Here is an 89,391-nt window from a genome sequence, read left to right on the forward strand (position 1 = left end):
CGGTTTTCCTGCCGGAAGGCTGCTTCCTGTTCCTCTGTCTCCTCCAGCCACCTCTCCAGACGTTCCTCCAGCTTTACTGGCCTGCTTGGATATTTCCCGTTTAAGTACTGGCTCAGCATGGAGCGGGAGCACTTCATCCCTTCCTTATCAAATTGCCAGGCCAGCTCCGCCTTGTTCATGTTTATGATTCTTAATCTGAGGCACACACGTTCTGCCAGACTTTTCATTTACGATACCCTTCCTTTCCGTTTGATTGGTTTATGTGTTGGACTTAACCCATGTTACGCAGTTTCTCCAGCGCTTCGCGGCCCTGTCTGGCGATATATTCCGACTGCCGCGCCGCCTTCCTGTGTTCCCGGTAGCTCTCCTCCTTCGGCAGCGTGATGACCTTCCGGCTGTTCCCTGCCCCTTCTATCATCATGCTTCCCACGATGGTGTTGGCTTGGGCCGCGCCGGCAATCCGTTCATCCAGCGGGCATCTCATTTCCTTCAGCTTCTCACGCACATCCTTCATCTGCTGCTTCTGGAGCCGGATGTGGCGTTCCAGCGCCTCCTGTGGGACCTTGTGGGCAATCTTTAACAGTTCCTGGCTCTCGGCCTCACAAATCATATGGCCGTCCTGGGCGTCAAACACAAGCAGCCGGGTCACGTCCTCCGGGTCATACTTGATGTCCACAGGCTTGTCCATGTAATAAATCAGCTCCGGATGGTTATAGACCTGGCCGAATTTCCGGATTCCCACGTTATATACCCGTGCCCGTTCTGACTTCATCAGCTGCAGCAGGGCAAAGGATTTTGGCGGCAGGGCCTTCTCATACCGTTCCCCTTTGTCAAACAGTTCCTGCGGGGTACAGTATGTTTCTCCCTGGTTTTTCAGGCCCCTGTGGACCTTCACCGCATACACGTTGTGCAGGTAGTGGCTCCACTTCTCATAAAACTCCTCCATGGTCAGCAGCTTCCCCTGTTCAAGCATACGCTTGATGTCCTTGTCAATCTTGGCGCTGGTCCTGCTTCCTGTCAGTGTACCCGTGTAACTCTTAAACCACCGGGAGAATCCATCGCATACCGTCTTAAACAGACGCTCTATTTCGGATTTACTCCATGGCTCATAAGGACGGCTCCGGTGGAAGTCCTCTATCCCAATGGTGTGATAGAATCCCGCTTTTACCTCCTCAAATCCGGCATACCGTTCTGTTTCCTCCCGGGTGGGATAGCGTCTGACGCCGGTCAGTTCCCTGGAGGTATAGTCCTTTCCGTTGTCAATGTTCAGGTATTTCGGCATCCCTCCCGGGGTTCCGTACAATACCTTAATCAGGGATTGCTTCAGTATCTGGGCATTGGCATCCCGGCAGATGATATCCCCCAGCACCATGCGGCTCCTGGCGTCAATCCAGGCCACCAGCTTAGGCTTGATGGCCGTCACCTTCCCATTAGGCAGCTTATAGGAGACCCAGCAGTCAAAGGTATGTTCATCCCCCAGAAGGACCTCCATGACCTGGAGGGACCGGGTATCGCGCAGGGCCTTCACCATCCGCTTGTTCTTCCACGCCCTGTCACCTTTGGCTGCAAGGAAATAGGCGCTTTCCAGCTGCCCGTCTGCCATCAGGTGGGAGATGTAACGGCATACACTCTGGTAAGATGGGATGGGCCAGCCATTGGCCGTACCGATTTTCAGCAGCTTGTCATACAGCATCTGGCGCTTTCCTTCATTCCGGGCAAAGTCCTTGTCGAACCAGATGTTGTGTATCTTCTGCTTCACTTCCGGCGTAAAGGTGGGGAAGGTATTGGAATCCTTGGGTTTCCGGCACAGGCACAGGACCTTGTAATAATCGTAGTTGGCCCCGGTCTCCCGCAGCATCTTCAGGGCCCACCCTGCCGCCTCCAGGTATTTGTCCATGTGGCGGTACAAAGTCCTTTGGCTCATTCCCAGCTCCGCCGCCTTACGGATGATGTACTCCGTCTTGTCTGCATCCGAATAGTTGATGATGTCCTGCAGGAGCCGGGACAGCTCCACCGCCTTGTAATATGCCTGGCTGTGGTTCTCTATGTACCAGTTCACATCGGTATCCAGGTACCAGGGCTCCTCTGGGGGCAGGTTCTCCATCACGATATCACTTCCTTCTTCCGTATCTATCTTCTTCATGGCCCGGTAGGCCTTCTGGGCTTTGGGGCTTAGGTCAGTAAGTTTGATGTATTTTCGCTCTTTTCCACCAGATAAAATTTTCTCTTTTCGTAACACAATTTCTGCATTCTCTTCTCTACGAGAAACCTGTTTCATAAAAGTTCTATATAACATCCCTTCTAAATCAGATGCATCTTTCATAGATATATAAATTTCTTCCATCAGATTTCCCCCTTTCTGTTGCAATTTGGCTGTTGGTATAGTACAATGCAGATGAGTATTTATCGGAACGCCCGACCTTCCCCCAGAAGTAGGGTGTTCTTCTTTTATGCAAGTCCATATCCAGCCCCCTATGCCACATCATTCTCATTTATTTTGAGAATTTTCAGCATTTGCTTCCGATACTTATACCCAGGCCTCTTTCCTTTCAGCATCCGGCACAGTTCTTGAGGGCTTGTACCCAATATATTTGCCAGCTGGACCTGGGTCATCTCCAATTCAATCAGACGCTTCTTGACAATCTTTCCAAGCTCCCTTGTCTTTACATCTGCCATCTTACTCACTCCTGTATAATCTTCTGGTCCGTTTCCTGTCTGTTCCAATCCGCTTAAGTTCCATTCTGCTTACCACTTCCAAAAACTCCCTGGTATCCTTTATCACCAGCCAGTTCTCTGGCTGCAGACCATGAAGTTTCATCTCCTTTTTCTGGCTTAAGGTTGGCTTTTTGCCATTTTTCATGAGATTTATCACCTCCGGTTTTATTCATCTGACCCTGTCAGGAAATGATACCCATCAATCATTAGGCAGCCATTAGGGCTAATCCTTACTTCAAGATTTGCCAGTATCCTACGCTCTATCGCACTTATAATTGTTACCTCAGCTGATTCAGCCGTCCCTTTTATATGGGCTGTCGCTGATTCATTCAAAATCGCTTCAACTATGTCTTTCATTTCCCTCTTTTTCGGTATGCTCAATGTTTTCGTCTCGCGTTGGACCAGCTTCATGATTTTGACAAGCATATCACTCCGCTCCGTTGCCTGGCGCCACTTTTTCTCAAAGCCTTCCTTTGGATAGCCCCGTTTCCCTTCCAAGGTGTATTCATTGATACGTTCGTTCTCGTCCACCCATAAATCTTCTAGGTATAACAGCGCTTTATGTTTCCAGTCCTCTTTCTGTCCTTTCCTCCGTTCCTTTTTCTCTTCGTCTGCTTCAAAGTAATCAAGGACCTCTGAAAAAACATTTATCAAACGTTCCCTTATTTTTTCAGCATCCACTTTAAATGCATTTACTTCAATCTCAACGCTGATTCCCGGCAATTTTGTATTTCCATGCCCATCTGTAATGTTCGGTACTTGGAATGAAAATTTCTGCGGGATGATTTTAATTTCTGTCATTTCAATTTTCCCCTTTCTTAAGGTCTTAATTTTTAAAAAATTACACAACAAAGCTCCCAACGTAAATAAGGAGAATGTAGACTAAAATTGATAATACAAGTAGGATACGTTCAAGCATTGTATTACACCCTCCAAACAGACCCCAATCCCTCAACCAGGAATCAATCCAGACCACAATGAAAAGAGCCATGGGCCATAATAAAATAGATATTATTTCACGGACTGTCATATTCACCTCCTGTTACATCTTACTTAATTTGTCAACTGTGAATTCAGGAACCTGAATCCGTAAGAACATTGTTCAACCAGATTTAGTTGTTTCGATATGATAATTTTGTTTCTTTACATCCTGATATATGTTAAAATGGCACTGAAAGGTATAACGATACAGCCTTTCAGGGGAGGTGAGCCCCATGGTTATCTCGCCAAAGAGGCTGCCAGAAGTGAAAAATGATGCGTTGACCCGTATTGTTTCCTTCGCTTCCGGCAACTCGATTGACTGGAAATTCGTTTCCGGTCAGGTCAGTGAGGATGGTTCCTGCTCTGCTGACTTTGAAGCAGATGCTCCGAAGCCAAAAAGCAAGTTCCGCCTCCATGGTGAGGTTTCCCAATATGGGGAATCATACCACTTCAGTGCCATTTAACATCTGGCACAGGGAACCATCAGCTTTGGCTGGTGGTTCTTTCCTTTTATAATCATAGGCCAGGAATCTGGCTTTCAAAGAATGTTGCTTATTCAATCAGACTTGATTGCAGATATGTGATGAATTAAAGTTCTTTTGCTTGAAGTAATCTTCAAAGTATGTTACTTTTGTATTGGCTTATAAATCATCCATACAGATATAATATATCTAATTTTAGATATTGTCAATATTCTTTTTTAGATTTTATCTTAAATTAGATAATCTGTATCAAAATGGGAGGTCAAATGGATAATATTGATAAAATGGTTGGGATAAGAATTAAAACTCGTAGAAAAGAACTTAATCTAACGCAAAAAGATGTTTATGCTGCTACTGGAATATCTAATGGTAACCTTAGCGAAATAGAGCGCGGTAATGTTTTACCATCTTCTAAAGCACTAGTTTCGTTATCTAAATTGCTTCAAACTTCTATAGATTGGATTTTAACTGGGGAAGCATCAATTATAGATAATAGCTCTCCGAAAACATCTAATATTGAATATAGCCTGAAATTAAATGAATCAGAGGAACTCATAATTTTTATGTTGAGGAGCCTTCCCTTAGAAGAACAACTTGATGTAAAAAACTATCTTCGTGCAAAGGTTGCTAAGTGTGAAAAATCGGAGTTGTCATCAACCTCGAATCATGGAAAAAACGTCATGGACGGAAATAGTGAAATAGCCTAATTTTTTTTCTTTGTTTTGGCCAATAAATAAACCAAATAGGGCATTTGCTTTAAGCCCTTTAAATTTCAAAAAAATATCTACAAAGCCTTGAAGATTCAGCAAATGCCCCTATTTTTATTTTTTTTCAATCAGGGCATTTGCTCATCGTTGTCATTCGCTTAATTTTACACGATTAGTTTTATGTCTTTTAACGCGTCAATCCTTGATTCTGCGTACTTTTCACATAATTTTATAACATTGATTAACGTTAATTTTTAACGGCTCAAAAAAAGGACCTCTCCGGCAATTTTCTTGGAAAAGGTCCTTTTTCTATATTATTCTCATTTTATTTGTCAATAGCGATTTTCCTCTAAAAACCGCCGAAACCCTTGATATACCGTCACTTCCCGCCATATCCCACTCACTCCTCCTCTGTCTCGGTTTTGTCAAATATCTTGGTAACCTACACCCAGACTAAACACCACACAAAAAAACAACCCTATTTCTTTGCCAAACTCTTGAATCCCTTTGTCTTCCTAACCTTTTCTCTCCAGCAAAACTACCGTTTCCACATGTGGTGAGCAGACTATAATAATGGCGAAAAGATATAGTTTCCTTCTTAGTGGAAACTATTCGTCAGAATCCTACTAATTATTTTTCCCGTCCAACTTATCTAATTCCCCAATACTCTCTAAAAAATGACATTCCACAGGAGACAATATATATTCCTGCTTTGTTGTTAATATATCACGTCTAGTCATCCTTAGATAATCATCAATCGTCTCCAGCCAGTCTTTCATATACATTGGTTCCTGATTTAAAGCATGTACCTCCGCAATATCCAAATAGGCCATAACAATTTTATTGAGTGCATCCAGCTCTTTTTCATCAAGATAATTTTTTGCCACTTCTACATCCTATCGTTTTATATGGTTACCACTCCATGTAGTCAGCCCCATATTATCTTTATCCGCATCTGCCCTTTGGTAAATCACCTCTGCCGCTGTATGCTTATGTGCTGCCCAATGCATCTTGTTCTGAACCTGTTTAAAAAACTGCACGGAGCTCTCCGCCTTCGGATTATAGTCAATACTAGTCGCATAAATTTCCAGCACTTTTCTCCAAAACACCTTTTCTGAAGACCTTATATCCCGGATACGCGCCATCAACTCATCAAAATAATTTCCCCCACCAAGATTCTTTAATCGTTCATCATCCAGTGCAAATCCTTTTTTCATATATTCTTTCAGAATATTTGTTGCCCAAATCCTAAATTGTGTTCCTCGTAAAGATTTTACGCGATAGCCAACAGAAATAATAACGTCAAGATTATAAAAATCCACATGATATCTTTTTCCATCGGAACCAATTGTTGCAAAATTTGCAACAACTGAATTTCGGCTTAACTCACCTTCTAAAAAAATATTTTTTATATGCCTGGATATCGTAGATTTATTTCTTTGAAATAGATCTGCTATTTGATCTAACGATAACCAAACAGTATCATTATCAAATGTAACTTCAACTTTGGTGACTCCATCCTCTGTCGTATACATTAATATATTTGACTTTTCTACTTTCCCTTCCCCCGCCAAAAGATCACTAATAAGAATTCAATGATTATATTATTCTTTAAAATAGTTTCCACATCCGTTTCACTATATTTTACCATACTCCCCTCACCATTACCATCTGAAAGATTTCTTCATGTCCGTTTATTTATCCTTCTGAAACATAACAATCTCATTTATCTATTATTCAAACTCACATTTCTGATATTTCTCTTTTTCAGCATAACAAATTATCAACTGCTTCTCATAAACATCTATTCTCTTTACTCTATCTTTTACGACATTTTCACCATATTCTCCATTACACACAACTTCTCTCAATATATCTCTTACATATTGATCATTCAAGGTAGATGAATTTTTACACTCCGCCTTTCCTTTTTCCATCCTTGTCCCGCATCTCCAAACAATCTTCCCACGCTCCGTTCTACGCCTAAATCCTCCCCCACAATCCCCACATACCAATAAATTACTAAGCAAATATTTGCTGCTATATCGGTTACCACTGCTAATCTGATTGTCGTCAGCTATTCTGAGCAGTCTGGCTCTATTAAGCATTTCTGCCTGCACTTTATCAAATATTTCCGAAGAAATAATGGCCGGATGACTTCCTTTTACATAATATCTGGTACGCTGTCCTACATTTTTCTTACGTATACCATTTAGATAATCCTCTGTAAATGTTTTCTGAAGCATTATGTCTCCCTTATATTTCTCATTCTTTAGCATTTGTTGTATTACATTTGCACTCCATACCTCTTTACCTGTAACCGTTTTTATGCCATTATCTTCCAGATATTTTTTAATCTGTGAAAATGTGTATCCCTTCAAATATAACTCAAAAATTAATCGTACTTTTTTAGCCTGCTCCGGAACAATTACCAATTCCCCCTCCACACACCGATACCCCATAAAATGTTTGTAGTAGCTAAATAGCCCTTCCTCAAATTTTCTTTGAATCCCCCACTGAATATTCTCACTCAAATTTCTGCTTTCTTCTTGTCCCATTGCTCCTGATAAGGTTATTGCCGCTTCTGCATCTGGATCAAACGAATTCACATTTTCAAATTCAAAATACATTTGAATACCCCTTTCTTTCAAATATCTCATAATCTGCAATAGTTCTACCGTATTCCTGGATACTCGTTTTGCTGATTTAGTGATTATGTAATCGAATTTCCCCTCTGTTGCACTTTCTAACATATGTTTCAATCCGTTACGGCCCTTTTTCCTTAATCCACTTCTTACACAATCCCAGAATACTCCTGAAAATACCCACCCCGGATGATCTGATATCTGTTCTGTATATGCCATAATTTGATGAGCCAAACTGGCTAACTGTGTCTCTTTCTTAGTACTTACGCGGCAATATGCCGCCACACGCAGCGGTTCCATATTCTCTTTTTTCACAGGTATATAATATATCTTTTTCACAACACCCCACCCCATCTCATCCATAAGGAAAAGGCGCAAAAGCCAAAAGCCTTCACGCCTCACCACACAACAACTATCCCACCTCACCTAATCATCATTTAACACTCTTTTGCAACAGGACAATACTTTCCGTATGATTCGTCCCCGGAAACATATCCACCGGCCACACCTCCCCCGCCACATATCCCAGCTTCCTCATATACCTCACATCCCTGGCCAAAGTCTCAGGATTACACGACACATACACAACCTTTCCCGCTCCCATCTTCCCTACAGAGTCCAAAAACTCTCCTGTACTGCCGCTCCTTGGCGGATCCATAATCACCACATCCACCTTTTCTCCCCGTTCAGCCATATTTACCAGGAACCGTCCCGCGTCATTGCAGTAGAAGCGCACATTCTTCCTATCATTCATCTTGGCATTGCTCACCGCATCCCGCACAGCGTCCTGATTTAATTCCACACCAATAACCTGCCCAGCCTGTTTGCTGGCAATGATCCCAATGGTTCCAATGCCGCAGTACGCATCCACCACCAGTTCCTTTCCGGTGAGGCCTGCCAGTTCCAGCGCCTTTCCATACAGCACTTCCGTCTGGACCGGGTTCACCTGATAGAAGGATCTGGAAGAGATACGGAATCTGCAGCCGCACAGTTCGTCCACAATATATCCCTTGCCATACAGCACATGTTCCTTGTTCCCCAGAACCATACTGGTACCGCGCCCATTGATATTCTGTACAATGGTGGTGATCTCCGGATGTTTTTCCCTCAATGCCTTAACAAAATTATTTTTAGATGGAAATACAGGAGATGCCGTGACAAGCACCACCATGATCTCATTGGTTGTAAATGCCAGGCGGATCAGCACATGGCGCAGTAGTCCAAAGCCAGTATCCTCATTATAAATACGTATCTTAAATGACTTGAGCATATTGCGAATTGTGCCGATAATCTCATCTGCCTTTTCATCCTCTATCATGCACTTCTCCACAGCAACCACATCATGGCTGTTCTCCTGGTAAATACCAGAAATCACATTTCCCTTTTCCCAGGCAAACACAGCATGTACTTTGTTGCGGTAATGGAATGGATCCTTCATTCCAATGATCGGTTTAACAGGGCAGATGCCCTTAAACAGTTCCTCCACCTGCTTCTGCTTTTGCTTCAGCTGTTCACTGTAATCCCGATCCAGTATCTGACATCCCCCGCACCGTTTCATAACCGGGCAAAGTCCTTTTCCCTCCGGCTTTCCTTTTTTATCTGCCATCCGGTCAGATACAGGTCTGCCCATCTTCCGTCTATCCGGGCTCTGCCAATCCGTTATCCGTTGATCCACTGTCTGTCTTTCTGTCCTTCCCTTTCCTATCCCCCTTTTATCATTCAAACCGCCAATATTCTCACTGGACTTACCCATTCTAAATCCCCGGTCATCCCTGCCGCTGCGCAGTTCCCGTTCATCCCTCTTATCCTTACGCCGGTCATCACGCTGCGGCCCTCTATCCCCTCTCTTGGCCGCTGCATCCTGTTTTCCCCCGTGATTTCTCCTGGACATTTTATCCAAATCCTTACCAGGATGTTTATCAGTATCCTTGTCCGTATATTTACCGGTATGTCTATCGGTATATTTATCACTATATTTATCGTCATATTTATCACTATGTTTGTCCATATATTTACCGTCCCCCCTGCCACGAGTACCGCCAACTTCCGCCTTTTTCACCGGTCTCTGCTCCCACCGCTTCTCTGCTTTCCCCCCGTTCCTCTTCTCCGTTCTGTTCCCGCTTTCATTTCCACCAATTCGGCTCATTGTCTTATTCTCCCATTCTGACAGCTGTTTTTACTTAAAAACAGTACAGACAGCGGCTTGATCCCCGCTCTCCTCTGCTATAACATATTTGTCATCATCACTTCATGTCGGTTTTTGGGGCGCTTGATCCCGCTAAAAACCCTATCGACATTTTACCATATATTTAATATAATGTGTAATTTTATCATATATCCGCCCAATCCCCTCCCACATCACCACCAGCTGCCTGCAATTATCACCCAAGTTATCACCCAAGAACGGATACAGACATGATCACACATTCCCACACAGTCTCCGCCGTTCCATCCACATACAATTCCACACATAATCTCACATATAATCCCACATCTGCTCCCGATCCCCCATACAAGATCGACCCCACCCGATACATTGGAAGGCCATCCGATCCCACCGGACGCATTTCTCAGGAGATCCGCTCCTACGAACTTTTGGGCTCCCTCCTCATTCCCTACATTCGCCTGGACCACGATGCCATGCCGACCGTAGAGGCATGCCAGGAGATCGACAAACTGCTAGAACTGAAGGTATACAAAAACTTATTTCTGCGAAATGCTCAAAAGACCGGTTTCTACCTGCTTATGCTTCCCGGCAATAAAAAATTTACTGTTTTATCCAGACAGCAGTTCTCACCTATCATTTGCGAAACCGGAATATATGAAAATGCATCTGGATATCACGCCCGGTTTCGTCAGTATCCCTGCCCTTATGAATGATGCAGATTATCATATCCAGCTGCTTATTGACAGGGATGCAATGCAAAAACCGGAATATTTCCCCTGCCATCCCTATGTCAATACATCCAGTATCAAATTCCGTACCCGGGATCTGTTGGAGAAACTCCTTCCGGCCATGGGCCATTCCTATATCGTGGTAGACCTTCCAGGTGCGTAACAAACACTCCCCCTATTGGCAGCCACACCACTCAAAAACCGGAGCCATCAAAGACAGTCATTGATATGCTCCCATATCACATGCTCCGCCTGATGGTACTCCGGTTTCTTTTTCACCAATTTTCCTTATAATCTCCGCCTTAGATCGCCGCTGTCACATCCTTCAGCCACGCCCTCTCATCCTCATTCAAATGGGGGCCGATCTTCTCATATACCTGTCTGTGATACTCATTTAAAAGCTCCACATCACGTTCTGTCATCAGCGTTTTGTCAACCACTTCCAGGTCAATGGGGGCAAATGTGAGAAATTCAAACTTCAGGAACTGCCCATAATCATTTTTTTCATCCTTTACGCATACGGTCAGGTTCTCTGTCCTGATACCGTGGCTTCCCTCTATATAAAGTCCCGGTTCATCGGATGTGATCATACCGGGCTCCAGAACCCCGTTATCCTGGCGCTCAGGCACCATTTTAAACCGGATCCCGTTAGGCCTTTCATGGCAGTTAGACAAGTAGCTGACGCCATGGCCTGTACCATGTTCAAAGTTAAGCCCCCTGCTCCACAATGGTTCCCTGGCCACATAATCAATACTCAGTCCTCTGCAGCCGTGAAGGAACTTCACCGCTCCCAGGCGCAGCATGCTCATAAGTACCAGTGTAAAATGCTCCTTTTCCTCGTCTGTCACCGGTCCCAGCGCAATGGTCCTGGTGATATCCGTGGTTCCCTCATAATACTGGCCGCCGGAGTCCACCAGATACAGCCCCTTTGGCTCCAGGGGGATATTGGTCTCTTCCGTAGCTGAGTAATGACACATTGCCCCATGTTCCCCATATGCGGATATGGTTGAAAAGCTGAGTCCTATGCAGCCCTCCTGTTCCATCCGCAGTTTTTCCAGGTAATCAGACACACTGATTTCATCCATGGGAATCCTGCCAATGTTTTTCTTCAGCCAGTAAATGAATTTGGTCACCGCCACGCCGTCCTTGATATGGGCATTCCTCTCATTTTCAATCTCCACATCATTCTTAACAGACTTCATCAGCGCGGTGGGGTTCATCCTGTCAATGATCTTATTGGAGCTGTCCAGCAAACGGTAGATCGCATAATTGACGCGGCTTTTCTCCAACAGCACCTTCTCATTCCTGAAACCTTCCACCATATCATAAAGTTGGTCATAAGGCAGCACCGTAACCCCAATATCTTCCAGATACTGCCTGGTGGTAATGTCCTCTCCATTATCCATATACGGATATGCCCGATGCTCCAGTACCTCCTCATTTACAAACAGATACAGCTGTTCCATGGTAACCACCACATAGGACAATACCACGGGATTATGGCGTATATCGCCACCCCGGATATTTAAAAGCCATGCAATGTCATCCATGGATGTGAGCACATGGACCGAGGCATGAGCTTTCTTCATGGCCTCTCTCACATCCTGTATTTTATCTTCGCTGCATTTTCCTGCATACTGCTGGGCCAGAACCCAGGCCGGCTTTGCCGACAACTCGGGCCGGTGATCCCATATGCTTCCGATCAGATCCAGTCCATAGGATATCCTGACGTTCTTGTCTTCCAGCACATCCTCCAGATTTAACCCGGCCGCCGCATTAACCACCCGGCCGTCAAATCCAAGGCACCCCTTTGAGGGAAGCGTCTGCTCCAGATATTCCTCTACATCAGGTACGCCCTCCCGTCCCATTTTCATCATGGTCACCGAGGTTCCCTCCAGTTCATGGGAAGCCTGGACAAAATAGCGACCGTCCACCCACAGGCAGGCCTCATCCATGGTCACCACGGCCGTTCCTGCCGAGCCTGTGAATCCTGTGATATATTCCCTGCATTTAAAATGCTCTCCCACATATTCAGACTCATGAAAATCTGCTGTTGGAACCAGATATGCGTCCATCCCCTGCTCCTTCATCAAAGCACGAAGTGCACACAGTCTTTCCTGAATCACACCCATCATCTATTCCTCTCTTTCTCTTGATTAACACTTTTTCCCAAACAGTGCTGTCCAAACCTTCAGCCCATCTATCTCCCGCACCTGCGCGGGTCGTCTAACCCGTGCCATGTAACCCGCTCCATCTAACCTGCGTCATCTAATCTAACCTCACCCATGGTTCCCTACACCGGCTCACGCCTCATCGCATCCTCAATGGCGGCTCCAATCCCTTCATTATAAGTGGGCTGCGCCCTCATGGCAAAGGACATTTCTTCCGCAGTGAGCCCATTGGCGATAGCAGTGGCAATCTCCCCGATCATGTCCGTTGCACGGGGACACATCATCTGAGCGCCCACAATGGTATTGGAGTACGCCTCGAAAACCAGGCGGATAAATCCGTTCTCCTCACCGGATATGATGGACTTTCCATTGTCCCTCATGGAAAAATGTCCGCAGCGCACCTTTAGCCCGCCCTGTTTTGCCCGCTCCTCCGTAATTCCAACCGTGGCAATCTCCGGATCCGTGTAAATACAGTTTGGCACAATGGGAAGGGACACAAACATGCCGTTGGGCACTACCTCCAGCTTGACGCTGTGAGCCCTTCCCGCGATCTTTTCCACTACGTACGTGCCCTGGGCCGCCGCCACATGGGCCAGCTGTGTCCTGGCAGCCACATCCCCTATGGCAAATACGCCCGGCTCACTGGTCTCAAAATCACTGTTCACTGCAATCTTTCCATTCTGCATTTCCAGGGAAATGTCCTTGCCAAAAAGCTTATCCACATCCGGGCGCCGCCCAATGGCCATCAGCACCTGTCCTGCCCTTGTCTTTATGGGTTCACCCCCATGGTTGGGCGTGATCACACAGCTGAGGCTTCCCTCTTCCTCCATGATCTCAGTGACCGTGGCATCGCAGTATACCTGGATACCTTTGCGCCGAAGCTCCTTTTCCAGTTCCGCCGACATGACGTCATCCATGGGAGCCATCAGGTGCTTCTGCTTTTCCACAATGGTCACGCTGGAGCAGAGATTGCTGAACATGGTTGCAAATTCCACTGCGATCACGCCTCCGCCCATAATGGTCAGGCGGTCAAAATTCCAGTTTTCCGCTGCCAGAAGCCTGTCGCTGTTCCACACTCCCGGCAGGCTTGCCCCAGGTATGTCGTTCATCATGGGGACGGCTCCTGTTGCTATTATGACTGCATTTCCCTGAAGAAATTCGCGTCCGCCTTCCGCCAGTTCTACCTCCACGGTCCTGTCCCTGCGCAGGGTGGCTGTCCCGTGTATGATCTCCACTTTCTCCCGGTCAAATCCGGCCTCTATGCCTTCGCGGTATTTTGCCACGGCCTGCTTTTTGTATTTCTGCATCTTTCCGAAATCAAAGGCAATAAAGTCCGTTGATACGCCAAACACATCGCAGTTCTGCATCATATGGAACATGTTGGATGCATGAAGCAATGCTTTTGTGGGGATACAGCCCCTGTTGACGCAGGTACCGCCTATTTTCTTTGCCTCAACCAGCGCCACCGAAAGGCCAAACTGCGATGCCTTTTGTGCCGCTGTATATCCGCCTGGTCCTGCCCCAATGATTACCACGTCAAAATTTCTTGCCATATCAAATCTCCATTTCTTTTATGTAACTGTTCAGGGCGGCTCATCTTCTTGACCGGAAAACCGGTCAAGAAGCATCGGATGTCCATCCGATGTGAAAATGGGGACGAAAACGGACTTATAAGCAAGCTTAACGCCCGCTTTTGCCCCCATTTTCCCGCCGTCCTGAACTGTTACCCTTTTATTTTAGATCCATCCAAAATGCCTGCAGGCTTTCCAGACCCCATCCCTGTCAATATCGTCCGTAACATAGTCAGCCACTGCCTTCAGCTCATCCACTGAGTTTCCCATGGCGATCCCGATCCCCGCCTCCCGGACAATCTCATAATCATTCATGCTGTCTCCAAATGCAATGGTGTGCTCCATACCGATCCCGTAAAACTCGCAGATACGCATAAGCCCTTTTGCCTTGGACGCCTCCCGTTCCACCACATCAGCTCCCATATTTCCAGAAAACATGGGGAATTTAAAATCCGGAAAATGCTCCTCCATCTCCTTGGCCCCCTGGGGCCCTCCTATGTATGCCAGGGTCCTCACCGGCAGCTCCATCAGCTCCCAGCCATCCCTGTAATTGCGCTCCGACACTCCCCAGCGGATCTCATCCATGCGGGTAACCCCTTCCGGATGAATATAATAATCATATCCTCCCGTGCTGATCCCCATGGAATAGCCATGCTCATCCGCATAGGACAGCAAAGACCTCAGCCGGTCCTTGTCCATCTGATGCTCAAACAGGACATTTCCTCCTGCTACCACCCGGGTGCCGTTCATATGAATGACCCCGTCCGGTTTGATGATATCGCAGTACATGGAACTCATTTCGTGGTCCATGTTTCTTCCGCTGGCAATGACGATCACGGAATCCTTCCTAATATGCTCCAGGGCCTCCATTGCGCTGGGAGGGACCTCCCATGTCTTGTGATCCAGTAACGTCATGTCAAGATCGAAGCTGAAAATCCGCTTTTTTACTGCATTTTCCTGTGTCATTCTTATTTTCTCCTGAATAAATTAAAATTAGGGCTTTTCAAAATGAAAAATCTTTGCTATAATCATAGAGGTTCGAGAACGGAGTATGGCGTAGCTTGGTAGCGCGCTCGGCTGGGGGCCGAGAGGTCGCAGGTTCAAATCCTGTTACTCCGATTCCTTTAAAATGTGTCAGAGGCTTTATTTTACAAGGCTTCTGGCATTTTTTTATACCCGATTGAAGCGGTATTTTCTTGAGACAGCTTGAGACAACTATTATTTGTATGTAAAATAGATGTCTTCTTAACACGGCACTTAGTCTCACTCTCCCTGTATGGATTGTATAGATACTTAAGTGTCGTTTCCTTACTTGTATGACCTAACCATCTTCTAATTTCATCCAACACCCATCCCTCTGCATTCATTCTGGACGCAACAGTTCTCCTTATGCAGTGTGAGTATTTAAACTTTTCCCAGCCTAGCGCGATTTCGGCCTTAGTCAGTCTGTGGATAAATTGCATTTTGTTTGCTCTGCTTCCATCAGCATTAACGAATACATATTCCGATAATACACGGCTTTCCCGTTTTATTCGTTTAAATATTTGAATTAGTTCATCGCTTAGGTCCAGCTCCCTATATCCTGCCTCTGAATCTGACTTGACATAATCCACTACATTCCCAGAACTATCCTCCATTCGCTGTATAAAAACAGTCTCATTAACAAAATTAATATCCGGCCATCTCAATGCAGATAATTCTCCTACTCGCAATCCCAATTCAAAATTAGCCATTAATCCTATATTAGCAATATTTCCATTTAAGGCATATCCTCTTTCAAACTCTTGACAGAGGTCGTCTATTTCGTCCGGATAAAATACCATCTCAGCAGAAGGTTTAATTCGCTCAGATTTGAAGAGATGAGTATACTCCATCTCATCTTTTTGCCACGGATTCTCCGAGATATAACCTTTTCTTTTAGCGTATTTAAGCGGGCCTGTGACAGTTATTTTATGAGTGTTGAACCCCTTCGCTGTCATCCCTTTCATAGAAAGGACATTTATTGCCCAATCCTCAAGATCAATGGTCATTATCCTTTTTATTGGAATTGTGTCGATCTTTGTTCCCTTTACGTATTTTTCATAACTTGCTTTATTCTGTTTTTTTGTTTGCTCTGAATTCTGCTTCTTCTTTGACTTATACACCAACCACTCGTCAAATATATCGCATAGCCTTATGTTATTTGTATCCTGACCCAAGTTGTAAAAAGCATATAATCGGTCTATCATCTTATTATAACTTGATTCCTTGATATTCCTACATTTTCTTGGTTTAGTATCATCTGGCACATAAGTCCCTACACGACCATCGGAAAGAGTGCTGATTTTGTAACGATGTACTGCTAATACAGCTTCTTCTTTCATCATAGTGATTTGTGATAGTACCGTATCCGGATTGATTATACCACGTTCTACTAAATTATTCCATTCCTTTTCCGATACAGCTATTAGGCCATATTTCACACTGTCAGCATAAGCTTTCATCATTTTTTCTCTATATAAAGGCGATTTCTTCTGGTAATCACCAATGCTTATTATTTCTGTAATACTCTAGCACCCCTTTATTATTATACTTATATTCAATTATCCTTTTCATCACATCAAAAGAGCGCCTCATCTTGCAGAGACGCCCTTATTTCATTTTTCCCTTGCTAGTAAATTACTCATGTATCCCTATATTATAGTCTATATAGCAATTATGGAAAATCACACATCTAAATCCCAGCTACAAATAAATCACTCCAATTATTCTGCGGTGCACACACCCATACCCATGTTCCTACGGTTAACGCACGATTGCATGTAACTGTATATTTTTTGCCTTTATACAGCGTTTCATATTTTCCATTATCTAATATTCCTGTGATTTGTGCACAAAATGTTTTATTGTATTTCATGCCTCCATTTTCCTCTCATTTAAGCAATTAGTGCCTCCTGTATCATTATAATAAGCGCCCATTTCTGAGCGCTCTATAAAGTTATCGTTTACCTAATTCTTGGATTATCGCACTCCTTAACTTTCCCTTTTGTATTCCCTCAAGGAATTGTTTAGCATCATTGCATTCTTCAATCGTAATATCTCCGATATTGATTTCTACATTTGTATTCTTTGATGGAGTTGAATAATCATCACCATAATTCATATTTGAATAATCCGGAACAAGCCAGCTAGGCGTTTTGGTCCAGCGCTCTAATCCCATTACTTTTAAATTTTCAATTAGCTTCTCCTGCTGATTTATATTAAGGATAGCCTCACCCTCATGTACAATAGCAAGGACTTCTCCATTTTCCATTGTTTTGGTGCCAAGGGTTTGGACTGTATCAAACGCCTTTGACTTGGTTTTTCCGACAGGCCCATTTTCTACACCCTTTTTATACTTCGCCACCCCTGGTCCATGACTTGAATCACTGGAATCCCAATGTCCACCGCTGCCTGAGCCACTAGAACTTCCTCTGTCGTCATCATCACGATCAGCTGCATCTTCCAGTGCATCTTTGACATCTTCCAGTATATCTTTCATATCAGCCACATTATTAGTAAGCTGCTGCCAACTGGTCGTATACTCGGATATTAACCCTGCATTTTCATTATACTGTTCCAGAGATTTGATTAGTTCATCCGAAGATTTCTCCAACGCACTCTGAATTCCTTTAAGCACAGCGTCCGCATTAGCAGCAGTACCATTGACTGTTCCAAGATAGTCATAGATATTCTGGAGATTGTCAGTTGCAGACATTTTACCATTCATCTGGGATAATAAATCCTTGATACCAGATTGTGCTTGCTCATAGGTAATGGCTCCTTCTTTGTAGGATGTGATATAATCTTGAAGGAGAGAGTAGATGTTGTCTGTAGATTCAATCTGCTCCTCATATTTCTGGATCTGGTCAGCATTTGTCTGATAAAGATTCTTGAACATGTTATAGATATCCGTATCATTACCAGAGGTTACTTTATCCTTCCATCCCTTACCAAGAAGTTCATTGGCTTTCAGTTCATCCTGCGCCTGTTTGATTTTCTCTGCAATTTCTGACCATTTATCGGACTGCTTCTGTAATGCATCTACCTGGTCGTTGTATTTTTCATTGATATCATCAAGGGTATCATTCAGTCCGTCCATTTCAGTTTGTAGATTATTCTTTGTGATATCATACTCAGCATCCTGGACAGCTTTTTGGGCATCCCTTTCTGCCTCCGAATCTTTCTCCCAGGTCACTTCGCCTTCTCTCACTACTTTTGTGGTCTTCTGATTTCTGGCACGTTCTAACTCAAACTGGGCTTTTTCAAGATTATACTGTAGATTCCTTTCGGTATTAGTTTTCTCCAGTAAGTCAAGCTGTTTTTGAAGAAGTTTGATCCTTTCGTTATAGGAATCATTTGTGAGTGAGTTTTCAGTTCCCAGCGCATCCATCTGTGCTTTTATTGCACCAGTTACGGAACTAATTACAGTATCCAGATCACCTTTGACACCATTCAGTCCTGAAACAACCTTCTGTAGTTCAGAACTAAAGGAAGAAATATTCTCCATAGGCATTTTCAGCAGTTCTTCGTTCCACTTATGAAGATTCTGTACCATGGATGACATTTCACCATTCACACTTTGTAACTGGCTATAAAGTTCATTCCAGTTATCGCTTCCAGTATCATATTCAGACATTAGATCCTGAATCAAATCCGCCTGTTCCTTATACTGGTCTATAATCGTAGTGCCATTCTCAATTAAGCTTTGGTAATAACCAGCATCCAGCTTCTTCCCAGATGATTCCAGTTCTGCGCCCCAGTTTTCAATCGTAGAGGTGATATCATTGTACATACCAATTATTTTAGTGAGATTGTCAATCGGTATCTGTGCTACTTCAAATTTCTTCTTCGCAATTGTTTCAAGAGCCTGTAGCCGTGCGGATTCATAATCATCCACCTGTTCGGTCAGTTCTGCATACTTTGCGCTGTCCTCAATTGGATCAAGCTTATCACGTTTGTTTTTGGCAAGTTTGATCAGACGGTTATAGTTTTGTACCAGACGTTCAAAATTATCTATCTGCTGCTGGTAGGCATCTGTGTCAACAACACTACCAGAAGCCTTTATGTAATTGATCTGTTCATCTACCAGGCTATTCATTTTTTCCAATTTGGAATTCTCAGCATCCAGGCTGTCAAGTTCTGCTGAAAGATATCCTTCCTTATGCTCCCTGCGCTTCTCTTTTGCTTCATTAACACTCTGCTGCGCATCATACAATTTGTTATAAGCATCCATTGCATTCGTCAGCTGTGTCTTTAGATTGCCGGAAACTAATTCAATGTCCACGCCGCCATTTTCAATCTTGTCTCTGTATTCGGGGACAAGAGCTACCAAATCCTCATATGAACGTTTATAATCATCAATAGAACCTTCGGCATTTTTGATGATCTCATTATCCAGTTGCATGAGACGTTCAAGGATACTTTGCTTATTTTCCAGCCCAGTTCCATTTTTGACCTTCTCGGTCAGTTCTGTGACGGTCATGTCAGCTTTGGAAGCTAACGCAATCAATTGATTCCATGCATCCTCGGAGGGGATACTGCTTGTGTTCATCAGATCATTTACACGCTCAATCTCTGCTTTAGATAGTCCGGTATAAGCAGTATAGGTGTCGGATAGCTGATTTTCTAACTCTGTCTGTTTATTCTTAAGGAGCTTTGTGCGCTGATCAATCCAGTCGATATCAGAATTTTCCTTGGGTGATTTGTCTTTGGAGCCACCAGCTCCAGAAGATCCTATCCCTCCAAAATCAGGCAGAGAGATTTCAATCTGTGCAGCCCGGTCTAAGGCTTTCTTTGCTTCATTGGCTGAGTTTATCAATGACTCTGCATTTGTACGGGCAACAATCAAAGCCACGCTTTCTTCCGCCGTTAAGCCAGTAGTAGGTGTTTTATTTACCAGAGAGGCCATGCCTGTAGCTTGGTCAATGACAACTCCATAATACTCTCCCCACGCTTTGCTCAACTGTTGAATCAGTGTTTCATCAATCGAGGCTTTTGCCTTCGCCAATGAGTTCCAGTTTTTAATATCATCCCCGTATGCTTCCGCAAGGGATGTAAAGAGTCCTTCATTGTTGCTTCTGATTGTTGTAAAGAAATCTTCATTATCAGATAACTTATATGCCATAGCAGTTCTGAATGCGTCAGCATCATCATTATATGCCTGCTCTAACAGAGTCATTAGGTCGGCCGTAGATATTAAACCTTGGGTGTATTCAGCAGTTGCTGCTGATAGAGATGGGAACTGTTTTGCAATTGATGTTAAGGAATCAAGACTGACCAGTTTCGTTTTGGCTACTTCTTTTCTGACTTTGCCCAGAAGGTCATAAGACTCCTGAATGTTCTTGGATAAATCTATTGCAGAGTCACTAACATGATTCATCCCTTTAACTTCACTAGCTAAATTCTTAAGTGTCTGTATGAATTCCTCCGAAGCACCAGCTGCTTGCAGGTAATCAACCATATTGGATAAAGATTGATCCACTAAATTTGTAAGAGCTGAACTTAGATCATCTGTGTGATGAATCAACTCAGGAAATTCCTGCTGCAAATCAAGTAAATCCGAACTTGTTAGTTTGCTCTCCCTTATCTTTTCAATGGATGCGGATAAGGTTGACATCTTCTTTTGGAATTCATCTATGATCTTTGCTGTATCCTTATTCTGTAAATCAAAGAGTACGATATCCTTAGAACCTGAACCAGCTATTTGCTGTGCTTGAACTGATAGAGAACTAAAGTCTTCAGTTAATAAATCATTGAATACCTTTTTCAGACCTTCACCTGCGCCACTTGCACTCAGAATTGCATTTTTCATGCTATTAAAACCATCAACCGTAGCAGGAATGCCATTATGGAATTCATATTCCATTTTTAGTTCTTCATATCGTCTCTTGGTATAAGTATCTACACTCTCCGACATCTGAGAAATAGCGTTATCCATGTTGTTGTAAATATCAGAATCAAGAATTGAATCATCGTTTAATTCCTTTGACTGTAACGTAAGGCGTTCTCTTGCTTCAATAAGTGCATGGTAATATTCCACCACGCTATCCATGTCTTCGTAATTCTCTGGTGCCCAATTAATACCCCTGCTTGTTTCCTTTTCAAATTCACTAAGCATGTCACGTACAGTCCCTAATGCCTTGACATGGTTTTCTATTCCTGTCATATTTACATTGAGCGGTACATCTACCTGGCTTCCATCCCAGTTGCTCCATACATCCTCAGACAAATTTTCTTCTGCCGCTTTCCTCCCTCTCACTGCCGCCGCATACTGGCTTTCTATCTCTGCCTTTGTCGCATTGCGTAATGCCTGGGCATATTCATCTGTACCTATAGTAAGACCTTCCAGAACTTTCGCTTTATCACCAAGTGCAACCGTAATGTCTTCAACTGATTTTTGTAATTCCTGTTCTTGTGAAGATGTCCGGTCTGTTAAACTTGATAATTTGGTATATTGGGTATAAAGCTCATTGAGTTTCTTAGACTGTGCAGAGACAGACTCCGCAGCTTCTATATTCTTCTGACGGGTTTCTTCGAGTTCCTGTCTGTATTTCTGATATTGACCAACAAAAGCACCTATGGTAACGCTCAATGCCATTAAAGAAATTCCTACAGGATTAGACATAAATGCGGCTTTCATGTTTGCGCCTAAACCTATAATTGCTGCTTTAAGACTGAATGTACTGGTTGTCGCTTTAACATTTGCTGCTGCCTGGGCATCAGTTGCCTGGGTAAGACCAAGGGTGGCAAGTTTCTCTTTAGCAAGCTCAGGTGATAAGTTTTGCGCCCTCAAAATTCTAATTCGGTCAGATTCTTCTAATGCATCATTGGATAGTAATAATTTCAATTGCTTATCGGTTAAGGATTTAGTATTCTCACCTATACTTTTCAGTTCAGAAATACGTTCCTTTTTACTTGTAGGCAATGAATTAACTCTATTGATTGCATCGCCCAAAGTGCTCATTTGTTTAGCAGAGGAAATACAAGCACTTCCTATTGCTGTAATTCCCTTAACTGTACCAACTGCTGTAATACCAATAATGGATGATTGAAGCAGATTAAACTTATTCGCCAAATCCAGAATGGCACTTCCCGTATCAGCTGTACCTTTTATCATATCTCCACTAAGAATACCTGTATAAGTATCAACCAGTGTTTCCTTAAATCTAATCACTGCTGCTGAAGCTGATTCTTGATATCTCTCAAATTCTTTATTCACACTGCCTGTAGAATTTAATGCATCTTGATATATAGCTTCTGCCTCTGACATGTTCTGTAATAATGCCGCTGTAGATGCGCCGCGCTGCTTTCCGGCTATCTTTTCGAGCAAAAGGGACTGGGATTTATCGCTAAGGGATTCATAGACTTTAGAAATTTCTAATAAGATATCATAAGTAGATTTAAAAGTGTTTTCATCAAGCATGATGTCAACTTTATCATTTGTCAGATTTAAGATTGTATCTCGAAGTTTTGCAACAGATTCTTCTGCCTCTTCACCGTCCTCTGAAACTCCGCGAAGTCTCATGCTTACGATTTTCAGCATATTCCCAACCTCACTTGGACTTTGGAAAATTTTATTGCCCGCTGAAATCATTGCGATAGACTGGTTTAAATCATTGTTTGCCTCTTGTAAAGTAGCTACACTATTTTGTAGTGCATCACTGATACCCTCTGCATCAATGCTCCTAGTATTGGAAATATGATTGATTTTATCAGCGATTGCTAAAGCTCTTTCACTATATTGGTCTTCTGTAAGTCCATCAATCTCCTTAAATGCCTGTAAAGTGGAGATCAGCGTGCTTGTTGCTTTATCAATACTCATGTCCCCAGTCTTTTCAAGTTTGGTGGACACTTCTGACAGCTTCTCACTTAATCCAAGTCCAAAACCAATCTTCTTCCAATCAGTAACCGAAGATATTAACGATTTTGTTTCTACAGATAATTGTTTCGCTTTCGCAATGGACTTGTCAAGATATGCAGGAAAATCGTCACGGGAACGAATTTCATCTGCGACCTTATACAAGCCAGTCATGGAATCATCTAATGCCTTAACTTCCGTATATGCTTTCCTGGCCTGACTGTAAGCAACCATGACCATTGAAGTAGCACTTATCAACTCACCAGCACGTCCAACCGTCTTCTTAAAAGTATCAGCCAAAGTTAATCCACTGAGATTTGTAGCTTTTAATTCACTCTTAAAAGCTGCCATCCGTAATGTTAACTCCTGAACATCACCGCCTGTAGTTGCACCATATGCATCATCCAATAACTTACCATATTTTTGTGTTGCTGCTGAATTTGAAAACAATTTACTATTCTGTTTTGCTAATAGTGATAAATCGCTTATAAGCTTATCTTTCTTTATCGATACTTTATACTCAATGGGAACCTGGTCAGCAACTCTCTGGGCGTTGCTTGCAGCCTGTCTCACTGTTGCATTCAGCTGTTCCGTATTTGCCTTTAACCTTATATCTAAATCTTCTATTTTGGCCTGTAATGTCTTTAACTGTTGTCTTAGTTGTGCTTCGCTTGACGATTTATTCAGCTTGGCATTTACATTAACATTTAAATTTGTCAGTTCTTTGAGGGTCTGTTTCAATGCTCTTTGTGATAAAATTTTGTTGAGATTTGCGATAACTTTTACGGTAAATTGACCATCAAAAGATTTCAAATCACTCTTTATCATACGTTTCGATAATGCCTTGTCAAGTCCTGCTATTATCTTTAAAGTAAAATTATTCATGTACTATTTCCTCCATAAATTAATTTCGTGTAACAAAAAACAGCCTGTGGATTACAAGCTGTTCGGTACTCTTGTAATATTCAGTTGTATCCTTATTAAAACTCAGTCCCACAATTATCACATTTCCACTGCTTACCAGCCTTGGGCAATGCAAAAATCCCAAATATTGCAGCTCTTGCTACCTTAGTTCCAGTTGTGATTTTATGTATATTGGGTGAATGACATATAGGACATTTAGGGACATATTGGTTTGTGGGTTGTGGTTCTAAATGTTCTGGACGAAGCGTTACTATCCTATCTATAGGGGTTTTACATTGAGGGCATTCCAACAGAACCCCATCACGTAATACTATATAATCTTCATGAAATTCTTTGAAGTCTTCATACTCAGCGAATATTAATTTCCCACATTCTTTGCATTGGCAGTCAACATCTCCTGGATCATCATCACCATATTCTCCAGGTTTAACTACTCCATAGAAATACATTCCCATAATTTCTTACCCTCCCCCTCATCCTATATTCCAATTATATCATCCCTCCTCATTGTTGGCAACGCCCATACATACAAGTGTTTACCCCCCTCATCATCTATTTTACTCTCTATAAACTTAATATCCCTATAATATTTATACACGTCTTGCATCGTATAGTCATAGGCACTGCATCTATCTCCTGTTTTATGTAGATATACAGTATTCCAAATTACTGCTATTACGTTATAAATACAACCATCATAACTGATTCTGTCACTCTTGATCAATTTCATTATTCACCTGTGGGATTTTTATTTTTGGCAGAATGCCTATGAATTTAATTATTCATCAAATAGTTTTTTAGTTTTATAAAGAGATAATCATATAAATCGATTTTACCATTACGGAATTTTGACAGCATATTTTCGGAAATTCCTGTTTCCTTGGCAATAAAACACTGTTTTTCCCTCATGAGCCTTTTTTGGTACATATCCCTCAGTTCGTTTTGCGTCATTTGACATCCTCACTTTCTTCTTAATTAAAAACATCCGATAACATTCTTGGAATATGCTATCGGATGAGCCATTCCATGTTGCCTAGTCCATGGCTGTAGTCCGCCACACTACAGATATAAAATCAACACTAACCGCTTGTTATACGGCTAATTGATTTTGCAGAAAATTAGATATATCTTTAATCAAAAATCTTTCTGGAAAGCACCCCTTTCCCAATAATGCGTTGGCACTTCTTTTCTAATATTGACAAATAACCCTTATTTTTCAAGGCTTTCTTTCTGTCATTTTACGGAATCCTACTTCTAAAATAATCCCGTATCATAGTCCCAGCTTTATTATAATCTATTTCTTCCATCCATACTTCGCCATCGTAATGCCAGGGCAACACTTTGAGATACAACGCCCCGTCTGGATTGATTCTGGTCTGAATCACCCCCACCTTTTCCAAGTGCTTTATTACAGTTTCAATCATTTTATGATTGACTCCTGTCAGCTTTTCCAATGCCAGATCTGTCAGTTCATCTGGAACATTGTCGTATTTTTTTATCCACTTTTGAATATATATCGTCCTTAGATACTTAACATTCTGTCCATCTGTATCCTTTACAAAATGACCATCATTTTTCAGCGCCCTCAATTCGGTTGATGTCTTTTCACATTTCCTGCTTAGATAAATCAGCATTGCTAATATCCGTTTATACTTAAATACATTATCTTTCCGGGAAATCAATTTGTCCTTATACATCTTATCCACCAGAATATTGATTTCCTTTCTTTCAGCTTTAGTAAGGATAACTTTGATCTTTTCATATATTTTAAATGACTTAATATGGACGCTCTTTTTATCATATTTAGTTTGTTTCTGTTTTCTTTTATACTCCTGGTTTGCTTTATGCCGTTTTTCTATCTTCGAGAAATCAATATCTTGTAATGTAGGATTATTTGTACTCCGATCAATCATCTCTTTCGGAAATGCATTCCATAAAATATCTTTCTCCACACCATAAAATGCCGCCCCTTTATGTTTTGCACCATAATAAATTACGATAAGCATATCTAACAATTCATTAACATCAGGACAACAAAAAAGAAGTTCTGTCCTGCATTTGTCGTAAAACCATCTAAATTTATTAGCAGCTTCCCTATCACATTCCCTTGATTTTATTGGTTCCTTCCGATAAGCAGTGGCTATCTGACAGTATTCTTCCTGTAATTTTTTTAATCTGTTATAAACAGCCCGATTAATGGCAGGCTCCTCTCCACACAGCATATTTTTATAATCATAAGGTGCAGCCTTCTTATCATTATCTTCCGCTTCAATTAACGCAATCTGTTTTTCCGCATATTCACATAGCTGATTCATGTTGCAATCATATCGTTCAAATCTTTTTAGCCTCTCAACTTCACCCTTACTCTTCTCTAAAAAAAGAGCCTTTTCTATAGATTTTTCTTCGCGTTTAGCTGATTTTAGATGTTTTTCCAGATACCGCATCCAGTATCCCCGTTTCTTTCCGCCAAGGAATAATAATACATTTGCTGGAAAATCCGCATTTTCTCCTGTTTTCGCAAAGTCAATTGTTTCGCCTCCAACAACCACGCCTATCTTTATAAAATCCCGTATCCTTTTTTCATCAAGTTTTATCATTGACCACAAATCTGTCACTCTATTAATCACGGTTCCAATTGAATTTCCAAACGACATTGCATTTATCCTCATTAATCCTGCATGATCGGATATCCTAATTCCTGGCAAATCAGCTTTCAAATTTGTATCTCTTTTGATTATAAGCCTACCGTGTCCAGCATCCAGTTCCCTTTTCACCGCATGGAGCAGTTGCTTATTATCCGTTGTAATTACAGTGTCCCCATCATAATCCGCTGTCCCAAGAGCCATTGCTAATGTATCGTACATTCCCGATACGATACCTGTCGATTGGTATTTAAACCACTTTTTCAACTCATCATTACATCTCAAAACCCCAATCCTATGCTCCATTCCAATGTGGGGGTTCCTAATTATATCCACTTGCTTAACGCATTGCTTGTTCCACCAGTTAGAGTATACATCAAAGGGATTCTTTAATAATCCTTTTGGCTCATCGCCCAATTCTTCACGGAATACCCACTCTGCCAATCCATATAGGTCAGGTATAAAGACCTGATAATTCCCATGGACAAATTGCTTGCCACTAAGAATATTGTTTTTCAGTTTTTCTATATCGGTTTTCACTTTTTTCTTGATATAGTCATCATTGAATAACCCTTTATTCTTTTGCAAAGCTTTATAATACGGGGGTATATGATGTTCTTCAATATTATCCTGCTCAGCAAGCCCTCTATACCGTAAAAATTCATCTACATTATTTATTACCCTTTCATATAGATTAAGCTTATATGTACTTATTTCTTCCATTTCATCATCTGAAAATTCGACCGATTCTAACGGCTGGTAGCTAAGCATGGTTCTTTTCCTTAAATCTTTTGGATGAACGCCAAATGATACAATATTAAACGTTCTTTTGTATCCATGGCAGACCTTATCAAACTTATTGCGCCATCTCCAATAATCAAATTTCCCATCTGTACAATATTGTTTCCAGAATTTGAATTGGGACTGGGTAATTACTACATCTATATCATCATTAAAGATATCCCACACCTTACCACCTAAATCCCTTATCTTTGATACCTTGTGTTCCTTTGCAAAACGCCTCAAATCAAAGACCATCAACTCACCTTTAATCCCTGGGATCATCCTGAATTGGAAACAGGATGGAAGATAGAACGTTCCTTTTTTAGATGTACAGTTTAACTCCCTCGCCCACTTTAATGCACACCCCGGCGTCACAATCCCAGCTCCATCGAATGGAAGGATTTCTATGGGTTCATGTTGATCTTCAATGACCGAATACGTCTTATTCTTTCCAGATCCCGACACTTCTACAACGTCAATCTGATCATACACTTCTTTTTTATAGTCTGGGATCACAACGATATTTGGTATATAGTCAACCTTAATGCTATCTGTCGTTACCATTGCATAATATGCATTCCACTTCGATGGTCTGTCATAAACCATATCCGATTCCATACCGCATAAAATAATATCATTTAATTTCTGAGTCAAATCTTCCTGAACGAATAAATTCTTCTGTACTCTGGAATGCCCTGCGCCACAAAAAGTAGATACATAATTTTTTGTATCTTTTTCTGTCATTTTGTAATGCTTACTTTCATCTAAAAGCTTGTTTCCTTTTTCATCACAGACATATTCTAACCGTTTAATGGATATCCTGCCATCTTCATCAATAAGTTTTTGGTATCTTATCTTATTTTTTCCTACATCTAATGTAAAATAGCCTGGAATTATTGTATACCCGCTTTTGTTCTTATCCTCTTTACCATGTAGATGAAGCATGATCCTATGAAATTCACTTTCGGCGGCTAAACTCTTAGCTTGTTCCTGTTTCTTTGGCGTTAATACAATTTCATTGATAAAGTCCCCATTTTCTTTATCGGTTGATAAATCATTAATATTAATCGTCTGTATTTCAACCATTCTGTTTATATCTATTACCCTCCACTCTTCACTCACCTAATACTTACTTTCTCCGTTTTGTTCCACAATCTCCGTATTGGCACCTTCAGCTTGATAAAATTGGCTATATGTCTCCATGGAGCCAAATTTGGCTCATCGGTACCTCTGGAGAGTTCCTTATATCCGGCACTGATGCTTTTTTGACCTGACAGCACCTCTTGCTTTAGTTGTTCATTATCGGATTGAAGTATTTTTGCGCCCATACGATATGTCTTCTCAGAAACATCAGCAATATCAGATAACTTTTTGTCTGTAGTAGGATTTCGTTCTTTCAAAATCGGTTGCGGTAATTTTTCCGTAACCGATTTTTGATATTCTTCTGACTTCTTATCTCCACCAGATGCTTGTTTGTTAAGCCGGGCCTGTTTTTCATATATCGGTCTATATTTCTCAGCAACAGCAATCCTCTGAATGGGAGACAGGTTCCTTCGTCCTAACTGAATGTCAAGCATCCACTCCATAAAGCACCTCTATTCAGTTTTCTATTATGGGAATTGTCCATTGCCAGAACGGCAACGCTTGATATGATTTCTCTATACCAACACCTTGAGGAAGTGAGAATTATCCCACCCCCGTCTAAGCTGGTTCTAATTGATCTGTAACAGGTGATTTCAAAGAACCTGTTTTAAAAAACATCATCTTTTTAATCTTGTTTTCCTATCTGCCATACCCTCGTCCCACTATATCCTTTATTCTCACTCTCATTTATGCTGGTTTTGATTGATCTGTGGAGTCTGCGTATTGGAAGATGAAGCGGCCTTTGTATGGTTTAGTAGTTTTTCCAGAAAGTTGATTACCTATTGTTGTAATACAGCTTTTTACCCTTTTCGCAACATGGTGCTCGCTACACATAGCTCTCGCGGCTTTACTTATCGATAAATACACGTATTCTTGATGGTTTATTAAGTCAACAATCTTAATTGGTCTAGTCCATTTCCGTACTGCTTTCTGTAACAAGTCCATCTGCTTATCACTCAAGATTTCTCCTTCGTCAATATGTTTTCTTACGGTTACTCTTATCCACGAATACAAATCTACGCCTTGAAATGTTTTATTACACGAATTTAATATATTCCCTTTGTTTACACACGCCTCTAAAAGTTCCCAATTTCTCTTATAATTTAAATCTTTTACATCTCCTAAATAAATCCCCTCATTAATCAACCTTTGCCTTTTATCATCTGGCAAATTTCTATTATTATATGAATTTTTTAAAATCGAATACTGTTTTCCTAAACGGTATCCTTTATAGACTAAATTTTTCGGAACATAGTTTTTACTGGTGTTATTATAGTAATCGTTGTAAAAGTACAGAAATATATTAAAGGATTCTTCTATTGGATTCCAACAAAAGTTTGGCATCACCGTATTTATTATATCCAATTTCCATTGGGGGTAACTTTCTTCTGTATTGTTACGTCTCATTTTAGTTCTTTCTGCACTTACAAAATATCCCAGATTTGATTCATACCTATTTTGAGATCCACCTTTAGGATAATAACCATATTCGCAAACAAATTCTCTTACGCTAATTACTTGCTTTTCAAACCTATAACGGGGAATATTCCATATAAAACCATTATCATTTAACAACTTCTTTCTGTATTCATTTAACAATTCATTGCAACGCTGATGTACACACCAATTATTCAACTTTTTATATTCTTTAGTTTTAGGTATATCACCATGTCCATATTGCTTAAAAAATCCCAAGTATTCCTGGAACATTTGATCCCACGCCCCCTCTAATTGTCCCTCAATATCAGCAAACATTTGCTGAATCTCCTGTACATAGCCAGTAAGAAAGAACGTATCCAGTTCCAGAAAATCTTTATCATCAAAATCTTTATTATTACCTTTTTCCTTCGTAACTGCTTCTTTAATCGCCTTTAGCAACGCAATTCCCTGTTTGATTGATTGAAAATTATTTGTTGCATCTATTATTACCGGATTCTCCGTATTATTCGCCTCAATGCAGCGCCCAATTTGCTGGTGCCATACTATATTGCTATTGGTAGGCCGTAATAATAAGACACCTGAAATATCCGAAAGGTGTAATCCCTCATTTAACATATTGACGGAAAACAACAACTTCAATTTATGACTCTTATCATTGCAGAAGGAAACGTATTCCTTATTCCTTTGCTCATAAGAAGAATACACCATATATGAATTGATATCCTTAAATCCAGCCGTTTTAAACCACTCAATAACTGTATCCTTAATATCTTCGAGGTGGGCTTTATTCCGACAAAATACAAGATACTTTCCTTCCTTATTTTTCAGATACTTATTAAGGATAATCGGCATTCCATAGGCTTTATCTATCTGTATCCGCATAGCTTTTATCTTCTCATAAAACTCTGCTTTTTCTTCCTTTGTGTTCGTTGCATTCTTTACTTTTTCACGCAACCGCTCTAATTCATCATCCAATGAGTACATAGCACTAACATATGTAGGAATCGGAACTATCTTCTTTGCAATCGCTTCTGATAAAGATAATTCACTTGCGCAGCTCCCTTCAAACAGTTCATCAATCGTATTTACCCCATCTGACCTCACTGGTGTTGCACTGGTTCCAAACACATTTGACTCAGGATGTGATTCCAACAAGCACTTAACCTTCGCTCCCCAGACCTTTGAAGTGTTATGGTGGTATTCGTCAAGCACAATTAATTTATAGTCCAAGCTTGCAATATCATCATCTGACAGCTTAATAAATTTCTGGTACACCATAAATTCATAGTTCTGAATCTTATATTTTGTGAATAGCTTTTGCATCTGCTCTCTTATATACTTGGACGGCACAAGAATTAATTTCCTGTCCTCATTGTGGTCTTCGCATAATTGGGCAATCAGATATGACTTTCCACTTCCTGTTGCATGGGAAACTGCAACCCTATTTTTACCATTTGATAAAGCTTCCTTTATCTTTCCATACGCCTCCAAATTATGCGGCTTCAAATCTACCATATTATACAATCCTCCCCGTACTTTATCTCCTATAATCACACGTCATATATACACTATATGGCGCTCTAAACCACCCACCCCAGCAATTCTCCACCCACTCACTCTAAGCCCAAATAAGCCATTCTGACGCTTTCTACACCTATAGAGATAACAGCATTCAGTTTCAACTGGTGAACTGTTTACCAGTTGGAAATAAAGGTGCAACATCATGAATGTCGGCTATCGTTTTGTCAAACTAAATACTGGTTTCATTCCCTTTTATGTTCTCTCTTCCACGCCTCAAAATCTATGACTTTTGCAAGTCCACCATTATTGATTAATGTGATCCGGAATTCACTCAGCTCCGCCACATTGAACATTTCATCCTCTGGAATTTCGGCAATAGAAGCATCCGTCTCTACTGCCCTTATAGTCATAGCTGAAAATGAGATATCTGTAATCCTGTAGACTTTATGTAAAACCTTGATGTACTTTATCTTTGACAGGATCATAATAAATCGTACCATTTTCCTATCTTGAATTTATTTTGGGGGTCTCCATAATAAGCAACCTGCATCTTTTCAATTTCAAACATTTCATTTGTCCCTAATCTTGCAAACTGATCATAGAGCTGATAAATAGTCAATTCCCAGATATTGACTATATTCAGGCTTGGATGATGCGCTGATACGGCTGAAATAATATTGTTAAGTTCAAACCGCTTGTCTTGACCTTGCTTCTCTCTATAATTGGGAGCCTGTTTCAGTTTGTTATATAACTTCTCTGCAATCTTATTCGCAAATTTCATATTTTCACCCTCATTTTTTTGAATATGTGAAAGTTGTAGGATCACATCAACTACTTCTGCATAGTTGTCTCTATTGATTGAGCCAACCATCTCTTTTGTGCCACATGCATAAGTTGTAAATGCATTTGACTCCGTATGATACTCGACATCCTCCTCAATAAAGAAATTTAATGCTTCGCGCAAAAACATCCGCATATTGATATCCTTCGTAACCAGTTCATACGATGGTATATCTGGATTTTCTTTGTTATCTAAAGTAAAAATACCAAGATAACTAAAAAATATATGCTGACCAACCGTAGCAATACGTTTTAACTTTGGCGATTTAATATTTCCTACTCCTTCAACCATGTAACCCATAGGACTTAATAATGTTAACTTATCTAATTTCATATATATTTTCTCCTTGTATTTGCATTTGTATTTCTTTAAAGATATTATCTTTAAACCTGCATTGTGAAAGTTTAGAACACTAATCTCTCTTTCACTTTACAATCTTCAAATGAGATGGTTTCTTACTCAGCTTATGTATCTCGCCTGTCTGATTGTCCTGAATTATGCCCTTCTCCTGATTTATCGTGTATGTACCTATTCCCTGATCCTCGCACCATTTTTCCAAAATTCCTTTACCAGTCTGAGCTTTATACATATTGCTGATAATCGACATGGAAATTACCTGAACCTCCCACGACTAAAGTCGCGGGGTTCCTGGTTAATAACACTAATGTGTTAAATATCACCAGGCTATCCCCGTAGTTCCTACGGTTCTTATATACATTATTTAAACATATAATAATCGTAGTCCTTCATTCAGAATATTGATGGCTGCATTGATATCTCTATCCAATTCTGTATCACAATGAGGACATATCCAATTCCTAATATCTTCTGATTTCTTACCGTCTCTTTGACCACATACATGGCATATCTGGGATGACGGAAAATATCTGTCTACAATAGATACTACTTTGCCATACCAATTGGACTTATATGTAAGCTGTCTGCGAAATTCTGACCAAGAGACATCACCAACGCGCTTATTTCTGTTTGAATTATTTGTCTCTTTTAAAGATTTAACATCCAAATCTTCAATACATATGGCGTCATAGGTTCTGATAATATTTGTAGTCAGTTTCTGTAAGAAATCATTTCGTTGGTTAGATATGTGTTTTTGCAGTTTTGCTACTTTAATTCTTGCCTTATTCCAATTTGCTCCACCGATTGTTTTTCTCGATAGTCCTCTTTGAAGCTGGGCGAGTTTTTTCTCTGACTTTTCATGAAATTTTGGATTCTCAATTTTATTTCCATCAGAAAATATAGCGAAGTCTGCAATTCCTAAATCTATACCAACATTAGCATTGGTTTTTTGATATTGTGGCATTTCTACATCCGTACAACACAAAGAACAATAATAGTGCCCGTTTGGTTCCTGGGAAATGGTTGCGTTCAGGATCCGCCCTTGCGGAACTTGCTTGTCCCGTATTTTTATTAATCCAATTTTCGGCAATTTAATGTGCCTGTGCTCAAGCCGGATATTGTTATTTGTGCAGCTAGTCCTGTAAGATTTGTATCTGTCTTTTTTGAATTTGAATTTTGGATAACCAGCATGTTCTTTGAAAAATTTCTGGTAGGCCATATCTAAATTCTTCAAGGATTTCTGTAACGAATCCTTGTCAGGTTCCTTCAGCCAGTCATTTTCTTGCTTCAGCTGGGTAAGCAATTTACTCATATCATTGTAAGATAATGGTTTCTGTCCATCCTTGTATTTGCTTATTTTCAAATCCAAGAAATAATTATAGACAAACCTTACACACCCAAATGTTTTCTGTATTAATTCCTGTTGCCTTTTATTCGGATAGATTCGATATTTAAATGCCTTTTCCACAATACCTCACCTCGCTTTCTGATTATTCATTCTCCATACGGACAACAAAATTTTTAGAAAACGAAGCAGTATTAAATTTTTAATAACATATATAAGAACCGTAGTTCCTGTTAGTCGTACTTAGAGGTTGTCGTTCATATAAGGACGCTACGCCTTATACAGTTCTCCTATGAACTTCTTACACTTTCATGTAAGCACAGACTATATCTTATCCCTCGTTATTACACGTTAGGGCCTACCCACTTCCACACGCTTGTGTGTACTTCCCTCAAGAGGAATAGTCGTTGAACTTTCTCCTATTCGGAGCTTAGTTGCTGATTTGCGATTTGTAAATGTGTAGAACTTAGGATTTAACCTTATTCCATCTAAACTATTTTTTCTACTTTCGTAACGTTCACGTTTAGGCTTATTTCATCCTTACGTTGTAGTTAGTTTAGCTTTACGCATTTCCAGCAATTCGAGTAGTATTGGACGATTTCACGTCTCTACGCACAAGTTTCCCTATGAGCTAACTATTTGTTCGCCTAACTCATGACTAAAGTCACGAGTGTGCGGCTCACATTTAATCAAATGCGAATAAATCATCATTCCAGTAACACCATAAAAAGTCCTCCAGTCCTTCCTCGCCTAATGGTTTATCCAAATCAAAGTCCTTCAGCTTCTCTATCGTGAAGTAGTAATCTTTACAGCCAAACTTTTCTCCATCATATTCTTTTTCTATCGGGAACATGGACATCATCTCTCTAGGTGTGAGCTGTCCCATAAGCATCTTCACACATTCTAATAGACTGAAGTCAGCATTGATCTGCTCAAGTGTACGTGGCTCGGTACTATGCCTTCGATCTATCCTCTCTAAACTGAAATATTTCACTGCATAGAACACCGCACGTTTCAGATGGTCCCTGCACTGGTTCCAATCGCTATAAGCGGATATAGTAGCTAATTCTCTGACAAATGCTTTCATATAGAGTTGTTCCAGCTTGGCTTGTTTATCTTCAATTTTGCTTTTATCACCGCTAACTACCGTAAAATTGCTATTCATATCCGCTCTCTCCTTACGCAATCTTCTTATTCCTTGTTCCATATACAATCACATCCCCAGTTCCGTCAATCACCTCATCCGTAACGACTACTCTCTTAGCATCAGCCATATCTGGAATATCAAACATGACCTTCTGTAACGCTTTCTCCACAATAGACCTCAAGCCTCTTGCTCCAATCTTCCGTTTAACTGCCAATCCAGCTATCCTATGTAAAGCATCATCTGTAAATTCAAGCTTCACTTCATCCATAGCCAATAGTTCCTGGTATTGTTTTACCAGCGCATTCTTTGGTTCCGTAAGAATCCTAAGTAAATCTGTTTCACTTAGAGGACTCAGTGTTGTTATTACAGGCAAACGTCCTATCAACTCTGGCATAAGACCAAACTTAACAAGATCATGTGGCTGCACATTCGATAAATCCAGTGTATCATTTAAGCAATGTATTCCTATATCCGCACCGAATCCTATTGGCTTACTATCAGATTCCTTATGTATTATCTTCTCCAATCCTTCAAATGCTCCACCGCAAATAAACAGAATCTTAGAAGTATCAATACTTATAGTTTCACCTTGTGGATGTCTCCTACCTCCACCAAGAGGAACCTTTGCCTCACACCCCTCAATAATCTTCAAAAGTGCTTGCTGGACACCCTCACCAGATACGTCACGGGTAATGGATACATTCTCTGATTTTCTGGTAATCTTGTCGATCTCGTCAATATAGACAATTCCCTGTTCAGCAAGCTTCACATCCCCGTCTGACGCCTCTAACAGTCTAAGAAGGATATTTTCTACATCCTCGCCAACATATCCAGATTGTGTCAGAGTAGTAGCATCTGCTATACAAAATGGGACTCCTAAGAATTTTGCAAGGGATTGAGCAAGATATGTTTTACCAGAACCAGTAGAACCAATCATGAGAATGTTAGACTTCTGAATCTCCACATCAGATTTGTGCCTATACCTAATACGTTTATAGTGGTTATAGACAGCAACCGCCAATGTACGCTTTGCATCATCCTGGCCTATTACATACTGGTCCAGATGTTCCTTAATCTGTGATGGGGTTGCCAACTGGATATTGTCATTTATTTCTTCTTTCTCTTCTTCGTTCAAAACGCTGTAAGCTTCTGATATACATTGATCACAGGCATATCCAAACTTTCCTCCAATCAATCTGTCCACATCATCTTCAGATTTTCCACAGAATAAGCATATTTTTCTAGTCTTATTTGCCATATATCCTATTTCCTTCCCCTTTTTCTCTCATCATGTTCCCAATTCCTTCCCGCCGATTTTGCCATTTCAGAATTATCAAATATATAATTCATACTTCGCACAAAGGGGCTGCATTTTTACTCTTCACTTTAACCAGAACTGACTTTGTGTCATGAAATATTTTTATTACTGTAACTCTGATAGGACCACTATACGTACAAGTATAATATTGATTACCTATCTTTATATCTGCCTTTTCAACTGGTATAGGTCTTGTCCATCCCATATATCATAATCCTCCTACTTTACCTCTTCTCTATATACGTGCCGCTCTTATTCAAAAAAGGAAAATATAAATCTGAAAATATATAGGTTGTTCCATTATTAGCAGCTTTAGCAAAATATGATACTTCACATTCCCCATCTACAGGAAGCGAAAACACTCTTATAGTCCATGACGCATGATTCGTGGCTTGAAATTGCAATTTATAATCATTAAGTTTTCGCTTTGTATCATCGTAGTCGTCAGGTTTTGGTGGGTTACTTTTTAATTCTCTTATTTCGTCAATATATTTCTGAACTTCTCGCTGTGTAATTCCTTTCGTGACATCCAAGGATGAGATAAGTTGTTCTTGTTCTTCTTTAGAAAGAGATGCAATCGTATCAGAAGCTAAAGTTTTTGAAATTACCCCATCATCTAATAATTCTTTCATTGAATCCGTAAGATTCCGTTCAATTCGCAAAGCTCTTTTTAAATTAGTTTTTGATATTTTTAATTCACTTGCTATTTCTTCAAGCGTCAATTTCAAGTGTCCATTATGGTCTCCTGATTTTCTATCTCCACCATTCTGATAAAAGCCTTCATCTCATCTACAAGGCTATCCATATATTCCCTGACTGTTATTGTCCCATCCATAAAATCAATCGGGCTTATTTGTTATACATATTTAAACATTCCTATTCCCATTCCCTTCTTGAAATTTTCATAAAACTCTTGCAGTTCATATTTCACTGTGTTATAATTAATTCTAATAAAAAGATTATATAGTGATCCTCAGGAGGTTGAGTTATTTTTTCAATGTGCACGTTAAAAACTCCTAAACCCCTTGAAAACACTAGGTTTTTGCTTAATTTTAACGTTTCGTTTTCCCCCCTGGATTTCGTATCTAAAATGTCATTTAAAACATCTAAAAGTCCTTATTTATTAGCGTTTTTTATAATTAATCCCATTCTATTTTCCCCCCTATTGTATACGTATGTATTATATGTGTAGCATAGCGTAACGTCCTTTCAATTGTTCATCCTTACACAATCACCTTAATCTCTACCTCATAGTCCACTGTCCTCTCATCCTCCAAATCATGCGGACTAATAAACTTATACTTATTCCATTCATATCCCTTGTCTGTATATTGCTTCTGTATAATCAAACATCTTTCCTTACTTAACTTTCTTATATGCTTACCTATCTCATTCGGAGTCAATTTATCTAAACCTATTGTCTCTGCTAATGCTTCGTAAGTAACCTTTTTACCACTTTGCAAATTATTAACCAGTGCAATATACACGATGTAATCTATTTGAGATATTTTCCCATCTATTAGAGCATTCGCTATTGAAAAATAGAACTCTATATGTCCCTGTTGAAATTCGTTTAATCGTCTTGACAATTTTAAGCGATTCTCTCTAAAATCATCTGGTTTACTTTTATCAGGTTTAACCTCTATGTAACCTTTTTCCATCATTCCATCTATTAGTTCTATCAAGCGCTTTTCACCAATACAACTCTTCTTTTGGATAGATGAGTATAACAATTCTTGTAAATTTTTTATTCTAAAACCTCGTCTCCCATAACTGTTTTTATACACTTCAAGTATTGTAAGAATCAAAAACTCATGTCCTTTGGTTTCCCTGAAGTTTTTCCTTGTTAAAATTTTTTTGTTTATCTTAGCAGTTTTACCTTCTATTATTGAAATCTTTGCTCCATTGTGATATGTACCGCAATACACTTTATCACACTGGCTTTCAACAAATTTTCGATGAGGATCGTCAATCTTAAAAGATTCATAACATCCTAAAAGGTGGTAGTCTTCTTTCAGATAATTAGCTGTATCTTCTTCAATGACTTTTGGTGATTTTGGTGGTATGCATTTTAAATTGTATTCCTGGCAGACAGAATATATTCTTGATGGCTGATAACCTTCCATCCGAAGCATTTTGACAATACGGCCATGCCAGAAATTACGTTGTCCTTTATCTGCTCCTTCATTTAGCATTTTTCTCACACATAGATAGCACGGATATTCGTTAAGAGTTTCATACTTCCAGTTTGTCCGTTCAAGAATCTTTATATTTTCCTGTTCCTGATTATAGTAGTGAATTAGCTTTGAAATATATGGAAGGTCATACTGCTTGAATTGCTTTCCTACTCCATAACTGTTATTAATAACTTTCACATAAGACCATTTATCAATATTTTTCCTGTCATAATCATAGGTTCCACCTTCAATTTTGTGATTAAAAGTGCATGGTGGCCTTGAAATCTGCGTTGGTTTTACTGCTTTTAAATCAGCTCCTAAGATATTCGCAAGCGATTTATTAATCTCTGTTATATTTTTTATATCACAGTTGGACTTTACGCTTATGTAATAGTGAAACCCATGTCCGCTACTGATATATGCATGAATAAATAATTTAGGAATTTTATCCCTAATCATTTTTGTAAAGTCTCTTGCATCTTTCATATACGGATAATCCTTTTGGTCAAAATCCAAATACAGTACCCGTCTCATACGTTGGCTACCTATTGTTCCGTCTTTGTCCTCCCTATTTGTAGCAATTTGATTATAAACATCATGCGTATAGCGATATTTAAGGATAAAGCCTTTATATTGCTCAAAGTTTTTCAAGCAAGCTACAACCCGATCTCCTTTTTCTTTTCCTACTTCACCATCTTTGTTCCTTCTCAATGCCAATATTCTGATATATTCATTTTCTTGCAACCGCTCTGGATATAGCATTTCATAATATTTCTTTAAAATTTCTGTTTGTATATTGCTAATAATTCGTCACTCCTACTCTTCTGAAATTGTTTTAGGAAAGGGAAAATTCTCTAATCCTTTTATTCGGACATTTGTAGCCTGCACACCTTTATCACATTCCACAATATCATATTCAACCGGCTCCGCTTCAGCTAATGTCTTGAACCTCATTCCGACTATTCCAGAATAATGTACAAATACCTCACTACCATCATCACCAGAAAAAAAGCCAAAGCCCTTTTTGTCATTGAACCACTTACATTTTCCTGTCATTTTAGAATCTTCTATCCCATTTTCTTGTACTTAAACTGTATGTTCTTATCGTATAAGTTCTCTGTTGTGCCTGATTTTATTTTCTAAACTCGCAACATGTGAGAGTAGATGTCTTCTTTTTACTCCAACCCTACATTTCTATAGACATTACCGCTTTTCCCATAAATATTTTTTGTATCAAGGCTATTGTATTTATCCATTATCAATAAATCACATTCCGGTAAACTTAATTCAATCATTTCGACAAGTTTTTCTCTTGTACGATCTTTATTACAAAAGCATATAGCATGTTCAAATCTTAAATTGTACTGTTCCTTATTAGCCTCTTCAAACAACGTAAAAATCTCAAATGCTTTTCTCTTCTTATTCCAATGCAAAACATTCTGTAATAGTAAGTCCGGATGTAAATCCGCTATAATAATATAACTCCCCTTTAACAATTCATTTACAATAACCTTTGATGACTTATCCAGAATACATTCTGGAGATAATTTCAACTGACACATAACCCATTCCTCCAATCCAATCAATTATTTATAGGCACACCGCCCCAAATGAGCAATGTGCCTGTCTATCCGTCCATAATGGCAACCAGCATCATTACTGGTCGTTGTTCCGTTCTCAGAAGAACTCAGTATCATCACTGAGCGTCTATCCGTTCTCTATCGGTTCCTGGTTCCTTCACCAGAATGTAATCCGTTCAATATGTAATCATCCACAACCGATGATTGACTGGCTATCTCTCACCGCCAATATAATCTCTGTGTTATCATTATTCTCCAAAATCTAAGCTGATTTTTGAAAAAATAATTCCTCTCTAAACTGAGTCTCTACATCATCCATGGATATGCCGTCATTTACTTGTAATGACACGGCAATACTGCGATCACAAAAGGGACTCATGTTGCCGATCTGGACAAGTAAGTTTTCCTTACCAGCCCTTAAATACTTGAAGTCAATACTGTCTGCAAATATCCCCGATTCATCATAGAATTCCAGATCAGAGATGAATGTTTCAGATGTAATGCTCTCTGTCCTATCTTCATCCTTATGGTACAGTTCTATACTTGTGACTGTAACTACCTTGTCCTTGATGGCCTGAATAAGGTTTCTGGCTGATGTGGGGTATTTTATACTACTCATAATGTATGTTCTCCATTCACTTTACAGGCGGTACACTTAGGCACTGTCTTATTGATTCTATTAAAATTTGTGTACACTATAATCCAATTCAATTTCCATATCCGACATACCATTATTAAATTCAAATCGGTATGTAATATATCCTGATTCACCAGAATCATTGTGAATTTCTTCTATTATCTTGCTATCTATAGTCGTATGTACGGCTTGCGAGCCTATTTCAACTTCTGTATCATTTACCCCAATAGTACAATTACGAGCATCGATATAAAGAGAACCACCGTCTACGCTACATATTGCAAAAATACCGTCATTTGAATCTGTAAGCTCTTTGAACTGCTCCCAAGTGAGTGTTGTCCCTTTATCTACTGTGCTAAAGCATAAGGTATATCCCGATATTTCAAACTTATAGTCGAAATATGTGCTACCATCCCATTCTTGCTGCATTGCTTCCTCTATCTCTTCGCCATCTGCACCTTCTATTGCATAGTTTGTAAATATCTCTTCATCAGAAATAGGAATATTGAGCGTAAGGCATTTTCCGAATTCAGCCATTAAGCCATCCTCTGTAACGGTATATTCATATAAAACATCCGTCACCACACCGTACAATCCATTTTCAAAATAAATTCCGCTTAAAGCCTGTCTTAACACTTCTTTTACCTGTTTTCCTGTCATTGCTGTTTTACTCATTCTCTTATCCTCCAAGTTTTTTATTATGGAGAACCAACCTTTCGCCAGTTCTCAGTCTGTTTTTGTTGATGGGATAGGAGCACACCCTATCAGGACTTCCATCTATATATTTACTTCTCCAAAAATAAAAGTAAATTCATTGATTAATCCATAAAACCAATCGTTACAACATTCCTGTTTCCATCCAATCTGCCACTTTCTGGAAGCATATAAACGTTGATAACCCTTGTAGAAGGGAACCCAAACCAATCTTCAAAGTCCTTTAAGTCCTCAATAGTATCAACTTTAGTCATGTCAATAAACAGGCTGCTATTGATTTCCATAGGGTACAGTTTTGTTCCATTCTCCTTTTGACCGACCGGATCTCTGCTCATATTTCCAAAACAAAGGATCTTCCCCTCATTTAATGAGCTGCACTCTGTAAAATACAATTCTCCAAACTCAACACCCGTACATCGTTCACTGGACGTATCCAGATTCCCACTATTTAAGTGGATCTGATAACCGTCTTTCTTTTCATTCTGCTCATTGAGCAATCTTGCAAATTCAGTTAATTCCATGGTTAAAATCCTCCGTTTTATTTGTTGAGGTAGGCGGCATTGCACCGCCCTCTATATAATTCTCTTTTTATTAGCTGTGTTTCTTAAAAAACAGCATTTTTATTTCCATAAAAGGCTGACCATATGGCTTTATTATGTACTCAACAGATGTCGTCCCCTTCCTTTCATAGAAGGCGTTGCTGCTATCATCCACCACTGGCACCTCAAATGTGTTGGTATCATCACTGATGTGCAGTTTCCAGTTATCCAGCGTATTTATATATGTACGGGCCGGATTGTGCATCTTCATATTAAAGCCAAATGCATCCGTAACCTTTGTCAGGATACAATACCATTCACTATCTTCTTTTATCACTGAATCCAGAAATTCCTGTAATTCATATACATCCCTCTCACGGAACCCCTCTGAATCTACCTTCTTGAAGCCATCGGAAGCGTGCATAACCACCATCTGAAGCTTTGATCCATCTAATAACTGTGATGTAATAGACAGGGCATCCGCATCTTCATTGTAATCACCTTTAGCTGATACAATATCTTTCTGACTGACAACGTACTTATTTCCATCTGACGTGCATTCCTGGGAAAACTCAAATACATCCTTATACGCTTCAAATCTGTTGACCTGCATAGTCAGGATCGTCTTGCTTCCATCTGATAGACTGAGTGAGGTCATATCATAGGCGTTCACCAGTTCAAATAACTCCTGTGTGCTTACTTCCTGTTCGTTTTTTAACGCTTCTACTGTTTTGTTAATCATGTTTATTTCCTCCATTTTTTGATTTTTATTTGATATTCATTGTTTCAGATATATACTTCTCTTATTATAAAACTGGCAGTGATCTTAAGTGTTTTTATGGTGTAAGGTTTCTGTTGCTTACATTTATAAAATATGTAGCACCATTGTTCTTATCTCTATCAATCCAGTTCACGTAATAAATCCAGGCTCACCTGTCTACGCTTACTTATTACCTTTTTAATAGGTGCTTCTGCTTCACTTTCTAATTCTTCCAAATCATCCAAAATAGTAAATGTCCTTTTCCTGGTTTCTAAGCGTTCTCTTTGTTCTTCCATCGCTTTTTTACCTAATTGGGAAATATATTCAACAGGAAATCCCAAGCCCGATGCACACACTATATTTGTGTTACCATTATTTCCTACAAACACATTCTCCGGATTTCCTATCGCTTTTATGATCTCCTGTGCATTTATATCATTCCCCCTCTGATTAATCATTCCTATATGTGCCACGATTCTGTCATTACCAATAGGAAGAAAGATATTTTTTGCAGTGAGCGAATCTATCATATCTTGTGTGGTTACTTTTTTAATTACGTCTTGTGACTCGACTTTATCGGAACGCATAGCAATTACAAATGCTCCATGATCTGATAGCATCTTATATTTCTCCGAATCATCAAAATTTGATGTGGCTGATGTTGAATCATCCGTAAAAAACGCATCCAGCATGTTCACCAAATTAAAATTGATCATATCCAAGTTATTGGAATATTCATTATTTACAAAGATGATTGATCCCATCTCAGGGATTTCCATCAACTCCTTAGCTGCATCATAAGCATTGAGTCTTTTTTTAATAGGTTCATTTGCTCTTGGCATCATTAGACAGGCACAGACAATTTTATCTTTTAATGTACATGCTATATTTGCCAGATGTGTAATCGAACCAGAGCCAGTTGTTCCACCGCCCGTTGACACAAGTAAAATTACTTTCTCCTTTATATCTCTCACCTTCTTTAGAATATCCTTATTGTTCTTTAACGCTTCAAATGCCAAACTCCTATCACCTGCTAATCCGTCATATCCGTTTAGCAATAATACATTCTTTGCCTCTGGGATTGTCTTATTATCCTGTGTTGACCCATTAATAAGGTAAGAACTATAGTTTTTCTGTTGGAACCGGAATCCAACCCGTTCACCACCTAATCCAATACCTATTACAAAAACCTCATCTTTGATCATTTTCATTACCTCCGTTTTCTATGAGCCTTATCCCCTTCTCTAGCAGATAAAAGGTATCTGCATTGGTTGACTTACATCCCTTATTTACATAGCCATGCTTACATAGATCCATCATCTTACGATACGTTGTTGGCCTTGATGTGTTTACTACACTCATTATCTCTTGTATCGTTGCACTCTCAAAATGGCTTGTGCAGCCTTTCTTCTTTAGAAACTTCATAATTACATAATCTAATCTTTTTAGTTCCATAGCTTTCCTTTCCTATAAAATATGTGTTACTTTGGTGGTCTTATCTGTTACTATGCCTTTCTTCATTGTAGGTTAGCTGTTCACTAAAACCTAAAATATATAGGCTTTCACCCCCTTATATGAGGTAAACAGCCTTGTCTTCTTATTCATCCAGTCACTTTCCTTATTCAGTTATCAAGGTGCACTTAATAAGCCTATTACCTTTTGGTAATAAGAATATTATCTTTATAAACTTGTAGCAAAAATTGGAATGATAGCAGAAACGCTTGACAATAATAATACAAATATGTAATAATGACGTTGTGTAGCTTCTGCTATGCAATAAGGTTATGTAAGACTCGTCCGAGGTGCGCTAACACCGTTTGAGGATGGGTCTTTTTGTTTCTGTATGTATCAGTATAAGTCGAACGTCCGTTCTTGTCAAGAGAGACTCGAACATATGTTTGTTTTTCTGAAGTAATGATGCTTCTTTAAGAGATCACATCATACATGCCACACATATGATTGAATCATTCTTTGCATATTTGCTCTCAAAGGTTTTTGCTTCTTCCTTATTAGAGAAATGACGTTCGTCAATTATGGTGCTTTCAAATAGATCTAACTGGATTACAATCACTTTCCAAAACTTTGTAGCTGCCATAGTGATAGGTGTTACGAGTGTATTCAATTCTTTGATCCTCTTTTCTTTAATTATTTGTTAGTCTGTGGTATGATGTAAGTACTATTTACATTGAATATAGTATAATACGGATATTTCAGTATTTCAAGTAGTTTTACTGAATTTTCAGTATTCTAGCATATTATACAAAAATAGAGGGTACATGTTATGAATAATATACAAGTCGCAAATATTATCAAAGAGTTATGCAAAACAAAAAAAATCACCATAAAGAACCTATTAGAACTTTGTGATATCAATAAGGGATTTATCTATGATTTGGAACATAAACAAGCATCTCCTTCATGTGATAAGATTTCCAAGATAGCCGACTACCTTGATTGCTCTGTGGACTATCTGCTTGGGAGAACGGATAATCCAAATGTAAACAGATGACTTTAGGCAATAATAAAAGAGCCTTTGGGGATATGTTATCCATTGGCTCTGTCTTTTCATTATATCTATTAGCCTTGATCATTGGTGGTCGATCCATTCTGATTTGCAGTATCAAAATAAATAGCTTATCTCCATTTGGAGTAGAGCTAATTTCATCAATTGGACTTCTTCTCCAGATGGAGTAGATGTTAAGAGATAATTTTTCTCAAAATTGCAAAAAGTGGAAACTAATTGTTCTCCAAGGACATTTATAAACTCCTCATATCGTGTTTTTTAATTCCGAAACTTTCGGAACTGATACCTATTACTACCATATTCCCATGGGACTTTGACTACGATGACATGTCAGACCTTATACTATATATTAGGGATTACAATGGAGATGGGGCCTGTGGTATAAGTAAGGATATATCTGTAATTCAAATTATTACAGTATCAAATACTTTGATATTCCATTTCCGAACTGAGATTTTTTCTCACGATATTTCACTCATATCCTATAACCCCTTGTTTTCTAAGCATTTCTCTATATATTAGTAATCATTCCTAATTCATCATATCTGCTCCAACATGGTTGAAACCCTTAGTGAAATAGAGAGTTTGCCGAACTCGTCTTAAAAGATGACATATTGTGACTTTCATTCACACCACTAACGACAAAGTTCCTTGTAAAATAAGGCTTTTCATCCTGTTACCGATTTTATGCCGAACCCCTAATCTTTTGATCAATATAGGCTTAAATATAATCTCTTTTCCTAGTAAATAGGTAGGTTTATCATCTTTATTCCCACTGCTACCGAACCTCTCACCGAACACTATTTTTCCAGCAAAAAAGCAGATATTATCATCTTGGATACCTGCTTCTACCTTTTCTTTATTATATTGATTGTTGTTACTTTTTGCACAAACAAAATGGATGTCCTGCTGGATCAAACATAGTTACATAATCTTTTCCTCCAAATTGTACTTTTGATTTTACGGCGCCTAACAATTCTGCCCTTTTAACCATTTCCATAACATTGTCAACCTGAAAATCAAAATGCATCTGTTTTTGCTGCCTTCCAGCTTCTTCGGGCCATACAGGAGGAACGTATCCCTCTTCTTCAACAAACAAAAAGACGATTCCTGATGAACTACGGACAGCTGGGCGTGCAAACAGTTCACACATTTCCCACCCCAATAATTTACTATAAAAAGTTTGTAACTTTCTCTCATCATCACAATCGACCATAACATTACCTAGAGTCACTTCACTTGTCATGTTTAAATCACCACTATCCTTATATTTTGGATGTTCCCGTGCAAACGGTTTGGGTGAAATGTATATTCCCAAACAGCTACAGCTTACCTTGCATAAGCGCTATTTTTACCGCAAAATTATATAGCCCATTAATCTGTTGGTTATCAAGCTTGATTTTCGTCTTAATCAATTTACCTTGTGCTGCCACCAATAAATCATACATTCCTAAATAGCACCACTCCCATAAGCAGGATACAAAATTATATTCTATCATCAGGGGTGCTAATTCTTTGCGTATATGATCACATAAAGTCCGCGAAATACCAGCCTGCTCTAGCAATATATAAGTCCGTTCTTTTTCTTTTGCCACAATCTCGGTATCTAAAAATTCTTCTAATATAAGAAACCAGTTATCTTGCACATGTATCTTTTCTATATGATTCTTGATACAAAATGAAAGCAACTCTCCTTCATACACTCGGTTTACAAAAAATATATTACCTTGTTTAGTTAACAGTGCTGAAGGGATAAAACTAGATGTATATGCAGATATTTCACTTGCATGAAGCATTGTTTTATACTTGAATTCAGCATATGGATAATCAGAATTGTCATACTCTATATGATTATCGCTTATTATCATCGTTTCTTTTTTATTCATATCCTACTATCTTTTTCCGAAGTTCTGCCGCTTTAGCATATATAAGGTTCCTCTGCCACTCTGTCAAATCATCATTTCTTTTATTTAATATCTGGCGTTTATGTATCCCATGCTCAACCTGCTTATAATATGTATCTAAATCTTCCGCAAAGTTCATGTCCCATACTTCAGATGCTACCAACCTGGATTCCCCATTGATTAGAATAATAGAATATCCAGATGGATTTTTTTCATATACACATTTAACATCCTGCACGTTCTCTGCGTCAAATGCCTTATGCCACTCTATAAGTATCTCTTCTCGTTCACGCAACAATATATTTATCTGCTCTGTTATATCCTCTAATTGCTTTTCACATTCCTTCAATTGCATATGCTATACCCCCTTTGATAGTTGGGTAATTAGTATAGCATGCCCGTATGGAAATATCCATTTGCAATATTACCAGCATGTGATAGAAAACATTTTGCAGATTAGACATTGACAGTAACCAAGGCCATTACAATTAGAAGTTCCTGTAATACCACCTGTAACCACATTCCCTACACGCTCTATCTGTTGCTTGGAATTGAAGATCAGGAAATGCAGCTATTGCTTTCTCTTCTGTCATTCCAGATCTTATCGGTAATATAAGTTCTTGCATCACGCCTCCGGCTGTAGGTCAGCCGTTATTTCCATTAGTTCATTAAGCAACTTCTCTATCTCTTGTATCTTCTTATCCCCCCTATTAATAACTAGGTAATTTTCCTTCATACTCTTTCCATTAATATGCCTACTAACAAGCACCTTCTTCTGAATCTCCCATAATATATTTTGTTCTGTCTCAGAAAGATAATTCTCACAATCCTCCTGCTCTAATACAAGATATCTTTTGTTCTTCTTTTCGACCATGACGTTCACCTACCAGCCTTATTTGATACATAGCATATATAAATTATACCATTATTTAAGATTAATGAATAGGAAATCCGGATTAACCTCTGCATAATAAACCTATTTTTAAACATAGAAAGGAATCACTTTCCTTATCGAAAAGCGGTTCCAATCAAATCAAAAAATAATATCTACTTTACAATTATTTATCTAATAACCCCGAAAAAAGCACTCCATAATCAAACATTTTCATACACAAAGTTTCTGTGATCACTTCATATTTATCAATGATAATTTCTATATCCTCATCTTCTTTCCCATCCATTCCCAGTCTTTCACATAGGCGATGATAGGCATTCATTATCTCTGTATATGCCTGTTCACATACCTTACCCTCTAAGAATTCATCCTCCACGTACTTGCACTCTTCAGGCGGATTGTCTTTAAACTCCAACGTACCATTCATTAAATCATAGATTAGTTTCTTGCGTACTTCCATAACCCTATTCATATTTATATTATCCTTCCGTTTGTCTCACTTTTACAACCGATTTTACAGCTTAATTAGAGTAAAATCAAGTGAAAGTGCAAAAAATGAGACAAAGACACGGATTGAGGAAGATATATGGAAAAACTACGTCCTAATGATGGTGGAAAAAACATCATTGCTGACCAGCTTAAAGCTTTACGGAACCAACACGGCCTTTCACAGCGCGATCTAGCAGACAAATTGCAACTATTCGGCTTGAACTTTGATAAGAATATAATCACCAGGATTGAAACCAGCAAACGTTTTGTAAACGACTTTGAATTAAAAGCGTTGTCTGCTTTTTTCGATGTATCCTATTCCTATTTGCTTGATGGGATCCCAACAACGGAAGATTTAAAGAAACATCCTGATCTGCCAACCTAATAATGAAAACAGGGGATTACTCCAATAGAGCGTATTTTTGCTCTGGATATGTAATCCCCTTAATCCTGTTCCTTCTATAATTATAGCAGCTTCGCACACTTTCGCAGTCCATCCTCTATCCTCTGCCTCTACAATCTAATAAATATCTATATTATTTTACACAAGCAGAGTCAAGCTTATCATACCCTTTGATCAATTCCCTCTGCAATCGTGCACCTACAATTAATCCTAGTTTAAAATAACATTCATCATGAGAAAATGCAAATTCAGTTAGAGCATCCAATAAATTATTGTCATCTACATCAGGATACCGTTCCTTAATTTGGTCTATGGTCTTGTCATAACTCTCCTCAATAGCCTTTTCACAATCATCAAGGTTATTGTCCACAGATATATCCACTCCATCCATTAGGCACGTTATAAACGTATCTAAGCTTGCTCTGTCGGCTATCTCCTTTATTCTATTCATAATCCTCTCCTTTTCTATGCTCTAATATAAGTTCTATTATATTGCGCCGTCACTATGCCGTCAATTTATTTTTTGCCGTCATAATGGCTGTATAATGATGGCATACTATCCATATGGAGGTTTTAACATATGCACAATGATACATCCAAATTCACTATGCGCACAGATTCAGAATTGTTAAAGAAATTTAAGATTGTAGCTGATTATAATGGACGTTCTGCAAATCGTGAGTTAGAAGTTCTTATGAAAAAGCACGTTGCTGAATTTGAGCAAATGCATGGAAAAATAGAGATAGAATGATCTTCAGTCAGAAAAAGAAGGAACCGTATTCCTTTGCCAGGAACCCATTCCTTCTATATTAATGTGGCTGCTCATCTTACAGTCTGAAATCATCCATAGCCTGATCAAGCCTATCCTGGTTGATTCCAATGTACCTCAATGTGACGCTTGGAGATGAATGGTTAAACAATTCCTGAAGCAAGGCCACATCTTTCGTCTTCATATACATATGATAACCAAACGTCTTTCTTAATGTATGTGTTCCAATCTCTCCGTTGATCCCCACCCTGACAGCTGCCTTATTTAGTATCCTATACGCCTGTACTCTGCTTATAGGTTTGTTGTCGCCCTTCTGTGATTTAAACAGATATGCATCATCATCCATCCCGGCTATATACTTTTCAATTTCGTCAGCTATCCCGCTTATTTTTATCCGCTTAAACTTTCCTGTCTTCTGTTCATGCATCTTGATATAGGATAAATCCTTTACATCAGATACTTTTAATTTCAAAATATCAGATATGCGTAAGCCAGTATTGATTCCCAGAACTAGCAGCATATAATCTCTGTATCCCATGCGTAACAGTTCACGCTTCATAGCTTCAAGTAGTTCCTTGTCCCTTATTGGCTGTACTAATTCCATTACATCATCCCCCTCTGTCCATGCAAACATCAGTTCCTCTTAAAATCCACTATATTACATATAATGTACGATGTCAATATGATATGTTACATTTAGAAAGATGGAATGGAAATCTTAAAATAATAGGTTCATTATGTTACATTTTAGGATACAGTATCACCCTTCTGTTACATTTCAAAGAAAAATGCACCCTAGCCACAAAGATTAGAGTGCAATCCATTTTAATTCCTATTCATCTCATATCGATACATCCATACTGCTAAAATCAATTTCAAAATCAGAATAAATACCTACAGGAACACTATCCGTAGAGCGGTAAAGCACCGGAATGCTTCGTGCTCGGTTAGGCAATAGCATAGTTTTACCTTCCTTATAACTTATTCACCACGTTCCATTTTATCCTTAATCGCTTGCCTTATAAATCCAGCTTTAGTATGTCCCTTTTCTTTACAGTATTGCTCAAGTGCTTCTGCTTCTTCATTTGGCATTGAAAGCTTCACTTGCTTATAGTTTTCTTTAATATATTTTTCATTTGCTCTTTTCTGTGCATCTGAAAGTGCCACCATCAAACCCTCTCTTCCTCTATAGTCCATTTAACTATAGTATAACCCATCTATCAATAATTTTCCAGTATCAAGTGGCAAGCACCATTTCTGACACTCACCACCCTCTAAATCATGCTCCCCTTACCTCCATCAGTCTAAATGTATCAAAGCCCCATGTTGCCAATGGCTGGATCCCATCCCCTTCCTTATTGGAGCTATTCTCCCATAGATAATCATTGACTATATCCATAGCAGCCTTATCCTGATAAAGTTTTTTTACCAATTTTTCCTCATAATTCCTGCTAATCCCTTTATCAAGCTTATTCCTCCGAACATATCCATATAACAACTGGCTATACTCCCTAACCTTTAGCGTAACATCCATTCGTCCAAAGAATTCACTGATCAGCAGTTCCAGGGCTTTGTACTCTGTTGTCTTTCCACACTGGATATCCCAACCTCTTATACAGTTATCAATTGCCGTTTCCAGGCTGTGATATGTAAGTTCTGCTGAGTACAGCCCCTTTCCAGTTTTTATCATCCGTCCACTATCCAGCAATTCTATAATCTTTGTGCCACAACAGGGACAAGTAATCCTGATACAGGTTCTTTCCAACAGTGATGTAATAACCACGACAGGCTTCTTATGCCCACATGAACAAGTTTGTAACCTCCTTCCTCCCTTCTTAATCCGTCCTGTTATATCAATTTTATCGATCACATATTTTCTGTATCTTACCTCTGTACTATGCATGTACAGGTAATAGGCTAATGCATCACACATAAGGTAATCATGGAACCGGCTACCCTCTGCTACATGCTCCATTTTAAGGAACTCGTCAACTGTATAGAAAAATATCTCATTAACAATAAACCTGATCCTATGATCATCCACTTCAACCATTCTGCTTGCTGTCCTCGTAACGTCCATCAGGCCGTTAAATGTCCAGTCCATTGCTTTCCTCTGCGTATCAACATATTTACAAGCCCTCTTTACTGATTCATCATTGTAAAGGAACTCCAAGCCATCTAATTCAATATTAAAATCCCTGTCACGATACGATATACTCATGTTCAACCATCTCCCTCCAATGTTTATATGTTTCGTCCATAATTGCTAAGAATTCATCCTTACTCAGTTCTACGCTTCCCCATATCCCATCATCATCACCATTGGCAATATAGAGGGCTGTCTTCATATTATCCTTACTTATGCAAAGTTCCATCTGGTCACTGCATATGTTGTCAAAGTCTGTCCCAAATTCGGCAGAGACCGCAACAAGTATGTCAAACATCCCATTGCTCCCATCCGGCCTGATTGGGACTGAAAGCAGGAATACTTCCTTACCAAATTCTGCATGTTCCCAGTCTAAAAGTGATAAGATCCTGTTCTCTGGTATCTCTGTCACCAGTTCTGTCTTACTGCTATCTTCATACACCTTCATTTGGTTCATCCTCCATCCATCTTTATATCGTCATTCTTATGTGGGTTACTGTACTAACGCCATTGATCCAATCATCAAAATACAAATAATCTTATTTTACGTACTGTCATTGAGATTACAAGCTTTATTCCTGTATGTATGATTGACTTTGCTATTTCCTCGTTCTGTCCGGACTGGTAAGCTAATATAGTAGTCATGCTACTGAAAAATTCCTCTGCCATAAAATCATTTTTAAGACGGTTACATGACTTGTGTGTCGCTCTCAAATTATCAGGCTCGTTGGTTCCTCCCTGGTTGATTGGTTTCCAATGGTCAATATTAAAGTTATTGATTGACAGCGGCTGTCCACATATTGCACAGATCCCGCCACTTTTGGCATAAACCATCTTTTTAAGTTCCCAGCTATAAGAGCTATTAAATTCTGTCCGGGTTCTTTTATTCCCGTTATAGCCATAAACTGATAAGTCATAGGTACACTCAATTTCTGTAAATCCTTTTTCTTTTGCTACTGCATAACTCGTATATCCATTAAGAATGTAATTATTACTGTCCAGCAGTACAGGCCGTGGAAAATGTCCTGTGGATTCAAAATACACCCTCCGTTCCTCCAGCTTGTATTTATCAGCCAACCGCTTTCCCTTTATAGTTTTGATATCTTCAATCTTTACCAGCATAAACCTCTGCCTCCTAACTCAGTTCTTATCTATAGGAAATAAAACCTCGTTCAGTTTTTGTTGACAATACTTTTTAAATTCCATACGCAATTCCGGTGTTTCCACCTGTATATTGTATGTATCATCAATCCATATCTCTTGCTGATTCTTTACCTCTGTAAAATCTGTAATAACCATAACAATACAATAGGATGGGGATGTTCCACTGCTATCATATGTTATTTGCATCCTTGCATTTAACATTAAATGGCCCGGTTCCAGGATATACCCATTATTCGCGTTGTCCCTTAACCATTCGTCTATATTCCATCGTATCATTGCATACAATATGTTTTTAATAGCTTTTGGGGTATCATCCGCAAATGGAATGGATATCAATACACCCCCATCCATTACGCCATCAAAAGTGATACCGTCATTATCCATACGGAAATCTGTATACTCATAATTGATCATCCTGTTCCTCCCTCCAGACTTAACTCAGATATTCACGATTGTAAATTGCCATCAGCTTGTTATGCGCTTTATGATAATCTGTTGCCGTCTCAATAAGTTCCTTTACACCTGGAATATGTAAAAGTCCAAAATCTTTTGCAAGTATAGCCAGTTCTCTTTTGGCGGCTCTCTTGCTTTCTATATATGGTTTTGCCATATGCGTTCCTCCTATGATTTTTCAGTAATGACCAGGGAAGGAATCGAACCTTCCCCAATCACCATCCCATGATTAACAATTCTTAAAGAAAACATCATCTATGTATCTATGAACCATGTTTTTCACTAAGCTGTTATATTTGTGCAAGTCTATAGGAATTTCTATATCCGTCTCCATAAAGATGTCTACAACATCATGGAATCCCGCACGTATGAAATATTGCACTGGCTTATTTTCTTTGACCTCAACGCTTAAACTTATATAGTCAAATTCGATTCCTTTGTGGTCCAACCTGCACCACTTTTCATGCTGGCGCAAACCCTCATACCGCTTCAGATACTCAATTTTTTCATTGACAATAGCAAAGTCAAGTTCTTTCCACAACTTGTCAGATAAGTCCATAATATTTATGTCAAAACTCACACCACAAAATTCATCCGGAAAAACGTCTACATTTCCAATAACCTTGATATCACTTTCCATAATCGGTAAATTATAACCCTTTTGTGCTACCGCTAACATGATTAATCTCCCTTCCTATAATCTAGGTTTACTTGTTATTTACGATATTCTGTCTTGATAAGCTTAGTGTCATCAAACCATTTAACACTACCATCACGAATAATTGGAACCATTACCCTTGTGCCGTTCCCATACTCTATCACCTTTGACAGCTTAATTGTGCCATCCTCTGTCTGCTCAACCCTTAACAGTATCCTTGTTTCACCCTTCATATCCTTACCTCTTTCTTTTTATAGTTTGGGGAAGCTGCGACACTTCCCCATCAAGTTATGCGACCGCTATTTTATTGCTAACAGAGCCGAAAAGCATTTTACTTACCTTATCAACGATAAGTTGTTTCATTTTGTTCCCCTCTGCTTCACTAAGTGATAAGGGTATATCTTCAAAATACATGGTGGTTTTTCCCATGAATTTGTCTGACTGTTGCCATATGTAAACATCTATCATATACTCTTGCCAATCCCCTTCATTCACTTCTCGTGTGTAGATAAGATGAAAATCATAATAAACATCATCCTCAGTATCAATTCCCGGATACCTTTTTTCATATTGCTCCAAACATTCGTTCACTATTTTCTTTACTTGATATCCTATTTCATCAAGTGACAGGAATATTTCAATCTGCCCTACTAAACGTAAATCTACATCGTTCATATCTATCATACCGATTGATTCAATCATTTGCTTCTTCATATTGATTGCCTTTCCTTTCTTTAAATAATGTTATCAACCTGTGGGAAGTGGATTGCTCCACCTCCCTGTTATCCCGTTGCCAACTTAACCGTAACCCTCTGTATTGGGATGGTCCTTGAATACTTCTCATACAGTTCCTTGCCATTTTCCTCATTTGCAATAAATGTTTTGCTGTCAAACTGTGGTCGTTCAAATAGTGTATACAGAACCTTATAAAAGTCAACTTCTATTTCGTTTTTCTGGCGTTTCCTCATATAAACCGCCATTTCATCTTTAAAGGCTTTTATCTGAGCGTCTAAGTCATCAACCTCCTTTTTCTTTTTTGCTTTCTTTCGCTCCAGTTCATAAACTTGATTGGCTATTGTGGATAACTCGTCCATGTTCTTACACATTCTGCATCTCTCCTTTTATATGAAGTTTTCAATGTTCTGTGGTTGATTTGTGTGTTCGTTTTTTGTTTGTCTGTATCAACCTTATGGCCATATTATATATTAGTACTAATATATTTTCAATGTTAATACCTCACAATATTGGTGCCATTATTTTATATATTAGTACCAATATTTACTATGACACAAAAATTATGCACAAAACAAGCATTATATATTGGTACTAATTTACATTGCAATTATATTAGTACCAATATATAATAGAATCAAATAGTAACTTACAAATAAAGAAAAGGAGACAACAAAATGGCAAACTATAAATTAAGAATCTACAATTTATCCGGCTCAGATTGGGGTAACTTAGACCACGAAGAATTTTTCTCAACTCACGAATCCATGGATCAGCGCTATAAGGAAATATCCAAAAACATTAGACAGCACGCCTTAAGACCTACGGCATGGGAATACAAGGAGGATTGGGAACGGATCACAGGTTACTAAGTTCCCTGCTAATCAGAATTTCAAATATAAAAACAGAGGTAACCCCATTCACCGCATTATTGCAACAACATTTAGATTCAATCAAGTAAAGGAGGTTCAGACCATGTCAACATATTTCAATACCCCAAAGACTTTGGAGGAATTAAGGAAACAATACAAGGACTTATTAAAGAAATATCATCCTGATAACCCAAATGGATCGGAAGACATTTGCAAGGCTATCAATGTTGAATACGAAACGTTATTTAAGGAATTAAAGGATCAACACAATGAGACAACAAAGGATACAACAAACCAGACCTATAACAATATGAAATGGGACTTTGCGGAGGATGAAGCACTAAGGGATATGCTCAGTAATGTTATACAGCTTGTAGGGCTGAATATAACCATTGTAGGCAATTGGATATGGATTGATGGGAATACATATCCGCACAAGGCTACACTAAAGGAAATGGGCTTTAAATGGGCACACGAGAAAAAGAAATGGTACTGGCACAGCGAAACCTTTAGAAAGAAAAGCAATAAGAAATTGAGTTTTGACACCATATGTAACTACTATGGCAGTGCTGATGTAAGGACGGAACAAAGGACAATGATCGAAGCTTAGAAGGGTAAAAAATAGGGTGTAACCAATTGAATCGGATACACCCTGAAAGAAAAGAAAGGATACAAAACTATGTTAACTATAAAATATGAAAGAAGAGATTTTTTCAATAATCGAGTTTATACAGAGGACAAAAAGCAGAACTACAATAAAGAGGATTTAAAGAAAGCCTTTTTGTATTTGAGTAGAACGTATGATACCAGTATTCAGATTAATGATACCATTATCTATTGGGACAATATGAGTGAATATGAAAACAGGATCGTTACAGTCAGATACTTTGATGGTTTGAATTATACAGAGGTCAAAAAAAGCTATGACAAGGCCAAAAAGGAAGGTTATGCAATGGCATTATAGGGTGGATAATGTGATAGGCTGTGAGCATTCACCCACAGCCTTTTCATGTATCATTGTATGCCTATTTAACGCATTTAACGGCAAAATACGCCGTGTTTGTGGTGTTAACTGTGAATTGTAGGTGGGCAGAGGGACAAGAGAATACGTGGATTGTGTGGGTTCGGTTGCTTGGTCTTGGACGTAGGTAGGCAGAGGGTAGGTGGGGGGTATGTTTACATTTTCTTAGGAGGTCTGCGGTCTGGGAAACGGGGTATCTGTTCCATCCACACATCACAATCCAAAATCCATCCCGAAAATATCACTCGATTGCATCTTTCAACCAAAATCCCCTAATATGAGCCTGCCTGATTTTCTTTTTTTCTATAATTTGTTGGTGACATATTATAGTATCTTTTAAATATTGTTGAAAAATAAGCTTGATTCTCAAAACCACAATTATAAGCAATCATACCAATAGGAATGTTTGAAAACTTCAATAGTGCCTTTGCTTTATCTAGGCGGAACTGTTGAATAAAATCCTGAACGGAAACATGAAGAGAATCATAAAATATTCGATATAGATAGGTTCTGTCTATACCAATATAATTTGCAACATCATTTACCCTTAATCCACTAAAACTATATTGTTTTTGTATATATTCAATAGCCGCCGATAAATATTGTTCAGCTTTCGTTATAGCAGGATGTGGTTGTCTTTGAATAAGTAAAGAAAATATTTCATAAAGATATCCTAATAGTTCGTATTCACGGGAAATACCTGTGAACTCAGGATATACTAATTTATGTAAAAGTTCTTTAATCTTAGTACTATCACCATAATGTATTACTGGCGAGATTTCGGAAAAACCACATAATCTCATAATATTATATGCTTCATTACCATTAAATCCAAACCAGTAATAAGTCCATGGGGTATCCATATCAGCTAAATAATGAATAGCTTCATCCGGCCTGATAATAAATAAATCTCCCTTTTTCACAGGATATGTACCAGCGGGTGTATAGTATAAGCCTTTTCCATCTAAAATATAATGAATAAGATAATGATCATAAACCCTTAGTCGGGTATGCCATCCAGGTTCACAATGTCCTTTATGTCCACTCTCATAGACAACCATGTGTATGTTTGTCGGAGGAGAAGATGTAAAATTATTCAATTTGAGTTTAGGAAGGACCTGTTTTCTCTTAGACAAGTCTTCGTACACATATTTTTCTTTTTTTTGTTGTTTCATGAATATATAATCCTTTTTTCTTATTATAGAATTATAGCATTACATAGCAAGAAATACAACATAATCAAAAAAACAGGCAACATTGTATTAAAGAAATACTAGGAGTGCAATGATAAAATACTATATAAACATCAACAAATAGTTAGATATATTTGTCTATAATTTGTAAAATTTAACAATAAACAAAAAGTTTTCTAAATCAGGAGGGGGTGTATTACAAATTACAAAGCAATAATTAATCAGAATGATTCTTATACATTTGATAAAAAGAAAGGATTGGTGAAAAATGAAAAAGAGAATAAGTATTTTATTATGTTGTTTTTTATCTACAAGTTTATTAATGGGATGTTCTGCTAATTCATCTAATAAAACTTCAGATAATATTGTAAAAACAGAAAATGATAAAGGTAAAGTAACATGGTGGACATGGAGTACAGAGGCTGCAACAGCTCTCAATCAGCAAGTAGAGTATGTAGAAGCAAATACAGATTTAGATGTTAATCTTCAATTAACGGCAACTGCTGATTATTGGGTTAAATTACCAGTTTCCATTGCTGCCGGAACAGGGCCTGACGTATACCAAATGACAAGACCTGATTTTGAATCATATGCAGCATCTGGACAGACCATGGATTTAACAAATATTGTTGAGAAATCTTCAATGCTTCAGGAGTACCTCGATAAGCTTGACCCAGTTATAGTAGAGACTTATCAATATAACGGGAAACAAATGGCCATTCCTATAACAATAGAATGTTCAGCAATCGCTTATAACAAAGATATAATGGATGCAGCAGGAATTAATCTAAAAGAAATTGAAGATACTTGGACATGGGAGGATTTAAAAAATATTGCAGAGCAACTTACTATAAAGAACGATAAAAATGAAACAGTACAGTACGGCTTTTATGTGCCTGCGGATCGTCTTCCAATGTGGGAAATATTATGGTCAGCCGGTTATGAAATCTTTGATGAAACTGGAGAAAAATGTTTATTAGATAATCCAGGAGTTGCAAAAGCGTTACAGCCATTGGCAGATATGTACCAGACTGGTGTTTCGCCAAGTACAGAGGTTACGACCTCATCATCTGGTGATGATATGTTTATGAGCGGTAAAATTGCCATGGTTGCAGCAGGTGTCTGGAAAGTTCCTACTTATACAAATATCACCTCCTTCAAATGGGATGTTGTAGAGCTTCCTCTTGACCCTACAACTGGAGAAAGAAAATGCTCTAGTAATGTACTTGGACTAATTATTAATCCAAATACCAAGAATTTAGATGCTGCCATTACCCTTATTGAACAGTTGGTTCAACCTGAATGTCAAAAACTATATGCAGATTCAAACAGCGCTATTCCGGCCCTTGAATCAGAAAGAAGTAGTTATTTCGACAAACAAGTTCCAGAAAATATTGAAGCTTTTGAAAATGCGCTTTCATATATACATCCAAACGTTTTATCGCAGTATATTCCATACCAGCAATATTCACAGCTTCAAAATGAAACCCTTAAACAAGGCTTAAATGGAGAAATGACAATGGAAGCCATGTTACAGAATTTATGTAACGAAATAAATAAGGTCGTAGATGAAAATAAGGCAAAATACAATAACTGACTACCTTAATTATAGGTAATGTAAAGATCAATATGTCTTATCCCCCGCCTCATTGGATTAATCGATTATATTTTACTTATGGAAACTTCACCAAGTTTGAATTAATGGGCTTAAAGACCAGCCTGGATAGGCTTCCAAATATAAAATTGAGGTCGCTTACGCCAAAGGAAATTGGGGGATAAAGGCTCTGAGGCTCTAAAACCATTGGTTTTACTGTGTTTAAGCCGATTCTAGTCATACAAAGTGACACTACCTTATTATATGAAGAGGGGTCAATATGAAAACATTTTCCGAAAAAGAAAAAAAAGGTATCCGCTTAGGCTTGCTGTTTATTTCTCCATGGTTGATAGGTGTAATAAGTTTTACGCTTATCCCTTTATTTTTAGCAATCGGTATTAGTCTTACCGACTATAGTTTTTTATCAGACTGTAAATTTGTTGGACTGGAAAACTATATAACTATGTTTACAAAAGATCCGCTAATATGGAAATCATTAGGAATTACATTTTTATATGCCATTATAGCGGTTCCATGTCAAATGATATTTGGGTTTTTATTAGCAAATTTACTTAATCAAAAATTAAAGGGTATTGTGGTTTTTAGGACACTTTTTTATGCGCCATGTTTGATTGTTGTAGTATCTTCTACATTGCTTTGGAAACAAATGCTTGAAACTGATTTTGGGGTTATAAACTACATGCTTCGCATAATTGGCATTGATAAAATATCCTGGTTATCCAAGACTGGAACCATTATTGCAAGTACAGTGTTTATCAGTTTATGGCAATCTGGAAAAATGATGATCATTAATCTCTCCGGGCTACAGGCTATTCCAACCGCATATTATGAAGCAGCTGATATTGATGGCGGCAGTAAGTGGCACCAATTAATTCATATTACACTTCCTATGATGACTCCAGTTTTATACATGAACTTGCTGATAGGACTAATTGGAGCATTTAAGACATTTACACAAATCAAGATCTTGACAGATGGCGGACCTAGTAATGCAAGTTTGGTTTATATGTTATATATCTATAAAAATGCATTTGTAAACTTTAAACTTGGATATGCAAACGCAATGTCCATTCTACTCTTTGTAATCGTAGGAATATTAACCATCATAGTATTTTGTTCCTCTAAAAAGTGGGTTTATTATGGGAGTGAGTAAAGTATGAAAAAATTTCATTATGGTAAATCAGCAAGAAAAATAGGATGTTATAGCGTTCTGACAGCTTTATCCTGTATATTTTTGTTTCCATTATATTGGTTTTTTTTAAATTCGTTTAAAACCTATGAACAACTATTTCAGTTTCCTCCCAAATTTTGGGTATGGCCATTTAGGTTTGCTAACTATTCAGAAGCTTTTGATTATCCTGCATTTGGATTTGGACAGATGTTGAAAAACTCAACTTTTATAACATTACTGTCAGTTTTAGGAGCTGTACTATCTTCCTCAGTTGTTGCTTTTGGTTTTTCAAGGTTAAAATGGAGAGGCCGGGATCAGGTTTTCATGTTGGTAATACTTACAATGATCATTCCAACGGAAATAGTTCTTACCCCACTTTATTTAATTTATAGTAAAGTAGGTTTATTAGATACTTGGATCCCTGTTATTGCACCCTTTTTCTTCGCCAAACCGTTTTATACATTTATGATCCGACAAAGCATGATGGGAATTCCTGTGGAAATGGATGAATCAGCAATTATTGACGGATGTAATGTATGGCAGAGATTATTTTATGTAATCGTTCCTCAGGCAAAACCTGCATTATTGGCTGTTACCATAATGGCGATGCAAGACCAGTGGAATAATTATTTGGAACCTCTTATTTATATTAGTTCCAATTCAAAGCAAACTATATCTGTTGGGCTTTCATTCTTCAGTGGTATGAATAATACTGAGTGGAATTTAGTATTCGCAGCAGCAGTGATTGTAGCGCTTCCCATTTTAATTGTATTTATTTTTTTCCAGAAATACTTCATACAAGGGGTTGTAGTATCTGGCGTTAAAGGATAAACCCGCTTACTGGGACAAAGACACAAAATAATGTTTAAGTAAATAGTGACATCAGGAGATAGAAAATGAAATTACATTTTTATGGTACCGGAGCATCAGAAGGCGTTCCAGCCTTGTTTTGTGAATGCAAATATTGTAAACAGATCAGAAAAATGGGTGGAAAAAATTATAGAATGAGAACTTGTGTGCAACTAGACAATGATGTTTTAATTGATTTCTCAATGGACGGATATGCACAAACGTTATTTCGCAATCTAGATCTAACTGCTATCTCTCATTTACTGATTACACATTCTCACGATGACCACCTTTATCCTTTAGCTATTACACAGGTGATTCCTCCCAAAGCTTTTTATGACAGAGAACGGGTTTTAAACGTATATGGTAATGACAAATCAATACATAAAATTTCTGATATAATAGCCTGTTCAGTCAATTCTCAAGCAGAGATTGAAAAAATCATGAACAACAACTATTTAGGTATAGATAATTATCTAAAACTAAATTTGCTTACTATGTATGAGGAGTTCTATATAGGAAAATATAAAGTATTACCCTTGCCAGCCAATCATGACAAAAAAGAATTATGCATGATTTATATTATACAAGATAAAGAAAAAACTTTACTTTATGGTCATGACAGTAGTATGTTCCAAGAAAACACATGGAAAGAACTAAAACGTTATAAATTTGATTGTGTAGTTCTTGACTGTACCATGGTTGAGGAAACAGGAATATTTGATGGACATATGGGTTTGCCAGATAATATAAAGGTTTATCAGAGAATGATCGAAGAAGGAATGGCTTCTGAGAATACAAAATTCATCTCAACCCATTTTTATCACGGCTTTAATCCCGTACACGAAAGAATTACTCCGATTTTTAAAAAAGAAGGATTCATCGCTGCTTACGATGGAATGGAAATTATATTTTAGCTAAATCAATAATTGATATCAGGAGATCATATGATTGCAAATTATCATACACACACCTGGCGTTGTATGCATGCGTCAGGCACAGAAAGAGAGTATATAGAAAAGGCAATTGAAGGCGGCCTGAAAATCCTTGGATTTTCTGACCATGCTCCTATGCCATATCCTGCCGGATATATAAGTAATGTAAAAATGAGGCTAAACCAACTTGAGGATTATGTAGATACAATTCTAAAATTGAAATATGAATATAGATATGACATAGATATTCACCTTGGCTTAGAAGCGGAGTATTATCCCAAGTATTTTAATTCTTTTCTTAAAATAACAAGCCAATATCCAATAGAGTATTTTTTACTCGCCCAGCATTATCTTGGAAATGAAATCGGTGAATTTTTTAGCGGTAATCCGACCAATAATCCAGAGCATTTAATAAGATATTGTAATCAATCAATAGAAGCATTAGAAACTGGATGTTTTACTTATTTTGCACATCCAGATATCATAAATTTCACCGGAAATGAAAAATTATATGAAGACCGGATGAATCAATTATGCCGTAGTGCAAAAAGGTTAAATATACCATTGGAAATAAACTTCTTAGGCATTTGGGATAAAAGGAATTATCCAAATTTAAATTTTTGGAAAATTGCTGGAACAGTAGGTAATACAGTTATTTTTGGCTCTGACGCACATCAACCAGAAAAGGTATGGAATCCAGACGCACTTTCCATCGCAAAGAAAATGGTACATACATATAATTTGGAATTGATAGATACAGTAAACTTCCGAATTCCCCAAATGATTTTAACGTAACTATCTTACATATCCAAAAAATTATGTCGCAGAGAATTAGATTTATTTTCTGCGATTTTTATAAATAAAGATTGGAGAAATATATGGATAATATCATTGAATATTTTATATCTTGGGGACTATCTGAATTTGAAATCAACTCACTGCTGAAGATATTCCTATCCTCTATATGCGGTGGTCTCATAGGTTTGGAAAGAGAAATAAAAGGAAGACCAGCAGGATTAAAAACCTTTTCGTTAGTATGCCTTGGTGCAACACTCATAATGATCACAAATGACTATATATGTCATTATACAAATCACGAATCAGGTGATTTAGCGAGAATGCCTGCCCAAGTAGTTAGCGGTATAGGCTTTCTAGGTGCTGGTTCTATTATGGTAACAGGCAATAATCAAGTAAGGGGGCTTACAACAGCGGCAGCTCTATGGGTAACCGCAGCTTTAGGAATTGCAATCGGATGCGGCTTTTATTTCGGCGGTATTGCTGGATTACTTATAATTTATGTTACCTCTACTGCCTACTGCATTTGTGATAAAAAAATTATGGAGAAATCTAGAAACATGACAATTTGTATCGAAGGCGAAAGCGAGGAATTTATGCTGAACCTATTCAGTTTTTTTGATAAATATAATATTAAAGTCAAATCCCTCCAGCGGAAATCAGAAAACAAATGGTACGCAACCGATGTCTGTGCCATAATAGAGATTCAGTTTACTAAACGCATATTACATAAAGTGGTAATAGAAGAAATCAAACAGATTAAAGGCTCAAGATATGTCGATGAATTCTGAATAGAAAAAATACCTTCAAAAGACCAGCCAAGGAACTGGTCCTTTGTTTTTTGACCCCTACATTTCAATCACTCCCATCTCCCTCAATATCAACACAGCATCCATTATACCTGTCCAGTATACCAATAATACCCTTTCTATATTCATATCGTCACGTTCTGCAAGCAAATTATCAACTATTTCTCTTATATCCGGATTCAATTCTAATGAATCATAGATCTTTTCCAGAGTAAGAGTTGTCTCTTACATCTTAAGATATTCTTCTGGTTACTTATGAGTTCCATAGGATATTATAAAGAAATAAAAAACAGGAACTAAGCCGCTTTGGCCTAGCCCCTATTCTTATAAAATCGAATTATTCATAATAAAGACATTCTATTATCCACACTCTATCATTAGTTCAAACTGGCAATCTGCTCTATCGGAACTATATTGGTAATAATAGGACATGACCTTGAACTATACCTCTCTTGCTGTTGAATTGTCTGAGAACTTTTTATTATATCAATCATTTCCTTATATGAGTTAACACCATATAGTTCTTTTAACTTATTACAGTGTCTCTTTGATTTGAATTTCTGGAATTCTGAAAATGCAGTTTTATTATACATATAACAATAAGAATGCCAAATATTATGATATCCATATATATCATTATTCAAATCAGATGTTAGTTGATGAAGCAGAATATCCGCATAACTAATACTCTCTTTTGTAATAAGTGGTCGATACTCTCTTTTAGATATTAATTCACCAGGAAATGATATCCATTTGGGATCATTGTTCAATCTATTATATTCTTCTAATTGTTCAAAATAATAATTAAAACATGTAATAGGTTGCGTGTTTGTCTGCTTACTAACACAATTTATATTTAAAAAATAAGTATTTGCCACAAGTTCGTAAATTATTTTATATTTCTTATAATGGTATAATATTGAAATCGTACAAAGTATTATTTCCCACAGATGGAAATAAAAATATTCTGTATCTGAATAATGGTCGTACATAATAACTTCATTATAATATCTTTCCCAAAGTTCAGTAATAACTTCAGATATATCTATTTCTTTAATTATTATACAAATAATAAAATCCACATACATATCTCTAAGAGGCTTCATCTCTTCTATTTTCAATAGGATCATCTGTGGATCCACACATTCATCCAATTTATATTTTAGGACTAATTCTAAATATTTGTCTACATAATCCGAGACCAAATGACAAAGCTTTGTTCTGCCTTCTGTCGCATATAATTGCTTTATTATATCTTTCAATGGATACAAATTATCTCTTACGGTTTCATTAAGCCAACTGGGCATTTTCCCCAACTCTGGTTTACTTAGAAGTGGCTTATCGTAAATACGCCGCAACAATTTTTCATATTCGGATTCAAAAGTATTATCATCCGACAAATCAAAATATAGTAGTCTTTTTATATATGCAGGCATATATGGTAAACCATCACTATTCTTTTGAAATATGACTGGAAGAAATTTCTCTTGATTTGTTTTTCCATATACTTCTGAGGATATTATTGCGGTTTCATCTCCCACTCCTCCTTTTCTTCCGTCTGCTTTTTCAGCATACATTTTATCACATATTAATAAAACACGATCAACGTTAGCGTCTGTGACACACTGCTCCATAAAGGCATATTTGTCCTGTCCCTCTCTTAAATCCCACCGATCTAATATAACATCAACTCCGTGACTTACTAATCTCTCTGCTAATAGAACAACTCTATTTATATGCTCTTCATTCGTCCATGAATATGAAATAAATACTTTTGGAGTCTTTTCCATATTTGTTTCCACAGTAGCATCACCCCATATAATTTTAATTAAACCTATTATAGCCTAGATTATCACTTCAATCAATCTATACCTTAACTATTTACGATTTTCAAAAAAGGAACTCCATTCTCATATAAATATTTAAAAAATAAAGGAATCCGCATATTCCAGGTTCCTTCATTACTCGCTTACTATTCTGCTCTTCTTCCACAAACTCTACAATATCTTGAATCTCACATCCAATTATCCTGCATAGCTTATCAGCTGTGGAAAGAGGCAGAGGAACATATCTTAAATAAGGTCTATTGGTTCAAAGCAATTATCCTTCCCATCTTACAAGACTTTACCGAGCGAGCATCTTCTCCATTTGAAATAAAGCAGGATCATGGGATTGTTATTGCGGTATCCTTACGTAACAGTAACGATATTGAAATCATTGGCAACTCCCCCTTATATAAATTTGCTCTTTCTTTAGCTGAATGAATATTATATAAAAAGCCCCAAATTTACCTTGATAAAAAATAAGACATACCAGATAATCACTATCCGATATGCCTTAATATTAACTAACCATCTCAGTATTCCATCTCATCATTGCCTCATATACCTTATAAGGAACCTTATTCCTGTTCCTTCTGGCAAATCTATCAATAAGCTCCTTTCGATGTAAAAGCAGTGCTTTCTCCGCCTCATCCCGGCTGTCAAATAAGCCTATCGCTTTTGTCTTACCAAGAATATATATTGAAGCATCATATTTCCCACTTGCACTATTTTGACTGATATTCGTTTCAATTCCCCTACGCTGGAATATTGTATTTGCATAGTGTGTTACCAATGAACACGTGTTAGGGCTATATACATTGTTCCCCTGTACCAGAATATCCTTATCTAAATCGAATTTCCTTCCTTCAATGATATTTTCCCGATACCACTCTCTGAAATTTGCAAAGTTCCACCATTCCTCACTTACTCTGCAATTCTTGTAATACGGCTTTATTTTATGAGTAACCTCACTATAACACCTCTGCATCATATTAGCCCATTTGCGATAGGCTTCTGACTGTCTATCACAATCACCGCACCCCAAGTAGCCAATGCCAAAGAAGGATTTTTTCATATGTGACGGCTCCCACCCATCTGGCCTGTAATCAATGCCGTTCATGGTATCAAGTATATATGCCTCTGAATCATCTCCTGTTTCCTCATAATGTCTGCTGACAGCATCATATTGATATTGGTTTAATGGATAAATGTGCCTGTAATATGTATCATTCTTATTATCTCCTTTATGCCAGCAGCAGATATTATTTGAAATATCATAATTTACGGTAAATTCCTTTACTACCAATTTCCATGCTTCTATTACCTGTTTCTTCCAAACCCAATTTCTTCCATCAAACACATTCCTGTTTAACTGGTAGCATATTTCACCATCTTTATTGATCTTCTTTCTTGTGAGGAAGTACTTACCATTATAGAATGACACAGCCCTACCATAATTAGAAATCCAGGAATCCTTGTGGTCTAACAATTGCACAAATACCTCATCTTCTGCAATCGGTTCAATCCCGGACTGTTCCATAGCAAGTATGTAAGATGGATAGATTTCCTTATAATGGATCTGAATCTTCATTGAGTCATCTGCCATGAACTTCCTAATATTAGATTCTCTTCGTTTTTGTCTTATGTGGGCATTATAGCAATCCTTACATATATCGGATTGCCTCCACATCCCTTTATTGACTCTTCCCTTTATTCGGTTTAACGGTACTTGTTTCCCGCACTTTTTACATAGTTTTGTTTCGTTATTACTTTGATTCATTATATCTTTTCAATTTCCTTTCAATTTCTTCTAATAAATTGCCTGGGCAGTCTTTTGAGCATTAAAATAAGACAGCATGATTTCTCATACTGCCTTTCAATTAGGATTTATTAATCCACGTATAGGGGATCAGGCCCCATTGAGAATTTTCACTTTCTATTGTTGTTGGAAAAATAGACAAATCCCTTTTATTGGAATTTTGTTTAGTTCTGAATGAACCTGACAAATAGAACTCCACAATTTAGGGGAACGAAATTCAGTTTACCATCTCACACCCAATTGGGTTTGAATCTGATACACATTACCTATCTAAACTTATAGGATTTTTTCTGCGGAATTATGCGTAGAATTACGCGATAGATTTATTCCTGAATTTCTGATACTGGCTTTCTTTTATTTCCTATAGGTGGGAAATCCCACTTATCTTTTCTTCAATCAACTTATTCGTATTCACAATGTATTCTGCTGTTTCATCATAACTGCCCTTGAATATAGGCACTCCATCATGGATGATTGAATATTTCATCAGTTCCGTGAATCCTTTATCATTGTTACAATCATCTTCTTTTCCTCTGCATTCTTAATGTCTATTATATTTCATACGCTCCTTCATCATTTTTTAATCTGCCTGGGAATCCTCTACATTGTACAATGCTCTTTCTAATTCTGTCCCTATGACTGTCTTAACCTTTATATGCGGAGGAACCTCTACTTCCTCTCGCGTTTTTGGATCATATCTTATATATGCGCCCTTATATTTCGGTTCCATGGTGAACACTTTATGAATATGGAACCGCTCACCATCACACAATGTTTCTGTCAATACCTCTCCAAATGCTTTCATGAATTTATAGGTTGCTTTTTTAGTCAGTCCGGACTTATGTGCAATCCTTGTTACGATATCTTCTTTTCCTGCCATTAATTTAATCTTCCTCTCTTTGGACACCATATTGGGCTTGTTACTGGTGGATGATCCACGCCAACATATCCCATATCATTTTCCCTGTCCTCATGGTCACAGTAGTAATTCTTATTCATATAATCCATACACTTTAAAAATTCACACTCATTGCAATACGGCACTTTATTTGCCTTAGTTAAGTCCTCCTCTATATCATCTAAGCAGATGCCTAAATGCTTGTTAACTACACGCCCCAACTCGTCAATATTCATTTCTCCATACAGGCATGATAATCTTGTCATGTTTTCATCATTAATAACCGCTACCCTGTCTTTTAATTCCATATGTATTTTCCTCCTGATATTATCCTTTTACGGTAAACCCTTTTGCCTTCAAATATTGAATTGCTCCTTTGAGCAATGATCCATTATCAATCGTCTGTTTGATGGTATCATCCCACACATGGGGCTTATGGCTTACTGGCAGTCCTCCATGTAACCCCTCGTTCGCCCAGGTTGCCACCTGGAACCCTGTAGCATTTACATAGTTATCCATTGCATCATAATCAATATAGACATACGCAACGCACTTATTTCCTTCCATCCTTGCTTTTGTTTTCACAGCCGAATATAGGAAATCATAGGTTCTTCGATAGCTTGATGGTGTCCACCCTGTATAGTAGTCCTGTAAATAGAAATTCAATGTTTCATATACTCTGTCTGCCATCTGATTAACCATGCTCTGTAATACTGGAACCAGGGCAGAGGACAGTTGATTCATGTTACTTATGTTTCTTACCATTCCTTACCGTCCTTTCTGGTGCCTCAATGACAATCACTGATTTTGCATTGTAATCACTTCTGTCATTGATGAACACTTTAAAGTGCACATAGTATCCACAATCAATATGTTCTCCGAAAAGATTTGACCTGTGGATGAAATATGTATTGCCATCCTCACCGCGTATGAATCCATACCCCTTGTCGCTAAAATACTTTGTTACTCTTCCATACATTTCTTTTTTCCTCCCTCTGCTTGTGTAATGTTTAATGCACATGAAATTATCATTTCAAATCGTGCTCCTGCAATACCTCTGTGACACACTAGGATGGACGAGAACGGGCTTGAATGGGTATTGTGCTCCGTTCTTCGTCTATAATCTAAGTGCTGTATATAAGCGTTACAGTTTATTTTGGCGCACTAAAATAAGCCCGTGAATATGTGTTGTTGCTACATACTCATGGACTTATTCAGATGTCCAAATATTTAATTTTAAACCCATTCAGGAGTAACAGGACAATAGCGATACGGCACTATCTTCCTCCTTCCACCTTATTTGGTTTTTTCTTGAGACAATCTTGAAGACAAGTAAATCACACCCTTAAAAAACAACGTATTTACGTACTATTTGGGGAGCGCATATTCTTCAAATCCTGTTACTCCGACTGTGGAAACCCTTGATTTTACTGGAAATCAAGGGTTTTTTGTTACCTTGTCATCAGTTTACATAAAGCATTTTCCCAACAATCTTCTAACAATCTTCCAACACTTTTTCTACGCCGGCAGCCGAATCAAGTTATTTTACCTTCTCTTCCGCACCTTTTTCTAATGCAAGTACACTGAATTTTCCACTTAGAACAGAGCCTATGTTACTCTCGGGATACGTTCGGGATACGTTTTCCTTGTGTATTGTAAAAGTTCAATACTGCATAACAGCACTTTCCTTTAGTTTGTAAGCTACCAGTCATATATCCCATCTTCCTTTGTCCGGCAACTCTGCAAATGAATCATTGCTATTATACCCCAAACACAGATAATCTTCAAGATAAGCTGATTGGATACGGTAAAGACACCCAATTCTTTTGGATTTCGCTGTTCCTGACCGAAGCAGTTTGTAAACACTGCTTCGGCTAATACCGAGAATCTGTGTTATCACGGATATAAGACCGGCCACTGCATCTAAACAGTGCCGCAAAGGCCAGATTAAAGCGTTTAAAGCCGGATGTGAATGGCGCATTACTCGACTTGCATCAGAGCATTATATTTTTACTGCCAGTCATTATTCACCTTAGAAACATGATACCCATAGATTGCTTTTCTTCTAAATTTGGGTGCAAATATAATATGGTATTTACACATCCAACTCATATGTGTTAATGTATTTTTGTCCATTAGGGCACCCCAAGTTTTTTATTTGTGGCTTGTTAACCTACTTTTATTATAGCTGGAAGTTTTGAATATAACTAGAAGTTTGACTCCCTCCCCCTGTAAAACAGGGTTAAAAACCATCTGGCAACATCACCTTTGCCTGTAATTTACCGTACCAGAGCTTTACTCTTTTGCATATTTATCATTAATTTGAGCACCCAACACTACTTGTTATCCACAGATACATCATTTTTGCCAAGAGATACACGCAGTATTGATTCATACTTACCCCTTCCCGTTTGGAGTGCTGTGTCAGCTGCCGGTGCAATGATTTCGGCAAACGCAGTTTAAACTGGCCTGAATACTTTTCCAAATCATCCGGCTCCAAAATATCACAGCCTGACTCTAGAGCGTATTTGAAAATAACATACAGCCGGCAGAAAGCAATTTTCAAACAGGCTCTAGCGCTGCTTCCAGCCATGCCAACTTTGCATCCTTAACATTGGCTATTGCCGCTTCCATCGTATCCGTGCAAGTAATACGCCCCTTTAAATCAGGATATGACACCACATAACCTCCCTCGGATATATCTTCCACTGTCTCCATTCTGTACCCTCAGCGTACAAGGAAGCTTGATATATTCATCAATCGTTCCCATGATCTGACGCCCCACTTCCCACAACTTCCTTTACCATCTGGACATATACTTTTTTAATCGGCTCATGCTTTGGGTTCGTTATCGGCATACAGCCTGGCTTACAAAATGTATTAGGTTGTAACCACCTCCGAACTCCTTTGGGACCATCTGCTCCACCGTTGTATCCCCAGGGCAGCGAAAGACGCTTTTAATTCACTCCAGCCGGCCATAATCAACCTATCTCATGGTCTTTCTTGCATCCAAACCGGCAAAGTTAAGCATAGGAGCCATTTATACGGATGACAGAGGTGGTGATCACAGCAGATGTTCGGCAGTCTGAACTCCATGGAAATACACATATATAAAAGTCACGGCCTTTAGAAACCAGGACCGTGACTTTTCTGCATACAGATAATAACTTCCACTCACACATCTAAAGAACCGATGTCAAATCCTTCACACTGGACCTCACAACCAGCCGCCCGGTGATCTGCGTTTTCATAGGCATGAAACGCGGATCCTCAATCAGCTGCATCAGCTGGATGACAGACTGCTTGCCCATGATGTTCCGCTGCACATGGATGGTGGTGAGGGCAGGGGAACTGATCGAGGAATAGGGGATGTCGTCAAAGCCCATAAGGGACACATCCTGGGGGATTTTATATCCCTTTTCCTTCAGGGCCTTCATTGCCCCCAGCGCAATGGTATCATTCTCAGCGAAAAAGCAGGGCGGAAGGATTGGCTTTTGCTCCAGAACCCGTGCAAAATCATCCCGCGCCCCCAGCATGGTGGGTTTTACACGAAATTCATTGCGCGGGTCAAAATGGAAATCCATTTCTTTTACGTATTTGATAAAAGCATCGTGTCGCTCGTTGAAGTTCTCGGCTCCCGTGGTACTGCCCAGGTAGCCCAGTTCGGTGTGTCCGCATTTTCTTAAATACTGCAGGGCGATGTACACATTCTCTCCATTGTTCATGCATACACTGCTGCAGTAATGGTTGGGAACCGTATTATCCACCACCACATAAGGAATGGGGATGGAATCCAGATGTACGAAATCCTCCCTCATGACTTCTGTGGCAATCAAGAACATTCCGCAGTATTTGCTGTAATCCAGCGAATCAAGGGCGGATTTAAGGCCTGTCTTTACCACGGTCAGGGTCATGCCAATCTGCTCTGCACGGAGCTGTTCTTCAATTGAATCAATAATCATGGTAATAAACCCCTGGTTCTCTTCTACCAGCAGACCGCTTTTATAAAATTTCACCACAAGTACATTCTTACCGCTTTTAGGTTTGCGGACAGGAGGCATGTACTGGTAAGTCTTAAGTGCGTCTAATACCTTTTTACGTGTCTCCTCGCTTACCCCTTTTTTACCGTTTAACACAATGGAAATGGTTGCGGGTGAAACACCAATCTGCTTGGCCAGTTCTCTGACAGTCATATGGTTTCTCCCTTTCCGGAATGCAGAAAGAATGCAGTAAACATCTTTAAACAATCCCTGTAACTTACGAATCATACTATGATGAGATTATAGCACACGGTATGAAATGGGTCAATTCTTTACAGAGAAAACAATATGTGTTTACTAAACATCATATAATACAACAGTAACCAGGGGCATATTATTTTTTGATTTGTTCAACTAAAATGCACAATAAATATAATTTAATATGTAAAATAATAACAAATATGTCAAATATATATTGACACGCCAAAAGAATCGTTGTACTATTTAGTTAACACGTAGGGAGCAGTTCAAATAATGTTTAGTAAACAATTTCAATAAAAAGGAGGAAACGTACGAATGAAAAAAATGAAAAAAGTGGTCAGTGTGATTGCGGCAATTACCGTGGCAGCATCATTGCTGGCAGGGTGCGGCGGTTCAGGCGGTTCAGGAGCCACCACGGCAGCTGAGACCAAGACGGCGGAGACCACGGCGGCGCAAGCAGAGACAAAAGCAGCACAAGCAGAAACCGCAGAAGCAACAGCTGCAGCGGAAAACCCGGTGGCAGGCAAAAAAGTAGCTTATATCATGCTTCTGCCATCCGCAACCATCTTCCAGATGTGGAAGGATTCCTGCGCATCCCTTTGCGATGCCCTGGATGTAAAGTTTGATTTCTTTTTCTGTGACGGTGATTTTAACAAGTGGCAGGACACCATCCGTACCTGTGCATCTGCGGGATATGACGGACTGCTGGTCAGCCATGGCAACCAGGATGGTTCTTATGTATTCTTAAAGGAGATCACAGAGCAGTATCCGGACCTGGAGATTGTTACATTTGACACTCAGTTTTACACCGATGGCGAGTATCAGAAGCTTCCGGGCGTTACCCAGATGTTCCAGCAGGATGAGTCTCTGGTAACCGTTCTGCTTGACCAGATGATCGAGGAGTACGGTGAGGGCGTCCGCCTGATCAAGGTATGGAGAGGCCCTAACTACAACAGCCCGTTTGACCGCCGTGAGGTTGGCTGGCAGAAATATGAGGCGGAAGGCAAGATTGTGACGGTAGGCGAGGTACAGCCGCTGCAGGATTCAGTTGATTCCGCCAATACGGTTACAGCCGCATATCTCCAGGGCGTTAACCGTGCGGATGTGGACGGCATCATTGCTTATTATGATCTGTACGGCCAGGGTGTTTATAATGCAATTGCTGAGAATGACAATTTTAATGGCAAGAATGGCGATGCACTTCCCATGGCGTCTGTTGACATTGACCCGGTCGACATTACCAATATGCAGACCCGTCCCGACATCTGGACCGCGGCAGGCACCACTGACTGGACCATGAACGGAGAAATCGGAATGCGTATCCTGATGCTGCAGCTTGCAGACCAGTATGACAAGATTTTTGACCCGGCAACCGGAAAGAACGGTGTGGACGTGGTAGAGGTTCCGGGAACCGCAATCAAGGCTGATGCGCTTCAATCAGATTCCACAGTAGAAAACCTGGGGACTATCGCAGGTGAAACTTACGGTAACCTGGACTATCTGTCTGAAGCAGACTGGATGCCAAAGGATTTAATCCACTAATAAGCTGACAGTGAAAAACGAGGTTTTCTTTCGCACACAAAACCATAGGCAATCGTTTTTTAAAGGGAAGCGCGGGTTTTGGCCTGCGTTTCCTTTTTTTAAAAAGATTTTATCGCTGAAAAGAGGGACTCCATGGATAGGATCAAATTAGAGACAAAACGTGTTTCCATTGAATTTCCAGGTGTCAAAGCACTTGATGATATTGATTTTGAAGTGACAACCGGTGAAATCCGCGCAGTGGTTGGAGCCAACGGCGCGGGCAAGTCAACGTTGATGAAGGTGCTGGCAGGGGCCAATTCCAATTATACGGGGGAAGTGTTCTTAAATGATAAAAAGGTTGAGATCAGAACACCGGTGGATGCAAAAAAACTGGGAATACAGATTGTTTATCAGGAAGTGGATACTGCATTGTATCCTACTTTATCAGTGGCAGAGAATATTGTCCAGAACGATATGGTCATGGGAAAGAGCGGCTATATCGTAAACTGGAATAAGGCATATAAACAGGGGCGCGCGGCCCTGGACCGGCTGCATATCAGCCGTGACCAGGTGGATGAACATGAGCTGGTACAGAACCTGTCCCTGGCTCAGAAGCAGATGGTGCTCATTGCCAAGGCTATCCGGTCAGAATGCAATTTCCTGATTCTTGACGAGCCGACAGCTCCTTTGAGCAATACGGAAACAGAGGAACTGTTCCGTATTGTGCAGCATTTACATAAAACAGAAAATATAGCAATTCTTTTTATCTCCCACCGGTTAAATGAAATTCTGGAAATATGTGAGAATTATACGGTGATGCGAAATGGTAAGATCATTGACACAACGCCGGTAACAGGGCAGACAACCACAAAAGAGATTGTGGAGAAAATGCTGGGACGTGCCTTTGAAGAAAATTTTCCAAAAGAAGCCTGTGAAATCGGTGAAATGCTGTTTGAAACCCTGCATTTATCCGGCGCACGCGGCAAGGTAAAGGATGTTTCCATCCAGGTAAAGAGCGGCGAGGTGGTTGGAATCGCAGGTCTGGTGGGCGCAGGCAAATCCGAACTCTGTAAAACCCTTTTCGGCGCATTTAAAATGACCGATGGCAAAATCATGCTTAAGGGCAGGGAGTTGAAGATAGCAAACCCATCGGGCGCAGTGAAGAACCGCATGGCCCTGGTGCCTGAGGAAAGACGTAAAGAGGGGGTTTTGGTTCATGAAAATGTCAGTTTCAACTTATCAGCCGCATGCCTCTCCCGATTTTGTACCGGTCCTTTTATCCGCAGGCGAAGGGTTGACGCCAATGCCAAACGGTATGTAGAGGACCTTGGAATCTCCACGCCCAGCGTGAGGCAGCAGGTAAAAAATCTTTCCGGCGGTAACCAGCAAAAGGTTGCGGTTGGAAAATGGCTGGCAGCGGACTGTGATATCTATATCTTTGACGAACCCACAAAAGGAGTGGATGTGGGAGCAAAGCAGGATATATTCCATCTGATCAACCAAATCGCCAAACAGGGCCACGGAGTGATCTACGCATCCTGCGAAAACTCTGAGCTGCTGTCCTTAACAGATCGGATGTATGTGATGTATAACGGAACGGTGATGGCGGAACTGGAGACAGCTAAGACCACGGAGGATGAGATCATGTACTACTCGGTTGGCGGAACAGATAATAAAAACCGGATTCAATAGACAGGAGGGATACTGTAGCAATGAAAAGTCGTACAAATGTTAAAAGGTTTCTAGTGGATTGGGCTGCAGTCCTGGCATTGCTTGTTTGCTTTATCGCATTTACAGGGTATAAAGGAAGCGCCTTTATGTCGGGAAGCAATATGGTTAATATCCTTAGGGCAATGGCCATCAATACGGTATTTGGAATCGCAGCAACCATTACCATGGCACCGGACGGATTCGATATGTCTGCCGGAACACTGGCAAGCTGTTCTGCCTATGTGTTCGTATCAGCCTATCTGTGGCTTGGGATGTCCCTGGGGATGTCCATCATTACCTGTATTTTTGCTACCCTGGTCATGTACCAGCTGACCATGTTCCTGATCCTTGTGTGCAAAATTCCGGACATGCTTGCCACTTGTGCACTGATGTTTGTCCATCAGGGTATCGGTCAGTGGTATATTGGCGGAGGCGCAGTATCCACGGGCATGAAGACCTCCTGGGGGGCTATGCCTGCCCGCACCGCTCTTTCGGAATCATTTTCAGCCATCGGACGTGCGCCGTGGATTATCATTATCATGCTGGGATGTGTGTTTGTGGCTTATCTTTTCCTTAATTTTACCAAACATGGCCGTTATCTTTATGCCATGGGCGGAAACAAGGAGGCCGCCAAGCTGTCCGGCATCGATGTTAAGAAGTACCGCTATCTGGCAGGTATGATTACCGCAGTGTTCATTGCGGTCGGCGGTATCCTGGTGGCATCCAGAGGAAGTTCCGCACAGGTTATGTGCTGTGACAATTACCTGATGCCTTCGCTGGCAGCTGTTTTCGTGGGACGCACCGTAGGCGGCGCGGAGAAGCCCAATGCGCTGGGAACCATGATTGGCGCCATGCTGGTGTCCACGCTGGAGAACGGGCTTACCATCTGTGCTGTCCCGTTCTATGTTCTGCCTGCAGTAAAGGGCGCTGTTCTGGCACTTGCGCTTATTGCAGCTTATGCATCTAAGAGAGAAGATTAAGTGGGAGGTTACTACATATGTCAAGATTTAATCATTATTTTCAGATGAATGTGGATGATGTTATCGAATACACGCTGGAGAAGGCAGGGGAGATTCCCTGGGACCGTGATTCCATGGAAGCAATCGTACCATCGTCCCATGGCAACTTAAACTATGTGTACCGGGTCTGGGACGGCAAAGGCCATTCCATCTATATCAAGCAGGCGGGAACCGAGGCCAGGATATCCAAGGATATGAAGCCTTCCAGGGACAGAAACCGCCTGGAATCCGAAATCCTTATGCTGGAAGATAAGTTCGCGCCCGGTATGGTGCCTCATGTGTATTTCTTTGATACCATAATGTGCGCCTGCGGAATGGAAGACTGTTCTGACTATGCGGTCATGCGGGATGCCATGCTGAGACATGAGACTTTTCCAAAGTTTGCTGAAGACGTATCCACCTTTATGGTAAATACGCTGCTGCTGAGCAGCGACATTGTCATGGACCACAAAGATAAAAAAGAGCTGGTTAAAAAGTTTATTTCACCGGACCTCTGTGATATTACGGAAAAACTGGTACTTATGGAGCCTTACAATGACTTGAATAACCGCAACAATGTATATGCGCCCAATGGGGATTTTGTAAAAAGGGAACTTTACGGTGACGAAGCCCTTCATTTGGAAGTTGCAAAGCTTAAATTCCGTTTTATGACTGATGCCCAGGCTCTTTTGCAGGGGGACCTTCACACCGGCTCGATCTTCATCCGTCAGGACGCCACAAAGATTTTTGACTCTGAATTCGGGACCTACGCCCCCATGGGCTATGACATCGGCAATGTGATCGCAAATCTGATTTTTGCATATGACAATGGCCTTTCCACGGATGACGCACCTTTCTGCGGCTGGATTTTAAAGACCATTGAGGAAACAGTGGATCTCTTTATAGAAAAGTTCAGCAAAAAGTATGATGAAGCGGTAACCGAACCCATGGCCAAGGTAAAAGGATTCAAGGCGTGGTATTTTGACGGTATACTTCGGGACACTGCGGGTTACGCGGGAACAGAGCTGCATCGCAGGACCGTGGGCATGGCCAATGTTGTGGATGTGACAACAATAACGGATGAAAAAAAGCGCCTTCTTGCGGAACGTATCAATATCCTGGCAGGAAAAGACTATATCATGAACCAAGGTTCCTTTAGGACCGGTGCCGATTTTGTGGCAGCGGTAAAAAGGGCAAAGGAAGCGGCGGAAAAAACACTTTGAAATGGACAGCATCATACAAAACTGCTCTTAAGGTAAAGGAGGCATGAAGCCATGACGGTTGAAGAATTTTTTGACAAAGTAATTACGGTCCGCATGAAGGAGGACAGGAGCGCGCTGGATATTATTGACCAGACCCTTCTTCCGGGCACCATTAAACGAATCCGGATCAGCACAAAAGAGGAAATCTGGGAGGCCATCAAGAAGCTGAAGGTACGGGGGGCGCCGGCCATCGGAGCAGCGGCCGCCTATGGAATCGCATTACTGTCCTCACGCATCACCGCGGACCGGTACGAAACCTTTTATCCGGAATTTAAGGAATTAAAGGATTACCTGGCTTCCTCCAGGCCCACTGCGGTCAATCTGTTCTGGGCGCTGAACCGTATGGACAGAACCGTGGCTGCCAATCAGGAAAAGGATGTTGCAGAGATTAAGGAACTTCTTTTTCAGGAAGCAGATGCTATCCGTGAGGAAGATGTCCAAATCAGCCGAGTGATCGGAGAGATTGGTTTTGGACTGTTAGAGGAGCTTAAGCAGGAGGGAAAAGAGATTGGCATCATGACCCACTGCAATGCAGGCACACTTGCCACTGCAAAGTACGGCACTGCAACGGCCCCCATGTACATTGCACTGGAAAAGGGCTGGCCGGGAACGGCCATGCACGTTTATTGTGATGAGACCAGGCCGCTGCTCCAGGGCGCCCGTCTTACCTCATTTGAACTGTATAACGCAGGTATCACAACAACCCTGCAGTGTGATAACATGGCCTCTATCCTGATGCAGTCCGGAAAGATAGATATTATTTTCGTGGGCTGTGACCGGGTTGCAATGAACGGTGATTCGGCCAATAAGATCGGAACCAGCGGCGTGGCGATTCTGGCAAAGCATTATGGGATTCCCTTCTATGTGTGCGCGCCCACATCCACCATTGATATGGACACACCAACCGGAAAGGAGATTCCCATTGAGATGCGAAGCCCCGATGAGGTGACACAGATGTGGTATAAGGAGCGTATGGCTCCTGAGGGTATCCATGTGTATAATCCTGCCTTTGATGTGACGGACCATTCGCTGATAACAGGCATCATCACGGAAAAGGGAATGTGCCACGCACCCTTTGACAAGGCGTTTGAAATACTGGGAATCGGAAAGTAGGAGGAACATGATATGCTTGAGGTATTAAAAGAACAGGTGGTTGCAGCGGCAAAGGAAGCGGACCGGCTTGGCATGTGCAAACATAAGTCGGGCAACTTCAGTATATATGACCCGGAAACAGGGTATGCGGTCATCACACCCAGTGGGGTGTCCAGGGATGTGCTTACAGCAAAACATATTTGTGTCATGGATCTGGACGGCAAGGTGATTGAGCGGCAGGAGGATTTAAAACCGTCCAGTGAGGCCATGATGCACCTGTATATTTATAAGGAACGAAAAGACATTCTGGCAATTGTACATACACATGCCCGGTATTCAACTGCATTTGCCATCATGAACAAGCCGATTCCGCCTATTGTGTATGAAAGCGCGTACCTGGGGAAAACGGGCATGGTTCCCGTGGCGCCCTACGGAAGGGCGGGAACCGTTGACCTGGCATGGAAGGTGGCAGATGTTATGAAGGATCACGAAGTCTGCCTCATGGAAAGCCATGGCGCCATTGCGGCAGGAAGCAGCCTTGAGGATGCCTTCTTAAAGGCACAGTATGTGGAGGAAATTGCTGAGATGTATTATATTACCCTTGCCAGCACAGGCGGAGCCGAGCCAAAAGCGCTGCCTGTGGAAGAACTTGAGAAATGGGCCTATCCAAAAGAAATCATTCTCTAAGGAGGACGCTATGAAAAAGATAATCAATGCCCCCGAGCAGTATACGGATGACATGCTTAACGGTATTTACGCGGCGCACCCCGATATGGTTAAATACATTGAAAATGATTTGCGCTGCTATTGTATTGCGCAGAAAAAGCAGGGCAAGGTGGCAATCATAACAGGCGGAGGAACCGGGCATCTGCCCCTGTTCCTTGGCTATGTGGGCGAAAACCTGCTGGACGGCTGCGGTGTGGGCGGCGTGTTCCAGTCTCCTTGTGCAGAGCAGATATATAATGTGGCAAAAGAGGTGGAATCAGGAGCCGGAATCCTGTTCCTCTATGGGAACTATACAGGCGATATCATGAATTTTGACATGGCGTCCGAACTGCTGGAAATGGATGACATTAAAACCGCAAGCATTGTGGGTGCGGATGATGTGCTTTCCAATAAGGATGTGGCGGTGCGCCGAGGAGTGGCGGGCATATTCTTCATGTATAAATGTGCCGGGGCCAGGGCCGCCCGGATGGGGACACTGGAAGAGGTACTGGCAGCAGCAAAAAAGGCAAAAGACAATACCCGCACCGTTGGCTTTGCCCTGACTCCCTGTATCATCCCGGAAATCGGCCGCTCCAATTTCACACTGGCAGACGGCGAGATGGCATTTGGAATGGGCATCCATGGAGAACCGGGTGTATGGAACGGGCCGGTGAAGACCGCGGATGAACTGGCCGGCGAGTCGGTGGACAAAATCTTAAGTGATATGCCTCTGGGTGCAGGTGAGGAAGTCTGTGTGCTGATAAACGGACTGGGCGCAACCAGCCAGGAGGAGCTGTACATCCTTTCAGGAAGCGTACACAAGCTTCTGAATAAAAAGGGTATCAGGATCCACCGTACTTTTGTAGGCGAATATGCCACCAGCATGGAAATGGCCGGGGCATCTGTTTCCATCTGCCGTATGGCGGATGAAGAGATGAAACAGTGGATAGATATGCCTGTGCACACGCCGTTTTACACCCAGGTATGATGATTCCGGATCTGTGAAGGAGGAAAAGGATGGACAGCATAAGATATCATGAACTCCCTGCATTCTTTCAGGGCGCAGCGGAAATCTTTGAAGAGAAAAAGGAGGAACTCTGTGAGATGGATGCAAAAATGGGTGACGGAGACCTGGGTCTGACCATGGAGAAAGGCTTCGGTGCCCTGCCCCGGTTAATCCGTGAGAATGGGGAGGATGGGAATATTGGAAAAACATTAATGAAGGCAGGCATGAAAATGTCCGGTCTTGTTCCGTCCACCATGGGTACCCTGATGGCCAGCGGAATCATGGAAGGCGCCAAGGTCCTTGGCGGAAAGGCGGAGATGGGGCCAAAAGAGTTTTCTGAATTCCTGGATGGCTTTGCCAGGGGAATTGAACGCCGGGGAAAATGCCGGCCCGGCGACCGGACACTTCTGGACGCAATGGATGCAGCCGCTAAAAAAGCACTGGAAGCCAGCAAAGACGGAGCGGATATGGTTACGGTAATCCATGCAGCTGCGGAAGGTGCAAGGGCCGGTGCCGCAGCCACCAAAGATATGCTGCCCAAGTTTGGTAAAGCCGCAGTGTTCTCAGCCAGGGCCAAAGGGATTCCTGACCAGGGGGCGGTGGCGGGACAGTATTTGCTGGAGGGAATGGAACGATATTTCCTTTCATAAAATCATTATGGAGCTGTCGGGAAACAGGCAGCTCTAAAAAAATCCCCCTAGATATTTCTATCCGTGGGGAAGCGTTCGTCACATTTCCGGGCTCCGATCAACTCCATGTCAATCGGAGCTCATCCCCTGCGCCCATTCTCTTTTTAGAATCCGCCTAACTATATGGAAACTAAATATTCAAGTTTAAAATATGATTTGACAGTCTAGTTAAATACCCATCCTGCCGCTATGAACATCATAATCATGCCTACTGTTTCAATGACCTTTTAATTACATCATCTCCTGCCGGCAATTATTTTTCAAAATATGCCCATGGTATCCGGTAAAGTTTTCCACCAGATATAAAATCCCAAAAAAGGCACCGCAGCACAAAGCCTTACCGCTCCGTACCGCAGCACCTTATTTCTTTTATCCCTTATCCCTTTGCCAGGTATATAAAACATAATACCACCCGCTACCCAGGAAAATATGTCTCCGCATCATATAAAAGTACCTTATCCGAAAATACTTCTCCGCCCACAACCTCTGCAATTACCAGAACGTGGTCTCCCAGGTCGATACACCTGCTCACTTCACAATCCAGCCATGCCGCTGAACCATTGACCACAGGCATTCCTTTTTTATTCACCTCACAGGACACCAGCTTGGACTTGTCCACGTTTCTCCCCGACTGGGTACCACAGATCCTGGCAGCCTGTTCCTGCCCCTCTGCCAGCACGGAAAGCGAAAACTTCTCCTGCTCCCTCACAAGCCCGGCCGTAAGATGGCTGGCACCAATTGCCACTGCCAGCTGGTTGGGATTTGCCGACACCTGCGTCACCCATGCAGCTGTCATTAGATTATATGTTTCATCCTTCTTTGATCCGATCACATAGACTCCCTGGGAAAGGGAATTCATACATTTTGATATGGTTGACATATGATTTCTCTGCCTCCTTGCGCATATTTACTTTTATCGTTCCATGAAACAACTCTTGAACCTATTCTAGTATCAGTTTGATTATACGCCTTTTGTGCAGATACTTCCATCCTATATTTTGCCTGTCAGCTATCATATTTTGTGCAGATGACTATTAGGCATAATTATCTATTTTAGTGCAGTTAGCCAACCATCCCTATCCATCCTTAATCATCCCTGTTCCCACGCTTTAACTCCAAAGCCCCCGCGGCCAGATATCCATGGCTTTTCCCCTCCGCGCTGTCAGTGATCCAAAATGAATATAGTTTTCCATTTTTCAAAATAAACCTGAGACGTATTTTGTCCCCCGGCAGGTCCAGGAGGTCCCTTGTTTTCCACCGGATCCTGTATTTTGTCCGGTCCTGGGCCATTGTGACACAGTCCGCAGCCGAATAGCCTGGGATCACATTTCCGCCTTCATCCAGGACTTCCACTGCCAGCTCCCCTTTGGGACAGTCTGCATTTACAAACACATACTCTCCCTGATATTTCAGTATTTCTGTGGTCAGTTCCCCCTTTTCGTCCTGCGGTTTCATGGCTGCAAACCCGTCACGCCTCAGTTTTGCGATTCCCATGGCTCCCCCGGAATATTTATGGGTACCAAACACAGGGGATTCTCCTGAAAATGCCGAATAAAAAAACCATATCTCATCTCCCACAACCGTACAGATGCCGTTGGCCGGATGGAGATATCCATAATCCCATTCCCCACATATGCGGGAAGATGACAGGAAATTATCATAGGTCGGCCTGTGGAAATGAAACCCGTCCCTGCTGAATGCCAGTTTCAGATCATTTATCTTTGGCATCCCTGTCTTTTCACACACAAAATTGGGAGGGCCCATAAAAACGGAATAAACACCCAGCATCACACTTTCATATGCCACCGCATCCAGATTGTATAGTTGTGTGTAATATCCCATCTCCGGGTCCGGCTTATCATAGATATCCGTCCTTGCCCAGAATCGGATATCATCCTGCGTCCATTGGCTGCCCCTGAAGAAATCATCTGTTTCATAATATCCCCGCACTCTTACCCGGCTGTCCAGCTTGGAAAATGTCCTCATGCTGTATACCCACTTGTTCCGGAAAGGGTTGTGGAAAAAGGTGGTGTTATCCCCTGAAGGACCTGTCTGCCCCGCCTCCTTCCAGTGGATCCCATCTGAAGATTGGTATAAAACAGTCATCTCCCTGGGGGGAATGGATTGGGGATCGTCATGTGCATGCTTGGGTTTTAAATGATAATATCTGTAGTCTTTGTCAAAACACCTGTAAAAGGTCAGCATTTTATAGCGTTCTTCCAGGTTATCTGTATCCGGGTCCATCCAGACCGCATCCCCATCCCTCATATATCCGGGAACATGCTCCAATACCCGGTCCGTTTTGGAGCCGGATGCAAGTTGGCTTAAACGGGTCCAATGCAGCCCGTCTTTGCTCTCGGCATAGGCGCTGCCGTCAAACCATCCGGCCTGGTACCACATTTTAAACATTCGGTCATAAGTATCATAAAACACGCCTCCATTAAAAGGGCTGGCACAGGTGCAATAGCCATCATTTAATTCCATATCTGTCTCGGGCCGGAAAACAGGGGCTTCTGATGTCTTTGGAGACGGGAACTCGCGGATCAGATCTGTGTGACTAATCAGGAAATCATCCACAAACAGCTGCCTTCCAATTGAAATATCGATGTAGTCCGGTTTATTTTCCAGGTACGGAACCGGCAGCGGCTTGTCCAGCGTCTCCTCCTTGTAACGGGGTGGCCATATATCAGGCAAAATTATATTATTATACAGTCGTTCCATGATACTCCTTTTATTTCTCAATATTACTCTTCAACTGGTTTATACATCACATAGGTCAATACAAAAGCGGTTATAAACCCAATGAGGCATGCAATCAAATACGTTCCAAGCTGCCCGTTTAAATACAGGAGCATGCCCGGCAATGCGGTGATGGACATACCGGTTCCTGCCAGACCCACAATGGAGGAAAATACTCCTGCGCATCCGCCTCCGATGCATCCGCAGATAAAGGGAGTCAGCCTTGGCAGGTTTCCGCCAAAGATCAAAGGCTCTGTGATGCCTAAAAATGCAGGTACCACGGATGTAAAGTAAAGGGACCTCTGCTTTTTATTTTTTGTCTTGAGCGCAGCCGCAATGCCTGCAGCCCCCTGTGCCACGATCGCGCCGCACACCAGTGCGTTAAAGGGATTGGCTCCTGTATTTGCCAAAAGCTCGATCTCAAGCGCCTTAAAGGTATGGTGTAATCCGGTTATGACAACCGCCTGCTGCAGGGCGCCTACCATAAAGCCGCCGATGCCAAAGGGAATATTCATCAGCATGGAGATCAGGACCACCAATCCCTGTTCAACCATGTGCATGATCGGGCCAATCACGATCAGTCCGATAAAAAGACTGCTGAGAAGTGTGATAAACGGGGTTACGATCAGGTCCAGGACATCCGGTACGATTTTTCTCAATCCCTTTTCAATCTTTGCAGCGATCGCGCCCAGGATCAATGCCGGAAGCACCGAACCCTGATATCCTATGATTGGAATGTTCAGCCCCATCAGACTTAAATAGATGGGTTCCACGCTACCGCTTGCCACCTGGTTTGCATTGGGCAGCTGAGGTGCAACCAGCATAAGGCCGATCACAATACCCAGCGCAGGGGATGCGCCAAACCGTTTCATTACAGAATATGTAACAAGAGCCGGCAGGAACGAAAATGCCGTGTCGATCAGAACCTGTGACAGTGTCAGGAATGTGGGGTTTAATTCCACTCCCAGATTGGTGATCAGACTGCGCAGTCCCATAAAAAGTCCTGTTGCAACCAGGATTGGTATGATTGGAAAAAATACATCCCCCAACAGCCTGGATGCCTTTTGAACTGCATTCATGTTCACGGCCGCGGCCTCTGCCTTGGACATCATCTTTCCTGTGTCCATTCCTGTAATCTCAAGCACCTGCTGGTAGACCTTATTTACAAATCCGGTGCCCAGTATGATCTGATGCTGGCCGGATGCAAAAAAGCTCCCCTTTACGCCGTCAATGGCTTCAATTTCTTTTTTATCAAATTCAGATGCATCCTTAAGAACAAGTCTCAGCCTTGTGGCGCAGTGTTCGACATTTAAGATATTCTCCTGACCGCCGATATGTTTTAATATCTCCTGTGCTGCCTGTTTCTCTTTACTCATAATGACCTCCTATAAAATTATGCAACAATGTACGCGCGTTCATTTGATGAAATAAGCTTAGCTCAGAATTAAATCTCTGTCAAGCAGTTTCATAATTTTTGTACCTTTTCATAAAATACCCACATGATTTTTATAAAATATTCACAATAAACTGGAGGTGGATTCACGGATTACCAGTCTTGGAGACAGATTGACCACTTCTTCCTCCAGATCTCCCTCGATTCCCTGAATGACCAGACCGACTGCGTTTTTTGCAATCTCCTCTATGGGGGATGCAACAGAGGTGAGGGTGGGGATCATCTTTTTTGCCAGCAGTGTATTATTATAGCCGCATACGATCACGTCCTTTGGGACGCTGATCCCACGCTCCACCAGTGCTTTTATCACATCACTGGCAGCAATGTCGCTGTGTGCAAACCATGCAGTGATCTTAGACGGGTCGTGGGATTCAAAATATTGATCAATGATTTCATAGGCCTTTTGATTTTCTGCTGTCTCATGCTGGCTGCACTCCACAATGGCTTTTATCTTCAGTCCGTTTTTTTCAAGCTCATCCCGAAAGCCTTCCAGCTTATTGTTGCCTGCCAATGATCTCAGCGGTCCTATATACCCCACATTCCGGTGACCTAGTTCGCAAAAATGGCGCGCCACCTGCATGCCGCCCTCCTCCGAACTTATAATGATATTTTTCTTATCCGTAAGTTTAAAAAGACTTACCAGGGGTACGCTGATCCCGCTGTACAGCTTCCTGTTAGGCGTTCCGATAGGCCTGACAATGATTCCGTCCACTTTCCTGCGCTTAAAGCCATTGATGATATTGGCTTCCCTAGCCCGGTCTCTCTGGGCATCCCCCAGGATCACGCTATAGCCGTAGATCTCCGCCTCATGTACAATGGCGGTCATAAGGGATGCATACAATGGATTGGATAAATCTGAAAACAGCACTCCGATAATATTGGTCCTATTCCCCGCCAGGCTCTGGGCCACCTGATTCGGCTCATATCCCAGCTTTTTTACCCAGTACATGACATGACTGCGCGTCTCCATCTTGATGGAAGGGTGATTGGATAAAACCCTTGATACAGTTGCCCGTGATACATTTGCCGCCTTGGCGACATCTTCCATTGTAACCATGCTACCTCCCGTATTACATAAACATTCTGTTTTCAGTATACTTTTTTTTTGCAGGATATGCAATGTGAAAAATGATTCCCCATCGGTTTCAGCAAAAAGATACCATCCGGCAGATAATAGTCTTCCTGCCTGATGGTATCTTGATTTTCCGGTTCAGTATCATTTCTCCGGTTCAATCATATATAGTTATATCTTTGTCAGGTTATAAAGTGTCTTTCACCGCCCTTATCTTGCCAGTTCCTGGGCTACCCCGTCCAGTACGATCTTTGCACAGGACATGGAATCGCTCTCCCCGTAGCTGGAAAGCTGAAGGGCGTTAAAGAATGTGCCGTCCGCACCGGTAAAGGAATTTCTTTCAAAGGTAGGGTCCATCTGGAAGCTGCTCCATGCCACTGCCTTTGCATTGGCCTCTGCCACCTGGCTTCCGCTTAAGTCCAGCATGGCCAGTCCCTCCTTGTTGGCAGGAACACCGCGGGTGTCTCCCAGGGTCTTTACACCGTCTTCCTCAGCTACCAGGAACTGGATCAACGCAGCAGCCTCTGCCGGATGCTCCGTGGTTGCGCTGATGCCAAATGCCTGGTTTACCTTGATAAAGCCACCGTGGTAATCTCCCATCTCAACGTAATCACCAATCACAAACTCGCCGTCCTTTACTGCCTCCGCATGCTTTACAACTGAGGTGTCATACAGGAAAATGCCGGCATAATGGCCATCGATCCAGTTTGCGTTTGTGTCGATCAGATCGGCGCCGTCTCCCGCCACCTTCTGAAGGGTGGGGATCACGTGATTGTCCTCCAGGTTCTTAAGGAAGTCAAACCCTTCTGCAACCTCCTCCTGGCTGTACTGCAGCGCGCCATCCTTTACCCAGTCCTTGCCGTACTTACACTGCAGGTAATAAACCATGAGGAACGCGCGGTCCAGTTCCTTTGTGACCAGTGGATAGTAGGATTCGTCATATGCCTCGAATGCTTTGCCCGCTGCCAGCAGTTCATCTAATGTGCCCGGAATCTCCACGCCGATCTTGTCAAAGGTAGTCTTGTTCCAACAGAACACCCTTCCCGTATTGCTGATGGGGATCGCGTCCAGCTTGCCGTTGATGGTAAACACAGCCTTGTCCCCCTCTGTATAATTGTCCAGGTTCAAGATATTGGATACCTTATTCAGATCATAGAAGTTGTCCCCGTTTGGCGAATAGGTGGGAACCCAGCTCCAGTCCAGCTGCATCACGTCCGCCGCATTGCCGGACTTGATTCCCAGGGCGATTTTCTCCTCATGGCCGTTAAATGCCTCATACTCGGCTGTCACCGTAATGTTGGGATATTTCTCCTGAAATTTTTCAATGGCAGCCAGGGTGGCCTGATGTCTGGAATCTCCGCCCCACCAGTTCATCCTCAGGGTGATGGGCGTCTGGGTATCCACCGCCAGTTCTGCTGCGGCTTCCCCTGCGCCCTGTGCAGCCTCACTTCCACCCGCATTTTCCTGCGCCGTGCTGCTCTCCTGCGTGTTCTGTGCCGCTGTGGCATCCTGCTGCTTTGCCGTTGGCATACAGCCCGCTGTGCTGACAGCCATTGCTCCTGCCAGAAGCAGGGCCCCTAATTTTCTAACATTCTTTTTCATTTTTCTTCCTTCCCTTCTACATTAGGTAGTGTCAAGTTTCACTACCTGTTTTATTGTTTAAACCTTGATTTTATGGGAGTTTGCAATAAAAAGAGCAATGACCTCCCTTTTTTTGGTATAATGTCCTCGACCAAAATTCCAAAATACCAGAAAGGATTTCATTGCTCATGGACATTATACTTTATTTACTTAACATTATTCAATACCTTTATCGCCAAAACTGCTGGCTAATCAACTTTATTTGCAGATACATCCCTCTCAAACAGTGGGCTTTTGATGATTCTCATTCTCCCAAGTACCAAAAATTCAAAATTGATGAGCTTCCTCTGATCACTGACTTCCGGCAAGACTGGACTTACAAGGATCTCATCCCTTACTACGAAAAAACGTTACGGCAAGATGACTCCGCCCCATAACGCCGCCGCTCCGATTGCCACATCCCGGATGACTG

The 89,391-nt window shown here is 40.3% G+C and carries 87 protein-coding genes, 1 tRNA gene and 6 pseudogenes; 25 read left to right on the forward strand and 69 right to left on the reverse strand.

Features of this window, described 5'->3' with window-relative positions; genetic code table 11:
* The 6 genes and pseudogenes from HMPREF9469_RS23945 to HMPREF9469_RS23970 form a co-directional block, all read right to left on the reverse strand.
* Positions 1 to 227: pseudogene (locus HMPREF9469_RS23945) on the reverse strand (AAA family ATPase); the annotation flags it as partial.
* Positions 228 to 271: 44 nt separating this feature from the next.
* A complete protein-coding gene (locus HMPREF9469_RS23950) occupies positions 272 to 2,344 on the reverse strand; it encodes a Mu transposase C-terminal domain-containing protein (RefSeq protein ID WP_007868089.1) in 2,073 nt (690 codons plus the stop codon).
* 128 nt (positions 2,345 to 2,472) lie between these two features.
* Positions 2,473 to 2,676 carry a transcriptional regulator gene (locus tag HMPREF9469_RS23955; protein WP_002593001.1) on the reverse strand — a complete coding sequence of 68 codons (204 nt, stop codon included), beginning with the start codon at positions 2,674 to 2,676 and terminating at the stop codon, positions 2,473 to 2,475.
* Between the two features lies 1 nt (position 2,677).
* The gene (locus tag HMPREF9469_RS23960; RefSeq protein WP_007868099.1) at positions 2,678 to 2,860 is read right to left on the reverse strand and encodes a DUF6906 family protein; all 183 of its coding nucleotides are present in this window, start codon (positions 2,858 to 2,860) and stop codon (positions 2,678 to 2,680) included.
* Between the two features lie 20 nt (positions 2,861 to 2,880).
* Positions 2,881 to 3,516, reverse strand: coding sequence for a hypothetical protein (locus tag HMPREF9469_RS31530; protein ID WP_007868102.1), 636 nt, complete (start codon positions 3,514 to 3,516; stop codon positions 2,881 to 2,883).
* Positions 3,517 to 3,556: 40 nt separating this feature from the next.
* Positions 3,557 to 3,745, reverse strand: coding sequence for a hypothetical protein (locus HMPREF9469_RS23970; protein WP_007868104.1), 189 nt, complete (start codon positions 3,743 to 3,745; stop codon positions 3,557 to 3,559).
* A gap of 184 nt (positions 3,746 to 3,929) precedes the next feature.
* Here HMPREF9469_RS23970 and HMPREF9469_RS23975 point away from each other — a divergent pair, with 184 nt between their 5' ends.
* Together HMPREF9469_RS23975 and HMPREF9469_RS23980 are read left to right on the forward strand one after the other, a co-directional pair.
* Positions 3,930 to 4,160, forward strand: coding sequence for a hypothetical protein (locus HMPREF9469_RS23975; protein WP_007868106.1), 231 nt, complete (start codon positions 3,930 to 3,932; stop codon positions 4,158 to 4,160).
* Between the two features lie 284 nt (positions 4,161 to 4,444).
* A complete protein-coding gene (locus tag HMPREF9469_RS23980) occupies positions 4,445 to 4,885 on the forward strand; it encodes a helix-turn-helix domain-containing protein (protein WP_007868107.1) in 441 nt (146 codons plus the stop codon).
* Positions 4,886 to 5,511: 626 nt separating this feature from the next.
* Here HMPREF9469_RS23980 and HMPREF9469_RS23985 read toward each other — a convergent pair.
* The 3 genes and pseudogenes from HMPREF9469_RS23985 to rlmD all read right to left on the reverse strand — a co-directional run bounded on the left by HMPREF9469_RS23985 (position 5,512) and on the right by rlmD (position 9,676).
* Positions 5,512 to 6,459 (reverse strand): annotated as a pseudogene (locus tag HMPREF9469_RS23985) (virulence RhuM family protein).
* Between the two features lie 159 nt (positions 6,460 to 6,618).
* The gene (locus tag HMPREF9469_RS23990; RefSeq protein WP_040417241.1) at positions 6,619 to 7,869 is read right to left on the reverse strand and encodes a recombinase family protein; all 1,251 of its coding nucleotides are present in this window, start codon (positions 7,867 to 7,869) and stop codon (positions 6,619 to 6,621) included.
* Positions 7,870 to 7,963: 94 nt separating this feature from the next.
* Positions 7,964 to 9,676 (reverse strand): 23S rRNA (uracil(1939)-C(5))-methyltransferase RlmD, encoded by a 1,713-nt coding sequence (gene rlmD, locus HMPREF9469_RS23995; protein WP_007868129.1) that lies wholly within the window; start codon positions 9,674 to 9,676, stop codon positions 7,964 to 7,966.
* A gap of 371 nt (positions 9,677 to 10,047) precedes the next feature.
* Here rlmD and HMPREF9469_RS33895 point away from each other — a divergent pair.
* Positions 10,048 to 10,588 (forward strand): annotated as a pseudogene (locus HMPREF9469_RS33895) (YbaK/EbsC family protein).
* A gap of 139 nt (positions 10,589 to 10,727) precedes the next feature.
* Here HMPREF9469_RS33895 and HMPREF9469_RS24005 read toward each other — a convergent pair.
* The 3 genes from HMPREF9469_RS24005 to HMPREF9469_RS24015 form a co-directional block, all read right to left on the reverse strand.
* On the reverse strand, positions 10,728 to 12,557 hold the full coding sequence (locus HMPREF9469_RS24005) for an aminopeptidase P family protein (protein ID WP_007868137.1): 1,830 nt from the start codon (positions 12,555 to 12,557) through the stop codon (positions 10,728 to 10,730).
* Positions 12,558 to 12,718: 161 nt separating this feature from the next.
* The gene (lpdA, locus tag HMPREF9469_RS24010) at positions 12,719 to 14,149 is read right to left on the reverse strand and encodes a dihydrolipoyl dehydrogenase (RefSeq protein ID WP_007868139.1); all 1,431 of its coding nucleotides are present in this window, start codon (positions 14,147 to 14,149) and stop codon (positions 12,719 to 12,721) included.
* 183 nt (positions 14,150 to 14,332) lie between these two features.
* On the reverse strand, positions 14,333 to 15,133 hold the full coding sequence (locus tag HMPREF9469_RS24015) for a Cof-type HAD-IIB family hydrolase (protein WP_007868143.1): 801 nt from the start codon (positions 15,131 to 15,133) through the stop codon (positions 14,333 to 14,335).
* 79 nt (positions 15,134 to 15,212) lie between these two features.
* Here HMPREF9469_RS24015 and HMPREF9469_RS24020 point away from each other — a divergent pair.
* Positions 15,213 to 15,286 (forward strand) — tRNA-Pro (locus HMPREF9469_RS24020).
* A 29-nt stretch (positions 15,287 to 15,315) separates the two neighbouring features.
* On the opposite strand, the gene HMPREF9469_RS33095 is transcribed toward HMPREF9469_RS24020, so the two are convergent.
* The 24 genes from HMPREF9469_RS33095 to HMPREF9469_RS24130 all read right to left on the reverse strand — a co-directional run bounded on the left by HMPREF9469_RS33095 (position 15,316) and on the right by HMPREF9469_RS24130 (position 44,368).
* Positions 15,316 to 16,653: a tyrosine-type recombinase/integrase gene (locus tag HMPREF9469_RS33095; protein WP_007868145.1), complete on the reverse strand. Its 1,338-nt coding sequence runs from the start codon at positions 16,651 to 16,653 to the stop codon at positions 15,316 to 15,318.
* A 227-nt stretch (positions 16,654 to 16,880) separates the two neighbouring features.
* Positions 16,881 to 17,063: a hypothetical protein gene (locus HMPREF9469_RS32145; protein ID WP_157140339.1), complete on the reverse strand. Its 183-nt coding sequence runs from the start codon at positions 17,061 to 17,063 to the stop codon at positions 16,881 to 16,883.
* A gap of 81 nt (positions 17,064 to 17,144) precedes the next feature.
* On the reverse strand, positions 17,145 to 23,930 hold the full coding sequence (locus HMPREF9469_RS24030) for a phage tail tape measure protein (protein WP_007868147.1): 6,786 nt from the start codon (positions 23,928 to 23,930) through the stop codon (positions 17,145 to 17,147).
* A 95-nt stretch (positions 23,931 to 24,025) separates the two neighbouring features.
* Entirely contained in the window at positions 24,026 to 24,424 is a 399-nt protein-coding gene (locus tag HMPREF9469_RS24035) for a hypothetical protein (protein ID WP_040417198.1), read from the reverse strand.
* A gap of 783 nt (positions 24,425 to 25,207) precedes the next feature.
* Positions 25,208 to 28,516 (reverse strand): hypothetical protein, encoded by a 3,309-nt coding sequence (locus HMPREF9469_RS24040; RefSeq protein WP_007868157.1) that lies wholly within the window; start codon positions 28,514 to 28,516, stop codon positions 25,208 to 25,210.
* Entirely contained in the window at positions 28,513 to 28,980 is a 468-nt protein-coding gene (locus HMPREF9469_RS24045; RefSeq protein WP_007868159.1) for a hypothetical protein, read from the reverse strand. Before HMPREF9469_RS24045 ends, HMPREF9469_RS24040 begins: the two co-directional genes overlap by 4 nt.
* A gap of 244 nt (positions 28,981 to 29,224) precedes the next feature.
* Positions 29,225 to 31,492 (reverse strand): DEAD/DEAH box helicase family protein, encoded by a 2,268-nt coding sequence (locus HMPREF9469_RS24050; protein ID WP_007868162.1) that lies wholly within the window; start codon positions 31,490 to 31,492, stop codon positions 29,225 to 29,227.
* A 248-nt stretch (positions 31,493 to 31,740) separates the two neighbouring features.
* Positions 31,741 to 31,983 (reverse strand): hypothetical protein, encoded by a 243-nt coding sequence (locus HMPREF9469_RS24055; RefSeq protein ID WP_007868164.1) that lies wholly within the window; start codon positions 31,981 to 31,983, stop codon positions 31,741 to 31,743.
* A complete protein-coding gene (locus tag HMPREF9469_RS24060) occupies positions 31,980 to 32,672 on the reverse strand; it encodes a hypothetical protein (RefSeq protein WP_007868166.1) in 693 nt (230 codons plus the stop codon). The genes HMPREF9469_RS24055 and HMPREF9469_RS24060 overlap by 4 nt, the downstream gene beginning before the upstream one ends.
* Positions 32,673 to 32,763: 91 nt before the next feature.
* Entirely contained in the window at positions 32,764 to 32,946 is a 183-nt protein-coding gene (locus HMPREF9469_RS24065) for a hypothetical protein (RefSeq protein ID WP_040417201.1), read from the reverse strand.
* A 114-nt stretch (positions 32,947 to 33,060) separates the two neighbouring features.
* Positions 33,061 to 34,164, reverse strand: coding sequence for an IS200/IS605 family element RNA-guided endonuclease TnpB (gene tnpB / locus HMPREF9469_RS24070; protein ID WP_007868168.1), 1,104 nt, complete (start codon positions 34,162 to 34,164; stop codon positions 33,061 to 33,063).
* A gap of 562 nt (positions 34,165 to 34,726) precedes the next feature.
* Complete coding sequence (locus tag HMPREF9469_RS30800; RefSeq protein ID WP_007868170.1) at positions 34,727 to 35,206, reverse strand: hypothetical protein; 480 nt, start codon at positions 35,204 to 35,206, stop codon at positions 34,727 to 34,729.
* A gap of 13 nt (positions 35,207 to 35,219) precedes the next feature.
* On the reverse strand, positions 35,220 to 36,446 hold the full coding sequence (gene clpX, locus HMPREF9469_RS24080; RefSeq protein WP_007868172.1) for an ATP-dependent Clp protease ATP-binding subunit ClpX: 1,227 nt from the start codon (positions 36,444 to 36,446) through the stop codon (positions 35,220 to 35,222).
* A gap of 88 nt (positions 36,447 to 36,534) precedes the next feature.
* Positions 36,535 to 36,711, reverse strand: coding sequence for a hypothetical protein (locus HMPREF9469_RS32150; protein ID WP_007868185.1), 177 nt, complete (start codon positions 36,709 to 36,711; stop codon positions 36,535 to 36,537).
* Between the two features lie 19 nt (positions 36,712 to 36,730).
* Positions 36,731 to 37,234 carry a GatB/YqeY domain-containing protein gene (locus HMPREF9469_RS24085; protein WP_007868187.1) on the reverse strand — a complete coding sequence of 168 codons (504 nt, stop codon included), beginning with the start codon at positions 37,232 to 37,234 and terminating at the stop codon, positions 36,731 to 36,733.
* Positions 37,235 to 37,729: 495 nt separating this feature from the next.
* Entirely contained in the window at positions 37,730 to 39,445 is a 1,716-nt protein-coding gene (locus tag HMPREF9469_RS24090) for a bifunctional DNA primase/polymerase (protein WP_040417204.1), read from the reverse strand.
* Positions 39,446 to 39,499: 54 nt separating this feature from the next.
* A complete protein-coding gene (locus HMPREF9469_RS24095; protein ID WP_007868193.1) occupies positions 39,500 to 39,739 on the reverse strand; it encodes a cold shock domain-containing protein in 240 nt (79 codons plus the stop codon).
* 119 nt (positions 39,740 to 39,858) lie between these two features.
* Entirely contained in the window at positions 39,859 to 40,245 is a 387-nt protein-coding gene (locus HMPREF9469_RS24100) for a hypothetical protein (protein WP_007868195.1), read from the reverse strand.
* A gap of 280 nt (positions 40,246 to 40,525) precedes the next feature.
* Positions 40,526 to 40,882, reverse strand: a complete 357-nt coding sequence (locus HMPREF9469_RS24105) for a hypothetical protein (protein ID WP_007868198.1) — start codon at positions 40,880 to 40,882, stop codon at positions 40,526 to 40,528.
* 60 nt (positions 40,883 to 40,942) lie between these two features.
* The gene (locus HMPREF9469_RS24110; protein WP_007868200.1) at positions 40,943 to 41,575 is read right to left on the reverse strand and encodes a hypothetical protein; all 633 of its coding nucleotides are present in this window, start codon (positions 41,573 to 41,575) and stop codon (positions 40,943 to 40,945) included.
* A 143-nt stretch (positions 41,576 to 41,718) separates the two neighbouring features.
* Positions 41,719 to 42,135 (reverse strand): hypothetical protein, encoded by a 417-nt coding sequence (locus tag HMPREF9469_RS24115; RefSeq protein ID WP_007868203.1) that lies wholly within the window; start codon positions 42,133 to 42,135, stop codon positions 41,719 to 41,721.
* Positions 42,136 to 42,205: 70 nt separating this feature from the next.
* Positions 42,206 to 42,895 carry a hypothetical protein gene (locus tag HMPREF9469_RS24120; RefSeq protein WP_007868206.1) on the reverse strand — a complete coding sequence of 230 codons (690 nt, stop codon included), beginning with the start codon at positions 42,893 to 42,895 and terminating at the stop codon, positions 42,206 to 42,208.
* Positions 42,896 to 43,053: 158 nt separating this feature from the next.
* The gene (locus tag HMPREF9469_RS24125; RefSeq protein WP_007868209.1) at positions 43,054 to 44,118 is read right to left on the reverse strand and encodes a hypothetical protein; all 1,065 of its coding nucleotides are present in this window, start codon (positions 44,116 to 44,118) and stop codon (positions 43,054 to 43,056) included.
* Positions 44,105 to 44,368, reverse strand: a complete 264-nt coding sequence (locus tag HMPREF9469_RS24130; protein ID WP_007868216.1) for a hypothetical protein — start codon at positions 44,366 to 44,368, stop codon at positions 44,105 to 44,107. Before HMPREF9469_RS24130 ends, HMPREF9469_RS24125 begins: the two co-directional genes overlap by 14 nt.
* An 826-nt stretch (positions 44,369 to 45,194) precedes the next feature.
* Here HMPREF9469_RS24130 and HMPREF9469_RS33900 point away from each other — a divergent pair.
* Complete coding sequence (locus tag HMPREF9469_RS33900; RefSeq protein ID WP_007868220.1) at positions 45,195 to 45,422, forward strand: helix-turn-helix domain-containing protein; 228 nt, start codon at positions 45,195 to 45,197, stop codon at positions 45,420 to 45,422.
* An 892-nt stretch (positions 45,423 to 46,314) separates the two neighbouring features.
* On the opposite strand, the gene HMPREF9469_RS24150 is transcribed toward HMPREF9469_RS33900, so the two are convergent.
* The 5 genes from HMPREF9469_RS24150 to HMPREF9469_RS24170 all read right to left on the reverse strand — a co-directional run bounded on the left by HMPREF9469_RS24150 (position 46,315) and on the right by HMPREF9469_RS24170 (position 48,708).
* Positions 46,315 to 46,683, reverse strand: coding sequence for a VOC family protein (locus HMPREF9469_RS24150; RefSeq protein ID WP_040417207.1), 369 nt, complete (start codon positions 46,681 to 46,683; stop codon positions 46,315 to 46,317).
* Between the two features lie 76 nt (positions 46,684 to 46,759).
* On the reverse strand, positions 46,760 to 47,323 hold the full coding sequence (locus tag HMPREF9469_RS33100; RefSeq protein WP_007868221.1) for a hypothetical protein: 564 nt from the start codon (positions 47,321 to 47,323) through the stop codon (positions 46,760 to 46,762).
* Positions 47,316 to 47,696, reverse strand: a complete 381-nt coding sequence (locus tag HMPREF9469_RS24160) for a hypothetical protein (protein ID WP_007868223.1) — start codon at positions 47,694 to 47,696, stop codon at positions 47,316 to 47,318. The genes HMPREF9469_RS33100 and HMPREF9469_RS24160 overlap by 8 nt, the downstream gene beginning before the upstream one ends.
* Before the next feature lie 270 nt (positions 47,697 to 47,966).
* Positions 47,967 to 48,215 carry a hypothetical protein gene (locus HMPREF9469_RS24165; protein WP_007868225.1) on the reverse strand — a complete coding sequence of 83 codons (249 nt, stop codon included), beginning with the start codon at positions 48,213 to 48,215 and terminating at the stop codon, positions 47,967 to 47,969.
* 184 nt (positions 48,216 to 48,399) lie between these two features.
* Positions 48,400 to 48,708: a hypothetical protein gene (locus HMPREF9469_RS24170; RefSeq protein ID WP_007868227.1), complete on the reverse strand. Its 309-nt coding sequence runs from the start codon at positions 48,706 to 48,708 to the stop codon at positions 48,400 to 48,402.
* A gap of 114 nt (positions 48,709 to 48,822) precedes the next feature.
* Here HMPREF9469_RS24170 and HMPREF9469_RS24175 point away from each other — a divergent pair, with 114 nt between their 5' ends.
* Positions 48,823 to 49,110 carry a helix-turn-helix domain-containing protein gene (locus tag HMPREF9469_RS24175; protein WP_007868229.1) on the forward strand — a complete coding sequence of 96 codons (288 nt, stop codon included), beginning with the start codon at positions 48,823 to 48,825 and terminating at the stop codon, positions 49,108 to 49,110.
* Between the two features lie 151 nt (positions 49,111 to 49,261).
* On the opposite strand, the gene HMPREF9469_RS24180 is transcribed toward HMPREF9469_RS24175, so the two are convergent.
* Positions 49,262 to 49,579, reverse strand: a complete 318-nt coding sequence (locus tag HMPREF9469_RS24180) for a hypothetical protein (RefSeq protein ID WP_007868232.1) — start codon at positions 49,577 to 49,579, stop codon at positions 49,262 to 49,264.
* A 129-nt stretch (positions 49,580 to 49,708) separates the two neighbouring features.
* On the opposite strand from HMPREF9469_RS24180, the gene HMPREF9469_RS31545 reads away from it, so the two are divergent.
* Positions 49,709 to 49,879: an Arc family DNA-binding protein gene (locus tag HMPREF9469_RS31545; RefSeq protein WP_007868235.1), complete on the forward strand. Its 171-nt coding sequence runs from the start codon at positions 49,709 to 49,711 to the stop codon at positions 49,877 to 49,879.
* A 76-nt stretch (positions 49,880 to 49,955) separates the two neighbouring features.
* Here HMPREF9469_RS31545 and HMPREF9469_RS24185 read toward each other — a convergent pair whose 3' ends face one another.
* The 11 genes from HMPREF9469_RS24185 to HMPREF9469_RS24225 form a co-directional block, all read right to left on the reverse strand.
* The gene (locus HMPREF9469_RS24185) at positions 49,956 to 50,531 is read right to left on the reverse strand and encodes a site-specific integrase (RefSeq protein ID WP_007868237.1); all 576 of its coding nucleotides are present in this window, start codon (positions 50,529 to 50,531) and stop codon (positions 49,956 to 49,958) included.
* Between the two features lie 347 nt (positions 50,532 to 50,878).
* Positions 50,879 to 51,067: a RepB family protein gene (locus HMPREF9469_RS24190; RefSeq protein WP_007868239.1), complete on the reverse strand. Its 189-nt coding sequence runs from the start codon at positions 51,065 to 51,067 to the stop codon at positions 50,879 to 50,881.
* Positions 51,068 to 51,176: 109 nt separating this feature from the next.
* Positions 51,177 to 52,118, reverse strand: coding sequence for a hypothetical protein (locus tag HMPREF9469_RS24195; RefSeq protein ID WP_007868241.1), 942 nt, complete (start codon positions 52,116 to 52,118; stop codon positions 51,177 to 51,179).
* Positions 52,099 to 52,491, reverse strand: a complete 393-nt coding sequence (locus HMPREF9469_RS24200) for a hypothetical protein (protein WP_007868242.1) — start codon at positions 52,489 to 52,491, stop codon at positions 52,099 to 52,101. Before HMPREF9469_RS24200 ends, HMPREF9469_RS24195 begins: the two co-directional genes overlap by 20 nt.
* A 74-nt stretch (positions 52,492 to 52,565) precedes the next feature.
* Positions 52,566 to 53,165, reverse strand: coding sequence for an HNH endonuclease (locus tag HMPREF9469_RS24205; protein ID WP_007868244.1), 600 nt, complete (start codon positions 53,163 to 53,165; stop codon positions 52,566 to 52,568).
* A gap of 18 nt (positions 53,166 to 53,183) precedes the next feature.
* Positions 53,184 to 53,621, reverse strand: coding sequence for a hypothetical protein (locus HMPREF9469_RS24210; protein ID WP_007868246.1), 438 nt, complete (start codon positions 53,619 to 53,621; stop codon positions 53,184 to 53,186).
* Between the two features lie 19 nt (positions 53,622 to 53,640).
* A complete protein-coding gene (locus HMPREF9469_RS32155) occupies positions 53,641 to 53,817 on the reverse strand; it encodes a hypothetical protein (protein WP_007868247.1) in 177 nt (58 codons plus the stop codon).
* Between the two features lie 72 nt (positions 53,818 to 53,889).
* Positions 53,890 to 54,339: a hypothetical protein gene (locus tag HMPREF9469_RS24215; protein WP_007868249.1), complete on the reverse strand. Its 450-nt coding sequence runs from the start codon at positions 54,337 to 54,339 to the stop codon at positions 53,890 to 53,892.
* A gap of 35 nt (positions 54,340 to 54,374) precedes the next feature.
* Positions 54,375 to 54,551 carry a hypothetical protein gene (locus tag HMPREF9469_RS32160; protein WP_007868256.1) on the reverse strand — a complete coding sequence of 59 codons (177 nt, stop codon included), beginning with the start codon at positions 54,549 to 54,551 and terminating at the stop codon, positions 54,375 to 54,377.
* 55 nt (positions 54,552 to 54,606) lie between these two features.
* The gene (locus tag HMPREF9469_RS24220; RefSeq protein WP_007868258.1) at positions 54,607 to 55,032 is read right to left on the reverse strand and encodes a hypothetical protein; all 426 of its coding nucleotides are present in this window, start codon (positions 55,030 to 55,032) and stop codon (positions 54,607 to 54,609) included.
* Positions 55,033 to 55,100: 68 nt separating this feature from the next.
* Complete coding sequence (locus tag HMPREF9469_RS24225; protein WP_007868259.1) at positions 55,101 to 55,424, reverse strand: hypothetical protein; 324 nt, start codon at positions 55,422 to 55,424, stop codon at positions 55,101 to 55,103.
* 303 nt (positions 55,425 to 55,727) lie between these two features.
* On the opposite strand from HMPREF9469_RS24225, the gene HMPREF9469_RS24230 reads away from it, so the two are divergent.
* From HMPREF9469_RS24230 to HMPREF9469_RS24240, 3 genes are all read left to right on the forward strand, one after another.
* Complete coding sequence (locus HMPREF9469_RS24230; protein ID WP_007868260.1) at positions 55,728 to 55,922, forward strand: hypothetical protein; 195 nt, start codon at positions 55,728 to 55,730, stop codon at positions 55,920 to 55,922.
* Between the two features lie 103 nt (positions 55,923 to 56,025).
* On the forward strand, positions 56,026 to 56,532 hold the full coding sequence (locus tag HMPREF9469_RS24235; RefSeq protein ID WP_007868263.1) for a J domain-containing protein: 507 nt from the start codon (positions 56,026 to 56,028) through the stop codon (positions 56,530 to 56,532).
* Positions 56,533 to 56,601: 69 nt separating this feature from the next.
* Positions 56,602 to 56,886: a hypothetical protein gene (locus tag HMPREF9469_RS24240; RefSeq protein ID WP_007868266.1), complete on the forward strand. Its 285-nt coding sequence runs from the start codon at positions 56,602 to 56,604 to the stop codon at positions 56,884 to 56,886.
* Between the two features lie 329 nt (positions 56,887 to 57,215).
* Here HMPREF9469_RS24240 and HMPREF9469_RS24245 read toward each other — a convergent pair whose 3' ends face one another.
* Positions 57,216 to 58,118, reverse strand: coding sequence for an AraC family transcriptional regulator (locus HMPREF9469_RS24245; protein ID WP_007868269.1), 903 nt, complete (start codon positions 58,116 to 58,118; stop codon positions 57,216 to 57,218).
* A gap of 286 nt (positions 58,119 to 58,404) precedes the next feature.
* Here HMPREF9469_RS24245 and HMPREF9469_RS24250 point away from each other — a divergent pair, with 286 nt between their 5' ends.
* From HMPREF9469_RS24250 to HMPREF9469_RS24275, 6 genes are all read left to right on the forward strand, one after another.
* Entirely contained in the window at positions 58,405 to 59,733 is a 1,329-nt protein-coding gene (locus HMPREF9469_RS24250; RefSeq protein WP_007868271.1) for an ABC transporter substrate-binding protein, read from the forward strand.
* Positions 59,734 to 60,010: 277 nt separating this feature from the next.
* Entirely contained in the window at positions 60,011 to 60,904 is an 894-nt protein-coding gene (locus HMPREF9469_RS24255) for a carbohydrate ABC transporter permease (RefSeq protein ID WP_007868275.1), read from the forward strand.
* 3 nt (positions 60,905 to 60,907) lie between these two features.
* The gene (locus HMPREF9469_RS24260; RefSeq protein WP_007868277.1) at positions 60,908 to 61,753 is read left to right on the forward strand and encodes a carbohydrate ABC transporter permease; all 846 of its coding nucleotides are present in this window, start codon (positions 60,908 to 60,910) and stop codon (positions 61,751 to 61,753) included.
* 65 nt (positions 61,754 to 61,818) lie between these two features.
* Complete coding sequence (locus HMPREF9469_RS24265) at positions 61,819 to 62,688, forward strand: MBL fold metallo-hydrolase (protein ID WP_007868280.1); 870 nt, start codon at positions 61,819 to 61,821, stop codon at positions 62,686 to 62,688.
* Positions 62,689 to 62,718: 30 nt separating this feature from the next.
* Positions 62,719 to 63,501 (forward strand): histidinol-phosphatase, encoded by a 783-nt coding sequence (locus HMPREF9469_RS24270; protein WP_007868283.1) that lies wholly within the window; start codon positions 62,719 to 62,721, stop codon positions 63,499 to 63,501.
* Positions 63,502 to 63,584: 83 nt separating this feature from the next.
* Positions 63,585 to 64,292, forward strand: a complete 708-nt coding sequence (locus tag HMPREF9469_RS24275) for an MgtC/SapB family protein (RefSeq protein ID WP_007868286.1) — start codon at positions 63,585 to 63,587, stop codon at positions 64,290 to 64,292.
* A gap of 395 nt (positions 64,293 to 64,687) precedes the next feature.
* Here HMPREF9469_RS24275 and HMPREF9469_RS24280 read toward each other — a convergent pair whose 3' ends face one another.
* The 10 genes and pseudogenes from HMPREF9469_RS24280 to HMPREF9469_RS24315 form a co-directional block, all read right to left on the reverse strand.
* Positions 64,688 to 66,112 carry an SEFIR domain-containing protein gene (locus tag HMPREF9469_RS24280; RefSeq protein ID WP_157140341.1) on the reverse strand — a complete coding sequence of 475 codons (1,425 nt, stop codon included), beginning with the start codon at positions 66,110 to 66,112 and terminating at the stop codon, positions 64,688 to 64,690.
* A gap of 88 nt (positions 66,113 to 66,200) precedes the next feature.
* Positions 66,201 to 66,371, reverse strand: coding sequence for a helix-turn-helix domain-containing protein (locus tag HMPREF9469_RS34105; RefSeq protein WP_157140343.1), 171 nt, complete (start codon positions 66,369 to 66,371; stop codon positions 66,201 to 66,203).
* Positions 66,372 to 66,653: 282 nt separating this feature from the next.
* A complete protein-coding gene (locus HMPREF9469_RS30805) occupies positions 66,654 to 67,739 on the reverse strand; it encodes a hypothetical protein (RefSeq protein ID WP_007868289.1) in 1,086 nt (361 codons plus the stop codon).
* A gap of 793 nt (positions 67,740 to 68,532) precedes the next feature.
* The gene (locus HMPREF9469_RS24290; RefSeq protein WP_007868294.1) at positions 68,533 to 68,832 is read right to left on the reverse strand and encodes an HU family DNA-binding protein; all 300 of its coding nucleotides are present in this window, start codon (positions 68,830 to 68,832) and stop codon (positions 68,533 to 68,535) included.
* Positions 68,832 to 69,158, reverse strand: a complete 327-nt coding sequence (locus HMPREF9469_RS24295) for a hypothetical protein (RefSeq protein WP_007868297.1) — start codon at positions 69,156 to 69,158, stop codon at positions 68,832 to 68,834. The genes HMPREF9469_RS24290 and HMPREF9469_RS24295 overlap by 1 nt, the downstream gene beginning before the upstream one ends.
* Before the next feature lie 19 nt (positions 69,159 to 69,177).
* Positions 69,178 to 69,615 carry a hypothetical protein gene (locus tag HMPREF9469_RS24300; RefSeq protein WP_007868300.1) on the reverse strand — a complete coding sequence of 146 codons (438 nt, stop codon included), beginning with the start codon at positions 69,613 to 69,615 and terminating at the stop codon, positions 69,178 to 69,180.
* Positions 69,596 to 69,829, reverse strand: coding sequence for a cold-shock protein (locus HMPREF9469_RS24305; RefSeq protein WP_007868302.1), 234 nt, complete (start codon positions 69,827 to 69,829; stop codon positions 69,596 to 69,598). The genes HMPREF9469_RS24300 and HMPREF9469_RS24305 overlap by 20 nt, the downstream gene beginning before the upstream one ends.
* A gap of 1,067 nt (positions 69,830 to 70,896) precedes the next feature.
* Positions 70,897 to 70,986 (reverse strand): annotated as a pseudogene (locus tag HMPREF9469_RS31550) (IS200/IS605 family transposase); the annotation flags it as partial.
* A gap of 181 nt (positions 70,987 to 71,167) precedes the next feature.
* Positions 71,168 to 71,620 (reverse strand): annotated as a pseudogene (locus tag HMPREF9469_RS24310) (toxin-antitoxin system HicB family antitoxin).
* 412 nt (positions 71,621 to 72,032) lie between these two features.
* Positions 72,033 to 73,118, reverse strand: coding sequence for a LacI family DNA-binding transcriptional regulator (locus tag HMPREF9469_RS24315; RefSeq protein WP_117451968.1), 1,086 nt, complete (start codon positions 73,116 to 73,118; stop codon positions 72,033 to 72,035).
* A gap of 288 nt (positions 73,119 to 73,406) precedes the next feature.
* On the opposite strand from HMPREF9469_RS24315, the gene HMPREF9469_RS24320 reads away from it, so the two are divergent.
* The 8 genes from HMPREF9469_RS24320 (at position 73,407) to HMPREF9469_RS24355 (ending at position 82,035) form a co-directional block, all read left to right on the forward strand.
* Positions 73,407 to 74,633 carry a type 1 periplasmic-binding domain-containing protein gene (locus HMPREF9469_RS24320; protein WP_007868320.1) on the forward strand — a complete coding sequence of 409 codons (1,227 nt, stop codon included), beginning with the start codon at positions 73,407 to 73,409 and terminating at the stop codon, positions 74,631 to 74,633.
* A 132-nt stretch (positions 74,634 to 74,765) separates the two neighbouring features.
* Positions 74,766 to 76,304 carry a sugar ABC transporter ATP-binding protein gene (locus HMPREF9469_RS24325; protein WP_007868322.1) on the forward strand — a complete coding sequence of 513 codons (1,539 nt, stop codon included), beginning with the start codon at positions 74,766 to 74,768 and terminating at the stop codon, positions 76,302 to 76,304.
* A gap of 20 nt (positions 76,305 to 76,324) precedes the next feature.
* The gene (locus tag HMPREF9469_RS24330) at positions 76,325 to 77,302 is read left to right on the forward strand and encodes an ABC transporter permease (protein ID WP_007868324.1); all 978 of its coding nucleotides are present in this window, start codon (positions 76,325 to 76,327) and stop codon (positions 77,300 to 77,302) included.
* 17 nt (positions 77,303 to 77,319) lie between these two features.
* Positions 77,320 to 78,543, forward strand: coding sequence for an S-methyl-5-thioribose kinase (mtnK, locus tag HMPREF9469_RS24335; protein ID WP_007868325.1), 1,224 nt, complete (start codon positions 77,320 to 77,322; stop codon positions 78,541 to 78,543).
* A gap of 51 nt (positions 78,544 to 78,594) precedes the next feature.
* Positions 78,595 to 79,695, forward strand: coding sequence for an S-methyl-5-thioribose-1-phosphate isomerase (gene mtnA / locus HMPREF9469_RS24340; RefSeq protein ID WP_007868326.1), 1,101 nt, complete (start codon positions 78,595 to 78,597; stop codon positions 79,693 to 79,695).
* A gap of 12 nt (positions 79,696 to 79,707) precedes the next feature.
* Positions 79,708 to 80,361 (forward strand): class II aldolase/adducin family protein, encoded by a 654-nt coding sequence (locus HMPREF9469_RS24345; protein ID WP_007868327.1) that lies wholly within the window; start codon positions 79,708 to 79,710, stop codon positions 80,359 to 80,361.
* A 10-nt stretch (positions 80,362 to 80,371) separates the two neighbouring features.
* Positions 80,372 to 81,367, forward strand: a complete 996-nt coding sequence (locus tag HMPREF9469_RS24350; RefSeq protein WP_007868328.1) for a dihydroxyacetone kinase subunit DhaK — start codon at positions 80,372 to 80,374, stop codon at positions 81,365 to 81,367.
* 29 nt (positions 81,368 to 81,396) lie between these two features.
* Positions 81,397 to 82,035, forward strand: a complete 639-nt coding sequence (locus HMPREF9469_RS24355; RefSeq protein ID WP_007868329.1) for a dihydroxyacetone kinase subunit L — start codon at positions 81,397 to 81,399, stop codon at positions 82,033 to 82,035.
* A gap of 454 nt (positions 82,036 to 82,489) precedes the next feature.
* Here the strand turns inward: HMPREF9469_RS24355 and HMPREF9469_RS24360 are convergent, their stop codons facing one another.
* From HMPREF9469_RS24360 to HMPREF9469_RS24380, 5 genes are all read right to left on the reverse strand, one after another.
* On the reverse strand, positions 82,490 to 82,954 hold the full coding sequence (locus tag HMPREF9469_RS24360) for a flavin reductase family protein (RefSeq protein ID WP_007868332.1): 465 nt from the start codon (positions 82,952 to 82,954) through the stop codon (positions 82,490 to 82,492).
* Between the two features lie 206 nt (positions 82,955 to 83,160).
* Positions 83,161 to 84,795 carry a hypothetical protein gene (locus HMPREF9469_RS24365; protein ID WP_007868335.1) on the reverse strand — a complete coding sequence of 545 codons (1,635 nt, stop codon included), beginning with the start codon at positions 84,793 to 84,795 and terminating at the stop codon, positions 83,161 to 83,163.
* Positions 84,796 to 84,818: 23 nt separating this feature from the next.
* On the reverse strand, positions 84,819 to 86,189 hold the full coding sequence (locus HMPREF9469_RS24370; protein WP_007868337.1) for a PTS transporter subunit EIIC: 1,371 nt from the start codon (positions 86,187 to 86,189) through the stop codon (positions 84,819 to 84,821).
* Positions 86,190 to 86,330: 141 nt separating this feature from the next.
* Positions 86,331 to 87,323 carry a LacI family DNA-binding transcriptional regulator gene (locus tag HMPREF9469_RS24375; protein ID WP_007868340.1) on the reverse strand — a complete coding sequence of 331 codons (993 nt, stop codon included), beginning with the start codon at positions 87,321 to 87,323 and terminating at the stop codon, positions 86,331 to 86,333.
* A 225-nt stretch (positions 87,324 to 87,548) separates the two neighbouring features.
* Entirely contained in the window at positions 87,549 to 88,940 is a 1,392-nt protein-coding gene (locus HMPREF9469_RS24380; RefSeq protein ID WP_007868343.1) for an ABC transporter substrate-binding protein, read from the reverse strand.
* Positions 88,941 to 89,107: 167 nt separating this feature from the next.
* On the opposite strand from HMPREF9469_RS24380, the pseudogene HMPREF9469_RS33910 reads away from it, so the two are divergent.
* Positions 89,108 to 89,391, forward strand: a pseudogene (locus tag HMPREF9469_RS33910) (transposase); the annotation flags it as partial.

Origin of the sequence: [Clostridium] citroniae WAL-17108 (assembly GCF_000233455.1) — a bacterium.
Taxonomy (GTDB): domain Bacteria; phylum Bacillota; class Clostridia; order Lachnospirales; family Lachnospiraceae; genus Enterocloster; species Enterocloster citroniae.

Coding starts and splice junctions, on each gene's coding strand:
- rlmD (WP_007868129.1), bottom strand. CDS start 9,676: ATGAGCCGAATTGGTGGAAATGAAAGCGGGAACAGAACGGAGAAGAGG.
- mtnA (WP_007868326.1), top strand. CDS start 78,595: ATGACGGTTGAAGAATTTTTTGACAAAGTAATTACGGTCCGCATGAAG.
- HMPREF9469_RS33900 (WP_007868220.1), top strand. CDS start 45,195: ATGAATAATATACAAGTCGCAAATATTATCAAAGAGTTATGCAAAACA.
- HMPREF9469_RS24325 (WP_007868322.1), top strand. CDS start 74,766: ATGGATAGGATCAAATTAGAGACAAAACGTGTTTCCATTGAATTTCCA.
- HMPREF9469_RS24125 (WP_007868209.1), bottom strand. CDS start 44,118: ATGATCAAAGATGAGGTTTTTGTAATAGGTATTGGATTAGGTGGTGAA.
- HMPREF9469_RS24175 (WP_007868229.1), top strand. CDS start 48,823: ATGGAAAAACTACGTCCTAATGATGGTGGAAAAAACATCATTGCTGAC.
- HMPREF9469_RS24100 (WP_007868195.1), bottom strand. CDS start 40,245: ATGTGTCAGTTGAAATTATCTCCAGAATGTATTCTGGATAAGTCATCA.
- HMPREF9469_RS24195 (WP_007868241.1), bottom strand. CDS start 52,118: ATGAGTATATCGTATCGTGACAGGGATTTTAATATTGAATTAGATGGC.
- HMPREF9469_RS24345 (WP_007868327.1), top strand. CDS start 79,708: ATGCTTGAGGTATTAAAAGAACAGGTGGTTGCAGCGGCAAAGGAAGCG.
- HMPREF9469_RS24030 (WP_007868147.1), bottom strand. CDS start 23,930: ATGAATAATTTTACTTTAAAGATAATAGCAGGACTTGACAAGGCATTA.
- HMPREF9469_RS23960 (WP_007868099.1), bottom strand. CDS start 2,860: ATGAAAAATGGCAAAAAGCCAACCTTAAGCCAGAAAAAGGAGATGAAA.
- HMPREF9469_RS24230 (WP_007868260.1), top strand. CDS start 55,728: ATGGCAAACTATAAATTAAGAATCTACAATTTATCCGGCTCAGATTGG.
- HMPREF9469_RS24110 (WP_007868200.1), bottom strand. CDS start 41,575: ATGAGTAAAACAGCAATGACAGGAAAACAGGTAAAAGAAGTGTTAAGA.
- HMPREF9469_RS24255 (WP_007868275.1), top strand. CDS start 60,011: ATGAAAACATTTTCCGAAAAAGAAAAAAAAGGTATCCGCTTAGGCTTG.
- HMPREF9469_RS24330 (WP_007868324.1), top strand. CDS start 76,325: ATGAAAAGTCGTACAAATGTTAAAAGGTTTCTAGTGGATTGGGCTGCA.
- HMPREF9469_RS24190 (WP_007868239.1), bottom strand. CDS start 51,067: ATGGTGGCACTTTCAGATGCACAGAAAAGAGCAAATGAAAAATATATT.
- HMPREF9469_RS24375 (WP_007868340.1), bottom strand. CDS start 87,323: ATGGTTACAATGGAAGATGTCGCCAAGGCGGCAAATGTATCACGGGCA.
- HMPREF9469_RS24095 (WP_007868193.1), bottom strand. CDS start 39,739: ATGACAGGAAAATGTAAGTGGTTCAATGACAAAAAGGGCTTTGGCTTT.
- HMPREF9469_RS24210 (WP_007868246.1), bottom strand. CDS start 53,621: ATGATCAATTATGAGTATACAGATTTCCGTATGGATAATGACGGTATC.
- HMPREF9469_RS24065 (WP_040417201.1), bottom strand. CDS start 32,946: ATGTCGATTATCAGCAATATGTATAAAGCTCAGACTGGTAAAGGAATT.
- HMPREF9469_RS24050 (WP_007868162.1), bottom strand. CDS start 31,492: ATGGTAGATTTGAAGCCGCATAATTTGGAGGCGTATGGAAAGATAAAG.
- HMPREF9469_RS24350 (WP_007868328.1), top strand. CDS start 80,372: ATGAAAAAGATAATCAATGCCCCCGAGCAGTATACGGATGACATGCTT.
- HMPREF9469_RS24360 (WP_007868332.1), bottom strand. CDS start 82,954: ATGTCAACCATATCAAAATGTATGAATTCCCTTTCCCAGGGAGTCTAT.
- HMPREF9469_RS24365 (WP_007868335.1), bottom strand. CDS start 84,795: ATGGAACGACTGTATAATAATATAATTTTGCCTGATATATGGCCACCC.
- HMPREF9469_RS24260 (WP_007868277.1), top strand. CDS start 60,908: ATGAAAAAATTTCATTATGGTAAATCAGCAAGAAAAATAGGATGTTAT.
- HMPREF9469_RS31545 (WP_007868235.1), top strand. CDS start 49,709: ATGCACAATGATACATCCAAATTCACTATGCGCACAGATTCAGAATTG.
- HMPREF9469_RS24005 (WP_007868137.1), bottom strand. CDS start 12,557: ATGGGTGTGATTCAGGAAAGACTGTGTGCACTTCGTGCTTTGATGAAG.
- HMPREF9469_RS32155 (WP_007868247.1), bottom strand. CDS start 53,817: ATGGCAAAACCATATATAGAAAGCAAGAGAGCCGCCAAAAGAGAACTG.
- HMPREF9469_RS24170 (WP_007868227.1), bottom strand. CDS start 48,708: ATGAATAGGGTTATGGAAGTACGCAAGAAACTAATCTATGATTTAATG.
- HMPREF9469_RS33095 (WP_007868145.1), bottom strand. CDS start 16,653: ATGATGAAAGCTTATGCTGACAGTGTGAAATATGGCCTAATAGCTGTA.
- HMPREF9469_RS23955 (WP_002593001.1), bottom strand. CDS start 2,676: ATGGCAGATGTAAAGACAAGGGAGCTTGGAAAGATTGTCAAGAAGCGT.
- HMPREF9469_RS24055 (WP_007868164.1), bottom strand. CDS start 31,983: ATGATCCTGTCAAAGATAAAGTACATCAAGGTTTTACATAAAGTCTAC.
- HMPREF9469_RS24215 (WP_007868249.1), bottom strand. CDS start 54,339: ATGTTAGCGGTAGCACAAAAGGGTTATAATTTACCGATTATGGAAAGT.
- HMPREF9469_RS24235 (WP_007868263.1), top strand. CDS start 56,026: ATGTCAACATATTTCAATACCCCAAAGACTTTGGAGGAATTAAGGAAA.
- HMPREF9469_RS24045 (WP_007868159.1), bottom strand. CDS start 28,980: ATGGAGTGGATGCTTGACATTCAGTTAGGACGAAGGAACCTGTCTCCC.
- HMPREF9469_RS24090 (WP_040417204.1), bottom strand. CDS start 39,445: ATGCTATATCCAGAGCGGTTGCAAGAAAATGAATATATCAGAATATTG.
- HMPREF9469_RS24245 (WP_007868269.1), bottom strand. CDS start 58,118: ATGAAACAACAAAAAAAAGAAAAATATGTGTACGAAGACTTGTCTAAG.
- HMPREF9469_RS24265 (WP_007868280.1), top strand. CDS start 61,819: ATGAAATTACATTTTTATGGTACCGGAGCATCAGAAGGCGTTCCAGCC.
- HMPREF9469_RS24115 (WP_007868203.1), bottom strand. CDS start 42,135: ATGGAATTAACTGAATTTGCAAGATTGCTCAATGAGCAGAATGAAAAG.
- HMPREF9469_RS24355 (WP_007868329.1), top strand. CDS start 81,397: ATGGACAGCATAAGATATCATGAACTCCCTGCATTCTTTCAGGGCGCA.
- HMPREF9469_RS24270 (WP_007868283.1), top strand. CDS start 62,719: ATGATTGCAAATTATCATACACACACCTGGCGTTGTATGCATGCGTCA.
- HMPREF9469_RS24305 (WP_007868302.1), bottom strand. CDS start 69,829: ATGTATGGAAGAGTAACAAAGTATTTTAGCGACAAGGGGTATGGATTC.
- HMPREF9469_RS24275 (WP_007868286.1), top strand. CDS start 63,585: ATGGATAATATCATTGAATATTTTATATCTTGGGGACTATCTGAATTT.
- HMPREF9469_RS24180 (WP_007868232.1), bottom strand. CDS start 49,579: ATGAATAGAATAAAGGAGATAGCCGACAGAGCAAGCTTAGATACGTTT.
- HMPREF9469_RS30805 (WP_007868289.1), bottom strand. CDS start 67,739: ATGGCAGATGACTCAATGAAGATTCAGATCCATTATAAGGAAATCTAT.
- lpdA (WP_007868139.1), bottom strand. CDS start 14,149: ATGGCAAGAAATTTTGACGTGGTAATCATTGGGGCAGGACCAGGCGGA.
- HMPREF9469_RS32150 (WP_007868185.1), bottom strand. CDS start 36,711: ATGGGATGGACAAGACCTATACCAGTTGAAAAGGCAGATATAAAGATA.
- HMPREF9469_RS24380 (WP_007868343.1), bottom strand. CDS start 88,940: ATGAAAAAGAATGTTAGAAAATTAGGGGCCCTGCTTCTGGCAGGAGCA.
- HMPREF9469_RS24105 (WP_007868198.1), bottom strand. CDS start 40,882: ATGAGTAGTATAAAATACCCCACATCAGCCAGAAACCTTATTCAGGCC.
- HMPREF9469_RS32160 (WP_007868256.1), bottom strand. CDS start 54,551: ATGAAGGGTGAAACAAGGATACTGTTAAGGGTTGAGCAGACAGAGGAT.
- HMPREF9469_RS24120 (WP_007868206.1), bottom strand. CDS start 42,895: ATGATTAACAAAACAGTAGAAGCGTTAAAAAACGAACAGGAAGTAAGC.
- HMPREF9469_RS24295 (WP_007868297.1), bottom strand. CDS start 69,158: ATGGAATTAAAAGACAGGGTAGCGGTTATTAATGATGAAAACATGACA.
- HMPREF9469_RS24225 (WP_007868259.1), bottom strand. CDS start 55,424: ATGTGTAAGAACATGGACGAGTTATCCACAATAGCCAATCAAGTTTAT.
- HMPREF9469_RS24370 (WP_007868337.1), bottom strand. CDS start 86,189: ATGAGTAAAGAGAAACAGGCAGCACAGGAGATATTAAAACATATCGGC.
- HMPREF9469_RS24200 (WP_007868242.1), bottom strand. CDS start 52,491: ATGAAGGTGTATGAAGATAGCAGTAAGACAGAACTGGTGACAGAGATA.
- HMPREF9469_RS24205 (WP_007868244.1), bottom strand. CDS start 53,165: ATGCTGGTAAAGATTGAAGATATCAAAACTATAAAGGGAAAGCGGTTG.
- HMPREF9469_RS30800 (WP_007868170.1), bottom strand. CDS start 35,206: ATGAATAGCAATTTTACGGTAGTTAGCGGTGATAAAAGCAAAATTGAA.
- HMPREF9469_RS24220 (WP_007868258.1), bottom strand. CDS start 55,032: ATGAAGAAGCAAATGATTGAATCAATCGGTATGATAGATATGAACGAT.
- mtnK (WP_007868325.1), top strand. CDS start 77,320: ATGTCAAGATTTAATCATTATTTTCAGATGAATGTGGATGATGTTATC.
- HMPREF9469_RS23950 (WP_007868089.1), bottom strand. CDS start 2,344: ATGGAAGAAATTTATATATCTATGAAAGATGCATCTGATTTAGAAGGG.
- HMPREF9469_RS24160 (WP_007868223.1), bottom strand. CDS start 47,696: ATGCAATTGAAGGAATGTGAAAAGCAATTAGAGGATATAACAGAGCAG.
- HMPREF9469_RS24150 (WP_040417207.1), bottom strand. CDS start 46,683: ATGACAAGTGAAGTGACTCTAGGTAATGTTATGGTCGATTGTGATGAT.
- HMPREF9469_RS23970 (WP_007868104.1), bottom strand. CDS start 3,745: ATGACAGTCCGTGAAATAATATCTATTTTATTATGGCCCATGGCTCTT.
- HMPREF9469_RS24300 (WP_007868300.1), bottom strand. CDS start 69,615: ATGGTAAGAAACATAAGTAACATGAATCAACTGTCCTCTGCCCTGGTT.
- HMPREF9469_RS24315 (WP_117451968.1), bottom strand. CDS start 73,118: ATGATTCGTAAGTTACAGGGATTGTTTAAAGATGTTTACTGCATTCTT.
- HMPREF9469_RS33100 (WP_007868221.1), bottom strand. CDS start 47,323: ATGAATAAAAAAGAAACGATGATAATAAGCGATAATCATATAGAGTAT.
- HMPREF9469_RS24320 (WP_007868320.1), top strand. CDS start 73,407: ATGAAAAAAATGAAAAAAGTGGTCAGTGTGATTGCGGCAATTACCGTG.
- clpX (WP_007868172.1), bottom strand. CDS start 36,446: ATGGCAAATAAGACTAGAAAAATATGCTTATTCTGTGGAAAATCTGAA.
- HMPREF9469_RS23975 (WP_007868106.1), top strand. CDS start 3,930: ATGGTTATCTCGCCAAAGAGGCTGCCAGAAGTGAAAAATGATGCGTTG.
- HMPREF9469_RS24035 (WP_040417198.1), bottom strand. CDS start 24,424: ATGGGAATGTATTTCTATGGAGTAGTTAAACCTGGAGAATATGGTGAT.
- HMPREF9469_RS24130 (WP_007868216.1), bottom strand. CDS start 44,368: ATGGAACTAAAAAGATTAGATTATGTAATTATGAAGTTTCTAAAGAAG.
- HMPREF9469_RS31530 (WP_007868102.1), bottom strand. CDS start 3,516: ATGACAGAAATTAAAATCATCCCGCAGAAATTTTCATTCCAAGTACCG.
- HMPREF9469_RS24015 (WP_007868143.1), bottom strand. CDS start 15,133: ATGACACAGGAAAATGCAGTAAAAAAGCGGATTTTCAGCTTCGATCTT.
- HMPREF9469_RS24250 (WP_007868271.1), top strand. CDS start 58,405: ATGAAAAAGAGAATAAGTATTTTATTATGTTGTTTTTTATCTACAAGT.
- HMPREF9469_RS24165 (WP_007868225.1), bottom strand. CDS start 48,215: ATGGTCGAAAAGAAGAACAAAAGATATCTTGTATTAGAGCAGGAGGAT.
- HMPREF9469_RS24240 (WP_007868266.1), top strand. CDS start 56,602: ATGTTAACTATAAAATATGAAAGAAGAGATTTTTTCAATAATCGAGTT.
- HMPREF9469_RS24185 (WP_007868237.1), bottom strand. CDS start 50,531: ATGTTTGCATGGACAGAGGGGGATGATGTAATGGAATTAGTACAGCCA.
- HMPREF9469_RS32145 (WP_157140339.1), bottom strand. CDS start 17,063: ATGAAATACAATAAAACATTTTGTGCACAAATCACAGGAATATTAGAT.
- HMPREF9469_RS24290 (WP_007868294.1), bottom strand. CDS start 68,832: ATGGCAGGAAAAGAAGATATCGTAACAAGGATTGCACATAAGTCCGGA.
- HMPREF9469_RS24060 (WP_007868166.1), bottom strand. CDS start 32,672: ATGAAATTAGATAAGTTAACATTATTAAGTCCTATGGGTTACATGGTT.
- HMPREF9469_RS23980 (WP_007868107.1), top strand. CDS start 4,445: ATGGATAATATTGATAAAATGGTTGGGATAAGAATTAAAACTCGTAGA.